Genomic DNA, 112,707 nt, shown 5'->3' with positions numbered 1-112,707 from the left:
CGACCGCACGTGGCTGGACATGATCACGGAGAACGGCGACTTCAACGGCTTCCACCCGACGCAGAACGACCGGCAGCGCACGCACCTGATGGCGGCGATCCTGCTCATGTCGGTCGGCATCCCGCTGCTGGCCGAGGGGCAGGACTTCCTGCGGTCGAAATACGGCGTGAACAACACCTACCTGCGGGGCGATCTCAACGCCCTCGATTACCACCGGATCGCGCGCTACCCGGCGACGCACGCCTACTTTGCCGCCTGGATCGCATTCCGGCGGTCGGAGCGCGGGCGGCTGCTCCGGCACTTCAGCCGGGCGAGCGAGGGGTTCTTCCGGTGCTTCATCCGGCCCGGCGGCCCGGCCCTCGTGGCGGTCTACAACGCCGACGGCAGCCAGGGACGCACGCGACTGATGTTTGCCGTCAACCCGCACACCGACGACACCACAGTGCCGGTGGGGGACCTGGCAGCGCAGGGCTGGGAGCTATTGGCGGACCACGAGTGCTTCTACCACGATGGCGGGCGCCCGCCCGGCCAGGCCGTGGAGTCGGATCTTTTCATTCCGGCGCTGGGTTGCAGCCTGTGGACGGCGGAGTGGTGAGGAAGAGAAACCTGAAGCCTGAAACCTGAAGAGACGAGGAATCGGGGTAGGGGCGCTTGCCCCAAGCGCCCGGGGTGTTGAGGGCAACAGCCCCTACCTGAACCACCTCTGGCAGCAGTGGTGTTAAAATAATACGGGCAACTGCATATGGCACGTATCGCACTTGCCAAGGCATGGGCCGTGCTTTTCATTGCGGGCGATTGCCGGCCTTTCCGGCCGTCCAGTCCAACCGACCACAACCCACCACCTCCATGGCAGTCAAAGTAGCTATCAATGGTTTCGGCCGCATCGGCCGCCTCGTTTTCCGCGCCCTCGTTGAGCAGGGCCTCCTCGGCAAGGAGCTCGATGTCGTCGCCGTCGGCGACATTGTCCCGGCCGACAACCTGGCCTACCTGCTCAAATACGACTCCACCCAGGGCAAGTTCCAGGGCACCGTGTCGTCGAAGAAGTCGGCCGCCGACAAGGCCGAGGACGACGTGCTGGTGGTCAACGGCAAGGATATCCATGTCGTCAGCGCCAAGACCCCGGCCGAGCTGCCGTGGGCGAAGTTCGGCGTCGATCTCGTGATCGAGTCGACCGGCCTGTTCACCGATGCCGAGAAGGCCCGGGGGCACATCACCGCCGGCGCCAAGAAGGTCATCATCTCCGCCCCGGCCAAGGGCGAGGACATCACCGTCGTGATCGGCGTGAACGACGACAAGATCGACCTGAGCAAGCACAGCATCATTTCCAACGCCTCCTGCACCACGAACTGCCTCGTGCCGCTCGTCCACGTGATCCTCAAGGAAGGCTTCGGCCTCGAGGAAGGCCTCATGACCACCATCCACTCCTACACCGCCACGCAGAAGACCGTGGACGGCCCGTCGAAGAAGGACTGGAAGGGCGGGCGTTCCGCCGCCATCAACATCATCCCCGCCGCGACCGGCGCGGCCAAGGCCACCGCGCTCGTGATCCCGGAAGTGAAGGGCAAGCTCACCGGCATGTCGTTCCGCGTGCCGACCCCGACCGTCTCGGTCGTCGACCTGACCTTCAAGACCACCAAGGACACCTCCCTCGCCGAGATCAACGCGGCGCTGAAGAAGGCGTCCGAGACCTACCTGAAGGGCATCCTCGGCTACACCGGCGAGGAGGTCGTCTCCAGCGACTTCATCCACGACAAGCACTCGTCGATCTACGACGCCGGCTCGTCCATCGAGCTCAACAAACGCTTCTTCAAGCTCGTGAGCTGGTATGACAACGAGTGGGGCTATTCCAACCGCGTCGTCGACCTGACCAAGAAGATCGCCGCGAAGCTTTGAGTCGCGCGCGACTCAAAACCAAAGGCTGAAAGGCTGAAGGACTGAAAAGCTGAACCAACAGCCAGTCCTTCGACCTTCGGCCTTTTCCATTTCAGCCCTTCAGTCTTTCAGCTCTTCAGTCCTTCATGAAATTCAAATCCATCCGCGACCTCGCCCTCGCCGGCAAGCGCGTCCTCCTGCGCGTCGACTTCAACGTCCCGCAGGACAAGGTCACCGGCGCCATCACCAACAACCAGCGCATCGCCGCCGCGCTGCCGACGATCAAATACGCCCTGGCGCAGGGCGCTTCCGTCATCCTGATGTCCCACCTCGGCCGGCCCGACGGCCAGAAGATCGCCAGGTTCTCGCTCAAGCCCGTCGCCGTGGAGCTGGAGAAGCTCCTGGGCCAGCCCGTCAGCTTCGCGGATGATTGCATCGGCCTGCAGGTCGAGGAGCAAGCCAAGGCCCTCAAGCCCGGCCACGTGCTGCTGCTGGAAAACCTGCGCTTCTACCTCGAGGAAGAGGGGAAGGTGAAGATCAAGCAGGCCGACGGCACCGAGACCAAGGTCACGGCCGATCCGGCCAAGGTGGTCGCGTTCCGCGAATCGTTGTCCAGGCTCGGCGATGTCTACGTGAACGACGCCTTCGGCACGGCCCACCGCGCGCACAGCTCGATGGTCGGCATCAACCTCAAGGACAAGGCGGCCGGTTTCCTCATGGAGGCCGAGCTCAAGGCCTTCGCCGCGGTGCTCGACCACCCGAAGCGCCCGCTGCTCGCCATCCTCGGCGGCGCGAAAATCGCCGACAAGATTCCCCTGATCAACAACCTCCTGGAGAAGGCCGACGAGATCATCATCGGCGGCGGCATGTCCTTCACGTTCAAGAAGGTCCTTGAGGGCATGGCCATCGGCAACTCGCTCTTCGACGCCGAGGGCGCCAAGATCGCGCAGGAACTTTTCGACAAAGCCAAGGCCAAAGGCGTGAAGATCGCGCTGCCCGTGGACTTCATCACCGCCGACCGTTTCCCGGGTTCGCCGGCCGACATCGCTGCCGTGCAGACCGGCGTCTCCGACGACAAGTCGGGCATCCCGGCCGGCTGGATGGGCCTCGATGCGGGCCCGAAGTCGCGCGAGCTGTTCGCGCAGGTGATCGGCCGCGCCAAGACCATCATCTGGAACGGACCCCCGGGCGTGTTCGAGGTCGATAAGTTCGCCGAGGGCACGAAGGCCATGGCCGCCGCCGTTGCCGCGGCCACCGCGGCCGGCGCGACGACCGTCGTGGGCGGCGGCGACACCGCCACGGCCGCCAAGAAGTTCAAGGTGGCCGACAAGGTCACGCACTGCTCCACCGGCGGCGGCGCCAGCCTCGAGTTCCTCGAGGGCAAGGTGCTGCCGGGCGTCGCGTTCCTGGAAAATTAATTTCACAGGAGAGAACGGAGGGAACAGAGAAAAGACTGTCTTTTTCTCCGTGGCCTCTGTTTCCTCCTGTGAAACTGATCTACAATGTTTCGCAAGAAAGTCATCGCCGGTAACTGGAAAATGAACAAGACGGCCACCGAGGCCGTGGCGCTCGCCAAGGATATCATCGGGGAGGTCGGCCGGGAGACCTCGGTCGACATCGTGCTCTGCCCGCCGTTCACGGCGCTGGCGGCCGTCGCCCACGTCCTCGAGGGCCAGGCGGTCAAGCTGGGCGGCCAGAACATGCACCCGGAGAAGAGCGGCGCCTACACCGGCGAGGTCTCGGCGGAGATGCTGCGCACCCTCTACGTCACTCATGTCATCCTCGGCCACAGCGAGCGCCGCACGTATTGCGGCGAGACCGATGCCTTCATCAACAAGAAGGTGCTCGCCGCGCTGGCCCACGAGCTGAAGCCTATCCTGTGCGTCGGCGAGACGCTCGCCGAGCGCGAGGCGGGTTCGACCCTCGCGGTCGTGCAGCGGCACGTCGAGGGCGGCCTGGCGGGCGTGAAGCCCGAGCAGATCACCACGGTGATCATCGCCTACGAGCCCGTCTGGGCCATCGGCACCGGCAAGGTCGCCACCACGGCGCAAGCGCAGGAGGTCCACGCCTTCATCCGCGACCTGCTCACGAAGCTCTACGGCACGACGCTGGCGCAGAAGGTCCGCATCCTCTACGGCGGCTCGATGAAGCCCGCCAACGCGGCCGAGCTGCTCGCTGAGAAGGATATTGACGGCGGCCTGATCGGCGGCGCCTCGCTCGAGGCCCGGTCGTTCATCGACCTGGTCAAGGCCGCCGACGCCGCGAAGTAAAGGGTGGCAATTGAAAGGTGGAACCCGACCTCCGGGCGGGTTGTTGGATTTGCGTCGGGCAAAACGCGTCCGGAGGCCGCGTTCCACCCGTTTGCAAGCTTGCCGCCCCGGAAACTCCTCCGATTAGATGAAGGGCATGCGGCGCCTGATCGGCCTTCTCTGTCTTCTTTTGTTCTGGGCCGGTGCGGCCCGGGCGGCGGAGCAGACGTTTTCCCCGCCCGGCTGGGCCATCGAGGCCAAGCTGCCCGTGGCCCCGGGCACGGACGGCATCCTGACGCCCTCGCCGCAGGGCGACATCAAGGCGCAGCGCTTCTTCACCGAGCAGGCCGGCGAGCGCACCTTCCTCGTCCGTTTCTCCTATCCGATGGCCATGCTGCCGGGCGAGGAGACGGGCCTGTATGTCAAATCCATGACCGACATGCTCAAGTCGCGTCCGGGCGAGGTGAAGCTGCGGGACAAGTTCTCGCTCGGATCCTTCGAGGGCGAGCGGCTCGTCATCGCGCAGAAGCGGGAACGGACGATTCGCGAGGTGCGGTTGATCGTGATCGGGTCTACGCTCTACCTCTTTAGCGCCGAGTGGCCGGAGACGGGCACCGGCGCCACCCGCGCCGAGGAATTCTTCCGGAGCATCCAGCTGAAGCCCGACTACACCGACGTGCTGGTCGTGCAGGAAAAGGAGCGCTTCCGCGAGCTGGTCGCGGGCCGTTTTCGGCTGCGCTATGACGCCACCCGCTGGTATCGCGACCCCGCCGACACCGACCCGGGCATCGTCAACTTCCTGCGGATCGACGAGAAGGCCGAGGCCCAGTTCATCGCCGAGGCGCAGCTCGTCGAGGGCAGCATCGAGGCGGCGGTGATCAACACGGCGCGGGAGGGGGCGGAGAGCGTCACGGTCCGCAAGCGCGGGTCGAAGCTGCGCGGGACGACACCGATGACCGAACTGGAGTTCGTCGCCCGCGTCCAGAACACCACCTACGTGAACCACGGCTATTTCTACAGCGGCAAGGAGGGCGCGGTGCAGCTGCGCGGCTGGGCCAAGGACGTGGACTACGGCACCGTGAGCGGCGACATCGCCGAGCTGCTAGATGGACTGGCGATCAGCGCGAAGTGAACTCAACCACGTAGGGTCGTCGCTTGCGACGACCTCTTCGGCGTATCGGGCTCGAGGTCGTCGCAAGCAACGACCCTACATTCTGGACGGTTCAACTCGACCTCGCGGCCATGTTCTCGACAAGGGTGACGAGGAACGGCGCGCCGCCGGGCAGGCGGGCGAGAGCGGTTTTCGCGGCGTCGGACTGCTCGTGGGCGTGGCGGCGCGAAGCCTCGAGGCCGTGGAGCTTCACGTAGGTGGTCTTGCCGGCCTTGGCGTCCTTGCCGGCGGTCTTGCCGAGCGTCGCCGTGTCGGCGGTGGCGTCGAGAATGTCGTCGATGATCTGGAACGCCAGGCCAAGGTGGCGGCCGGCGGCGCGCAGCGTGGCGAGTTGCGCCTCCGTTGCGCCGCCGCAAAGGCCGCCGGCCACGAGTGACGCGGTGAGCATGGCGGCCGTCTTGTTGAGATGGATGAACTCAAGCTCGGCCGCGGTGGCGTTGGTTTTCTTTTCGGCGAGCAGGTCCTCCATTTGGCCGCCGATGAGGCGTTCGCTGCCGGCGGCGTCGGCGATCTCGCGGGTGAGGGCGGCACAGAGGGCGGTGGCGCCGACATAGTGCCGGCCGATGAGCTGGAAGGCGAGGGTAAGCAGCGCGTCGCCGGCGAGCAGGGCGGTGGCTTCGTCGAACTGCTTGTGCGCGGTGGGTCGGCCGCGACGGAGGTCGTCGTTGTCCATGCACGGTAGGTCGTCATGGATGAGCGAGTAGGTATGGATGCACTCAATGGCCACCGCGGCGGGAAGCGGATCGGCGGTGGCAATCTGGGGTTTCAAATTTGAGATTTGAGATGCCTTTTCGCCGGTCCCGGTGAAAAGGTCGCAGGCGGCGAGGGTGAGGACGGGCCGGAGCCGTTTGCCGCCGGCCTCGAGGCTGTAGCGCATGGCGGCGTGCAGGCGGGCCGGCCGGGTGGTGGCGGCGGGCACCAACGCGGCCAGGCCCTGCTCGGTGCGCTGGCGGTAGGCCTGTAACTGGGCGGTAAATTCCATGGCGGGCGCGTTGACCTCAACGCGCTAAGCGGCCTGGGGTCAAGCCGCTCCGGCAGGCATTCCGGCGGGGTGGGGGCCAAGAACAGACTCGCCAAGTCCCCGGGGCCGAATCATATCTGACGCCACTTTTCCGGATGCCCACCTACGAATACGTCTGCACCAAATGCGGCCACGAAATGGAAGCCTTCCAGTCGATGAAGGACGCGCCGCTGAAGCAGTGTCCCGCCTGCAAGAAGCCCGCCCTCAAACGCCAGGTCGGCGGCGGTGCGGGGTTGATTTTCAAGGGCTCCGGCTTTTACATCACCGACTACAAGAAGAAGTCCGGCACACCCGATCCCAAGCCCGCTGCCAAGTCACCTGAAACCAAGTCTGCGGCCGCCCCGGTCGCCAAATAAATCCCCGCCCATGGCTGACAAAAAACTGGAAAAAGCGCTCTACGGTCCGAGCATGACGGAAGTCGCCCTCGGGGCCGTGCTCGGCCTCATTGTCGGCGTGCTCGCCGCCTGCGTCTACCTCGTGTTCAAGCCGGTGTCGCAGGTGAAGGAGCTGCCCAAGGAGGTGTCGCGCAGCGTGGTGTATTACATCCCGGGCAACGAGGGCGGCGCCAAGAGCAAGAACTGGCAGGCCAAGCAGAAGCAGTTCCTGAGCAACCCGACCTTCTCGCTCAGTCTCGTCGAGGAAGAGCTCAATGCGTGGGCCGCCACCCTGGCCGTGCCCACCGCCCCGCCGCCTCCGCCCCCGGCCAAACCCGGCGCGAAACCCGCCGCGGCGCCCGCGGACGCCCCGAAGCCCGCCACCGACGGCATCTTCAATCCCGGCCGGCCCAACTTCAAGGTCGTCGACGGCAAGCTGCAGATCGGCGGCAAGTGTCTGCTCAACTGGTATGGCCTGACCTACGAGATCACGGTCGTTACCACCGGCACCTTCAAGAAGTCCGGCGACTCGGTCGTCTATTTGCCCGACACGGTCTACCTCGGCTCCTGCCCGGTGCACCTGCTGCCCGCCGTTTCCGGCCCGCTCATGAGCCACCTGATTTCCCGCGTCAAGGTGCCCGACGAGATACACAGCGCCTGGGCGAAGCTCGCCAGCATCACCATCGAGGGGACGGCGCTGAAGTTCGTCGCGCAGTAATAAACATGCGTGCGCCCCGTGGTGGAACCCGGCCGCCGGACGGGTTTGCCTTGGAGCGAGCTGAAATAACCCGTCCGGTGGCCGGGTTTCACCTTTCCCCTCCGTGTCGCAGAACCTGAAAAACATCAGCGTGGTTGCCACGGCGACCGTGTTATCGCGCGTGCTCGGGCTGGTGCGGGAAATCTGCATCGCCGCCGTGTTCGGCACCGGGGCGCTGGCTTCGGCTTACGCCTCCGCTTTCACGCTGCCCAACGTGTTCCGCCGGCTGCTGGGTGAAGGGGCGCTCACCGCGGCCTTCGTGCCCACGATGGCGCACGAGTTGGAACAAAAGCACCGGGCCGCCGCCTTCGAGCTGGTGAGCAAGGTGGCGAGCTGGTTGTTCGTGGTGACGACCGGCCTCGTGGTGCTAGCGATGCTGGTCATGGCCAACGCTCCCGCCGTGGCGCGACTCACTGGCGGGGGTGGCCTGGAACCGGCGACGGTCGAGCGCCTGCTGCTGGGCGCGGACCTGGCCGTGATCCTATTTCCCTACATGGTCTTTGTCTGTCTGGCGGCGGCCTTCAGCGCGGCCTGCCAGGTCCTCGGGCGCTTCAGCGAGCCGGCGCTCTCGCCCGTCTGGCTGAACCTCGCCGTCATCGGGGCCCTCGCGCTGGGGGCCTGGTGGGCGCTGGGCGATGCGGTGCGGATGAACTGGCTGTGCGCCGGCGTGCTGGTCGGCGGTTTCCTGCAGATGGCGGTGCCCGCGGGCGTGCTGTGGGCCGAGGGCTGGCGGCCGCGTTTCGATCTTTCGCCGGACGATCGTCTGCGCGAGATCGTGCGGCTGATGGCGCCGACCGTCATCGGCTCGGCGATCTACCTCGTCAACATCTCGGTCTCCCGGTTCATCGGCCTGTCGCTCAACGACAGTGCCGTGCAGGTGCTGAACCTCTCCACCCGGGTGATGGAGCTGCCGATCGGCGTGTTCGCCGCGGCGATCGCCACGGTGGTCTTTCCGCTGATCGCCCGGCACGCCGCCAAGCAGGACTGGACGGCCCTGGCGGCGGATTATCACAAGGGCCTGCGGCTGGTGATGATCATCAACGTGCCCGCCGCCGTCGGCCTGGCGCTGCTCAGTGAGCCGATTACGCGGCTGCTGTTCCAGCGCGGGCACTTCACCGCCGCCGACACGGCGTTGATGACGCCCATCCTCGCGGTCTATGCGCTCGGGCTGCCGTTCCTGTCGTTCACCACGATGGCGCTGCGGGGTTTCTACGCGTTGAGGGACACCGCCACGCCGGTGCGCGCCGCGGTGCTGAGTTTTGTGGTGAACATCGTCCTGAGCGTGGTGCTGATGCACTGGTTTTCCACCGCGGGCCTGGCGGCGGCGAGCAACCTCGCCGTGCTGGCGCAGGCTTGGTTCCTGCAGACGCGGCTGACCCGGCGGATGGGCGGGCTCGCCTTCGCTCCGGTGGTGCCGAGCCTGGGCAAGATTGCCATGGCCAGCGCGCTGATGGGCGGAGTGGTGTGGGGCGGCGCAAAGCTGGCGGCGCGGCTGCCGCTGACGGGCAAGGCGCAGGATCTCGTGATCGTGGCCGGCCTGATCCCGGCGGCCTGCGCCGTGTATGGCGCGCTGCTGTGGGCGCTGAAGATCGAGGGTCGCGAGGAGCTGGGTGCGCTGTGGGGGAAGATCCGGGCGAAGCTGCAGGGCGGGATCACCGCATCCCGCCTTCGCACGAAATGACAACCCGGTCGAGGCGGGATGCGGTGATCCCGCCCTACAATTTTGACAGCCGGGTCGCCGGCGCAATAGTGGTCGCATGTTCGAATCAGTCACCGTGACGCACAACGTCGCCGCCCACCGCTACGAGGCGGTGGTGGACGGTCACCGATCCATCTGCGAATACGAGCTGGCCGATGGGAAAATGGTCTTCACCCACACCCTCGTGCCGCCGGAGCTGCGCGGCCGGGGCATCGCGGAGAAACTCGTGCGGACGGCGCTGGCGGAGGCGCGGGCGGCGGGGCGGAAGGTTGTTCCGCAGTGTTCCTACGTGGCGCGGTTCATCGAGCGGCACAAAGAGTTCGCGGATCTGTTATAGGGTCGGCGCTCGTCGCCGGACCTCAGTTGGCAGGTAGGGGCGCTTGCCTTCAAGCGCCCTGGGCCGTTGGGGGCACTGGCCCCTACCGCGATGGGCGCGGAGCGGAGTCCGCGCCCTACCAACTCGTCCGGAGGCCGTGTGCCACCTCTGACCCCACCCACAAAAAAACCCGCAGCTTGCGGCTGCGGGTCGAAAAGGGAGGGCGAACTCAGGCCTTCTGCACGAGGCCGGCCTTGATGGCCTTGACCGAGACCCACATGCGCTTGGTGCCGCCGTTGGGGAGCTTGACCTTGATCCACTGCAGGTTCGGGCGGAAGAGGCGGGTCGTCATGCTGGTGACGTGCGTGCCGATGCCGCCGCTCTTCTTGGACTGACCCTTGCGGTTGATGATCTTGCCCTTGGTCGGGCGTTTACCGGTGATAGCGCAAATTCGTGCCATGGTGTTTCTTGAGTTAAAGGTTGAGGAGTAAAGGTCCGCTCTTCGCCTTAGCAAGGGAATTTTGACCAACCGTGATTTGCGGGCCTTACTTGCGTAAAGCGTGCAGGGCCTGAAACTTCTGTCCCATGTTGGCGGGATGGAGCAGCTGCATGACCATCCTTTTCCGCGGGCTGAAACTGCTGGCCTCGGCCTTCGTGATGGCCGCGAGCGCTTCGCTGGCCTGATTCATGAAGAAACTCTCCTGGGAGTCGACCCGGGTCTCGCCAAAGCCGGACCGGACAAGGCCATCCTCCAGCCAATCCCAGCAGACGTGGCCGGTGATGTCCTGCTTGCCCGGCCGGGCGTAGAGGTCGGAGCCCATTTTCTGGCGGTGATAGGTGCGCAAGGTGCCGGCGGGCGCATGTTCGGCGAGTTCGGCCCAGAACTTGCCGTAGTCGAAGGCGAGGAACAGGCCGGACCACTTCGGCCCGACGAGGCGCTCCAGGATCGGCACCGTCCCGATGGGCAGGTCAATGTGGTAGTTTTCATCCGCCGTCTTTGGCAACCGGTCGGCGTAGGCGGCCAGCGCGGGCGAGAACTCCGGCAGTTCCACCTCGCGCAGGTGGCGGCCGTGCAGCGCCACGCCGAGCTCGCGCCAGCGGCCCTCGCGCCAGACCACGCGGTGGAAGGGTTGGGCATCGAACAGCTCGTTGGAGAAAACCACGCTCTGGGCCGGGAAAACGAACGGCTGGCCGTAGGAGATGGTCTGGTAGCCCGCAAAGGGGTGCGGCAGGTCGCGCAGGATGCCGGCGCCGGGCTCGGCGGCGACCTCGACGAAGGTGTAGTCGGCGGCTTTCGCCGGCGCGAGCAGCTTGGCGGCGGCGGCGACCACCAGCTCGCCGAAGACCGGGCTGAACGTCGTGGCGGTGAAAAAATCCGCCTTTTCGTCCCGCCCGACGCGCTTGAAGTCCCGCGTGTAGTAGCCCGCCGCCGGGTGATACATCGCCAGCTCCATGTAGCGGGCAAAAGGCACCCCGGCCGCCACCCCGGGCTCGGTGGCGAAGATTTCAAAAAAGTCGGACGAGGAAGCCATTTGCCAACTCAACCATTTGTGGCCACCTAAAGTCATGCTTAAACGCTTCCTGCTCATCGCCACCGCCGTCTTTGCCGGCTACGGGCTCGCCCAGATCGCGGCCCGCAGCGGCGCGCCCAGCTGGTGGCCGGACCGCGACCGCGACCGCAACGTGAAGTATTTCCGCGAGGTGCTGCAGCTGGTGAAGGAAAACTACGTGGGCGACGCCTCCGCCAGCTACGACGACCTTACCCGCGCGGCCCTCGACGGCCTGCTGAGCCAGCTCGACCCGCATTCCCAGTTTCTGCGGGCCGATGCCTACCAGGAGACCGAGGAGGAGATGACCAACGCCTTCGGCGGCGTCGGCATCCAGGTGGAGATGCGCGACAACCAGATCGTCATCATCACGCCCATCGCCGGCACCCCGGCCGAGCACGCCGGCCTCCGGCGCGGCGACCGCCTGCTGAAGATCGACGGCAAGTCCATCGAGAATCCCACCATCGAAAAGACGGTGAAGCTCGTGCGCGGCGAGCCGGACACGCTCGTGACGGTCACGATCTTCCGGCCGTCCACGAAGCAGACGCTCGACTTTCCGCTCCTGCGCGCTCGCATCCGCCTCGAGAGCGTGCGCAACGCGACCATGCTGCCCGGCGGCCTCGGCTACCTGCAGATCACGCAGTTCAGCGAGCGCACCGGCAAGGAATTCCAGGCGGCGCTGGTGGGCCTGGAGAAGCAGGGCCTGCGCGGGCTGGTGATCGACCTGCGCAACAACCCGGGCGGCCTGGTCGACGCGGCCATCGACGTCTGCAACGAGTTTTTCGAGAAGGGCGAGCTCATCGTCTACACGCAGGGCCGCACTCCGGAGTCGCGCGAGAACTTCAACGCGGACGGCGGCCACGCGTCGCGCAGGTATCCGATGGCCATCCTGGTCAATGGCGGCACGGCCAGCGCGGCCGAGATCGTCTCGGGGGCCATGAAGGACACGAAGCGGGCCGTCATCGTCGGCGAGAAGAGCTTCGGCAAGGGGTCCGTCCAGAGTGTCATCGCACTGCAGAACGGCGAGGGCCTGAAGCTCACCACCGCGCGCTACTACACGCCCAGCGGCATCACCATCCACGAGAAGGGCATCCAGCCGCAGGTCGAGGTGGAGGTCTCGGCGGACGACGAGAGCAAGATCCGCCTGCAGCAGTCGCGGCCGGACCTCACGGCGCCGGCGGAATTCAACGAGCGTTTCGGCTTCACGCGGATCGAGGACGCCCAGCTCAACGCCGCCACCGAGGTCCTGACGGGCGTGCTGGCCGCGAGAGGGCAATGATAAGCGACAAAGCAAAGTTCTCCTGTAGCGGCGGTCTGCGACCGCCGTCCGGCGCTCATAGAGCGCCGCTACAGCATACCCCATGATCCTCGCCCTCGAAAGTTCCTGCGACGAGACGGCGGTGGCCGTCTTCGATCCGGCGCGTGGTCTCGTGGGCGAGTGGGTGCACAGCCAGATCACCCTGCACGAGGCCTATGGCGGCGTCGTGCCCGACCTGGCCAGCCGGGAGCACCTGTCGCACTTCGGTCCGCTGCTGGCCCGGGCGCTGGCCGCCGTGCCGGCGGAAAGGATCACGCAGATCGCTGTCACCAACGGCCCGGGCCTGGCCGCGTGCCTCGCGATGGGCCTGGCCGCGGCGAAGAGCCTCGGCCTGGCGTGGGGCGTGCCGGTTGTCGGGGTGAATCATCTCCGGGCGCACGCCTTCTCGCCGTTCATCGCCCTGCAGGCGGCGGGGCCGGCGGACTTCGCGGAGGGATTCGAAAAACTTTTGCCGCACCTCGGACTCCTCGTGTCCGGCGGCAACACGGCGCTTTTCAGCATCGACGAGTTGCGGTGCATCACACTGCTGGCCTCGACCATGGACGACGCCGCCGGCGAGGCGCTCGACAAGGGTGCCAAGCTGCTCGGGCTGGGTTATCCCGGCGGGCCGCAGGTCGAGAAGCTGGCGGCGACGGGCAATGCGGCGGCGTTCGAGTTTCCCAAGGCTGTCGCCCAGCGGTCGTCGCTGGAGTTCAGTTTCTCGGGATTGAAAACCAGCCTGCGCTACCAGTTGCAAAAAATGGCGCCGGCTGACATCGAGCGACGCAAGGCCGACCTCTGCGCCAGCTACCAGGCGGCGGTATTCAATGCGCTCGTGCGCAAGTCCGGCCTGGCGCTGGAGCGGAATTTTGTAGGGCGGGACCACCGTATCCCGCCTAAGTCGGACGTGGCGGCGGCGGCAAGGCGGGGTGCGGAGACCCCGCCCTACAGTGAGGCATCCAATGCCTACCGCAGCTTCGGCTTGTCGGGTGGCGTCGCGAACAACCAGACCCTGCAAGCCGAGCTGGCGAAGGTCGCGCAGGCGCAGAATCTACCCTTCTTCCGCGCGCTGCCACAGCACACCGGCGACAATGCCGGCATGATCGCCTTTGCCGCGTGGATGGAGCGCGAGACGGGCGGCGTTAGCGAGGCGGGCCTCAGCCTCGGGATCGCCCCGAGCCTGCCGTTGGCGGCGGGGTAGGGCGCGGAAAGATATCTTCGCCTTTCGGCTTCTATTGCCCGGCCGTCCGCAGGGACGGGGCGTCCGCCGGGACACCCCTCTGCTTGGACCGATACCAACGGGAGCGCGGCACGCAGGCGGCCAGGGTCATCAACATCCGGAGCCGCCGATGTTCGCGGCGAATGGTTGGCTCGTCGCCGAGGGGAAATTCCCGGCGGCCGAGACAGACGTTCGCGAGGTATTGCTTGGTTTCCAGGCCGTGCGGCAGATCCTCGAGGTGGTGCGTGACCATGCCGGCGCGGGGAAAGCTGCGGAACCGTCCACCATGGCGTTGACCAAAAAACTTCAGACACTTCGGCTGATGCACGGGCATGTTCTCAGTGATGTAGATGAAGCGCCGGCCCTCGGCCCGCAGGCGGTGGCAGACCCACGATTCTGCGTCGGTGGTGTAGTTGAACGTTTGCGGATTACCCTGCAGGTAGGCGGTCTCCACGACTGCGAAATCCAGGCCCAGCGACCAGCGCTTTTCGATCCACTCGGCGCTGGCCCAGACGGCGTTCGCGGCCGCCAGCCGGCGGACATATTTTTGCACCAGCGCGTCCGAGAAGACCCAGGTGTCGGCTTCGAGCAACACGGTGTAGCGGCATTCGGCCGGGATATGCCCCAGCCCCGCCTGAACCAATTGCGCGTTGCCCTGGAGATGCCCGGAGTTGCGCTCCAGTTCCACGCAGCGGTCGGCGGCCGCCCTGACGGACTCCGGCAGTCGATGCCCCGCGGGCCGGCCATTCGAGACGACCACGAGATGGTAGCGGTCCCGGTTCCAGTATTTCCGGATCAGGTCGACGCAGACCGCCAGGTCCGCCATGCGATCATGTACTCGAAGCAAAACACCGATCATGGGTGAATTGCGACAGGCGAGCCACCGGCCGGTTCCGGCGGGCCGGCGCCGAGAGATCGTGCCGAACCTGCCCTGGACCATTGGGTAGGATTGGTGAAGGGCCCGCGTCCCTGCGGGCCGGGAATTGGTTATGCCGTCCGAACGGCCCGCAGGGACACGGGCCCTCCAATTACCGTTTCAGCTTCTCCCGCAGATAGGGCGCGGTCCCGCCGTCGCTCCAGCGGAGCTATGGCGCGGCAAGCGCGTTGCGCTACGTTTTCAGTTTGGCGCGCAGATACGGAGCCGTTGGGCTTTTCCGCACCCTGAGCAGGCCGGCCAGCGGACCCTGATACATGATTTCGCCGCCGGTAGGGCCGCCGTTGGGCCCGAGTTCGACGATATAATCGGCCTCCGCGAGCAGGTCGAGGTGGTGTTCGATGACGACCACGGTGTGGCCCTGGTCCACGAGACTGTGCAGCACCCGGATGAGTTTCTCGCAGTCGCTCAGGTGCAGACCGATCGTCGGCTCCTCGAGCAGGTAGAGGTTCCGGACGGCGATGTTGTGCGAGCGCTCCTTGTAGGTGGCCAGGCCCTTGGTGAGTTCCGTGACAAGCTTGAGGCGCTGGGCCTCGCCGCCGGAGAGCGACGGGCTGCTCTGGCCGAGCGTCAGGTAACCGAGGCCGCAATCGACCATCAGTTTGCAGACCTGCGAGAGCTGCGAGTGGAAGTCGAAAAACACCGCGGCCTCGTCGAAGGAGAGCTTCAACACCTCCCCGATGGTCTTGCCCTTCCACGCGATGTCGGCGAGTTCCGGGCCGAAGCGCGAGCCGCCGCAGGCGTCGCAGGGCAGGTAGGAGTCGGGCATGAATGCCATCTCGAGCTTGATGCGGCCGGCCCCGGAGCAGGTCTCGCAGCGGCCGCCGGCGACATTGAACGAGAACCGGCTGGCGCTGTAGCCGCGCATCTTGGCCTCGGGCAGCGAGGCGAAGAACTGCCGGATGAGGTCGAAGATGCCGAGGTAGGTGGCCGGCGTGGAGCGCGGCGTCTTGCCAATGGGCGACTGGTCCACCTCGACGACGGTGCGGAAGTGGTTCGCGCCGGTGAGGGTGAGGAAAGGCTCTGCACTGGAGCGCGGGCGACCCCGCCCGCGAACGTCCGCTCGCGGCGGGGTCGCCGCGTCTCCATCAGATTCAAATCCGGCCAAGCGCACGAAATCCCGGCCGGTGAGCCTGGTTTTTTTCTTTTTGATGGCGCACGAGACGGCCGGGTGCAGCAGGTCGCGGAAAAGGGTGGACTTGCCGGCGCCGCTCGGGCCGCAAACCAGCGTCAGCCGGCCGAGGGGCAGGCGCAGGGTGAGGTCCTGCAGGTTGCGGTAACGGGCGCCGCTCAGTTCGAGCCAGTCGGTTTTTTGTAGGGGCGTCCCTTGTGGACGCCCGCGGGCGCCGTCAAGCGGCGCCCCTACATCGCGGTATTCGCCGCGCAGCGGATGCGGAATGCCCCTGGCCAGGAAGAGACCGGTCAACGAGGCGGCGTTCTGCTTGATGCCGGCGGGGCTTTCGTTGGCGAGCACCGTGCCGCCGTGGATGCCGGCGCCGGGACCGAGATCGATGATGCGATCGGCGCGTTCCATGACGACGTCGTCGTGCTCGACGACGAGCACCGTGTTGCCCTTGTCGCGGAGCGAGAGGAGCGTATCGATCAACCGGTCGTTGTCGCGGGCGTGCAGGCCGATGGACGGCTCGTCGAGGACATAGAGGACGCCGGAAAGATTGGAGCCGAGCTGGGCGGCGAGCCGGATGCGCTGGGCCTCGCCACCGGACAGGGTTTCGGTGGAGCGGTCGAGTTGCAGGTAGTCGAGGCCAACCTGGCCGAGGAAGCGCAGGCGTTCCTCGATCTGTGGGACGATGTCCTGGGTGATGAGCTTGCCGCGCGCCTCGAGCTGGAGGTTGCGGAGAGTCGCGAGCAGGTCGTCGGGCGTGAGCTTGGTCAGCTCGGGCAGGGAGATGGAGGTTGCACGGTAGGGCGAATCCTCCGGATGAGCCGCAGCTCGTCGGGGACGACTCGCCCTACCTTTTAGGGGCAACCGCACGGCGCGGGCGATGCGGTTGAGGCGTTCGCCGTGGCAGGTGGGGCAGGCTTTGCCGTGCGAGGAGACGTCGTCGGGATCAAACGTGCGCAGGGCGTCGGCGACCTCGTCGGAGCGCTCATCATCCTCGTCGGGCGTCAGCATCCAGTCGTAGATGCGGCCGTGGCCGCGGCAGGTCGGGCACCAACCCTTCGGCGAATTGAAGGAGAAATGCTTCGGGTCGAGCTCGGGGAAGGACTCGCCGCTGAGGATGTCGGTGCGGGTCGACGAGAACCAGGACAGGATTTCTCCGGCCGGAGTTAAAAGAAAGCAGGAGCCCTTGCCGAGACGAAGCGCTGTTTTCAGCGCTTCGTCGGCTTTAAGCTTTAAGCTTTTTGCTGTAAGCTGTGCGGCTTTGCCGCGCTTCAGGTCGGCAACCACGACCTCGACATCGTGTTCCTTGTAGCGGTCGAGTTTCTGGAAGGTATCGACGCGGAGCAGCCGGCCGTCAGCGCGCATGAGCTCGTAGCCCTGTTTCCCGATCCACTTGGCGATGGGCTCGTGGTGGCCCTTGCGGCCGCGGATCAGCGGGGCGCAGAGGTAGAGGTGCCTGGCCTTTTTCGCCTTGGGCGTGGCGAGGATCTTGTCGAGCAGCAGGCGCAGCTGGCCGGGCGAGAGGGGCGTGACGGCCCGGCCGGTCTCGGGATGGTGCTGGATGCCGAGGCGGGCGTAGAGCAGGCGGAGGTATTGGGCGACCTCGGTGATGGTCGCGACGGTGGACTTGCGCGAGCCACGGGTGACGCGCTGCTCGATGGCGACGGTCGGCGGAATGCCGCTGAGCCGGTCGATGTCGGGGCGCGGCAGCTGTTCGACAAACTGCCGGGCGTAAGGCGACATGGACTCCATGAAGCGGCGCTGGCCCTCGGCAAAGATGATGTCGAAGGCGAGGGTGGACTTGCCCGAGCCCGACACGCCGGTGACAACCGAGAGCTGCCGGTGCGGGATGGAGACGGAGATGTTCTTGAGGTTGTTCTCGCGGGCGCCGAGCACGGTCAGCTCGCCGGGGTTCATCGCGATGGCTGCCTGATAGGGCGCGGCATCCTCGGCGGCGGCGAGCATCGGCTCGGTCGCAGCCAGCGCGTGACGAAGGAAAGGCGACGTGGCGGTGTCGGTGCGGACGATTTCCTCCGGCGGGCCCTCGGCGATGATGCGGCCGCCCTGCGCGCCGGCGTCGGGGCCGACCTCGAGGATCCAGTCGGCGGACTTGAGGACGTCGAGGTTGTGCTCGATGAGGACAATGCTGTGGCCGCGGTCCACGATGCGCTGCAGCACGGCCAGCAGGCGCTTCACGTCGTGGCGATGCAGACCGGTGGTGGGCTCGTCGAGCAAGAGCAGGGCGCCTTGCGCGATGGTCGTTGCTTCGTCGGTGAAGTCACTGAGATAGCGGACCAGCTTCAGGCGCTGGGACTCGCCACCGGAAAGGGTGTTGAGCGGCTGGCCGAGCGGCAGGTAACCGAGGCCGACCTCGTCGAGCGCGGCGAGCCGGCGGTGGATCTCGGGATGATCGGCAAAGATGGCGAGCGAATCGCCGACGGTTGTGGCGAGGAGGTCGGCGACGGAGTGGCCGTTCCAGGTGATGGCGCGCACCTCGGGTTTGAAGCGCTTGCCCTCGCAGATGGGGCAGGGGACGAAGACGTCGGAGAGGAACTGCATCTCCACGCGCTCGCTGCCAAGGCCCTGGCAGTTGTCGCAGCGGCCGTCGCCGCTGTTGAAGGAGAAGCTGGAGGCGTTGAAGCCGGCCTCCTGCGCGGCGGGCACGGTCGCGTAGAGCTCGCGGATGAGTTCCCAAGCCTCGCAGTAGAGTGCAGGGTTGGAGCGCGGCGTGCGGCTGAGCGGCGACTGGTCGACCAGCACGACCTCGGAGAAGGTCAGGTCGGACTTCACCGCCTCGATCTCGGCCGGATCCTCGGTCATCAGACTGCGCTGCGTGAGCAAGCCCTGGCAGATGACATTGTCGAGGAGCGTGGACTTGCCCGAGCCAGACACGCCGGAGAGGCAGACCAGGCGCTGCAGTGGCAGGCGGAAGGAAAGATTGCGGACGTTGTGCTTGGAAGCGTTCTTAAACGAAAGCCACTTGGCGACTGGTTTTATGGAGGCGGGACTATCAGTCCCGCGAGGCATGGGGTCCGCTGTTGGCAACCCGCGGGACTGGTAGTCCCGCCTCCAGTCGACCGGGCGGCGTTGCGCCGGGGCGTCGATCCGCTGGCGGCCCGAAAAGTAGGCGCCGGTGATGCTCGTGGGCGAGGCCAGCATGCCGCCGACCGTGCCTTGGAACACGATGTGGCCGCCGCGGGCGCCGGGCTCGGGGCCGACCTCGATCACATGGTCGGCGGCGCGGATCATCGCCTCGTCGTGCTCGACGACGACGACCGTGTTGCCGGTGTCAGTGAGCGTGCGGATGATGCCGAGCAGCCGGTCGATGTCGCGCGGGTGCAGGCCGACGGACGGCTCGTCGAGGACGAAGAGCGTGTCGACGAGCGAGGTGCCAAGGCAGGAGGTGAGGTTGACGCGCTGGACCTCGCCGCCGGAAAGCGTGCGCGAAGTGCGGTCGAGCGTCAGGTAACCGAGGCCGACCTGGGCGAGGTAGCGCAGGCGGGTGACGATGGAGTCGTGGGCAATCGAGGCACTGTGTGCCTCGTGGCCGGAGGCGCGGCTGGCGAGCGTGGTGTCGCTCGAGACCGCGGCCAGCAGTTCGCTGATGGGCAGTTGATAGAGTTCGGGGAGCGTGCGGCCGCGCCATTTCCAGCAGAGCGCGTCGGGCTGGAGGCGGGCGCCGTGGCAGTCGGGACAGGGATTGTAGGCCCGGTAACGCGAGAGGAAGACCCGCACGTGCATCTTGTAGGTCGTCTTCTCCAGGTAGCGGAAGAAGCCCTTGAGCCCATACCAGTATTTCGGCCAGTGGTTGGTCTCGCCGTCGTAACCCGGCGAGCCGTCGAGCACGAAGGTCTTCTGGGCCGGCGTGAGCGCGGCGAAGGGGACATTGACCGGCAGGCCCACCTTCTTGGCGAACTGCATCAGGTCCTTCTTGGACTCACCGTAGATCTCGCCCTCCCACGGCCGGATGGCGCCCTCGGCGATGGACAGCGAGTGGTCGGGGATGGCGAGGCGGTAGTCGATGTCGATGACGCGGCCGAAGCCCCGGCATTTCGGACAGGCGCCGAGCGGGGAGTTGAAGGAGAACAGTCCCGGCGACGCGGCGCGGAAGGTGCGGCCGGTCTTCGGCGAGTGCAGGCCGCGAGAGTAGTGGCCGGCTTCGAGAAACTTATGATTTACGATTTCAGATTTATGATTGGCGAACAGGAACACCTCGCCCTTGCCGAAATGAAGGGCGGATTCGCAGGCTTCCAGAAAACGGGATTTGTTTTCAGCGGAGATCAGCAGACGGTCCTGAATGACGAACAGGTGCGAGACGTTCTTGAGCGCGGAGTCGGGCTTTGCGGCCAACAAGTCGTCGAGCTTGTGCAGCACCGTTTCTTCACTGGAGGTTGGAGGTTGGAGCCTGGATGTTCGGCGTTGCGCCGCCGGCGTGAGCACGCGCGTGTAGCCCTGGCCCTTGATGCTGGTGAGCACTTCCGTCCACTTCAGGTTGTCGGGCTTGGCGATGCGGAAACAGAGCAGGAGAGTTGCGGCTCCCCGTTGCTGGCTGCTGCCAGCCCGGGATTTGTCCGGGCCGTCGCCCGGCAAAGGATGTCCCGAGCTTTCGCTCGGGAATGCGGCGTGGGTCTTCGCCCAGATCGTCTGCGGGTTGTCGTCCTCGACCTTCTCGCCGGTGGCGGGATCGTAGCAGTCGGCGACGTGGCTGAACCAGACCTTCGCGAAATCGGTCAGCTCGGTCATGGTGCCGACGGTGGAGCGCGAGGTCTTGACCGTGTTGGACTGCTCGATGGCGATGGACGGCCGGATGTTCTCGATCGAGTCGACCTTGGGCTTGTCGAGCAGGTCGAGGAACTGCCGGGTATAGGCGCTGAAGGTCTCGACGTAGCGCCGCTGGCCCTCGGCGTGGAGCGTGTCGAACACCAGCGAGGACTTGCCCGCGCCGCTCAGGCCGGTGACGACAACAAATTTGCCCAGCGGCAGGTCGAGGTCGAAGCCCTTGAGATTGTTCTGGCGGACGCCGCGCAGGCGAATGGACTCGGGGGCGGAGGTGGTCGGCACGGGAGGCATCACTGAATGGTGACGAATGGGCGGAATGCAAACCGGCACGCGCCCCGGATCAAGCCTGCTGACATAATGCTGTCAGGAGGGGTAAAGTTGGAGGGCCCGCGTCCGGCTCGGTGACAGACATCGAGGACACTTTGAAGGACAGACATCGGTGACACTCTCGGGGCACTATGCCCTGGAAGACATCGGTCACGGAACAAGCACGGCGTCGGTTTATCGATGAGTGGATCAAGCGGCCGGGTTCCGGCCGCAGTATCACATCATTGTGTCGGTTGCATGGTATCAGCCGGAGTTGCGGATACCGTTGGTGGGAACGGTTTCGGGCCGGGGGAGGCCGGGCGCTCACCGAGCGCGCCCGGACGCCCCAGGCGGCCGTCCGGCTGCGCGAGCGCTGGGAGGCACGTTTGCGCGTGGCCCGCCTGCAGGAGCGGAGCTTCGGGCCGAAGAAGCTGTGGTGGAAGCTGCACCGCGAGTATCCCCGCTCGCAGTTGCCGTGCGTGCGCACGCTGTCGCGTTGGCTGCAGACGCACGGCCTGGTGCGCCGGCAAACCCGGCGCGCCAGACCGGGACCGATCCTGCGCCTGCGCGGACGCCTGGCGGGGCGTTGTGCGAACGATGTCTGGTCGCTCGACTTCAAGGGCCAGTTCCGCACCGCCGACGGCCGGAAGGTTCATGCCCTCACCGTGCGCGATGTGGCGAGTCGCTATGTGCTGTGTGTGCAGCATGTGTCCAAGCCCGGCGAAGCGGAGGTCGCTCGGGTGATGCGCAGGTTGTTCCGCCGTTACGGCCTGCCCAAGGCCCTCCGCACGGACAATGGGGCCCCGTTTGGCGCCGGGGGCCCGCGCGGCTGGACCCGCCTGAGCGCGGGTTGGGTCAAACTGGGCATCCGGATGGAGTATGGCCGTCCCCGCTGCCCGCAGGATAACGCGGCGCACGAGCAGATGCATGGCGTGCTGAAGCGGTTCGCCGCCACCCCGGTTTCAGCCCACCCGCCGGCCCAGCAGCGCCGCTTCGGGCGCTGGCGCCACCATTACAACCAGCTCCGCCCCCATGAGGCACGCGGACTGCGCACGCCGGCGGAACTCTACCGCGCCAGCCGGCGCGTTCTGCCGGCCACTGTCCCTCGCTGGACCTATCCGAAAACCTGGCTGCGCGTGCGCCTCGACGCCAAGGGGCGCTACCGCTGGCGCAAACGCCAGCGGCTCATCGGCAAGGCCTTCATCGCGGAGGAACTCGGCGCCCGCCTGGTCCGCCCTGATGTCCTCGCCGTCTATTTCGGACCCCATCTGCTCGGCCACCTCCACGCCCACGATCCGGCCGGACTCCGGCACGCCCGTTGGCGTCAACCCCTGCAATCCAAAGCGGGAGGGGCGCAGCCCCTCCCGCGCCCACCCCGATCGATCAAGATCTGATCCGATCTAACTGTCTCCGATGTCTGTCACCTCAACTGTCCTCGATGTCTGTCACTCCGCCTCCCTGCGGGCCGTTGGAACGCCATAACCAATCCCGGCCCGCAGGGACGCGGGCCCTCCACCGGGTTCACCCCTTCGTCAGCTCGCGGAACAGGTTCAGGTGCGCCTGCATCTGGCGTTCGGGCACAAAATTGGCCTGGGCGTGGTCGCGGCTGTGCTGAGCGAAGCGCCGGCGTTCCGCGGGCTGGCGGATGAGCCGGTCGAGCGCCGCGATGAAGCCGGCCTGGTCGTGGTTGGCGATGAGGCAGCCGGACTTGTCGGGCACGAAGCATTCGCCGACCCCCACGATGTCGTAAGCCACGGCGGGGAGGCCGTGCAGCTGGGCCTCGATGAGGAAATTCGAGAGCGACTCGCTCTGGGAGGCGAGCACGGCGAGGTCGGAGGCGAGGTAAAGCTGGGTGGGGTCGGACTGGTAGCCGAGGAACTTGACCCGCGCGCCGAGGCCGAGGTCGTGGGCGAGGCGCTCGCACTTCTTCCGCGCCGGGCCGTCGCCCGCCAGCCAGAGCTGCCAGTCCAGGTAACCCGGGAGCTTGGCGCAGAGTTCGATGAGCTCGCGCTGGTTTTTCTCCGGGCGGAACATGGCGACGTTGAGCAGCACCACGGTCGTGGGGTTGGCGCCGTGGTAACGCCGCAGGGCGTTGTTGCGCGGCGCGGTCTCGTCGGTGAAGCGGAGCAGGGAATTGTGGATGACCGTGACCTTGGGCGACGGGATGTCGTGGTCGTCGGTCAGCACGCGCTTGGCGACATGGCTGTTGGCGATGATGTGCCGGCAGAGCTTCAGCGACCGGACGAAGAGCCAGGGCAGCAGCTTGCCCGTGCGCATGGTGCAGATGACCGCGGCCCGCGGCAAGCGGCCCTGGATGAAGCCCGCGTAACAGTTCGCCATGCGGCCCATGCAAAGCACGAGGTCGGGGGCGGCTTCCTCGGCGGCCTTGAGCAGGCCGGGGGCGAACCAGTCGAGGCGTGTGTCGAAAGGCTGCAGCGAGCGGAAGGCGAAGGGCTGCTGCTCGCCGTCGAGTTCCAGCACGCCGCGCGGCCGGAAGGTGAGGAGGGTGACCTCGTGCCCGGCCTTGGCAAAGGCCGTGGCCATGAGGATGGATTGGCGCTCGGTGCCGCCGCTGCGGAGGTAGTCCTGGACGATGAGAATTTTCATTGCTCCGCGGGAGCCCGCGGCAAAGGTTGCAGTCCATCATTCAATGAACCATCCGTTCGTCAATCTGCTGGTGCGGTGGCTGGTGCTGGCCCTCGGGGTCGCACTCAGCACCAAGATCGTGCCCGGCATCAGCTACGACACCGGCAGCACGCTGCTGGTCGTGGTGCTGCTGCTCAGCTTCCTCAACGTGGCGGTGAAACCCGTGCTGATGCTGTTCGCGCTGCCCTTCATCGTCCTGACCCTGGGTATCGGCATATGGCTGATCAACGCCCTGCTGTTTTATTTCGTGGGCCGGCTGGTGGACGGGTTTCATGTGGCCGGCTTCGGGTCGGCCATGCTGGGGGCGCTGATCGTCAGCCTGACCAGCCTCATCATGAACCGGCTGCTCACCCCGCCGAAGGTCCCGGCCGGCCGGCCGGCGAAGCGGGACGATGTGATCGATATCTGAGGCGCCCAAACCAAGCGGGATTAGCCGCAAAAAGGCGCAAAAGGACCTGGCGCTTCGAACCTGTGGTCAGCGCGCCTATAGGCGCACGGAAGAACGCCGCTTCGGTTATTATTCTTTGGGCCTTTTTGCGGCAATGATGCCTTGGGGATTGGGCATCCCAGTCCTCCCAGTTTCAATTTGACGAAGTCACGGCTGGGAGCGACTTTCGCCGCTCACAAACTCCCCCTATGGCAGACGACATCTACGACTTGGTGATCATCGGCGGCGGCCCCGCCGGCTACGTCGGCGCAATCCGCGCCGGGCAGCTCGGCAAGAAGGTGGCCGTGATCGAAATGGAGCGCGCCGGCGGCACCTGCCTCAACTGGGGCTGCATCCCGACCAAGGCCCTGCTCAAGAGCGCCGAGCTCTACCGCACCATCCAGAAGGCCGACAGCTACGGCCTGAGCGTCACCGGCGCGTCGTTCGATTTCGCCAAGGTGGTCGAGCGCTCGCGCGGCGTCGCGGCGACGATGGCCAAGGGCGTCGAGTTCCTCTTCAAGAAGAACAAGGTCGACTACTTCGTCGGCAAGGGCTCCGTCGCCGTGCCGGGCATGGTCGAGATCACCGAGGGCGAGCATAAGGGCAAATTTCTCCGCACGAAAAACATTCTCCTCTGCACCGGCCAGAAGCCGCGCCCGCTGCCGGGCCTGCCGGTCGACGGCACGCGCGTGATGACCTCCCGCGAGGCGCTCGCCGCCAAGGTGGCGCCGAAAACCATGGCCATCATCGGCGCCGGCGCCATCGGCGTGGAGTTCGCCTATTTCTTCAACGCCTTCGGCACGAAGGTCACCCTGATCGAGATGCTGCCCAACATCCTTCCCATCGAGGACGAGGAGATCAGCAAGGTGCTCGAGCGCAGCTTCGCCAAGCAGGGCATCGCGGTCCACACCGGCACCAAGAGCGAGAACATCCGCGTCGGCGCCAAGAGCGTGAAGCTCGACCTCGTGAAGGACGGCGCCAAGATCGAGCTTGAGGTCGACACCGTGCTCGTCGCCATCGGCATCACCTCCGCGCTCGACGGCCTGACGTCGGCCAAGGTGAAGCTCGAGCTCGACCGCGGTTTCGTGAAGGTCGACAACAATTACCAGACCAGCACGCCCGGCATCTACGCCGCCGGCGACATCCAGGGCCCGCCGTGGCTCGCGCACGTCGCCTCGTTCCGCGCCGTCCAGGCGGTCGAGGGCATGTTCGGCGTCACCAAGCCGAAGCAGGTCGGCATCTTCCCGGGCTGCACCTATTGCCAGCCACAGGTCGCCAGCACGGGCCTGACGGAGAAGCAGGCCAAGGAAAAGAAACTCGACTACAAGGTCGGCAAGTTCCCGTTCACCGCGGTCGGCAAGGCCGTGGCGGCGGGCGACACCGAGGGTTTCGTCAAGGTCATCGCCGACGCCAAGACCGGCGAGATCTATGGCGTGCACATCATCGGCAACGAGGCCACCGAACTCATTGCCGAGTATGGCCTGGCGATGAACCTCGAGGCCACGGTCGACGAGATCCATCACTCGATCCACGCCCACCCGACGCTGTCCGAAGCCCTCGGCGAGGCCGCCCTGGCCACGATGGGCCAGGCGATTCATATCTGAGCCGTCCGCTCAGCTCCACTCCGAAGGCCGGCGATTCCGCCGGCCTTTTTTCCGGCCGGTTTACGCCTCCTTCCGCCGGCCCATCAGGAGCAGGCCGCTGGCACCGGCGATGCCGAGCACCACCAGCGGCAGCAATGCCAGCGGATAGCTGCCGGTGGATGACTTGATCGCCCCGATCAGGTAGATCGCGCCAAAAGTGGCCACATGCGCCAGGGTGTTGATCGCCGCGATGCCGGTGGGCGCGGTTTCGGTCGACATCCAGTCGGCCGCCAGGGCCCAAAACGGCCCTTTGATGGCATACGTGCCGATGAGGGCGAGACAGAGGATCACGACGGTGGCTGGCAGTGAATTGGTCACGAGAGTCAGGCTCAGGCTGATCGCACAAAGCAGCAACGGAAGCGCCGTGCTCAGGAGGCGCTCGCCGGTCCTGTCCGAGTGTCGCCCCCACACGATCATGGCCACGAGACCCAGGCCGAAAGGCACCGCGTTGAGCAGTCCTGTCTGCGCATTGGTCAGGCCGAACGACTGGATGATTTGCGGCTGCCACAGGGAGAGTGAATTGCTGGCCGCGGACGCCGCCGCATAGCCGAGGGAGAGCAGGAGCACGCGTCCGTCCAGCAGGACCTTCCACAGCGGAACCCGTTGGATTGAGACCTTCTTCTCCGCGGCGAGACGACCGGCCAGCCACCGGACCTGGTCGGGTCGGAGCCAGCGGGCGGAGGCGGGACTGTCGGGCAGGAGGAAGAACGCCATCGCACCCAGCAGCACGATCGGCAGCGCCTCCAGCAGGAACATCCACTGCCAGCCATGCAGGCCCCCGCGGCCCTCGAGGCCGAGCAGGGCCGCGGACAGCGGCGAGCCCAGGAAGCTCGAAAGCGGGATGGCGACCATGAAGGCCGCGATGATCCGGGCCCGGTAGGCCCGCGGAAACCAGTAGGTGAGGTAGAGCACCGCTCCCGGAAAGAAGCCGGCCTCGACGGCGCCGAGCAGAAAGCGCACGGCATAAAACGAGTTGGCTCCCTCCACCAGCGCCATCGCGAGGCTGGTCAGGCTGAGGGCGACGATCATGAGGCCCAGCCACAGCCGGGCGCCCACCCGGACCATCGCCAGGTTGCCGGGAATTCCGCAGAGCGTGTAGGAGACGAAAAACAGGCTGCCGCCGAAGCCGAACGCGGCCGGAGCAAGCCCGACATCCTGGTTCATCTGCAGGGCGGCGAGTCCCGCATTGGTGCGGCTGATGAAGGCAAAGAAATAACAGACAATCAGGAAGGGAACGATCCGGATGGAAATCTGCCGGATGGTGGCCGCTTCCAATGCGGTCACGCCTTCGGGTTGACCGTCCGGGTTGGCGGCGGGAGCTGGCTTCATGGGGTGGTGGCAGCCGCCAACAGGGCGACGGGGTGCCGCCATTAAGCCCCACGAAGATGAACCCGACATTAACGGGGCCTGAATGTACATTCAGTCAGGCCGGCTGGCAGTGCCGGTGCATTGGAATTTATCCTCTGAGCGGACCCTGTTTCGTGGCAGCCCTTGCGGCCTGCCGCACCTGATTGTTTTCGGCCTCGCTGGCGCCCTCGTCGACCAACTGGGCGCTCGTGTTGCGGCCCTCGGCAACCTCGTCCTCGTTCGGGGTCTCAACCGGAACCTAAAGGTCTAACCCGGTCGGGGATTGTGCTCAGGGGCCGCGCAGGAAACGAACTTCGGTCTGAAGGCGTTCGACCTCCCGCGACAGGGCGCAGAACAGCGGCAACGCCTGCAGGGTAACCCCGTGGTGCCGGCGGTAGTGCTCGATGCGACGCACCTCGTAGAGCGCGTTGTCGTCGAAGGTCGGTTCACTCCCGGCCCTTTGGGCGCCGAGCAGTCCGAGGCGGCAGTAGTGCTGCAGGATCTCCGGATGCACGCCGGTGAGATCGGCGGCCGCAGCGAGTGAATGGAGCGCGGGTGTGCCGGCCGGCCGGCACGCCAGGGTCAAAGTGGGGTTAACGTAGAAAATGAAATTCGTCATAATGGTTTCCGGGGGTTGAAAGGGGAGGTTGCGGCCAGCTTTTCCCAGAGGGCGCGTTCCTCGGCGGAGACAGTGGCCGGCACCTGCAGCCGCACCGTGGCGAAGAGCTCGCCCCGGCTGCCATTCTCCCGGGGCAGACCCTGGCCACGCACGCGCAGTTGGGTGCCCGCGGTGGTGCCGGGCGAGACCCGGAGTGTGAGGGTGCCACCAAGTGAGGGAATGGCGGCCTTCACCCCAAGCACTGCCTCCCAGGGCGCCAGGTCGAGGTCGCAATGGAGATCATCGTCCTGCACCCGAAGATCGGGATGCCGGGCAAAGCGCACCCGCAGATAGAGGTCGCCCGCCGGGGCACCGCCGGAACCCGGGCCGCCTTGGGCGGCCAGGTGGATACGCTGGCCCTCGCGCATGCCAGGCGGGATCCGCACCTGGTAGGTGTTCGTCCTTTCGGCCCCGCCGTCCATGGCCGGCCGGCGTAGTGTCACCTGGCGTGACGAGCCGCGCAGCGCCTCCTCCAGCGTGACGAGCAGATCGGCCTCGATGTCGCGGCCGGGGTGGACAAACCCGTCGGCGGGCGCGGGTCCGCGGGCGGAACCAAAGCCCCCCGGCCGGCCGCTGAAGAACGATTCAAAAAAATCACTGAAGCCGGTGCCGCCGAATTCGAAATCCGGTTCGTCGCCGGGAGGATGCGCCCGGCCAGGCGAGCCGCCGCCCGCCGCCCACTCCGGACCCAGTTCGTCATAGCGCTTCCGTTTCTCCGGGTCGCCCAGCACCTCGTAGGCTTCGTTGATCTCCTTGAACTTCGCCTCACCGGCGACCTTGTTCTGGGCGACATCCGGGTGATGGATCCGTGCCAGCTTTCGGAAAGCCAGTTTGATCTCCTCCGCCGGGGCAGTCCGGTCCACGCCGAGGATGGCGTAATAGTCCTGGAATTTGACGGCCATAAGGTGCGGTGACCGTGGTCCGGTCCGGAACTAAACCTGCGGGGCGTGCGCGTAGAATTCCCGGGCTTTCCCGAGCAGCTGGCTTTCGTTCAGGTGGTGGTCGTCCACGACTTGCGCGCCGATGATGCGTCCGGCCAGCGCCGGGTGGTGGACTTTCGCCCACGCGATGAACTGGTCCATTTCACTGGCGTTGCCCTTGCCATGGCCGAAGACGAGAACGGGGCCGGCGGCGGCCAGCGCCTGCGCCACGGGTTCGAAGAAGGTGGTGGGATCGGGCTTTTCCTGGCCGCGGGTGAAATCCTTTGAGTTGGGCGTGTGGTTGAGATGGGCGGGCTGGTGCGGCCGGATCCGTTTCGGGTGGGCTCCGTCCATTTCCGTGCGGAAAATGCGGGCTTCATGGTGATCAATGACAAGCAGCCAGTGCGCTCCATCCGGCACCGGGGCGACCGGTGTGGCGACTGCCGACCGCTCGAGAAAGTGTCGCAGCGCCATGAGCTCCTCAGTGGCGCCGACATCCTTGCTGCGGGGCGGGTGGAGGACGAGGACCCGCCCGTGGCGCGTCACTTTGAGGTTGCCGTTGGTTTCCTCCTCGACTTGTCCGATATGGCGGAAAAGGGCGAGGACGTCGTGCCATTGCAGGTTTTGCGCGGCCGGGTGCCGGAAAATCGCCTCATAGGTGCGCAGGTGCGAACCGGTGAGGAGGACGGGCGAGGACATGAGCTGGGGCGACGGTTGGACGGGGATGCGGTCTGCATCCAAGGAGGAGAGTGATGTCATGTTGGGGCAGGATGCGGACTATAGTCCGCACAAACTATGGGGTGTAACCCGCTTGGGTCCGTTCGTCTGTTGTCTTCCCGCCGCCGGGGCTGCAATCTGAGCTATGATCACCCAGGGCAGGCCGGAACCGCTGTGGCGCGAATCTGTCACGAAAATTGAACCATGAAACGGGACGCGCCGCGCATCCTGACGCTCAACGGCGGCTCCTCGAGCATCCGGTTCGCGATCTACAGGGCGGGAAAAACGCCCGAGTGTGCGCTGAGGGGCAGGCTCGACCGCATCGGCTCAAGCCGCCCGAGCCTGGTTGCGACCGATTCCGCGGGTGGAGAGCAGGTTCGTCGCCTGTCCGGCCGGCGCGCGCCGGAGGAGTTCCTGCTGGATTGGCTGGAGGCCCAGCCGGTCTTTGCGTCGGTGCAGACGGTGGGGCATCGGGTGGTGCACGGATTGCGACACTTCGAGCCCGAACGGGTCACCCCGCGGTTGCTCGCAGGACTGAAGCGCCTCACGCCCTATGATCCCGAGCATCTGCCGCGGGAGATCGGCTTGATGGAGACCTTTCGGCGGCGCCATCCCCGTTTGATACAGGTGGCCTGCTTCGACACGGCATTTCATCGCGGCATGCCGCGGGTGGCGCGGATGCTGGCGATCCCGCGGCGCTATGCCGCGCAGGGAGTCGAACGTTACGGCTTCCACGGCTTATCCTATGCCTATTTGCGGGAGGAACTCGCCCGGCTCGATCCCGCCGCGGCCCGGGGCCGCGTGATCCTCGCGCACCTCGGCAACGGTGCCAGCCTGACGGCGATGCGCGGGGGCCAAAGCATCGACACCAGCATGGGCTTCACACCCGCAGCGGGATTGATGATGGGCACCCGGTCGGGCGACCTCGATCCCGGTTTGTTTTCTTTCCTGGTCCGAAGCGAACGGATGGCGCCTCCGCAATTTGACCGGATGGTGAACCATGAGTCCGGCTTGCTCGGCGTCTCCGGCACCAGTGGCGATATGCGCGACCTGCTCGCGCGGGAGACCCGCGACGCGCGGGCCGCGGACGCCGTGGCGCTTTTCTGTTATCAGGCCAGGAAATGGATCGGCGCCTATGCCGCCGCGCTGGGCGGGCTGGACACGCTCGTTTTCGCCGGGGGTATCGGCGAGAACGCCCCGGTGATCCGGCAGCGGATCTGCGCCGGGCTTGGCTTTCTCGGGATCACGCTGCACCGGGGACACAACGCGGAGAATGCCCCGCTGATCTCGGCCGCGGCGGGGCGCGTCAAGGTGCGGGTCATTCGCACCGACGAGGAGCTCATGATCGCGCGGTCGGTCGGTCGGCTCCTGCACCTCGGTCGAATCAAACCATGAAGGCCAACCCACTGTCGCCGGAACTGCTGCGCAAAATCGACGCCTATTGGCGGGCGGCGAACTACCTCTCGGTCGGGCAGATTTATCTCTGTGGCAATCCGTTGCTGCGGCGCCCGCTTGCGCTGACGGACGTGAAGCACATGCTGCTGGGCCACTGGGGCACGACCCCGGGGCAGAATTTCATCTACGCGCATCTGAACCGGGTCATCCGGGAATACGACCTGGACATGATCTATGTCTCCGGCCCGGGCCACGGCGGGCCGGCTGTGGTCGCCAACACTTACCTGGAGGGCACCTACAGCGAGATCTACCCGGACATCAGCCAGGACGAGACCGGCCTGCAGAAGCTTTTCCTGCAATTTTCGTTTCCGGGAGGAATACCCAGTCATGCGTCGCCGGAAACACCCGGCTCGATCCACGAGGGCGGCGAGCTGGGTTACTCGCTGAGCCATTCGTTCGGAGCGGTGTTCGATAACCCCGCCCTGATCGTGGCCTGCGTGGTCGGTGACGGTGAAGCGGAGACGGGACCGCTGGCCACGGCGTGGCACTCCAACAAATTCCTCAATCCGGTGGCCGACGGCGCCGTCCTGCCGATCCTGCACCTCAACGGTTACAAGATCGCCAACCCGACCCTGCTGGCCCGCATCACGCGGGAGGAGTTGGAGCAGCTGTTCCGCGGTTATGGATGGACGCCCTGGTTTGTTGAGTATCACGCCGAGCCCGCCACGATGCACGCGGCGATGGCCGCGGCGCTGGATACCGCGGTGACCGCGATCCGGCAGATCCAGCACGAGGCCCGCGTCCTCGGCAACCGCACGCGCCCGCGCTGGCCGATGATCGTGTTGGATTCGCCCAAGGGCTGGACCGGACCGAAGGCGGTCGACGGCGTGCAGATCGAGGGCACTTTTCACTCGCACCAGGTGCCGCTGTCATCACCCGCGGCCCATCCCGCACACCTGCCGCTGCTGGAAGACTGGCTGCGGAGCTACCGGCCGGAGGAACTGTTCGATGTTTCCGGCCGGCTGAAGGCGGAGCTGGCCGCGTTGGCACCCCAGGGCGACCGGCGCATGGGCGCCAACCCACACGCCAACGGCGGCCGTTTGCTGCACGATTTGCATCTGCCGGACTTCCGCGCTTATGCGGTCGACGTGCCGGCGCCGGGCATCCGCGGCATCGGCGACACGCATGTGCTCGGGCGTTTCTTGCGGGACGTCGTGAAACTCAATGACGCGCAGCGGAATTTCCGGATCTTTGGCCCGGATGAGACCGCGTCCAACGGCTTGGAAGCAGTCCTGGAGGTCACGCAACGCCAATGGAACGCCGCGACCCTGCCGAATGACGAAGGCCTCGCGCCGACCGGCCGAGTGATGGAAATGCTCAGCGAGCACCAGTGCGAGGGTTGGCTGGAGGGTTATCTGCTGACCGGCCGGCACGGTCTCTTCAATTGTTACGAGGCGTTCATTCACATCGTCGACTCGATGTTCAACCAGCACGCCAAGTGGCTGAAGGTCACGTCGCGTTTGCCCTGGCGACGGCCGATCGCCTCGCTGAACTACCTGCTGGCCTCGCACGTCTGGCGCCAGGACCACAACGGTCTCACCCATCAGGACCCCGGATTTCTCGATGTCGTGGTGAACAAGAAGGCCGAGGTCGTGCGGGTTTACCTGCCGCCGGACGCGAATTGCGTGCTCTCGGTGATGGACCACTGCCTGCGCAGCCGCCATTATGTCAACGTGGTGATCGCGGGCAAGCATCCGGCGCCGCAGTGGCTGTCGATGGAGACGGCCGCGCGGCATTGCGCCGACGGCATTGGCATCTGGTCGTGGGCCGGCAACGAGGGGGAAGCGGCGCCCGATGTCGTCATGGCCTGCTGCGGTGACGTGCCCACGCTCGAGACGCTGGCTGCGGTCTCGATCCTGCGCGAGCATCTGCCGGACCTGAAAGTCCGCGTGGTGAACGTGGTGGATCTCATGCGGCTGCAGCCGCAGAGCGAGCACCCGCACGGCTTGAGCGACCGGGACTTCGACGAGCTGTTCACCACGGACAAGCCGGTCATCTTCGCCTTTCACGCCTACCCGTGGCTGATCCACCGGCTGACCTATCGCCGCACCAACCACCGCAACCTGCATGTCCGCGGCTACAAGGAGGAGGGCACCATCACCACGCCGTTCGACATGACAGTGTTAAACGACTTGGACCGCTTTCACCTCGTGATGGACGCCATCGACCGCCTCCCGCGGACGGGTGAGGCTGGTCTGGCTTTGAAGCGTCGGCTCAAGGCTAAGCTGGCCGAGCACCACGACTATATCCGCCAGCACGGCTAGGACCTACCGGAAATCCAGAACTGGCAATGGCCGGGTAGGAAAGCCTGACCAACCGCGAAAGGCCGTTCTTCGCAGAGCCTACGGACGACAGTCTTCGCTTCAGCTGGCTAGCCGAGCCGTAGCTCCAAAGGAGCGAAGGCTGGTGCGAGCGCTGGGAATCGAACCCAGATCAATAGCTTCGGAGGCTACTACACTATCCATTGTGCTACGCTCGCAGGTAACCGAGCGGGTAGCTTTCCCGGGCGGCGCGGCTTTTCAAGTGCAGAGTTGTAGCGGCGGTCTATGACCGCCGGGCTCGACCAACGGCGCTCACAGAGCGCCGCTGCGGGAAAAGCGCGCCCGGAGGTCGCCCTCCACCTCAGTGCGCCACGTGGACCGTGGCCGTCATCGGCTGGCCGATCTCCTTGAGCAGGTCCTTGAACCACGGTTGGGTCGTGTCGAAGGCCTTGCCGCCCTTGATGCGGGGAAATTCGATGGCCCGCAGCTCGTTGCCGCGTTCCTCATCGTGGCCGATCAGGCCGGTGATGCCCGCCTTCGCGCACTCGACGGCCTTGAGGACGCAGGTGTCGATGAGCTTGAAGTCCTCGTCGTTGGCCGGGGCGGAGCGGGCGAAATAGCCGCTCTTCTGCACGAGGGTCTTCTCGGCGCCGATGAGCTTGGCGAATTGCTCGGCGAACCACTTGCCCGGGTTGATGGTGTCGAGGCGGACGTGGCCGAAGGCGTCGCGGTCGATCGCGACCCCGCGGGCGGTCATCTCGGCGATGATGCTGTCGAGGCCCGCGCCCTCGCTGACAAACAGATTGATGTTGCCCTGCCTGTCCATGAGGGCGCGGAGGCGCTTGGCCTCGGCCTCCACGTCGAGGGCGAGCTCGGGGATATAGATGGCGTGGACGCCGTAGCGCTCCTTGGCGAGGCCGATGCCCGGGACCCACGGTTTCGAGGCCAGGCTGGCCTGGTAGGCGCGGGCGGTGGCGGCGGTGAGCCAGCCGCAATTGCGGCCCATGACCTCGTGGACGATGAGCATGCGCGCGCTGGCGCCGAGTTCGGTGACGACGTTGGAGAAGAAGCGCGCGCCCTGTTCGGCGGCGGTGACGGCGCCGAGGCTCTGGCGGATGGGGATGATGTCGTTGTCGATCGTCTTGGGCAGGCCGATGACGTTGAGCTGGTAGTTGTTCTTCTGGAGATGGGCGGCGAGGTCGGCGGCCGTGGTGTTCGTGTCGTCGCCGCCGACGGTGTGGAGGATGTCGACGCCGTCCTTCGTGAGCTGCTCGGCCGCGACGTTGAGGGGCAGCTGGCCCTCCTTCACGAGGCCGCGCTTCACGGCGTCCTTGACGTTGGTGAGCTTGACGCGGCTGTTGCCGATGACGCTGCCGCCGTATTGCTTCAGCACGCCGGCCTGCGCGCGGATCTCGGGCGTGACCTTGATGCTGTCGCCGAGGAGCAGGCCCTTGTAGCCGGAGCGGTAGCAGATGATCTCCCAGTCGGGGCACTGCTTCGTGTAGTGCAGGATGAGCTGGCCGACGGCGGCGCTGAGGCAGGGGGCGTGTCCGCCCGCGGTGAGGATGGCGACTTTCTTCTTCGGGGAGCTCATGGGTGTGGAATTGAGCCGAAAATTTGCCACGGCCGGCTGGCCTGAGGCAACAGGGATTAGTGTCATGACGGCGGATCCGGAGAACCTGTGGCGGCGGTCTGTGACCGCCGGGGTGGGGGACGGCGCTCATGGAGCGCGCTACAGGAGAGTCTCGCGGCCGGCCTGGGCGGGCTTACTTTTTCCCCGCCTGCATCTGGCGGTGAACGAAGAAATAGTAGATGACGCCGAGGACGCCGAGAATGGCCGCACCCCAGAGGGTGATCGCATGCAGCTCGCCCTTCATGAGCGCCTCGTCCTGGCCGGCCTTGATGCCGAGCCAGCAGAGCACGCCGCACCAGAGGCCGGAGCCGACGATGGTCCACAGGGAGAACTTCCAGTAATCCATGCGCACGATGCCGGCCGGGATGCCGATGAGATGGCGGACGACGGGCAGGAGGCGGGAGGCGAAGATGCCGAAGTTGCCGTAGGCCGCGGACCAGCGCTCGGCCTTCCCGACCTTCTCGGCGGTCACGAGGAAAAATTTCCCATACCTCAGGATGAACGGCCGGCCGGCCCAGCGGGACACCCAATACATCGCGGTGGCGCCGAGCCAGGAGCCGAGAGCGCCGGCGAGCACGATGCCGGTCAGGCTCATGTTGCCCTTGGTGTAGGCGAGGTGTGCGGCCGGCGGGATGATCAGCTCGCTTGGCAGCGGCAGGAACGTGCTTTCGACGAACATGAGCAGCACGATCAGCGGGTAACCGCCCGTTTCGAGCGACTGCAGATACCAATCCAGAAGGGGCTTGAAGAAGTCGTGCATAAATAAAAAAGGCGGGCGTGTGGGACGCCCGCCAGGCAGAAAAATTCGCCGATTAAACGTCGGCCTTGGTCTTGCGGAGGCCCTGGACGCGGTCGCCGGCCTTCCACTGGCCGCGCTTCTTGAGCAGGGCCACGCGCTCGAAGCGCTTGAGGACATTGCGTTTCACGACGAGACCGCCGCCGGACTTGAGACTGGGATGTTGGGACATAAAAGTGGTTTGGATTAACGTGGTTTCGGGCTTTGGAAGGGTGCGGATGTAGAGTTGGCGATAGCCCATGACAAGTATTTTTCGCCCACGTTTTCGGCGCTGAGCTCAATCCATTGCGGCGTGGCGAAGGGGTGGTGGTTGTGCACCCAGCCGCTGAGCGCCGAGGCGTTGCCCGGCAGGTATTTAAACCACACCCGGAATTCTTCGGCCGACTCGAGCTTGCCCTCCCAGTGATAGTAAGAAGTGATCGGTCCGTCGACCTGGGCGCAGGCCGCGAGGTGCGTCTCGACCGCACCGCGGGCCAGCCGGTCGGCGTCGGCGCGTTTGGCGGTGGTTGTCCAAGCCACGAACATGCAGGCAGTTTCACAGGCTGGCGGCCCGCGGCAAAGCCAAAAGAAAGGCCGCGCCGGGCCCAAATTGCCCCTTGACGCTCCTTTTTTCCCTCGTAGGTCTATCCGTTCACAAAAATTTCCCGCCGCCACCCATGAGAGACGAATACATCCGCGACGCCCAGAAAGTCATCCAGGACCCGAACGTCCTGATCAACGTGGTTTCCCGCCGCGTGAAGCAGCTCCGCCGCGGCAGCCGTCCGCTCGTCGAGTCGCTCGAGAAGCTGAGCCCCGAGGACATCGCCCTGCGCGAGGTCATCGAAGGCAAGATCAGCTACGAGCTGCACACGGCCTGAGCCGGCCCAACGCGTTGGGGTCAACGCGTTCCACCTGATTTCCGCGAAGCGAGGCCCCGGCCTCGCTTCTTTTGTTTGCCGCCCCGCGCCGTCCGGCGCATCACTGCCTTCCGCCCATGGCCGCCAAGCCGTCAGACTCCGCCCGCTACACCGAGCTTCGCAATTCGAAGGCTCTGCGGGACTATTTCATCCACGACAAGTTCGAGGCGGGCATCAAGCTGGCCGGCACCGAGGTGAAGTCCATCCGCGCCGGCAAGGCGCAGATCACCGACGCCTTCGCCCGGGTCGAGAAGGGCGGGGTGTGGCTCTACGGCGCCTACATCCAGGAATACTCGCACGGCGGCCTCTCCCAGCACGCCCCGCGGCGCGTCCGCGCGCTGCTGCTCAACGCGAACGAAATCCGCAAGCTGGCGCAGGCCGTCGAGACCGGCGGCAAGACCATCGTGGCGCTGCGCATGTATTTCAAGCAGGCGCTCGTGAAGGTCGAGATCGCCACCGCGTCCGGCAAAAAGCAGTTCGACAAGCGGGCCGACGTCAAAAAACGTGAGCAGAACCTCGAGGCCCGCAAGGCCCTCAAACACCGCGCATGAGCAAGAAACTCCCGAACCGCGTCACCGTCCGCGTGCCTGGCAGCACCTCCAATTGCGGCTCGGGCTTCGACACGCTCGGGCTCGCGCTGTCCATCTACAATGACATCACGCTGACCCGCGGCGACTGGAGCGGCGCCCGGCCGCTGACCGACCGCGACACCGCCGGGCTTGGCATGGCCGACGAGGCGGCGGCGCTGTTCTTCGTGCGCGCCGGGGTGGAGGAGTTCGGCTACGAGCTCAGCATCACCGGCGACGTGCCGATGTCGCGCGGCCTCGGCTCGAGCGTGACGCTGCGCGCCGGCGTGGTCGCGGCGCTCAACGAGCTGGCCGGCGCCAAGCTGACCAAGGACGACCTGTGCAGCCTTGTGACCCAGCTGGAGGGGCATCCCGATAACGCGACGCCCGCCGTCATCGGCGGTTTCTGCGTGGCGCGCTGCGATCCACACACCGGCGAACTGCTCGGCGTGCTGCGCAAGCCGATCGGCAAGGACCTGTGCTTCGTCGTCGTCTCCCCCGACCAGGAGCTCGAGACCAAGAAGGCCCGCGGCATCCTGCCGAAGGAGCTGCCGTATTTCGACGCGATCAAGAGCGTGAACAGCGCCGTCTACGTGACGGCCGCCATCCTTTCCGGGGAATACGACCGGTTGCGCGACGCCGTGCGCGACTTTCTACACGAGCCCTACCGGCTGCCGCTGATTCCCGGCGCGAAGAACGCCATCGAGGCCGGCGTGGCCGCGGGCGCGCTGACCGGCTGGCTGAGCGGCAGCGGCTCGAGCGTGCTGTGCGTGGCCCGGCCGGCGAAGGCAGCGAAGGTCGGCCGCGCGATGGCGGCGGCCTTTGCGGCGCACAAGCTGCCCGCGACCATCCACCCGCTCCACGCCGACAACAACGGGCTACGCGTTCTTAAACGGCGCGCCTGATCCGCCCTCCTTGAAGGGCGAGCTCGAGCGGATGACCTGAGGTGGGTTCGCATCAGGCCAGTATTTCACGACCTCGGCGGCGAGCGTGGTCCACTTGAAGGGTTTTCGCACGATGGTCTTGAGCGAGGGCACGGCGGCGAGCTCGCGTTCGGTGAACGACATGTTGTAGGCCGTGATCATCACCACCGGGATCCGGGGATCGATCTTCTGCACCGCGGCGATGAACTGCAGGCCGTTGATGTCGGGCATCTGGTAGTCGGTGATGATGATGCCGACATTGAGGGCGGGCAGCGCGCGGATGGCGTCGGCCGGTTTGGTGAAACCGTGCACGGGGCGGTCGAGGTGCTCGCCGAGCAGTTGTTGGAGCAGGTCAATGTAGGAGAACTCGTCGTCCACGAGCACAACGATCTTTTCCCCTGATTTGGGCGCGGAATTAGGCATGGCTTAGGTGTGGCCGCGGCCCGTGCGGCACCTGCTTAACTAGGGGAAAACGGCTTGCCGTAAAGCGGATTAAGCCTTCCAACCATCGCAAATGCTTCACGTGGTGTTGTTTCAACCGCAGATTCCGCAAAATACCGGCAATATCGGCCGGATGTGCGCGGTAACCCGGACGCGGTTGCATCTCGTTCATCCCTTGGGATTCGAGATTAACGATCGCAACCTCAAGCGCGCGGGCATGGATTACTGGCATTCGCTCGATGTGCACCACCACGCCGACTGGGCGGCCTTCAAGGCCAGTGCGGCGGCCCCGCGCCGGCTGTGGCTGTTCACCACGCACGCGACGCGGACTTTTTGGGATGTGACCTATGTCGACGGCGACGGGCTGGTGTTCGGCAACGAGGAGGCCGGGGCGCCCGAGTGGCTGCACGGCGAGCTCGGCGATCCGCAGCGCGTCAAGATCCCGCACGCCAACGGCGAGCTGCGTTCGCTCAACCTCTCGACCGCAGCGGGTATCGCCACCTACGAGGCGTTGCGGCAGGTCGGTCTGCCGGCCGGTCCCGCGTTGGGCGGGTGAGGTTCAAGCGGTAAGGCAAAAAACGGGGCATGGCCGTTGGGGTTACTTTTTTACCGGGGCCGCGAACTGCTGGGCGAGCCACTGCGAGGGCAAATCGATGTTGAAATAGAGGGTGAGCTCGGCGTCGGACTCGGGCCGCTTGACGGTCATGAGATCGAAGGCACTGCCGTCGTGCTGATCGAGCGCCTGCTTGGTCACTTGCAGGCGGAGAACGCGCAGCACGCAATATTCCTCGTCCACGCTGATGACCCGGAAGGCCGAGGCGTAATCGCGGCCGGTGCCGCTTTGCAGGATGGAATCCACCAGACCCATCCATTCGGCCTGGAACTGATCGGCCTTGGCCTGGTCGCCGGCCTCGCGCCAGGCGCTGGCCAGGATCATCCGCAGTTCGATGTCGCACGGGAAACGCGCCAATCCCTTTTCGGCGCACGCGATGGCCTCCGCGGGTTTCTTTTGATCCAAGAGGGCATAGGCCGCCTTCCGGATATCGCGGTTCCCGGTGTCGTAGGGATTGTATTTCGCCGAGGCGGCGTGGGCCAGGCGTTGCTGCGTGGCCTGGTGGGCCCGGGCCTCCCGTTCGGGTGCCGGTGGCATGGGGTCGGCGCGAAGTGCGGGCAGAAGGAGCAGGACCGGCAGGAAGAATTGGAGGAGGGTTGGTTTCATGCCGGCCACGACGCGATGGTCTTGTCGCCTACCGGGCGACGTGCGGGATCGCACCGATCAGCGCGCGGGTGTAGGGGTGCTGCGGGCGTTCCATGATGTCGAGGGCGGACCCGAGCTCGACGATCTGGCCCTGATACATGACGGCGATGCGGTCGGAGACGTGCTTCACCACGGACAGGTCGTGGGCGATGAAGATCATGGTGAGGTCCATGGTCCGCACGAGGCCGGCCAGCAGGTTGAGGATCTGCGCCTGGATGGAGACGTCGAGCGCGGACACGGGTTCGTCCGCAATGATGACCTTTGGCCGCAGGGCGAGCGCCCGGGCGATGGCGATGCGCTGCCGCTGGCCGCCCGAGAACTCGTGCGGGTATTTCTGCATGAAGCGCGGGGCCAGGCCGACCTGCTCCATCAACTGCGCCACCCGCGCCGGCACCTGGTCCGGCGGCACCACGCCGTGCACGAGCAGGGGCTCGGCCAGCGTGGCGTAGACCGTCAGGCGCGGATTGAGCGAGGCGAACGGGTCCTGGAAAACCATCTGCAGGTCCCGCCGGGCCGCCTGGATCTCGGCGGCGGACGCGGCGGTGAGGTTGCGGCTGCCCAGCACGACCGTGCCGGCGGTGACGGGAACCAGCTGCATGATGGCGCGGGCCAGGGTGGATTTGCCGCTGCCGGATTCGCCGACCAGGCCGAGCACCTCGCCGCGCCGGACCTCGAAGCTGACGCCGTCCACCGCCTTCACCGTGCCCGTTTGCTTCCGGAAAAGAAAACCGGATTCGATCGGGAAGTGGGTCTCCACGGCCTGGACCGAGATGACGGTCTCGCGGCCGATGGCATGGGGCGCGGCGGCCGCGGGAGACTTCTCCGCCGGCAGGTCGAAACGCTTCAGCAGCTCGGCCTCGGTGAACGGTTTCGACAGGTCGGGCGGCAGGCCGGGAATGGTGAAGAGCTCCCGGCCCTTGTCCTGCAGGGCCGGGATGCAGCGCTGGAGGGCCTTGGTGTAGGGATGCTGCGGGGCGCGGAAGAGCGTGCGGGTGTCGGCCGATTCCACGATCCGGCCGGCATACATGACCTGCACACGGTCGCACAGGCCGGACACGACGGCCAGGTCGTGGGTGACAAAGATGACCGCCATGCCCAGCTCGCGCTGGAGTTTCTTGAGCAGCTCCAGGATCTGGGCCTGCACGGTCACGTCGAGCGCCGTGGTCGGTTCGTCGGCGATGAGCAGGTCGGGCTTGGTGATCAGCGCCATGGCAATCATCACGCGCTGGCGCATGCCGCCGGAAAACTCATGGGGGTAGCTATGGAGGCGTTTCGCCGCGTCGGGGATTCCGACCGCCTCGAGCATGGCCCGGCCGCGGGCCAGGGCGTCGGTCTTGGAAACCTTTTCGTGGATGAGCAGCGGCTCGATGAGCTGTTCCGCGATGCGCAGGTAGGGATTCAGCGACGTCATTGGGTCTTGGAAGACCATGGCGATGCGCTTGCCGCGGATGGCGCGGAGCTCGGACGGGGAACAGTGCAACAGGTCGGTGCCGTCGAACAGGGCCCGGCCGCTCTCGATCCGGCCCGGCGGCTGCGGGATGAGGCCGAGGAGCGTGGCGCAGGTGACCGACTTGCCCGAACCCGACTCGCCGACGATCCCGAGGGTCTCGCCCTTTTCGAGGGAGAAGCTGACCCCGTCGACCGCCCGATATACGCCGCGGCGCGTGTGAAAATAGGTGCGAAGGTCCGTGACTTCGAGCAAGGGCATGGCGGCAGGAATGAGGCTGCGGCTGGCGAGCGAGGCAGCAACGCCAAAACCGGTCCGGCGGCGGAGGCTAGCTCCGGCAGGCGGGAAGCAGTCCTTGCCAGGTCTGAATGACGGTGGCGGGGGTGACCGAGAGCAGGCCGGCGTCGGGCGACGGATCCGACGGCAGAAGGATTTTCACCGGTGCGGCCGTCGGAATCGGAGCGTAGAGTTCCGCGGCGATATGGGCCTTGCGGGCAAACATCACGACCAGCGGGCAACCCATGGCCGCGGCGGCATGGGCCGGTCCCGTGTCCACGCTGATCATGCTGTGCGCCCGCTCCTGCAGCGCGAGCAGCCGGGAAACCGGCAGGTCATCGGTGGCGATGAGCACATGGCTTTGTTCGCCGGGCAGCCGGCTCGCAATGTCCTCGGCCAGCGGACGCTCGCTCGGGGCGCCGCAGATCAGCACGCGAGACGAGGGCAGAAGCCGCCGCACGGCCGCGATGACCTCCGCCCAGTTGTCTTCCGGCCAGTATTTCGCATTACTCCCCCGCTGGCGCGGGCCGCCCTTCATGGTCTTCTTGTTGCCGGGCTGGATCAGCACGAGCGGCGCCCCGGCCAGGTGCCGGCTCTCCAGCCACGCGGCGCAGTCGCGGCGGTCGGCTTCGGACAAGGTCAGGCGGGTATCGGGTGCCGCGGGGATTTCCCCGTTGAAGGCGGTGTCAGTGCCCAGTGCGACCGGGGTCTGGCGGGCGAGGCGCAAGGCGTGCGTGGCAACGTGCTCGCCCGGCAGCCGCGGCAGGTCCCGCATGGTGCAGATCCATTCCGGGCCGACGCCGCCGCGCCGGAGGAGGCTCAGGGGTTTCTCATCCGGTTCCATGACGTAAACGGGCCCGGGCGGGCGCCGTCGCAGGAAATCCACCAGTTGCCACTGGCTGCGGTTGAAAAAATACGGTGCCCGGCGGCTGGTGAGCAGGCTCACCTCGCCGCAGGCGGGCACGCGTTGCATGAGCGGCGGGGTCCAGCCACCCGAGGAAATCAGGGTGCAGGGCTGCCCGTAACGCTGCTGCAGGGCCTTCAGCATGGGGACGAGCAGGATCATGTCCCCCATGGCGCCGAAACGGATGACCAGCGGTGTGTGTGCAGACACTGGCCTACAGACGAGCAGGCCGATGTTCCCGTTACAAGAACTTAGCCGGCCCCAGGGGCGAGAAGTTCGGCGAACAAGGCCTCGTAGCGGCTGATCATCCGCGCGAGCGAGAAGCGCGCCGAGGCGTCGGCCTCGCCGCGGGCCACCACGGCCTCAATGGCCGGGCCGCCCGCGAGCACGCCGGTCAGGATCGCGACCAGCGCCGCCGCGTCCCCGGAGGGGAAGAGCCAGCCATTGACGCCGGGTTGGATGATGTCGGTCACGCCCGGAGCCTCGCTGCCGATGGCGGCACAGCCGGCCGCCATATATTCGATCAGCACCAGCGGCAGGCCTTCGTAATGCGTCGAAAGCACCGCGGCCCGGCAGCGGTGGTAGATGGGCGCGACATCCGCGACCTGCCCAAGAAAATCGACCCGGCCGGCCAGCCCGAGGCGGCGCACGAGTTTCTCGCTGGCGCGACGGTGCGACTCCTTGTTCCAGCCGCCGAGCAGCAGGCGGCCGGTCCAGCCCTGTGCGACCAGCCGCCCGGCCGCCCGGATCAGGGTCGGCTGGTCCTTCTGGCGGGCAAAGCGGGCGAACATGATGATGTCCTGGCTGCGCGAGGCGAATGCCGGCGTGCCGGCGGAGTAGTGCGCCGGATCGACGCCGTTGTGGATGATTTCGAGGCGCGGGCCGACGAGCCCGAGCGGGCGGACGTGGTCGGCGACACCCTGCGAGACGCAGACGGTCGCCGTGGTTTGGGCCGCGAGCCGTTGCGCGGACCAGCGCCGCCAGAACAGGTAGCGCTCGCAGTTCTGCTCGACATGCAGGACGACGGGCACATTTGCCGCGAAGGCCGCCTGTCGGCCCCAGAGGTGCTCGCTGTTGCCGTGCGCCGCCAGGACCTGCGGTTTGAATTCCGCGATGAGCGCCGCGAGTTGGCGCCGGGTCGTCCACTTGGGGCCTTCGTCCACCCACGCGGTGCGCAGGCCGGCCGCGGCAATCTGCGCCTGCATGGGCGCGGGGAGCGGGACCCGCTTGCGGCGCAACACGAGCAGTGGCTCATAGTTGCCCGTACGCAGGTGGCCGCAGGCGAGTTCGAGCGCAACCCTGGTCGCGCCGGAGCCGCCGCCCGTGACGAAGTGAATCACACGGGCTTTCGCGCTCATGGCGGGGCGATGGCGGCCAGGTAGGGCTCAACCGCCGCTTGCACCTCGGCGACGGACAGGCGCAACAACGGGCGCGGGCCGGTGAGGTCGTCGGGCCGCAGGATCGTGTGCCTCGTGTCCCACGGGTGCCAGCGCCACGGCTCGAGCGGGCCGAACAAGGCCACGACCGGCACATGGAACGAAGCGGCCAGGTGCAGCAGGCCGGTGTCGATGCCGATGGCGAGGTCCATGCGCTGGAAGAGTGAATTGGATTCCTTGATCGAGAGCTGCTTGCTCCAGTCGGTCCAGTCGCGGGCGAGCGGCGCGGGGAGCGCGGCGCGGATTTCTTCGTAGTAAGCCGCGTAGCCGGGCGCATCGCAGAGGTGGATCTCGCAACCGCGCTCGTTGACCAGCCAGGCGATGAGCCGGGCAAAGCGCCCGGGCGCCCAATCCTTGGACGGCACGATGGACTTGGCGCAGAGGAAAACCCGGGGGCGTTTGCCCGGGGGCAGGCCGGCGGCAACGCGCGCGTCGGCCGCGGGATCGGTCCAGTTCTCGTTGTGCGTGTCGGTGACGGGAATGCCGTCGGCGCGGAGGACATCCAGGAAGCACTCGACCTCGTGCTTGTCGGCGTAGGGCGTGCTGCGCTGGAGCAGCCAGGCGCGGCGGTCGGTCGCGAAGCCGACCCGGTGCGGGATGCCGGCCAGCAACGGCAGGATGGCACTGGAGAAGGAGCGGCGCAGGATGTAGCAGCGGTCGTATTGCCGGGCGCGCAGGAAACCCGCGGCGCCGAGCAGCGTCGTCGGAAATTTCGCCGCGCGCTTCTTTTCACCCTTCAGGCGCGGGGCGAAGTAGAGGAGTTCATCCTTGTAGGGGCAGAGCGCGAGGGTGTCGCCCGAGACCGGTTCGCCGAGCACGTCGATCTTCGCCTTCGGGAAGGCGCGGCGGAGGTTGCGCAGGGTGGGGATGGCCAGGACGGTGTCGCCGATGAAACGGTAGCGGATCACCAGGATGCGCAGCGGGCGCGGGTCGGGCCAGGGCATGGCTCAGTAGACCGCGGGGTAGCCCTCGCCGCGAGCCTTGAAGCGCCTGTGCACCCAGAAGTATTGCTCGGGAGCGAGGCGGACATGCTGCTCGATGAGCTGGTTGATCCGCACGGCGTCGGCCGCGGCGTCCGTGGTCGGGAAGTTTTCCAAGGCCGGCAGAATGGTCAGCGTGTAGGAATGGTCGGCCTCACGCTTCGCGAAGAAGGGCACGACGGCACAGCCGGTCATTTCGGCGATCTTGCTGGTGGCGGTGTTGGTGATGGCCGGCACGCCGAAGAAGGGGAGGATTTCGGAGGACTTGCTGCGCTTGCCCTGGTCGGGGGCATACCAGATGGCGGCGTTGCCGCGCAGGCCCCGCACGAGGCCGCGCAGGTCGTCGAAATGCACGGCGGGCGACAGGTGGCGGGTGCGCTGGCCGCGCATGAGGTGGGCGACGACGGGATTGTTGGGGTCGCGGAAGAGTCCGCCCATGGGGTGGGATTCGGACATGAACCGGCCGCCGATCTCAAGGGTGGTGAAATGCGCCGTGAGCAGGAGGGCGCCGTGGCCCCGGGCCAGCGCGGCCGTCAGGTGCTCGAGGCCGACGACGCGGTGGGGCGGCAGGTCGGAGGACTTCGCCCACCAGCCGGCGCAGACCTCGAAGAGCCCGAAGGCGAGCGAGTCGTAGTGGGCGCGGGCCAGGGTGGTGATTTCGCCGGGGGATTTTTCGGGGAAACAGAGCTTCAGGTTGGTGAAGACCACGCGGCGGCGGATGCCGACGACATGGAAAACGAGCCAGCCGAGGACGCGGGCGAGGGCGCGCTTCTCGGGCCAGGGGAGCTTGTCGGCCAACCAGAGGAAGCCGAGGCCGGTCCACATGGGCCAGTGCTGCGGCAGCCAGAGGCGCGGGTGCTCGCCGGCGCCGCTCATGCGCTGCCTGACTTCGGCGCGTTGCGGTAGAGCTGGGGGTTCAGCGCCGGGTCGTTATACATCTTGAACTGGAAGTAGGCGGAGAAGGTGCGGCGTTTCGCGATCACGTCGGCGAACAGGTCGGCAAGGCACCCCGTAAGGTCGGCGCGCTGCTGGCGGATGCGGGCGAGCTTCTCGGCGCACTTCGCCTTGTGCTCGACGGAGGCCTCGGGGCGCACGGTCTCCTCGTGCATGTGGTATTCCTTCAGCGCGAGGATGGAGAGGCGGTCGATCATCATGCCGGGGGTCTCGGAGTTGCGCGGGCAGCCGGATTGCGGCGGATGGAGCGCGGCGACGACGGCCTTGTCCATCTCCTCGGCAAAGTTGTTCCGTTCCTGGTTGAAGCGGTCGATGTTGCGCTTGGCCTGGTAGACGCGCTCGAAGCCGAGGTCGTCGCGGCGGGCGACATCCTCCTCGTGCCAGAGCGAAAAATTGCGGAGGTGGTTTTCCTCGAGCAGCCGGAAAAAACCATCCGCGCCGACGGCGGGCGTGGCTTGATGCCAGCAGGCGGTGAGTTCGGTCTGGCGGGCGGCGATTTCCGGGGCGTCGAATTTCATGCGGGCGGCAAATTGAGTTGGACAAAACAGGCCCGGACACAAGCCTGCGAATCCGCGCGATGCAAAGCCTCCTCGTCATCAAGCCGTCGTCCCTCGGCGACATCGTGCACGCGCTGCAGGTGGTGCAAGTGCTGGCCAAGGAGCGGCCGGGCTGCCGGATCAGCTGGGTGGTGCGGGAACGGTTCGCCGGGCTGGTGCAGGCGGCGCCGTTCGTGCACGAGGTCATCATCTTCCGCCGGCGCGACGGCTGGCGGGCTTTTCTGCGGCTGCTGCGGCAGCTGCGCGGGCGCGGGCGGCGGTTCGATGCGGTCTGGGACATGCAGGGGCTGCTGCGCTCCGGACTGATGACCGCGGCGGCCCGGGCTCCGGTGAAATGGGGCCGGCCCGATTCGCGCGAGGGCGCGGGGATTTTCTACACCCGCCGCGTGGATCGGCCGGAGGGCGCGGGCCCCCACCACGCGCTGGAGATATTGCAGCCCTTCCTGCGGGCCGACGGCCTCGCGCCGCGGCTGGACTTTCCGCTGAACCTGCGGGCGGGCGTGATCTACCCGTGGCAGGCGTTTTTCGCCGGCGACCCGCGCAGCACCTTTGTCATTTTCACGGACAGTCGCGGGGCGGAGAAGGAATGGCCGCGGTTCAACGAACTGACCGCGCTGATTTTCCGCACCATTCCGGGCAGCAAAATCGCCTGGTGCGCCGGCAAACCCGCCAAGCCCGAGGTCGCAGTGCCGGGCGAACGCTTCCTGAACCTCACGGGTTGCCCGATGGACCAGATGATCGCGCTGGTGCGGCAGCCGGCGACCTTCATCGGCAACGACAGCGGACCGATGCACCTGTCGGCGGCGTCCGGCAACCGGGTTCTGGCCATCTTCGGGCCGACCTCGCCGCGGCGCTTCGGGCCGTTCCCGCTGGATAACCCGAAGCACCGGGCCGTCGAGGCACCGGACGGCCGGCTGGCGGATCTCGACCCGGCGGCGGTCCTGGCGGCGCTGGAGGAATTGCGGGCGCGGCCGCTTTGACGGGGCTGCGAAAGCCCGGTAAATCCGGCAAAAAGCGCGGGGGCGACGGGTTCGCGTTTGCGTTTCTTTGCCCGCCAACAACCTTGGGAACGCCACGCAGAAAGCGTGGTCTAGTCCGTCCGCCATGCCGGAAATGCTCATCATCAAGCCCTCTGCGCTCCGTGACATCGTTCACGGATTGCAGGTCGCGGCGTCGATCAAGGCGCAGCGGCCGGAGTGGCGCATTTCGTGGATCGTGCGCGACATTTTCTCGCCGCTGGTGCGCTCGTGCACCGCGGTGGACCAGGTTTACGTGTTCCGGCGCCACGAGGGCGCGCGCGGGTTCCTCACCACCATGCGCGAGGTCCGGAAAAAGGAATTCGACCTGGTGCTGGATTTCCAGGGGCTGCTGCGCACCGGGCTCATGACCAAGTGGGCGCGCGGCAAGCGCAAGGTCGGCCGCGCGGACGCGCGCGAAGGGGCGGGGATGTTCTACGGCGAGAAGATCCCGCTGCCCGCCGCCGGTCGCGCGGCGCACGTGCTCGATATTCTCCTGCAATTCTGCACCACCGTCGGCGCCGAGCCGCGCCTGGCCGGGCCGCTGCGCTTCCGCGAGCTGGAGCGGCTCAACCTGAGCTTCATGGAGCCGCGCAAGGGCCAGCGCCCCGTGCTGATTTTTCCCGACAGCGGCCAGAGCAACAAGAAGTGGAACGGCTACGCCCAGCTCACGGCGCAGCTGATTCGCGAGGGGGGCCGCAAGGTCGTGTGGGCCGGCAACAACTACCTGCCGTGCAAGGAAGCGTTCCCCGACGGCACTTTCCTCAATCTCACGGGCAACACCAGCCTGACCTCGCTGCCGGCGCTACTCGGCAAAGCCGATTGGGTCATTTCCAACGACAGCGGACCGATGCACCTGGCGGCGGCCATGGGCCTCAAGACCATCGGGCTCTTCGGGCCGACCGACCCGCGGCAATACGGGCCTTATCCGCTCAAGTCCCCGACGAACTACGTCATCCAGGCCCCGGTCGGCGACCTGCACCTGCTTTCGGCCAAGGAAGTATTCTACCTCTTCAACCGGATCGAGGCCTCGCTGCACAAGGCGCAGGCCAAGGCCGCCCTGGCGCACGCCTGACTGTAGCGGCGGTCTGTGACCGCCGGACGGCGCTCATAGAGCGCCGCTACAGAAGAATCGCGCGCGGAAAAGGGTTGTTCCCCGGACGGGATATCCCTTGAACCTAGCCAGTCATGCTCGATCCCAAGCTTCTCCGTGAATCGCCCGAAACCGTGCGCACCGCCATCGCCCGGAAGCACCTCGACGTCGACCTTGACGCCGTGCTGGCGCTCGACACCGCCTGGCGCACGCAGCTGGGCGAGGTCGAGGCCCTGCGCGCCAAGCAAAAGGCCGCCAACAACGAGATGGTGGCGCTCAAGAAGGGTTCGCCGGAATTCCTCGCCAAGGTGGTGGAGATGAAGGGCGTCTCGGCGCAGGCCAAGGCCGCCGAAGAGGCGCTGAAGTCCGTCGAGGAGAAGCTGCACGCCGCCCTGCTCACGCTGCCCAACATCCCGCATGCCACCGTGCCGGACGGCAAGACGCCGGAGCAGAACGCTGTCCATGCCACGCGCGGCTCCATCGAGGCGACCTCGAAGCTCGCCGTCCCGCACTGGGAGATCGGCGGCTTCGGCAACCTGATTGACTTTCCCCGCGGTGCCAAGGTCACGGGCGCGGGTTTCCCGTTCTTCATCGGCGAGGGTGCGAAGTTGTCGCGCGCGCTGTTGCAGTTCTTCCTGGATGAGGACGTGAAGGCCGGCTACACCGAGGTCAGCCCACCAATCTTCGTCAACGCCGCCAGCGCCACGGCCACCGGCCAGCTGCCCGACAAGGAAGGCCAGATGTATGAGACGACCGACAAGCTCTACGCCGTGCCGACGGCCGAGGTGCCGCTGACCAATTTCTTCCGCGACGAGATCCTCGAGGAGACGGCGCTGCCGGTCTGCCGCTGCGCCTACACGCCGTGCTTCCGCCGCGAGGCCGGCAGCTACGGCAAGGACGTGCGCGGGCTGAACCGCGTGCACCAGTTCGACAAGGTCGAGCTGCTCAAGTGGGTTCACCCGGCCACGAGCTACGACGAGCTGGAAAAGCTCCGCGCCGATGCCGAGCGCCTGCTGCAGAAACTAGAGCTGCCCTACCGCGTGCTGCTGATGTGCGGCGGCGACCTCGGTTTTGCCCAGTCGAAGAAATACGATCTCGAGGTCTGGGCCGCCGGCCAGAAGCGCTGGCTCGAGGTGTCCAGTTGCTCGAACTTCGAATCCTTCCAGGCGCGCCGCGCGCAGATCCGCTACCGCAACAAGGAAACCGGCAAGCCGGAGCTCGTGCACACCCTCAACGGCTCGGGCCTCGCCGTGCCGCGCGTGCTGGCCGCGCTGTTGGAAAACAACCTGCAGGCCGACGGCCGCGTGAAGCTGCCGGCGGCGCTCGTGCCGTATTTCGGCAAGGAGTATCTGAGTTTCAAATAAGGCCAACGACACCTGTCATCCTGAGCACAGCGAAGGATCCAGCAGGATAATCGTCACGGACATCATTCTGGATTCTTCGCTTCGCTCAGAATGACCCGCACCGGCAAATCAAAACCCGACTGGCCCGCCGTGGCCGAGGCTTTCGCGGCCCGGATTTCGCATGGGGCCCTGCATCCGGCGGCGATGCTGCGGGCGTTCGCCGAGTATCGGCGGGAGACGCACAAGGGCGGCCGACCGTCCCGCTGGGCCCTGGCCTTTTCCGGTGGGGCCGACTCGCTCGCGCTGCTGTTGATCTTCTGGGCGGAGGGGCCGGGTCGATGGGGGCGGGATTTCGTCGTGCTGCATTTCAATCACCGACTGCGCGGGAAGGCGGCGGATGCGGACGAGAAATTTTGCGCGCAAGTCTGCGCGGCGCTCGGCGTGACCTTTGTCGCGGGGCGCTGGCACAAGGCGCCGAAGGCGGCCAGCGAGGCCGCGGCGCGCACGGCGCGCTTTGAGTTTTTCGGTCGCGAGATGGGTCGGCGGAAAATCCGCCTGCTCTGGCTGGCGCACCAGCAGGATGACATCGCCGAGAGCCTGCTGATGCGGCTGGCGCGCGGCAGCGGGACCGGTGGTCTCGCTGCACCCCGGCCGGTGCAGGCGATGGGCGAGGGGCGGCTGCACCTGCGGCCGATGCTCAGCTTGAAGAAGGCCGACCTCACGGCCGCGCTGAAAAAGGCCGGCGCCGGGTGGCGTGAGGACGCGTCGAATGCCACCGATGATCATTTCCGCAACCGCATCCGGCGCCGGGTGCTGCCGGCCTGGATCAAGGCCGCCGGACGCGATGCCCTTGCCGGCGCGGCGTTGTCGCGCGAACTGCTGGACGACGACGATGCGGCGCTCGAAGCCTGGCTGGACGAACTCAAGCCCCTCGACCGGCGCGGCCGCCTCGACTTGGGCCGGCTGGCGGGCAAGCCCCGGGCGCTGGTTCGCCGGGCGCTGCACCGCTGGTTGCTCGCGGTCCGGCCGGAGACCGATTTGTCGCGCCAAGGCTTCAACCAGCTGCTGGCGGCAGTGGAGCGCGGGCGCGACACGCGTTTCAGTCTTGGCGCCAAGGGCTTTGCCGTGGTGCGGCGCGGCGGGCTGGGCTTCCGGAAGGCGTGACATAATCGGCGGTTCCGGCCAGGTTCCGCTGCAAAATGCCTCAATATTTCCGCCAGTCGTTCGTTTGACTTATCCAGACGGAACCTACACCTTGCCCGACCACTCTCATTCCTCCATGCCCGACAACGACGACAACAAGAAGCGCAGTCCCCTCAAGAGCCTCCCGCCCGACGGTTTCCCGCTCAAGACGGGCCTCATTTGGATCGCCATCATCGGGGCCATCGTCGCGCTTTTCATGCTGAACCCGGGCAAGGCCCCGCAGCCGGCCACCCTCAAGATCCAGCAGGTCCTCGAGCTCGCCGAGCAGGGCCAGATTGCGACCGGCTTCATCCAGCCCGACGGCAACGGCGGCCGCGACTGGTCGCAGCTGAGCGGTGAGACCAAGGATCCTGTCCTCAAGAACGAGACCGGACCCACCAAGGCCTTCGTGGCCACCGGCCGGCTGACCGACGGCAACCTCGAGCTGCTCCAGAAATCCAAGGTCTTCGTCGAGAAACCGGCGACGACCGCCATGACGCAGCTGCTGTTCAACGTGCTGCCTTTCATCATCGTCATCGGCCTGCTTTATTTCCTGTTCGTCCGCCAGCTCCGGCAGGCGGGCAAAGGTGCGCTGAGCTTCGGCAAGAGCCGCGCCAAGCTGCTCACCCGCGACAAGGACCGGGCGACCTTCGCCGACGTGGCCGGCTGCGACGAGGCCAAGGAGGAGGTCAGCGAGGTGGTCGAGTTCCTGCGGGACCCGAAGAAATTCCAGAAGATCGGCGGTCGCATCCCCAAGGGCATCCTCATGGTCGGCCCCCCGGGCACCGGCAAGACGCTCCTCGCGAAGGCCATCGCCGGCGAGGCCGACGTGCCGTTCTTCTCCATCAGCGGCTCGGATTTCGTCGAGATGTTCGTCGGCGTCGGCGCCAGCCGCGTGCGCGACATGTTCGAGCAGGGCCGCAAGAACGCCCCGTGCCTCATCTTCATCGACGAAATCGACGCCGTCGGCCGGCAGCGCGGCGCGGGCCTCGGCGGCGGCAACGACGAGCGCGAACAGACGCTCAATTCGCTGCTCGTCGAGATGGACGGTTTCGACACCCAGGAAGGCGTCATCATCATCGCCGCGACCAACCGCCCCGACGTGCTCGACAGCGCCCTGCTGCGCCCGGGCCGCTTCGATCGTCAGGTCTACATCGATCTGCCCGACATCATCGGCCGCGAGCAGATCCTCCGCGTCCACGCCCGCAAGATCACCCTCTCCGAGGACGTCAATCTCGCCATCATCGCCCGCGGCACACCCGGCCTGTCCGGCGCCGAACTGGCCAACCTGCTCAACGAGTCGGCCCTGCTGGCCGCCCGCCGCAACAAGAAGAAGGTCGAGATGGTCGACATCGACGACGCGCGCGACAAGGTTCTCTGGGGCCGCGAACGCCGCCGCGTGATGGACGACAACGAGAAGAAGTCCCTCGCCTGGCACGAGGCCGGCCACGCCATTGTGCAAGCCGTGCTCGATGACGGCACCATGCCCGTCCACAAGGCCACCATCATCCCGCGCGGCCAGAGCCTCGGCAGCGTCACTTACCTCCCGACCAAGGACATCCTCTCCAGCTCGAAGAAGAAGCTGCTCGACCGGGTCGCCGTCGCGATGGCCGGCCGCATCGGCGAAAAGCTCGTGACGAACGACATCAGCAACGGCGCCGCCAGCGACATCAAGATGGCCACCAACACGGCCCGCGCGATGGTGTGCGACTATGGCATGAGCGACCTCGGCCCGATCGCGCTCGGCGACAACCAGGACACCGTGTTCCTCGGCCGCGACATCACCCGCTCCCAGCATCTCAGCGAGGACACCGCCCGCCAGATCGACCAGGCCATTTCGGAGATCATCAACAGCCAGTATACCCGGGCCGAGCAGATCGTGAACGAGCACCGCAGCGCCCTCGACAAGGTTGCCCAGGCGCTCCTCGAGCACGAGACCATCGAGGGCCGCCACGTGCTCGAGATCCTCAAGGACGGTGAGATCAAGTCGCCGATCGTGATGGTCCGCCAGCCGCCCCGGCAGCCGCCGGAGATCGGCAAGCCCATGACCAAGGTTTCCCCCGATGCGCCGGCCAGCGGTTCACCCGCGCCGAGCCCGGCCTAAGTGTAAAATCAGCCTTGGTTTTCTCTGCGGAGGCCGGCATTCTGCCGGCCTCTTTCATTATGAACATCTGCTGCATTGGCGCCGGTTACGTGGGCGGGCCGACCATGGCCATGATCGCCCTGAAATGCCCCGACATCACCGTCACGGTGGTGGACATGAACGCCGCGCGCATCGCCGCCTGGAACAGCGGCACCCTGCCGATCTTCGAGCCTGGCTTGGATGACGTCGTCAACCAGGCCCGGGGCAAGAACCTGTTCTTCTCCACCGACGTCGCCGGCCAGATCAAGAAAGCGGACATCATCTTCGTGGCGGTCAACACGCCGACCAAGACCTACGGCGTCGGCGCCGGCCGCGCCGCCGACCTGCGTTTCATCGAGTCCGTCGCCCGCACCATCGCGGAGCACGCCGAGTCCGGGAAGATCATCGTCGAGAAATCCACCATCCCGGTGAAGACGGCCGACGCGATCAAGGCGATCGTCGCCGCCAACTCGAAGGGCCTGAAATTCTCCGTGCTGTCCAACCCCGAGTTCCTTGCCGAGGGCACGGCGGTCAAGGACCTGCTCAACCCCGACCGCGTCCTCATCGGCGGCGAGCGCACGCCGGAAGGCGAGAAAGCCATGGAAACCCTCGCCGGCGTCTATGCCCGCTGGATCCCCCGCGACCGCATCATCACGACCAACCTGTGGTCGTCCGAGCTCTCCAAGCTGGTCGCCAACGCCTTCCTCGCGCAGCGTATCTCGTCGATCAATTCCATCTCGGCCCTCTGCGAGGCGACCGGTGCCGACGTGGACGAGGTGGCCAACGCCATCGGCAAGGACAGCCGCATCGGCCCGAAATTCCTGAAGAGCTCCGTCGGCTTCGGCGGCTCGTGCTTCCAGAAGGACATCCTCAACCTGACCTACCTCTGCGAGAGTTTCGGCCTGCCCGAGGTCGCCGACTACTGGACGAGTGTCGTGGGCATCAACGACTGGCAGAAGAAGCGTTTTGCCGGCCGGATCGTGAAGGAGCTCTTCAACACCGTTGCCGACAAGAAAATCGCCGTGCTGGGTTTCGCCTTCAAGAAGGACACCAACGACACGCGCGAGTCCGCCGCGATCAATGTCGTGCGCGATCTGCTGGCCGAGCACGCCAAGGTCTCGGTCTACGACCCGAAGGTGCCGGCGCACGAGATCGTCGCCGACACGCTCGGCAAGGACGGGGAGAACCCGCGCCTGACGGTCGCGAAGGACGCCTACGAAGCCTGCGCCGGGGCGCACGCCATCGCCATCGTGACCGAGTGGGACGAGTTCAAGGCGCTCGACTACGCGAAGATTTTCGCGGGCATGCCCAAGCCGGCGTTCCTCTTCGACGGCCGCAACATCGTGGACCTCGCCGCGCTGCGGAAGATCGGCTTCAAGGCCTCCGGCATCGGCAAGCCCGCGGGCCGCCGCCGCGAGGGTGACGCGGCGTAAGAGCCCGCGGTGCGTGCCGGTGCCCAGCACCGGGCGGTAGAGCCGTGGCACCCGCTTGGCGACCGAAGACAGGATTTCCCACGGGATCGGGTTGCGGCCCACGCGCTGAATTCCGGGAGGGAGATGTGGACGCCACCCTGCCGGGCCTAGATGTTTAGTCCCAGAGAAACCTGGTGTGGGTTGCGGATGAATCGCTGAGGCTCCTTCTGCCAGCAAGAGCAAATAAATTGGTAGGGGGTTAGGCCGTGCAGAGTCTTGAGTCGCTTCGCATAGTTGTAGGCGTCGATGAAAGCATAGAGGTGCTCCTGGAGTTGGCTGTGCAGGTCGTAGAAGTAGGTCCTCACGGTCGCTTGTTTGATCGTTCGATTCATTCGTTCGACCTGACCGTTAGTCCAGGGGTGGTTGGGTTTTGTCAGGCGGTGGTCAATGTCGAGGTCGGCACAGGCAAGCTCGAACGAGTGGGCAAGAAAGAGCTCACCGCGCGCCCGAGCCTCTTTGATCAAAGGAGCTGCCGAAGCGATGTTGCCGGGGGATGTGAAATGGGTCCCGTTGTCGGTAAGAACCGTATGGATCTTGTAGGGCACCCTCTGGGTGAGATCTCGAAGGAAGTCCCCAGCGGCCCTGCGGGTGGCTTTCTGCACGAGCCGCACAAAAGTGAACTTTGAGGTGCGATCAATTGCGACGAACAGGTACAGCTTGCCTTCAGCGGTACGGACCTCGGTGAGATCAACGTGAAAATAGCCGATTGGGTACGACTTGAATTTCTTCTTCTGAGGGGCTGCACTCCAGCCAGATCCGGCAGCCGGTTGATGTCATGCCGAACCAGGCATCGATGAAGGGCGGAGCGAGTCAGCGCCGGGATCGTGGCTTGTAGGGCATATAGGCAGTCATCCAAGGGCAACAACGTGTGCTTGCGAAACGCGACGACGATGGCCTCTTGCTCGACGCTCAGGACGCTCGAATGGGGCCTAGGCCCCATTCGAGCGTCCTCCACCGTGGAGCGTCTCCTCCACTTATGTACCGTCTTGGGATTGATCCCGTAACGGTCAGCCAGAGTCGTTAGGCTCTCTTGACTATGTTGGATTGTCCGACGCACCGCCGCTGTCGTGCGGGCGCACCCGTGAAGTATCTGTCCCATAGAGCTTGTGGTGTTACCTCACTTGGATTCATCACACCACCTCTCTCTGGGACTAAACATCTAGTGAGACTTGATGCTCAATCGGGGATGTCAGGCGCCGGGATGCCTCAGGGCTTGCCTTGCCCGGGGACCAAAGGCGTCCGTTCCAAGGCACTGCGCAACTTGGTCAGGAACTCGTCGAGGTCGAAGGGTTTGTTGACGAAATGGGTGACGCCAGACGCCTGCGCCCCGCCGTGTGCGTCGGCATCCAGATAGCCGGAGGAGAGGATGAATGGCGTAGCCGGGCGGATGGCTTCGCAATGCCGGGCCAATTCGATCCCGCTCATGCCCGGCATGGTCAGGTCGCTGATTATAGCGGCAAACTCGGCCGGGGCGGACTCGAACCGCCTCAATGCAGCCAGCGGATCGGCAAACACCTCGGGCACAAAGCCAAAGCGCCGCAGAATGTCCCGGCCCAGGGCCAGGATGACCTCGTCATCGTCGACGAGCATGATCCGGCGACCCGCGCCGAAAGCCGCTTGCTGATGCATCGGTGGATTGCTGGCGGCGGCGGGGCCGCGCGCCGTCTGGGTGGCGACCGGGAAATAAAGCGCAAACGTGGTGCCGCGCCCCACCTCGCTTTCGATCGTGATCGCTCCGCCGTGGTCCCGCATGATGCCATGCACCATGGCGAGACCCAGGCCGGTGCCTTCGTTCGGCGCCTTGGTGGTGAAGAACGGTTCGAAAAGGCGGGAGAGCACCACCTGGTCCATGCCCGCGCCGGTGTCCCGCACCGTCAGCCGCAACCGGTGGCTGGGGTCCACCTGGGGATACTGCTCCAGCAGCAGTTGGCCGGGGGTGACCGGGTGGAGCGAAATCTCCAGCAAGCCGGTGGTGTTGCGCATGGCATGCGCGGAGTTCGTCCCGAGGTTCATCAGGACCTGATGGATCTGGGTCGCGTCGCAGAGCACGGGCGGGCAGTCGGCGGCGATCACCGTGCGGATCTCGATGTTGGCCGGCAGGCTGGCGCGCAGCAATTGCACGGCTTCATGCACGATGGGACCGAGCGGGACGGCGATGCGGTCGCCTTGGTAACGGCGGCTGAAAGTCAGGACCCGGGCGATGTGATCGCGGGCCCGCTGGCTGGCGCGGTTCGCCTCGCGTAGCCGCGGCAGGGAGGGATGGTTGGCCGGCAGTTCCAGTTCCGCCAGCTGCAGGTTGCCCATGATGCCCGTGAGGATGTTGTTGAAGTCGTGGGCGATGCCCCCGGCCAGCGTGCCGAGCGCATCCAGCTTCTGGGCGTGCCGCAGCTGCTCCTCCAGGGCGCGCTGCCGCTGCGCCGCCTGGGTCTGCTCCGTGATATCCTGGCTCAGGCCGTAGGCGCGCACCGTGCGACCGGTGGCATCCTTCTCGATGGCCATGCGCACCGACATCACGCCGGTCGAGCCGTCGGCTCGCAGGAACCGGTGTTCAACCTGCCGCGAATAGTGCGGGTCGGCCGTTTCGATGGCCCGCTGCAATTCCACCGCCACCCCGGCTGATTCCTCGGGCGGGATGAACCGGCGCACGTATTCCTCCCGCTTCATTTGCATGCCGCCTTTGCGGGTGCCCTGCAGGCCGAGGAGCTTGCAGAAGTTTTCATCGATCCGGAGAACCCCGGCCGTGACCTCATATTCCCAGTGGCCCAGTTTGGCGGCGTCCATCGCCAGGATCAGCTTCGTCTGGTGCTCGCGAAGGGCCTGCTCGGTTTTCTTGCGTTCGGTGACGTCCACGATCTGGGAGACGAGATACTGCGGGCGGCCGTCGGCGGTGAGGATGAGGGAGACGTGCACCTGCACCCAGACGGTGCGTCCGTCCTTGTGCAGGTAGCGTTTTTCGCGCTGATAGCTGGCGGTCTGCCGCGCCACGAGTTGGGCGATGGCGCTCCGGTCGGCCGGCAGGTCATCGGGGTGGGTGACCGATTGAAAGTCCCGGTTCAACATCTCCTCCCGCGTGTAGCCGACGATGGCGCACAGCGCCGGATTGACCTCAAGCCAGCGGCCGTCGAGCGTGACCAGCGACATGCCGATGGGCGAGTGATGCATCGCGGAGCGGAACCGCTCCTCGCTCTCATGCAACGAGTCCTGCGCGCGGGCGAAATTCAGCAGGATCACGCCGATGCTGATGCAGATGTTCGCGGCGGTCAGGATGATGATCGTGCCCGCGGCGAGGATCGGTGCGGGCACGCCGTGCCCGTTCCAACTGATGAACCCGAGTCCGAGCGGCACGCGCAGCAGGTTCCACGCGGAAAGCAGGCCGAACGTGGCGATCAGACTGTGTTTGATGGCCGGATGGGCGAAGGGTTTTACGCGCCGGACCAACCCCGCGCAGTCGGCGAAAAGCGGCACCAACATGAGCGACAGCAGGAACACCCGGGCATTCGGGTCCGGCCGGGCATAAGTGAAAAAAATGGCGATGCCTGCGACCAGCGTCATCACCACATAGGCGACCCAGTTTCGCGGCGGTTGGCCGGAAAAGTACCGCAGGCCGCCGGCCACCAGCAGCGGGTGGGCAAAAAACGTCAGGTTGATCAGCAGGGTGGCCGGCGCCGGCGGCAGCAGTTCCAGATTCAACATTGCCAGCATGGCCATCGACAGGAACACGCTGGTCGACGCCAGCACCCACTGGCGAAAGCCGGGATAGGTCCGGCTGGTAAAAAGCACCAGGACCAAGGCCAGACTCAGCGCCAGATTTACGACGCAACAAACGAAATAGGTGGTGGGCAGGTCCAGAAATGTATGCATGGATGCGGCGCAAGAGACACCTGCCGGCTCCTGCCGCTGCCGGCAAGGAGCCAAGCGAAGAGGCGATGGCGATATCTTGTTTCCTTACCCGCGCCTTAGTCCAGCACAACCAGCACCGGAGCCGCCGGCCTGAAGGCACCCGGTCGGTCAGACGGCTTGGTCGCAGGGGCTTGCTTAGACAAAGCCCAGCGGACCAGGTGCACCGCTGAGAACATGACTTTGGCTTCGACCGGCCTTTAGATGCCGAGGGGTGTTCGGTAGAACCGGGGCACGCGCTTCGTCACGGAGCAGAGGGTTTCCCACGGGATCGAGTCGGCCCACGCGCTGAACTCGGTGATGGAGATGTGGACGCCATTCTGCCGGCCCACGAGCACGACGGCGTCGCCGGCGTGCACCGGTGTGGCGATGTCCGTGATGTCCACAATGGTCTGGTCCATGGTGACGCGGCCGAGCACGGGGCAGCGCCGGCCGTGGATGAGGACTTCGGCGCGGTTGCTGCTGGCGCGGGCGAGGCCGTCGCCATAACCGGCCGTGAGGACGGCGACCGTGCTGGGCCGCTTGAGTTTGAACGTGCGGCCGTAGCTGATGCCGGTGCCGGCGGGCAGTTGTTTCACCAGACCGACGCGGGTGTGGAAGCTGAACACGGGTTCGGGGTGCACGCGGGCGAGCAACGAGTGCGGGTGGGGGAGAATGCCGAACTGCAGCAGGCCGACCCGCACGGCGTTGAACACGCTTTGCCCCGGCGTGGATTCCAGCCCGGCGCTGTTGTCCGCGTGGATGAACAGCCCGGCGGGGTCGAACCCCGGGAAACGCTGCAGCGTGGCCAGGAAGAGGCGCCGCTGTTCCGCGGTGAACACCGGGTCCTCGTCCGCGCTGGAGAAATGGGTGAACACGCCGGCCAGGCACACACCCTGGGCCGCGCGGATCCGCTCATACACCGCGCCCGCCTGCTCGTGCCACACGCCGAGCCGGCCCATGCCGGTGTCGATCTTGAGGTGCACCGCGATGGGCTTGCCGGCGGCCCGGCCGGCGGCGTCGAAGCGCGCCACCTCCTCGGCGGACGAGACGGTGGCGGCCAGGTCGTGGTCGGCCAGGTAGCGGTCCTCTTCGGGCAGCACGGGGCTCAGCAACAGAATCGGCCAGTCGCCGCTCAGTTCGCGCAGGGACAGGGCCTCGGCGACGTTGGCCACGGCGAAGAGATCGGCGCCGGCGTGCATCAGGCGGGCGGCGACGTGGTGCAGGCCGTGGCCGTAGGCGTCGGCCTTCACGACGGCGACATACTTGATCTCCGGCGGCAGCGAGGCGCGGATAAGTTTCAGGTTGCGCTCGAGGGCGGCGAGGTCGATCTCGACCCAACAGCGGCGCGGCAATTGCGCGGAGGCCGTCATGTAGCGTCCCGAAGATCCGCAATGACAGATGAATTCACCCTGCCAAGTATTGTGGCTCGTGTTGGAAAGTTCATGGCAGAGGAGCTAGTGCCGAATCACGGCGTCGGCGCTGTGCACCTGCGCGGACCACTTTTTGTATTCGGGTGCCTCGTGCTGGAAGGCGTCGGGTGCTTCGACCGGGCGAAAGTAATCGCCGTCACCCAGGGACGGGAAAATCTTCGCCAGGTCGTAACTGCACGACGCGGCCGGACGGGGCGGGGGGGCCCACGCGCGGAAATTTTCCGGCGTCAGCAATTCCCCGGCCGGCAGCCCGGCCGCGGGCACACGCTGCAAAGATGCCAACCGGCCATCGGCGCCGACGGCTTGCACATGCCAGGTGTCGCGCCGCGCATCGGCGATGACAGCGAAAGCGTGCGGTGAATGCGTCCAGGCCGAGCGCCCGGCGACGGCGAGGCTTTGGTAGGCGTAGGCCGGGCGTGGCTTGAGCACCTGCCATGTGCGCAGGGCCATGGCGACGGTGCGCGTGCCGAGCATCGAGCCGGGGCCCTCGCAGAAAAGAAACGCGCCGACGTCGTCGAGCTTGCCGCCGCCTTCCCGCAGCACGGTCTCCGTACCGGTGAATATCCCCATGCCGGCCTCGGCGTCGAAACCAAGCCAGAGGGCGGGGGCGCCGGATCGGAGCAGCCCGACCTGCACCCGCGTGGAGGCGGCGTCGAGGACGAGGAGGCGGCCATGGCTGGCCAAAAGCTGTGTGAGCGAAGGCATTACGCGAGGGGCAGCTTGGACCCGGGCGGGCAAAAGTCCATGTTGGTTTCAGACCGGCCAGCCGGACCAATCTGACGTTGACCGGAGGGGCTCGTGGCCTACGTTGGCCGGTTCATCGACTGAAATCCGCCTATTTATTACACCGTGAACGTTCAAATCACCGATATCAACGAGACCCGCAAAACGCTGACCGTCACCCTCGACAAGGGTGAGGTCGATGGCGAATACAACACCATCCTCGGCGAATTCACCAAGCAGGTCAGCCTGCCCGGCTTCCGCCCGGGCAAGGCCCCGGCCGCCATGGTCGCCAAGCGCTTCGGCAAGGAGCTGAAGGACGAGTTCAAGCAGAAGGTCATCGGCAAGGCCTACCGCGACGGCCTCGACCAGTCGAAGCTCGAGGTGCTCTCGCTGGTCGACGTCGAGGAAGGCGCGATCGAACCCGGCCTCTCCGCCGCCATCAAGCTGACCGTGGATGTGCGCCCCGACTTCAAGCTGCCGGACTACAACGGCCTCTCCACCGAGATCGCGCTCGTCGAGCCGACCGACGCCGAGGTCGACACCGTGATCGAGGGCCTGCGCGCCGAGCGCGCCGATTTCAAGGTCGCCGAGCGCGCCGCCGCCAAGAGTGACTACGTTCGCTTCGGTTACACCGGCACGCTTGACGGCAAGCCCCTCGCCGATCTCGTGGCCGACAAAGCCATCTATGCCGCCGCCCCCCAGACCTGGGAAGAGGTCGAAGGCGCCAACGAGGGCCTGCTCCCCGGCATGTCCAAGCAGCTCGCCGGCCTGAAGGCGGGCGACAAGAAGGACGCCACCGTCACGTTCCCGGCGGAATTCGCCGCCGTCCCGGCGCTGGCCGGCAAGACCGTCACCTACGCCATCGAGGTGCAGGAGGTCCGCGAACGCGTGCTGCCGCCGCTGGACGAGAAGTTTTTCAAGGAAAACCAGGCCGACGATCTCACCAGCCTCAAGGCGCAGGTCGCGACCAACCTGAAGATGCGCAAGGAACATGAGAACCGCGCCGCCCAGCGCCGCCAGGTGACCGATGCCCTCGTCGCCCAGGCCAACTTCCCCGTGCCGGACAGCCTGATCGCCTCCGAGCGCGACGGCGTGCTCCGCCAGTTCATCGAGGAGAACATGCGCCGCGGCATCCCGCAGGAGCAGTTCGAGCAAAACAAGAAGGAACTCTACGACAGCGCCACCAAGGCCGCCATCTCCCGCGTGAAGGTGCAGCTCATGCTCGCCAAGATCGCCGACGCCGAAAAGCTCAAGGTCGACGAGAAGGATTTCAACAACTGGATCATGCGCGAGGCCATGCGCTCCAGCCAGCGTCCTGACAAGCTCGCGAAGGACCTCGGCAAGGACCGCGAGCAGCTCCGCGCCATCCAGCAGCAGCTGCTTTTCGACAAGGCCCTTGATTTTCTCGTCTCCAAGGCTACCGTAAAGACGGCAACAGCCAAAGCATGAGCTACTACGTCCCCATCGTCCTCGAAAACACCGGCCGCGGCGAGCGGTCCATGGATATCTACAGCCGCCTCCTCAAGGATCGCATCATCTTCATCGGCACGCCGATCGACGACATGGTGGCGAACCTCGTGATCGCGCAGATGCTGTTCCTCCAGATGGAGGAGCCGAAGAAGGATATCCACCTCTACATCAACTCCCCGGGCGGCGTCGTGACCGGCGGCATGGCCATCTACGACACCATGAACTTCCTGCAGTGTGACATTGTCACCTACTGCATCGGCATGGCGGCCAGCATGAGCACCGTGCTCCTCGCGGCCGGCACCAAGGGCAAGCGCTTCGCGCTCCCCAACAGCCGGGTCATGATCCACCAGCCCTCGGGCGGCGCGGGCGGCCAGGCGGCCGACATCGCCATCCAGGCGAAGGAGATCATCCGCTGGCGCAAGACCCTCAACGAGACCATCGCCAAGCACACCGGCAAGACGGCGCTGCAGATCGAGACCGATTCCGACCGCGACTACTATCTCAGTGCGGAAGAGGCCAAGACCTATGGCATCGTCGACCACGTCGTGAGCTCCACTCGCGACGCCCAGAAGATCGCCCAGACGGCCGCCGCCTGAGCGAGCCTTGATGTAGGGGTGCCGCTTGCCGGCACCCGCGGGCGGCGACGAGCGCCGCCCCTACATTAAATGCACGCTGGAAAATCCCTCGACTAACGGGCCGCAAGCGCCGATATACTCATTTTATGGCCAAATCCTCGCGCATGACGCTCTGTTCCTTCTGCGGCAAGTCGCAGGCGGAAGTCCGCAAAATCATTGCGGGCCCGGGCGTTTACATTTGCGACTCCTGCGTCAACGTCTGCAAGACGATCATTGACCGCGAGGTGAAGGCCCCGACCGCCGAGGGCGCCAAGCCGGCCTTCCGCCTGGTCAAGCCGGCCGAGATCAAGCAGGTCCTCGACGACCATGTGATCGGCCAGGACCACGCCAAGAAGGTCCTGTCGGTCGCCGTCTACAATCATTACAAGCGCCTCAATTTCGACGCCGGCACCGGCAACAACCGCGACGTCGCCTCGATGCCGGCCGAGTTCAACGATGTCGAGGTCGAGAAGAGCAACATCCTGCTCGTCGGCCCGACCGGTTCCGGCAAGACCCTGCTGGCCCGCTCGCTGGCTCGCATCCTCGACGTGCCGTTCGCCATTTCAGACGCCACCACGCTCACCGAGGCCGGCTACGTGGGCGAGGACGTCGAGAACGTCGTCCTCCGCCTCCTGCAGTCCGCCAACTACGACGTGAAGAAGGCCGAGTGCGGCATCATCTACATCGACGAGATCGACAAGATCCGGCGCACGACCGAGAACGTCTCGATCACCCGCGACGTGTCCGGCGAGGGCGTGCAGCAAGCGCTGCTCAAGATTCTCGAGGGCACCACCTGCAACGTGCCCCCGCAGGGCGGCCGCAAGCACCCGAACCAGGAATACATCCAGGTCAACACGGCCAACATCCTTTTCATCTGCGGCGGCGCCTTCGTCGGCCTTAACGAGGTCATCAAGAAGCGCCTCGGCCAGCGTTCGCTCGGCTTCCACATCAACGAGAAGGACCACCAGCTCACCCCGGACGAGATGATGCGCGGCGTCGCCCCGGAGGACCTGATCCGCTTCGGCATGATCCCCGAGTTCATCGGCCGCCTACCGGTCGTCTCGGTGCTCGACGAGCTGAAGGTCGCCGACCTCGAGAAGGTCCTGCTCCGCACCAAGAACTCGATGGTGAAGCAGTATGCCAAGCTTTTCGCGATGGACGGCGTGCAGCTCAAGTTCACGCGCGACGCCGTGGTGGCCATCGCCAAGCGCGCCATCGAGCTCAAGACCGGCGCCCGCGCGCTCCGCGCCATCCTCGAGAAGATCATGCTCGAGGTGATGTATGAACTGCCGGCGCGCGACGACATCGCCGAGGTCATCATCGACCAGGCCGTCGTCGAGGGCCGCAAGAAGCCGCAGCTCAAGAAACCCGGCCACGGCGCCTCCTCCGACAAGAACGCGGCCTGAGTGGGTTGCCTCTGAAGGTGGAACCCGGCCTCCGGACGGGTTTGCCTTGTGGCATTCGGAAGCCCTGAAAGCGCGTCCGGAGGCCGCGCTCCACCTTGACTACCAGTTGAAGCTTTCGCCCTTGCCGACGGACTTGGCGAAAACCGCGAAGAGCTTCACGCAGTTCTCCACGTCCTCCAGGTCCACGACCTCGCTGGGCGTGTGCATGTAGCGGAGCGGGATCGAGACGAGACCGCAGGCCACGCCGCCGCGGGCCATCTGGATGGCGCGGGCGTCGGTGCCGGTCGGACGGGGGTCGGCCTCGAGCTGGTAGGGGAGCTTGGCCTTCTTCGCGCTGGCGACGAGGCGGTCGAAGACCTTCGGGTTGATGTTCGGGCCGCGGCAGATGATCGGGCCGGCGCCGAGCTTGGTTTCGCCGTGCTTGCGCGGGTCGCAGTCCGGGTGGTCGGTGGCGTGGCCGACATCGACGATGAGGGCGATATGCGGGTCGACGGCAAAGGCCGAGGTCTGCGCGCCGCGGGTGCCGATCTCCTCTTGGGTGGTGGCGACCGAGACCACCTTGGCGTTGAGCTTGTCCTTGGCCTTGGCGAGGCGGATGAGGGCCTCGCCGACGATGTAGGCGCCGACCTTGTTGTCGAAGGCCCGGGCGGTGCCGATGCTGCCGTTGATCAGTTCGAACTCGTGGTCGTAGGTCGCCACGTCGCCGATGGCGACACGGGTGAGGGCCTCGGCCTTGGTCTTGGCACCGATGTCGATCCAGATCTCGTGGATCTCGGGCACCTTCTTGCGGTCGGCTTCGTCCATCAGGTGGATGGCGCGTTTGCCCGTCACGCCCTTCACGGTGCCGGCGGCGGTCTGGATGATGACGCGGCGGCCGGAGATGATGCTGCGGTCGTGCCCGCCGATGGTGTCGAAGTAGAGGTAGCCGTCCTTGTTGACGTAGGTGATGATCAGGCCGAGCTCATCCATGTGGCCGGCCATCATGAGGGTGGGGCCGCCCTTGGGGTTCAGCGTGGCGAGGCGGTTGCCAAGGGCGTCGTTGGCGTAGACGGCGGCATGGGGCTTCACGAAGCGGTCATAGACAGCCTGAGCCTGGGCTTCGGCGCCGGAGGGTGACTTGGCGCGCAGCAGCTCGGTGAGGAAAACGGGGGCTTGGTAGGCGGACATGAACCTACCTTCAGTTCAAACGCCGCAGCCCCGCAACCGGGAAATGGCGGGGACAATCCTCGGCGGATGAAAAATTCCACTTGAACCGGCGCGCCGGGTGGGAACTCTAGGGGCTGATGAGCTACGCCGCCTACCTGCCGTTTTTGGTCCAAGTCGTCCTGGCCGCCGGGATCACGACCGTCGTGATCGCCGCGAGCCAGTTCCTGGGCCAGCGCGCGTTGCACACCAAGATCAAGGACGCGGCCTACGAGTGTGGCATCCTGTCCGACGGCAGCACGCACACGCGGTTCTCGGTGAAGTTCTACGTCACCGCGATGCTCTTCATCCTCTTCGACATCGAGGTCGTGTTCCTCATCCCGTGGACGTTCGTCTACCGCGATTTCCTCGCCAACCACATCGCGATCCTTTCGCCCATGCTGTTCTTCCTCTTCGTGCTCGTGCTTGGCCTCTTCTACGAGGTGAAGAAGGGCGCACTGGAATGGGAGAAGTGATGTGCGGGATCACTCTTGATTCCTCTCTCATCTGAAAATGTGGAAATCAGGAAACCAGGGAAATAGCACCCTGCCCATTCCGGCCTTCCTGAGTTCCACATTCTAAGCCCGACGTTTCCCCATGCGGCTCGACAAATACATCTCGCGCAGCCGCGTCCTCGACCTCGGCAGCGCCGACATGGAGGGCGCGCTGGTCGAGCTGCTCAACCTGACGGTTGAGCGTTTCCCGGACCTGAACAAGGACGCCCTGCTCAAGGGCCTGCTGCGCCGCGAGAACACGATGACGACCTACCTCGGCCTCGGCGTGGCCATGCCGCACGTGCGCGTGAAGATGGGCCGGCGCTACATTCTCGCGATCGGCCGCAGCCATTACGGCATCCGTTATGACGGCGCGATGGAGAACGAGCCGGTGCGGCTCGTGTTCATGCTCATCGCCGACGAGAAGACGCGCGATTACCTCCAGTTGCTCGCCGCCCTGGCGCGGCTGATGAAGGAGCAGGATTTCGTCGACAGCCTCGTGCAGGCCCCCGACCTCGACGCGCTTTATGACCGGCTCTTCACCGGCTTCGGCGGCATGGCGGCCAAGCCCGTCGCGGCGCCGCAGACCCGCGTCAACCGCGTCGTCCTGCGCGAGTCCGAGAAGATCGCGGCCGGCAGCGGCTGCACCGGGCTGATGGTGTTCGGTGACACCTTTACCGGCAGTTTCAAGGCTCCGAAGTGGACCACTAAGCTCAAGACCATCCTCGTGACGCGCAACCTGTCGGAAACCGACGACCGCCCCGGACGTTTCGACGACAGCATCCAGGTCCGCTCCTTTTCCAGCCAGCGCATGGCGCAGTTGCGCAGCGCGGTGCTCGTCGGCATCACGCGCGGCCTGATCACCTTCAACGACCGCATCTGCTGCGTCGGCGGCCTGGCGGGCAGCAACCAGTTCGACTCGATCGTGATCGTCGACGTGGAGAAGGAATTCTCGACCCTGCTCACCGGCCACGCCGACCTGCTGCCGCCCGACGTGAAGCCCGAGGTGCTTGAGCGCGTGATTGCCGTGGCCACTGAGCTCGCCGTCGAGGGCCGCGAGGGCCGGCCGGTCGGCTGTCTGTTCGTCGTGGGCGACAGCGAGAAGCTCGCTACGCTGACCAAGCCGCTCGTGCTCAATCCCTTTTACGGCTACAAGGAGGAGGACCGGAACATCCTGAATCCCTTCATGGACGAGACCATCAAGGAGTTCTCGTCCATCGACGGCGCGTTCGTCATCCGCGGGGACGGGGTGGTGGAGGCAGCCGGTTCACTGATCCAGGCTTCAGACTATAACCACGCCTTGCCCAGCGGGCTGGGCGCGCGGCATGCGGCAGCGGCGGCCATCTCCGTGGCGGCCGACTGCATTGCGCTGGTCGTCTCATCGAGCTCCGGGCAGGTGACGCTTTTCCGTCGCGGAGTGATGATGCCGCTGACGGAAAAGAAGGTAAGTGCCTAATTTCGTGCAGCTTGAGTGTAGGGTCGCCGATTGCGGCGGCCTCGCGCGCTAGGTCGGCGCAAGCACCGACCCTACATTTTGGAGAATTGAGTTGCAGGGCCTTGGCGCGCCGCCTTTCTTCGGCCCTTCCAACCCATTTAAGCCATGCAAGAAACCGTTACACTGGAGTGCACTGAAGCCCGCAAAGAGGGCAAACCCGCTTCGCGCTACCTCACCAAGCGCAACAAGAAGACCGTGACCGAGCGCATCGAGAAGAAGAAATACAATCCCTTCCTCAAGCGCCACACGCTGCACAAGGAGATCAAGTAAGGTTTGGCTGTAGAGGCGGTCTAGCGACCGCCCGTCCGGCGCTCATAGAGCGCCGCTACAAATAAAGATTCAGGCCGGTTCCTCGCGGACCGGCCTTTTGCTTGGGTGGAGCCCGACCTCCGGGCGGGCTTTGCACAAACGCGCCCAGAGGCCGCGTTCCACCTTGGGGCTATTTTTTTTCGACCGGCGCCGTGGCCCCGGCGGCGAGCTGGGCCCGACGTGCGGCGCGCCAGCTGTCCCGATGCTTGCGGATCCAGTCGAGCAGGGCGCGTTCAAAACCGATGTCATAACCCAGGCGCTCCGACTCGATCCACTTGTGTTTCAGGATCTCCTCCCGCTCCGCCAGGAACTCCTGGTAGAGGCTCGACTGTTTGACAAAGTCGCGGCTGCCGGTGGTTTCTGCGGGGGGGGGCATCATGGCAGGCACGGTGGGGCTTAGCGACAAAGACAAACGGAGATACACCCGACTTGCATCGTCGGAAGATGGTGGCGGCCCGGCTGCTGTGTCATGCGAGGAACACCCTAGATGTTCCGCGGTGTCCGTGTCAACCCGCGTGCGGAGCGGGCGTGTCTTAACGGGTTGGCTTGGGGTAGAGCGGGCTGACCTCAGCCCGCTTTTAGGGGCATCGGAGATCGAATACCCCAACGCGCTGAGGTCAGCGCGTTCCACCTCAGATCTTCAGCTTCGTGAGCAGGCCGGCGGCGATCGCGCGGAAAACCTGCGCCGGCTTGCCGTCGGGGTTATTGACCGTAACCGGATGCCCGGTGTCGCCGCCGGCCCGGATCTCGGGGAAGAGCGGCACCTGGCCGAGGAGGCCCGTGCCAAGCAGCTCCGCCGTGATGGCGCCACCGCCCTCGCCGAAGAGAGACTGCCGGTTGCCGTTGGCATCCTCGAACCAGCTCATGTTCTCGGCCACGCCGAGGAGCGGGACATTGACCTTCTGGAACATCAGGCCGCCCTTGCGCGCGATGTTGGTCGCGGCCGTCTGGGGCGTCGTCACCAGGATGGCGCCGTCGAGCGGGAGCGTCTGGACCAGCGAAAGCTGTGCGTCGCCCGTGCCGGGCGGCAAATCAACCAGCAAAATGTCCAGCTCGCCCCACTTCACGTTTTGAACGAATTGCTGGATGGTCTTCATGATCATCGGGCCGCGCCAGACGACCGGCGTGTTGTCGTCCACGAGGAAGCCCATGGACATGACCTTCACGCCGTAGCGCTCCAGCGGCACCAGCGACTCGCCGTCGATGGCCGGGCGGCCTTGCAGGCCCATCATGAGGGGCACGGAGGGCCCGTAGATGTCGCAATCCATCAAGCCGACGCGTCCGGGGCGGCCGCGCTTCTCGAGGAGTTGAGCGAGGGCGCAGGCGAGGTTGACCGCAAAGGTGGACTTGCCGACGCCGCCCTTGCCCGAGGCGATGGCGACGGAGTGCTTGAGGCCGGTGGGGGCGGTGCCGCCGCCCGGGGTGCTCTGGCCGGGCTGCGGCGGGGCCTTGGCGGCCGAGACCGCGAGCTCGATGATCACGTCCTTTACGCCGGGCAGTGCGCGCAGGCACTTTTCGATCTCAGCCTTGAGCATCGTCGGCACCTTGGGGTCCGAGGTAGTGATGGCCACCGCGACCTTGGCCGTGCCGTCGGCGAACGTCGCCGAGCGCACGAGCCCGAAAGAGACGATATCCCGGCTGAATCCGGGATACTTTACCTGCTTGAGGGCTTCCTTGATGGTGTCGGTGGTCACAATGGGTCGTGAAAATGGCTTGGAAAACGAGTGGCTTTGACCTTGTGAGTAGGCTGCCGGGAGTAAAACAAAAACCGGACCCGAACTTTCATCATTAATTCCAGACTCATCCTCATGCAGAACACCTTTCGTTTCCTCCTTGGACTCGCGTTGGTCGCGCCCCTTTTCGCCCAGCGCGACATCGGTGATATTATCGTTGATGTTAACTCGCAGGTCATGGGTATCACGGTCTCCTCCTCATCACCCGAGCTGCAGAACCTGGCCCTGAAGGCCTTTGGCGCCCATGGCCGCTATCGCACGGTCACCAGCGGCGGCGCCTTCAACCTCACCTTCACCCCGGCGGGCGCGACCGCGGTCACGGTCACCATCACCAAGGGCAGCGCGGGCACGCCGGTGCACAGCGAGACCGTTGCGGGCACGAGCCTGCGCAACGCCCTGCTCCGCGCCGCCGATGTCGCGGTCACCAAGACCAGCGGGTTGCGCGGTTTCTTCGCGGGCAAGCTGGCCTTCGTCGGCGAGGCGACCGGCAAGACGGAAATCTACACCTCGGACCTTTTCTTCGGCGAGGCCCAGCGCTGGACCTCCGATGGCAAGCAGATCATGAGCCCGCGCTGGGTGCCGGGCGGCACGAAGATCGTCTTCACCAGCTATCGCACCAGCTTTCCTGACATCTATGTGCTGGAGCTGGACAACCGCCGCATTTCCCTGCTCGCGAGCTTCAAGGGCACCAACAGCGGCGGCCGCTTCAGTCCCGATGGCCAGCGCGTCGCCATGGTGCTTTCCGGCGAGGGCAACCCCGAGATCTACGTCGGCAACGCGCAGGGCCGGCAGATCCGGCGCCTCACGAACAACCAGGCGGTCGAGGCGTCCCCCGTGTGGTCGCCGGACGGCTCGCGCCTGATTTTCACCTCCGATATCATCGCCACGGGGCGGCCCCAGCTGCAGGTCATGTCCGCGAGCGGCGGGCCGATGACCCGCCTGGTGACCGGGTTCAACTATTGCGCCGAGCCGGACTGGAGCATGGCCAACCCGAACAAGATCGCCTTCACCGCGGCCCAGGGTCGCGGCTTCCAGGTTGCCGTCTACGACCTGGCGAGCGGGAAAGGGGCGATCGTTTCGAAGGCGCCCGCCGATGCCATCGAGCCGGTCTGGATGGCTGACGGCCGCCATGTCATCTGCACGTTCCGCGCCGCCAACACCCGCAGCCTCTACCTGCTCGACACCGAGTCCGGCAAGGCCACGCGGCTCAGCCCGACTTCGCTCGGCAACGCCTCCGGCGCCGCCTACCTGGCGCCGTGAGTGAGTTCCGCAATGTAGGGTCGGCGCTTGTCGCCGGACCGCGGGTAGGGGCGCTTGCCCCCAAGCGCCCTCAGGGCGGTTAAGGGTAACCGCCCCTACCACAATCACCATGAAGCTCCTGTTCATCGGCGACATCGTCGGCAAGCCCGGGCGCGGGATCGTCAGTGCGCTGGTGCCGAAGGTCCGCGCCGAACGGGGCATCGATTTTGTCATCGCCAACGGCGAGAATGCCGCGGCTGGCGCGGGCATTACGGGTTCCCTGTGCTCGGCCATCCTCGCGGCGGGCGTCGACGTCATCACGCTCGGCGACCACGTGTGGGACCAGAAGGGATTTGAGCACGAGATCACCACGCTGGAGCGCGTATGCCGCCCGGCCAACCTGCCGGCCGGTTGTCCGGGGCGCGACCATGTCATTGTCGAGAAGGACGGTTTCCGCCTGCTGGTGTTCACCGTGTTGGGCCGCAGCTTCATGGGCCTGAAGGCCGAGTGTCCTTTCCTCGGGGCGGATGCGCTGCTCAAGAGACTGGCCGGCCAGTTCGACGGCGCGCTGGTCGAGATCCATGCCGAGGCGACTTCTGAAAAGCAGGCCATGGGCTGGCACTTGGACGGGCGCGTCACGGCTGTGCTGGGCACGCACACGCACGTGGCCACGGCCGATACATCGCTGTTGCGCAAGCAGACGGCTTTCATGTGCGATGTCGGCATGACCGGCCCGCACGAGTCGGTGCTGGGCCGCGAGATCGAGCCCGTCGTCGGCCGGTTCCTCGACGGCATGCCGCGCCGCTTCGAGGTGGCCACGGGCGACAACCGCCTGTCGGTCGCGGTGGTGGAGTTCGCGAAAACAGGTCGCGCCGAGCGCATCGAATGGCTTAGCCTGAAACTGCCCTGATGAGATTCGCTTCCCCCACCGCCGATGCCTATGTGCCGGATCGCCGCCCTCTGGCAGCGGCGCTGGCGCGCACCACGCACCTCTGCCTCGCCGCGCATCAGGACGACATCGAGATTCTCGCCTATCACGGCATCAGCGCGGCCTACGCCCGGCGCACGTTCACCGGCGTGGTCATCACCGACGGCGGGGGCAGTCCGCGCGCGGGAAAGTTTGCGAAATTTTCAGACGAGGAGATGAGGGCGGTCCGCCGGGTGGAGCAACGCCGCGCGGCCCGGCTCGGCCACTATGGTGCCATGCTCCAGCTCGCGCACCCCAGCGCCGTGGTCAAGGATCCGCGCCGCCTCGAGGTCGTGGCGGATCTCGCGGCCATCCTGCGGGCCACGGCGCCCGACGTCGTCTACCTGCACAATCCCGCCGACAAGCACGACACCCATGTGGCCTGTTTCCAGCGTTGTCTCGAGGCGCTGCGTTCGCTGCCGGCGCGGCTCCGCCCCAAGGCCGTCTACGGCTGCGAGGTCTGGCGCAACCTCGACTGGCTGCTCGATACCGACAAGGTCGTGCTCGACGATTCCGCCCGGCCGAAGCTCGCCGCCCAGCTCATCGCGGCCTTTGCGTCGCAGATCGCCGGCGGCAAGCGTTACGACCTGGCCATCGCCGGCCGGCGCCTCGCCAACGCCACCTTCCACGCCTCGCACGCCACCGACCGCGCCACGGCGCTTACGTGGGCGATGGACCTGACGCCGCTGGTGCAGGACGACAAACTCTCCGTTGAGAAATACACCCTCGGCCACCTCGACCGGCTTCGCGCCGATGTGGCCGCGCGGCTGCGGCGTTTCAAGTAAGAGGGGGCAATCGCGGAAACACGCGGAAGGACTGGAAGGCGGAACTATTCCCGCACCTGTCATCCTGAACGAAGTGAAGGGTCCAGTGATGTCACGGCCAGCTGGATTCTTCGCTGCGCTCAGAATGACAAACCATGGGACGGCCGGTTTTTTTGTGTCTTTTCGTGACTTTTTGTGGCCAACTTCTCCCATGGTCAAAAGCACCGGCACCTACCAAGGCGAGCTCAACTGCCAGCTCACGCACGGCCCCTCGGGCCAGAAGATCGAGACCGACGCGCCCAAGGACAACCACGGCCGCGGCCTGGCGTTCTCGCCGACGGACCTGACCGCCGCGTCGTTCGCCTCCTGCATGGTCACGACCATGGCAATTGCGGCGAAGACCAAGCTTGGCTTCGACATTCCCGGCGTGCGCTGGGAGGTGACCAAGGAGATGTCGGCCGACGCCCCGCGGCGCATCGTGCGCCTCGCGACGCAGGTCTGGTTCCCTTTCCCGAAGTCGAAGGACCCGGCCGGCGTGCTGGAGAAGGCCGCGCTCAACTGTCCGGTGCATCACAGCCTGCACCCGGCGATCGAGCGTCCCGTCACTTTCCACTGGGCGGAGTGACGGCGGGCCGGTCGGGCCGTTTCGGATCCACGAACTCGTAGGTCGAGTTGAAGATCAGCTCGATGCCGTCCGCCATGATGCGGACCTTGATCTTGCCGGAGGTGGCGGTGGCGGGCTGCACCCGGCCGGTGACCGAGCGGGGCTTGTTCCTGTGGTTGAACGCTTCGCCGGTGAAGTCGGCGGTCTCGCCGCGGGCCATGCTGGCCAGGTCCGTGTCCGTGAGGGTGATGGTGATCCGGCCGGTCTCCCCCCAAAAAAACCACGGCACGACCTTGGCCTCGTAGGTGGTGGCGAGGGTGGAGTCCTTCCGCTCGAACGTGCCCGTGGTGAGGCGCACGCTGCCGATATAAATGGAGGTCTTCATCGGAGCCACCTTGACATGTTCCCAGTTGGTCAGGTCGGACGCGGCCGGCGCGCGCAGGCCGCCGGCAGCACCCAGCAGCAGGCACAGATACAGTCTCAGGCGCGACATCATCATGAATACTTCACCATGGATGGGCGGAGGTTGCACGCAAACTGGATTTACCCGGAAGAATTTCCGCGTTGCCAAGACCGGCAGCGGGCCGTTGCTTCGCCCCCTATGGCAAAGCAGGCGCAAGCCACCTGGGGTGGACGTTTCTCGGCGGGCCCCGCCGAGCTGATGCTGCGTTTCAGCGAATCGGTCTCGTTCGACCGTCGTCTCGCCCCGTTCGACATCCAGGGCAGCAAGGCCCACTCGGCCATGCTCGCGAAGGTCGGCCTGATCAGCCAAAAGGAACGCGACGCCATCCACCGGGGCCTCGACGCCATCGGGCGCGAGATCGCCGCCGGCCAGTTCACCTGGCACACGAAGTTCGAGGATGTGCACATGAACATCGAGCAGGCGCTGACCAGGCGCGTGCCCGCCGCCGCCAAGCTGCACACCGCGCGCAGCCGCAACGACCAGGTCGCGACCGACATGCGGCTCTATTTCAAGGCCGCGTGCGCCGAGATCATCGGCCACATCACCGCCGCCCAGCGCGCCATCCTGAAGGTCGCGGAGAAGAACCGCGACGTGCTCATTCCCGGCTATACGCACCTGCAGCGGGCCCAGCCGGTGTTCCTCGCGCACCACCTCTTCGCCTACCTCGAAATGCTGGCGCGCGACGCCGAGCGCTTCGCCACGGTGGCGGACCACGCCAACTGGTGCCCGCTCGGCTCCGGCGCCATCGCCGGCACGACGCTGCCGATCGATCGCGAGTTCACGGCGAAACTGCTGGGCTTTGTGGACGAGGCCGGCCGGCCGCGGGCGACGCGGAACAGCATGGGCGCGGTCAGCGACCGGGACACCTACATCGAGTTTGCGGCCGCGTGTGCGCTGGCCGGCGTGCATTTCTCCCGCATCGCGGAGGACCTCATCCTCTGGGCGAGCCATGAATTCAAGTTCGTGGATCTGCCCGACGCGTTCTGCACCGGCTCGAGCCTGATGCCCCAGAAGAAAAATCCCGACTCGCTGGAGCTGCTTCGCGGCAAGTCGGCCCGGCTGCAGGGCAACCTGCACACGCTGCTCGTGCTCGTGAAGGGCCTGCCGCTCACCTACAACCGCGACCTCCAGGAGGACAAGCCGCCGGTTTTCGACAGCCACGACCAGACGGTGCTGTGCCTGCAGGTGCTGGCCGGCACGATCGCGGGCCTGAAGATGAACCGGGCGAAGTGCGCCACGGCCGTCGCGGATCCCGCGTTGCTGGCCACCGACCTCGCCGACTATCTCGTGCGCCGGGGTGTCGCCTTCCGCGAGGCGCACCATGCCGTGGGCGCGGTCGTGCGGCTGGCGGAGGAGAAGAAAGTGGCGCTCGACCGCCTGACGCTGGCCGAGGTCCGCACCGTGCACCCCGGGTTTGCCCGGGACTGGGTGGAATCCTTCCACCTGCAGAAGGCCATGGCCCGCCGCCAGGGCACGGGCATGCCCGGCCCGGCGCAGGTCGCGCTGCAGTTCAAACGCTGGGCGAAGCTGCTGGGGTAATGTCGTCATCAATTCTCGCTTCACTCTTGTTTGTCATTCTGAGCGCAGCGAAGAATCCACGGCACCGATCATGATATCATCTGCGAACGCATGGATTCTTCGCTGCGCTCAGAATGACAGTGCCGGGAAATTAGTGTTCATTAGTGTGGCTTAGTGGTTTTCCGAACTGCCATGCCGACCATCCGTATCCTCTCAGACCGGGTAGCGAACCAGATCGCCGCCGGCGAGGTCATCGAGCGCCCGGCCGCGGTGGTGAAGGAGCTGGTCGAGAACAGCCTCGACGCCGGCGCCACGCGCATCGAGGTGGAGTTCCGCCACGGCGGGCGCAGCTACATCCGCGTCGAGGACAACGGCAGCGGCATGACCAAGGACGACGCGCTGCTCTCGCTCGAACGGCACGCGACCAGCAAGCTTCTGGAGACGGCCGACCTCGGCCGGCTGGACACCTTCGGCTTTCGCGGCGAGGCCGTGCCGTCCATCGCCAGCGTTTCCCATTTCGAATTGCAGACGCGGCCCGCCACGGGTCCGGGGACGGAAATCGTCATCAACGGCGGCAAGCTGGTGCACGTGCGCGAGTGCGGCCTGGCGCCCGGCACGCGCACGACCGTCACCCACCTGTTCAACTCGGTGCCCGCGCGCCGGAAGTTCCTCAAGACCGACGCCACCGAGTCGGCGCACATCATCCAGACCGTGCGGCTCTACGCGCTGGCTTGTCCCGCCACGGCGTTCACCCTTGTGGAGGACGGCCGGGTGCTGTTCCAGTCGCCCGTGTGTTCGACGCTGGCCGAGCGCGTCGCCGAGATTTTCGGCCGGCAGCTGGCGGGGGACCTGCTTCCCGTCGAGATGACCGAGTCGGGACTGAAGCTCAGCGGGCTCATCGGCAAGCCCGGCGTCAGTCGCGCCACGCGCCATGAGATGTTGCTGTTCGTCAACCGCCGGCCGGTGGACAGCCGCACGCTGAATTACGCGCTGATCGAGTCCTATGCGACGTCGCTGGCCAAGGGGCGCTACCCGGTGGCGGTGCTCTTCCTGAACCTCGACCCGGCGGCGGTGGACGTGAACGTGCACCCCGCGAAGCGCGAGGTGCGTTTCCGCAGCGAGGGTGCGGTGCGCGGCTTTGTGATCCGTGCCGTGCTGCAGACGTTGCGGGAGTTCAACGCGCCCGCTCCGGCCGAGCCGGCGGACCATTTGCCCGGTGACCCGCAGCGCCCGGCTCTCGCGCCCATTCCTGTTCCAAGTGTGATGTCGCAACCGTTCCGGCCGTTCACGCGCGCGCCGTTCACGGTGGAGATCCACCCCCAGCCGGCCGCGCCGGTCCCCGCTGCTCCGGCGAATCCGCCCCCGCTGGCGCGCGCGCCGCTGCCGGCCTCTTCCCTGATGGGCTGGCGCTTCCTGGGCACGGCGCACGGCGATTATGCGCTGTTCGAGGCGCCGGGCGGGGTGGTGGTGCTCGACCGGCGCGCGGCGCATGAACGTGTCTGGTTCGAGCGGTTGCAGGCTGAGTTTGCCCAAGGCGAGGTCGCCAGCCAGCGGCTGCTGTTCGCGCTGCCGGTGGAACTGGACGCCATCGCCAGCGCGCTGCTGACCGACCGGTTGAAGTTCCTGCACGCGCATGGCCTTGAAGTCGCCGAGTTCGGCCGGAATTTCTTCCGGATCGAGGCTGTGCCGGCCTGGCTGGAGCCGGCCGACGCGGAAACCTTCCTGCGCGATGTGCTCGGGCTGATGCGCGAAGGCCGGCTCGACGAAAAGAAGGCCGACCTCGCCAACGAGGAACTGGCCCGGCTGGCGGCGCAGAAGGCCGTGCGGTTGCCGGTGGCGGTCAGCGAAGCCGAGGCGCTTACGCTGGTCGCCCGGCTTTTTGCCTGCACCCAGCCGCATACCAGCCCGGTGGGCCGGCCGACGCATTTTGAGCTGAGCAAGGGGGAGTTGGGGCGGCGTTTCCAGCGCTGAGGGCGGGGGAGGAGGTTAAGATTGGGCGGCCGGGCTAATCCCGCCTTGCCTGTCGCGTTGGCACGACTTGTGATTCCCTCCCTCCCATGCCTTCGAAAGCCACCGCCGCCAAGCCGGGCAAGAGCCCGGGCCGTCCGCCCGCCGACTCGCCCGCGGCAATTTTCCGCGCCCTGATCCAGCGCCATCTGGTCTCGACCCTGGCGCGTCACGAGGGCTCGGCCACGCCGCGCGACTGGTGGGTGGCGACCGCGCTCGCCGTGCGCGACACCATCCACGAACGCATGATCGCGACGCAGGCGGTGCACAACGCGAACAACGTCCGCCGCATCTACTATTTCTCGCTCGAATACCTCATGGGCCGCCTGTTCGGCAACAACCTGCTCGCCACCGGCCTGATGGACACGGCGAAGGCCGCGCTCGCGTCACTCGGCCAGGATTTCGAGAAGATCCGCGAGGCCGAGGTGGACATGGGCCTGGGCAACGGCGGCCTGGGCCGCCTCGCCGCGTGTTTCCTCGATTCGCTGGCCACGCTCGACTACCCGGCGCTCGGCTACGGCATTTATTACGAGTTCGGGCTGTTCCGCCAGGCCTTCGCGGCCAACGGCCAGCAGGTGGAGCATCCCGACAACTGGATCCTCTTTGGCGACCCGTGGGAGGTGGCCCGGCCGGAATACACCCAGGAGGTGCGCTTCTACGGCCGCATCGAGAACGTGTTCGACGACCACGGCAACTACCGCCCCCGCTGGGTGGACACCAAGACCATCCTTGGCGTGCCGCACGACATCCCGACCGCGGGTTTTGGCACCGGCACCGTGAACCTGCTCCGCCTGTGGGCCTCGAAATCCTCCGAGGACTTCGACCTCGCGGCCTTCAACCGCGGCGGCTATGTCGAAGCGGTCCGGGAGAAGGCCATCGGCGAGACCGTCTCGAAGGTGCTTTACCCGAACGACAAGACCGAGACCGGCAAGGAGCTGCGCCTGATGCAGCAGTATTTCTTCGTTGCCTGCTCGCTGCGCGACATCATCCGCCGCCACTTCCGCAACCCGGCCAACAGCTGGAAGAACTTCGCCGGCAAGGTCGCGGTACAGCTCAATGACACGCACCCTGCCATCGCCGTCGTGGAGCTCACGCGCATCCTGATCGACGAGCACGGCTTCACCCTCGCCGCCGCGTGGGAGATTGTCGGGGCGACCTTCGCCTACACCAACCACACGCTCCTGCCCGAGGCGCTCGAGAAATGGAGTGTGGGGCTCTTCGAGCGCGTGCTGCCGCGGCACCTGCAGCTCATCTACGACATCAACGCGCAATTGCTGAAGGCGGTGGAAACAAAATGGCCCGGCGACAACGAGAAGAAGCGCATCTGCTCACTCATCGAGGAGAACGGGCACAAGCAGGTCCGCATGGCCAACCTGGCCGTCGCCGGCTCGCACGCCGTCAACGGCGTGGCCGCGCTGCACACCGACCTGCTCAAGAAGAACCTCTTCCCGGAGTTCGATGCCCTCTACCCGGGCAAATTCCAAAACAAGACCAACGGCATCACGCCCCGCCGCTGGCTGCACAAGGCCAACCCGCGTCTCTCGGCGCTCATCACGAAGAAGCTTGGTTCCGCCGCCTGGGTGCGCGGCCTCGATCAGCTCCACGGGCTCGAGAAATCCGCCGGCGACGCCGCGTTCCAGAAGGAATTCATGGCCATCAAGCGGGCCAACAAGGTGGACCTCGCGGCCGTCATCAAGGCCGAGTGCGGGGTCGACGTCTCGCCCGACGCGCTCTTCGACGTCCAGATCAAGCGCCTGCACGAATACAAGCGCCAGCACCTGAACCTGCTCCACATCCTCGCGCTCTACCGCCGGCTGTTGCAGAACCCCGGTCTCGACATCGTGCCGCGCGTCTTTGTCTTCGGCGCCAAGGCCGCGCCGGGCTACGACCTGGCGAAGAACATCATCCGCGCCATCAACGTCGTCGGCGCGCACATCAACACCGACCCCCGCATCGGCGGGAAGCTCAAGGTCGTCTTCCTGCCGAACTACCGCGTGTCCCTTGCCGAGAAGATCATCCCGGCGGCCGACCTCTCGGAGCAGATCTCCACCGCCGGCAAGGAGGCCTCGGGCACCGGCAACATGAAGCTCTCGCTCAACGGGGCGCTGACCATCGGCACCCTCGATGGCGCCAACGTCGAGATCAAGGAGGAGGTCGGCGACGAGAACATCTTCATCTTCGGCCTCAACGTCGACGAGGTCGCCGCGCTGTGGGCGAAGGGTTACAAGCCCTGGGACTTCTATCAGGCCGATGAGGAACTGCGCGCCGTGCTCGACTGGCTCGGCAGCGACTTCTTCACGCCCGGCGAGCACGGGGCGTTTGCGCTCGTGCACGACAGCCTGCTGTCGGGCGGCGATCCCTACCTGGTGCTGGCGGACTTCCGCCGTTACTGCGATTGTCAGGCCCGGGTGGACGCGGCCTACCGGGACAAGGCGAAGTGGGCGAAGATGGCCATCCTCAACACCGCGCGTCTCGGCAAGTTCTCCAGCGACCGCACCATCCGCGAATACGCGAAGGACATCTGGAGCCTCAAGCCGGTGAAGGTCTGAGCTGGCGCTATTGCTTCTTGGAGACGCCGTAGAACTGCTCGGGCTCCTCTTCCGTGCCGGTGTCGATGACCTTCTTGAGATGGGGGGCGAGCTTGGACTTCATCCTGACCAGCATGTCGTAATCGGCCTGCGCGAGGCCGGCCTTGCCGCTCAGCGCATAAAGGGCGCCGCGATACATGTAAGCCTCGGCCATCTTGGGTTTGAGCTCAATGGCGCGGTTGTAGTGCTGCAACGAGGCGGCGTAGCGGTCCTGGCCCTGCTTGCGCAGGACATACGCGAGGTTGTTGTGCGCTTCGGCCATCTTTTCGTTGATGGCCAGCGCCGCTTCGAACTGTTGCTGGGCGGCGGCCCACTGCTTCTTGAACAGCATCACGGTGCCGTCGTTGAAGAACGTGACCTCGAGGGCATCATGGCGGGCCGGCGCGCTGCTGCTGCCCGTCGAAGGCGGGGGCGGAGGCGAGGCGCTGGGGGAGGCGGACGCGACCGTGGCAACGAGAAGAGACAGTGCGAGCAACGACTTTTTCATGGCGGAAAAGGATTCTGGTTGTAGGTATGGGCCCATCATGATGCTAGCCATCCCGGTCCGGGTGCCGAGTTTTTTAAAGTAACAGAACGGCATGACTATAACCCTGAGCAAACGCCGCATGCTGCTGGGCGCGGCCGGGCTGGCCGTCACGCTGTTGACGGCGGGCCTGCTGGCGCGGCAGGCGCTAACCGGTCTCGCCGTGAATGCCCTGCTGCAGCTGGCGGGCGCCTCCGAGATCAAGTTCACGATCACCGAGGCCTCGCCGTGGCGGGTGGTCGTGGAGGACATCGGCTTCTCGGTCCGCACGCAGGGGTTTGCCGCCAAGCGCGTGACCTTCACCCGCGCGCACTGGTGGACCCCCTCGCTCGGCACCGTCCGCGTGGAGCAGGCCCGCGTGCCCATCACTGTCGACGGATCGGACACCAGTCCCTTCACCTGGTCCACCTACCAGAACGGCCAGGCGAAGGTCCAGCCGTGGCAGACGCCGCTGGAGGAGCTGGCCCTGGACGGTCGGTTGGTGGTGAAGGCCGCCGCGGTGCCCGCGCAGGAAATTACCGTGAAGCTTGAGGCGCGCCTGACGCCCGGAAACACCTGGACCGGCCACGTGCAGGCGGATGGTCCCGGCCTCAGCGTGCAGGGGGAGGGCAGCTATGACATGACGCGGGACGAGCTGGCTTTCAAGCTGCCCGCGGTGGCGCTTGACGTGAAGGCGTGGCAGGAATTTGTGCGCCGGATCGTGCTGCTTCCCGGCGGGGCGTGGGAGCTTGAGGGAAAGTTCACCGGCAGCGCGGAAGGCCGGCTGGTGGGGAAGAAGCTGACCACCACCGGCACCGTGCGCTTGCGTGACGGGCGGGCCAGCAATACCGCCCTCGCTGTAACGGCCGAGGGCCTGGAGGCCAACTTGGAGTTCACCGATTTCGTCCGGTTCGCCACCAAGCCAGGCACCATGCGGATCCGCGAGGTGCGAACGGGTCAGCTGGCGCTGCAGGATCTCGATTGCGTCTTTGCCTTCGCGGACACCAACAAGATGGTCGTCAGCAAGGCGACGTTCAAGGCCCTCGGGGGGACCGTGGCGATGGAACCCTTCAACTACTTCCTCAGTTTGCGCGAGCTCGAGACCGTGGTGCTGGTGGAAGGCATCGATGTCGAGCAAGTCATGGCACTGACCAAGGATCTGCCGGCCAAGGCCGTGGGCCGCGTGAACGGGCGCTTCCCGATCCGCATCGACGACAGCGGCCTGCGGCTCGGCACGGGCTGGTTGGAGCTCAAGCCCGGCGTTTACGCCGAAATCCAGTTCAATGCCAACGGCCTGCTCACCGGTGGCGCCTCGCCCAGCAGCCCGAGCTACGCCGTGCTTAAGAAGGTCGAGTCCGGCCTGCTCAAGCTCAAGATCACCGAGATGCGGCTCGACATCCGGCCGCCCGGCGCCCCGCCGGGCCGTTCCGCCCAGTTGCATCTGGCCGGCGAACCGGTGGACCCCAACGTGAAGGCGCCGGTGATTCTCGACCTCAATGTCAACGGCCCGCTGGAAAGGCTCATCAACCTCGGGCTCGACTCCCGCGTCAGTTTCGGGTCCAAACCTTGAAACCTTTGACCTCTGGCGCTGACTAAGCTTCACCTCCCGCATGAACCGTCGACACCTTTTGACCCTCGCCCTTGCGCCGCTCCTGCTGGGCGGCTGCCTCAACGTCACGACCGCGCCCATCGAGGTGAAGCCGATCCACATCACGGTCGACGTGAACGTGAAGGTGGAGAAGGCGCTCGACGATTTCTTCGGCGACCTCGACAAGAAGTCCGCCACGATCGCTCACGAGGAGACCAAATGACCATGAAAACCCGACTCTGCACCCTGTTTGCCGCCCTCTGCCTGCTGACGGTCACGGCCTTCGCCGAAACCGCGGCCGACATCCGCCATCGCATGGAACAACGCCTGCCGCAGATCGATGCGTTCAAAGCCCGGGAAATCCTCGGGGAGAACAACCGCGGCCTCCTCGAGGAGCGCAAGCCCGGCTCCGGCAGCGTGGTATCCGACGAGAACCGCGACCGCGAGGCGGTCTATGCCCTCATTGCCAAGGAGACCGGCGCCTCCTCCGATTCGGTCGCCCGGGCCCGCGCCAAGCAGATCGCCGCGAACAGCAAGCCTGGCGTCTGGCTGCAGGATGAGTCCGGCGCGTGGAAGAAGAAATAGGCGGCTTCAGCCGCCTTTCACGTTGCTGAGCCCGATGCGCTTGACGGCCGTGGCCTTTTCGCCCGTGGCGAGGTCCACGACCCAGAATTCGCAGTAGGAGTGCCCGCCATAGACCTGGGCGTCGCTGGCGTACCGAAGCTCGTAGGCGGCGCCGGATTTGGCGTCCAGCGGCAGCTCGGTGCGCGCGATAAAGACCCCGCGGTTGAATTCGACCGCCAGGCGATGCTGGCCCGCGGTGAGTGACACCGGCTGGTTCCAACCTTTGCGCCCGACGGTCACGGCCCGTCCGTCCACCGCGATGATGAACGCGGTGAAGTTGTCGAGCAGCGTGCTCGACTCTTGCGAACCGCGGATGCTGGCGGGCGGCAGTGCGACCTTCGCGGGGCCGGCGGGCACCGGACCGGTTGGCGCGGCCGCAGGTGCCAGTTTGCCGGCAGGAGCCGGAGCGCTGGTGCAACCGGCGAGCAGCAGGGCAGCCAGCAGAGGGAGGGAGAAACTTCGCAACGGCATCGGGACGACTAAAGCCCGGCGACCGGGGCGGTTTCAACCCTGGAGTTGGGCGCCGGGTGGGCCGGCCGGCCACTATCGGGGTTGAATTCACGGGCCGGCTTGCGCAGTGTCCGCGCAACCTACACCCCAATCCCCTCTATGGACCGTCTACATGGTTTGCTCGGCGTCGCCTTCATCCTCGGCATTGCGATCCTGTTTTCGAACAACCGCTCACGCATCAACTGGCGGCTCGTGGGCACCGGCATCGCGCTGCAGGTGGTGATCGCCCTCCTGATCTTCAAGGTCGGGCCGGTGGCGCGGTTCTTTTCCATCCTTGGCCATGGCATGGGCAAGCTCGAGGAGTTCGCCCGGCAGGGCGCGGCCTTCGTCTACGGCGGCATCATCGTGGATCAGTTCGGCCAAACCGGCAACTACCTCGCCGGCGGCTTCGTCTTCGCCTTCAACGTCACGGCAACCATCATCCTGGTCTGCGCGCTGGTGGCCATCCTCTACCACTTCGGCATCATGCAGCGGGTGGTGGCGATCATCGCCCGGGCGATGAACTTTGTCATGCGGGTCAGCGGCGCGGAGGCGCTGAGCAACGTCGCCAGCGCCTTTGTCGGCCAGGTGGAGGCGCAGGTGATGATCCGGCCTTACCTCGCGGGCATGACCAACAGCGAGCTGCTCGCCTCGATGAGCGGCAGCCTCGCCTGCATCGCCGGCGGCATCCTGGTCGTCTACGCCAACATGGGCGCCGCGGCTGGCATGGACCTCGCCCCCAAGCTGATCACCGCCTCGCTGATGGCCGCGCCGGGCGCGCTGGTCATCGCCAAGATCGTCTTCCCCGAGACGCAGGAGAGCCAGACAATGGGCACGGTGAAGCTCGAGGTGAAGAGCGGCTACAGCAACGTGATCGACGCCGTGTCGCACGGGGCGGGGGACGGCTTCAAGATCGCGATGAACGTCATCGCCATGCTCATCGGGTTCATCGCCGTCATCGCCTGCATCGACTGGATCCTGGTTGCCATCGGCCACCTGTTCAACCCGGGCTTCGACCTCACCTTGAACTGGATCTTCGGCAAATTCTTCTACCCGATGGCCTGGGCGATGGGCGTGCCTTCCGAGGACATCAACAATGTGGCGACGCTGCTCGGCCAGAAGCTGACGATCAACGAATTCGTGGCCTTCCAGAACCTGACCACGCACCGGGTGCCGATTGTCACGGAGAAGGGCTTGCTCATCCTCAGCATCGCCATCTGCGGCTTCGCCAATTTCAGCAGCGTCGGCATGCAGATCGGCGGCATCGGCGCCCTCGCGCCCGAGCGTCGCACTGACCTGGCCAAGCTCGGCCTGAAGGCCCTCCTTTGCGGCACGCTCGCCTCGTATCTCTCGGCGACCTTGGCCGGCATCATCATCTGAACGGCGCGCGGATAAGGCCGCGCCCTAGTCTCGCTACAGGCTTTGCCTGAGGGGATTGAAGATCTGGTAAAAGCCCTCAAGCCGGCCGCGCGCGGGCCGGTTTGCACTGGCTGGTAACGTCCCGCGGGATTCATCGTCTCACCAACGGGCCACCACCAACATGAACCTAATCGATCTCATTATGATGCTCGGCGGACTGACGGCGGCGCTCGCGGTGGGCGTCGTCTGCGGTTTGGGGCTGCTCGTCTGGCTGGCCGGCGGCAAATCGCTGCCACCCAAACCCGGCCACTGACTGCATGCTTGGCGCCGGACCAACTCCGGCTAGAGTCCGCGCATGGATCTCAAGCAGCGGCTGGCGCGGCATCTCGGCAAGAAACCCGACACGGCGCGGGCCGCCTTTGTCGCGGCGAACGCGACGGTGCTCGGCGACGTGAGTCTTGGAGCCCACAGCAGCGTGTGGTATGGCTGCGTGCTGCGCGGTGACATCAACTCGATCGAGATCGGGGAGGGCACCAATATCCAAGACCTGACGATGGTCCACCTGGCGGACGACCATGGCGTCAAGGTCGGCCGTTACTGCACCATCGGCCACAGCGCCATCATTCATGCTTGCGAGGTCGGCGACGAGTGCCTGATCGGCATGGGGGCCACCATCATGGACGGCGCGAAGATCGGCGATCACTGCATCGTCGGGGCGAACTCGCTGGTGACGCAGCGTTTTGTCGCGCCGCCGGGATCAATGATTCTTGGTTCACCGGCCAAGGTGGTCCGTCCGCTGGCCGGGCCGGAGCTGCTGGGGCTGCGTGGCTGGGCGGAGAAATATATTGAGGTCGCCAAAGCCCACGCCGCTCTGCGAGCTTAGCGTCGCCCGGCATCTGCCTATTCCGCTTTTTACCCATGGGCCAATTTCTCCCCGGTTTGTCTCTCGCCGTTTTCAGCGCGGCCGGGGCGGTGCAAGCCGCCATACCGGCCAACCTTGATGAGACGCTCCAAAAATGGCTGGAGCAGCGACCGGGCGGCATTGTGATTGCCTATGTGAATGCCGACGGCGTCACCTTTTATAACGCCGGTAAATTGGACGACGCGGCCGGAGTTTCCGCGATCACGCCCGATACGCAGTTCGAGATCGGCTCAATCACCAAGGTATTCACGGCCGTGCTGCTCGCCGATGCGGTTCAGGCGGGCAAGGTGTTGTTGGAGGCGCCGGTCGGACCGCCCTTCGCCCCCAGTCGGGTTACTTATCTGCAGCTTGCCACCCACACCGCGGGACTGCCGCTCACGTATGCGGACAAAATCGGTTACGATTTGCCCAATCCCTATGCGGGGGAGACACTGACGTCGCTGCTGGAATTATTTGCGTCGGTTGCGCCGACGGCGAAACCGGGCCCGGGGCTGTTCAATTCGAATCTCAGTTTTGCGGTCCTTGGCCAGGCCCTGGCCAGCGCCTGGGGGAAGTCGTATGCCGACTTGCTGAAGGAACGGGTGTTGAGGCCGCTGGAACTCAATGACACGGTTATTTCCTGGCGCGAAGCCGGCGCCGCCCGCCTGGCGCCGGGCCATAACAAGGCCGGGATGATCGTGCACTGGGATCTGAACGCTTACGCTCCCGCCCTGGCGATGGTTTCAACCAGTCGGGACCTGGCGAAATTCGTGCAAGCCTGCCTCGGGCTGAGAACCACGCCCTTGCAGGCGGTGCTGGCGGAAACATTGCGTCCGCGGGTGTCAGGTTATGTTCCCACGCGGCAGATTGGTCTCGCCTGGCAGATTGAACGGCGCGACGACTCCACGCTGATCTGGCATAATGGGGCCACGGGCGGCTACCGGAGCTTTGTTGCGCTCAATCCAGCCAGGAAGACCGGCATAGTGATTCTCGCGAATCAATCCCACAGCCTGGAATCGCTGGGTTTCAACCTGCTGGCGGGGCAGATGCCACCGCCCAACGCCTCCACCGTCCCCGTGGAGAAGCGGCCCGAGTGAGAGTTTCCGGGCAGCTATCCGTTCACGGCATCTTTCGTCATGGCAATCACCGCGGACGGCAAGCCGCTGTTCCTGCAGGCCACCAACCAGTCGCGCCTTAAGCTGCGGCCGCCCGCCGCTACAGCATCACCGGTGTGAAGGCGGAGATCTGGTTAGAGCGCGATGGCGCGGGGAAATCATGGCGTTCGCCCTGCATTAAATGGCCCGGGCCCGCGCGGGACCAGAACGCCGTGATTAGGGAACGCGCTCCAGCACGCTGAAGGTATACCGGTAGTTCGCGTCGCGGCTTTCCTTCCGCCACGACTCGCGCCAGGGCAGGTGCCGCCATTCGGGGAACCAGGTGTCGCCCGGAACCTCGGCATGCACGAGCGTCAGCAGGAGACGGTCGGCGATTGGCAGCGTCTCCTCATAAATCCGTTGGCCGCCGCAGATCATGATTTCGCCGGGCAGGGTCTGCGCGATGGCCAAGGCCTCGGCGACAGTGCCGGCGAGGCGCACGCGATCCGACGCCAGCGATTGGTCGCGGGTGATCACCACGGGCTGGCGGCCATCGGCGAGCGCTTTGGACCAGCTCGCGAAACCGATCCGGCCGAGCACGACGGTCTGGCCGGCGGTCTTGGCGTGGAACCAGGCCTTGTCCTCCGGGATATGGAAGGGCAGCCGGCCGGCGCGGCCCATGACGCGGTTTTCGGCGCAGGCGACAATCAGGTTGAGCGGCTTGGGCATTGCGGTGTTGCGTCAGGGCCCCGGAGTCCAAGGCTCGATCGCATGCGTAGCAAACTTCGTTTTCTGGCGGCGGCTCTCGGTTTCGGGGCCGCTTTTTTTGTGTCGGTGCGAGCCGATGACTTTGTCGCGCGTTACGAGGCCGTCGTCGCGACCAAAGGCAAAACCCCCGAGGCGGCCCGGTTGCACGAGCTCTTCAAGGTCGACTGGGCCATCACCCTGGAGGTCTCCCCCGAGCTGGCGACCTACCTGGGCGTCCCCGGTTACGACATGAAATGGACGGACCTCTCGCCCGCCGCCATCGCCGCCCGCCGCCAGTTGCCCGGCGAGGAACTGCGGGTGCTCGCGACCATCGATCGCGCGCAGCTGACGCCGGCGGACCAGGTCAACTTCGACCTGTTCAAACGCCAGGCGGCGGAGGCGCTCGAGGGCAATCGCTTCCCCACGGAGTATTACCAAGTCACCCAACTCGGCGGCATCCAGCAGGACGCCGCGCAGCTTTTCAGCATGATGCCCAACCAGACCTCCGGGCAGCTGGAGAACCAGCTGGCGCGGTTGCAGGCGCTGCCGGCCGAGGTGGACCAGGTCATCGCGCTGCTGGAAGAGGGCCTGAAGCACGGCTTCACGCCGCCGCAGATCACGCTGCGGGATGTGCCGGAGCAGGTGCACGCCCAGATTCCCGAGGAGGCGTTCAAGAGTCCGCTGCTGGCCGGCTTCAACGACCTGCCGCCGACCGTGCCGGGCGAGGCGGGCACCCGGCTGCGCGCCGCGGCGGCCAAGAGCTACGCCGAGCAGGTGCGGCCGGCGTTCCAGCGGCTGGAACAGTTCATCACCACGAAATATCTGCCGGGCGCGCGCCAGACCATCGCCGCGTCCGCATTGCCGGATGGAGCGGCCTATTATGCGTGGCGCATCAAGACGCAGACCTCGACCGACCTGACCGCGCAAAAAATCCACGAGATCGGCCTCGCGGAGGTGAAGCGGATCCGGGCGGAGATGGAAAAGATCAAGGACCAGACCGGCTTCAAGGGCACGATGCCGGAGTTTTTCACCTACCTGCAGACCGACCCGAAATTCTTTTTCACCAACAAGGAGGACTTGATGCGCGCCTATCGCGACATCGCGAAGCGCGCCGACCCCCAGCTGGCCAAGCTGTTCAAGACCCTGCCGCGCCTGCCCTATGGTGTGATCGAGGTGCCGGCCTATGCCGAGAAGTCGCAGACCACCGCTTACTACAACGGCGGAGCGCCGGAGACGGGCCGGCCCGGTTATTTCTATGCCAACACCTACGCCCTGAACACGCGGCCGAAATGGGAAATGCAGCCGCTGACCCTGCATGAGGCCGTGCCCGGCCACCACCTGCAGATCTCGCTCGCCCAGGAGATGGGCGACCTGCCGGACTTCCGGAAATACGGCGGTTACACGGCGTTCGTCGAGGGGTGGGGGCTTTATTCCGAGAGCCTCGGCGAGGAGATGGGTTTCTACACCGATCCCTACGACAAGTTCGGCCAGCTGACCTTCGAGATCTGGCGCGCGATCCGGCTCGTGACCGACACCGGCATGCATGCGCTCGGCTGGTCGCGCCAGCAGGCCATCGATTACTTCAAGGCCAACTCCAGCAAGTCGGAGCACGACATTGTCGTCGAAATCGACCGCTACATCGTGTGGCCCGGCCAGGCACTGGCCTACAAGCTTGGGGAGCTGAAAATCAAGGAACTGCGCGCCTACGCCACGCAGGAACTGGGCAAGAAGTTCGATGTGCGCCTCTTTCATGACGAGGTGCTGAAGAACGGCGCGGTTCCCCTAAGTGTGCTGGACGAGCACATTAAGGATTGGGTGGCCAAGCAAAAACTGTAGCGGCGGTCCATGACCGCCGAATACGCCAAACGGCGGTCGCAGACCGCTGCTACAGGATTGCATGCGGCCGGGAAACCCCGTGTCCTAACCCCCCTATGATTATCGGCGTTCCCCGCGAAATTAAGATTGGTGAAACCCGCGTCTCGATGACCCCCAGCCTCTGCCGGCGCGTGACCGCGCTCGGCGGGAAGGTGCTGTTGGAAAAAGGGGCCGGGCTTACCGCCGGCTTCACCGATGACGAATACAAGGCCGCCGGCGCCACCTTCGCCCCCACGGCGGCGAAGGTCTGGAAAACCGCCGACATGATCCTCAAGGTCAAGGAGCCGCTCGAGGCCGAATACGACCTCATGCAGCAGGGCCAGACCATCTTCACCTACCTGCACCTCGCCGCGGGTCCGACGCTGGCAAAGGAGCTGTGCCGGAAAAGCATCCTGGGCATCGCCTACGAGACGGTCGAGGGCGGTGACGGCCAGTTCCCGCTGCTCAAGCCGATGTCCCAGATTGCCGGTCGGCTCTCGATCCAGATCGGCGCCTACTTCCTCCAGTCCCAACTCGGCGGCTCCGGCGTCCTCCTCGGGGGCATCCCCGGCACGATGCCCGGCCACGTGGTCGTGGTCGGCGCGGGCAACTCCGGCGCACACGCCGTGCAGATGGCCGCGGGCATGGGCGCGCGCGTGACCGTGCTCGACCTCGACACCCGCAAGCTCGAGGTCCTCGACACCGAGTATCGCGGCCGGATCGTCACCCTCATGTCCAACCCTGCCAACATCGAGCACGCCGTCGCCGACGCCGACCTGCTCATCGGCGCCGTGCTCATCCCCGCCGCCAAGGCCCCGATCGTCGTCTCCGGGAAGATGGTCGCCCAGATGCGCCCCGGCAGCGTGATCTGCGACATCGCCATCGACCAGGGTGGCTGCATCGAGACCATCAAGCCCACCTCCCACACGAAGCCGACCTACAAGGAGCACGGCGTCATCCATTACGCGGTGCCCAACATGCCGGCGTTGGTCGGCCGCACCTCGACGATGGGCCTGACCCAGGCCACCGAGCCGTTCGTTGCCATGATGGTGCAGAAGGGTGTCGAGCGTGCGCTGAGCGAGCACAAGGGCCTGGCCAAGGGCGTGAACACCCGCAACGGCCGTATCACCTACGACGCCGTCGCCAAGGCCGTCGGCTTCGACTCGTAACCGGCGCCGATCTCGGTCGGCGTGTTCCAGTTCGCCACCCGCCAGAACTCGGTGGCTGGCAGGGTCACGCTCGTCAGCCGCCCCGCCGCGATCAAAGCGTCCGCCAGCGGATGCAGTGACCGCTGGCCTCCCTCCAATCGGCGGGTGACCTCCCCCAGGGCCGCGCGCGGATAGATGGCCGCCAAGGGCTCGTGGCCCGCTGCCGGCCGCGCCATGGCGCCACAACCGGGCCGGCAGAACGTGCCCAGCCAGTGGAACCAGCCGGCGTCGATGCGCGGCATGTCGGTGGCGAGCACCGCCAGCCATTCGGTCTCACCCGCGGTGAGCGCGGCATGCAGGCCGGCCAGCGGCCCGGCCCCGATCACGGCGTCGTGCCAGAGATGAATATCGGGGGGCAGGGCGAGTGGCGCCTGCTCGCGCTGGCGGACCACGCCGACCACGCCGGCTCCGGCCTCGCGGAGCACGCGGGCTTGGCGCAACCAGAGCGCTTCGCCATCGAGAACAAGAAGGGCCTTGTCCTGGCCCATGCGCCGGGATTGACCGCCGGCCATGACGGCCCCGGTGAACTCGCCGGGTTTCATGCGCCGTCCCTCCGCAGCCAACCGTCCGTGAGGATGCGGCAGCGCAAGCCGCCGCGTCCGCGCAGCCAAGCCTCGGCGCCCGGGCCGAGCGCCTCGTCCATCCAGTGGCACGGCCGGCATTCCTCCGTGCCCTCGAGCAGCACGCCCTGCAGCTCGAATGGCCGGCCGATCAGCTCGTTCAGGTTCATGCCACCGACCAGCAGGTTGCGGCGCAACACGGCCGGTCGGGCGCGCGGTAGGTTGAGCGCGGTGCAGAGCGCCGCGAACACCTCGACGGAGAACAACGTGACCTGACCCTTGTAGTTTTCCTTGTGGTCAAAGAACCGGTCGCCGCGCAGCCCGCGGTCGGCGACGCACTCGACGGTGTCCACTTCCTCGATGATCCGCGGCACCGAGCCGAGCCCGTGACGGCCGACATAGCTGTGCCCGGCGGAAATATAGATCCGGTGGAGCAGGAGGCTGGTGGCAACCGGGGTGTTCATGAAGCCAAAGGTTTGATCGCCACGGCACAGGCCTTGTAGCTCGGCTGGCGCGAGTGCGGGTCGTAGGCGGGGAAGGTAAGCTTGTTCACCTCGGGAAAGTGCATCGGCATGAACACCGTGCCCGGCTGGACGACGGCGGTGACGAAGGCGACGGCCTCGATCGAGGCCCGGCGCGAGCGGACCGCCACACGCGCCCCGTCCGCTATCCCCCGCGGCGCCGCGTCGGCCGGGTTGATCTCGACGTGGAGGGCGTTCGGCGCGAGCTTGCGCAGGATGGCGCTCTTGTCAGTGCGCGACCCGGTGTGCCACTGGGCGGAACTGCCGCGGCCGGTCATCAGGATCAGGGGATACTCCGCATCGGTCGGCTCGGGCATCGGGCGGGGCTCGTCGAAATGAAACCGGGCCCGGCCGTCGGGCGTGAAGAATCCCCCGTCGCTGAACAACCGGCGTTCCCTGTCCGCCGGCCGCGGTTCGCGCGCCTCGGGATAGGGCCACTGGATGCCGCCGGCCTCCTCGATCTGGGCGTAGTCCCGGATGCCGGAGAAATCACACGGCTGGCCGCGGGAGAGCTGCTTGAGCAGCCCGAATGCGGCCGCAGGCGAACTCCAGGCACGGAACATGTCCCGGCAGCCCCAGGCCTCGGCCACGAGCTGAAAGATGGCGAAATCGCTCAGCGCGGCGCCGGGCGCGCGGGCGACCTTGCGGGTGACGCCGAGCCGGCGTTCGCTGTTGATGAACACGCCGTCCTTCTCGCCCCAGCCGGCGGCGGGCAGAACCAGGTCCGCCATCCGGGCCGTCTCGGTGGTGGCATACATGTCCTGCACGACGAGGAAATCGAGCTTGGCCCGGATCGCGGCGAAGCGGCCCGAGTTGATCCAGGAGTGCGCCGTGTTGGTGGCGATGACCCACAGTCCGCGGATGTCGCCGCGCTCGATGCCGTCAATGATCTCATCGTAGGCCCAGCTCTTCTCCGCCGGGATGCGGGCGGTGTCGATCCCGAGGATGCCGGCGACATGCGCTCGGTGCGGGGCACTGGCGAAATCATAGCCGCCGAGCAGGGAGGTCGCGTTGCCAAACAGGCGCGAACCCATCGCGTTGCACTGGCCGGTGATGGAGTTGGCGCCGGTGCCGGGCCGGCCGATGTTGCCGGTCATCAGCGCGAGGTTGATGATGGCCTGCGCCGTGCGCGTGGCCTCGTGGCTCTGGTTGACGCCCATGGTCCACCAGAACGACACGCGTTCGCCGCGCGCGATGCTTTCGGCGCAGCGCACGAGGTCGGCCACCGGCACGCCGCTCTCGGCCGCGGTGCGCTCCAGGGTGAACCCGGCCACGAACTGCTCGAACTCGGCGAAGCCGGTCGTGTGGGCCGCGAGGTAATCGCGCTTCACGGCGCCCAACTGGATCAGCTGGCGGGCCAGGCCGTAGAGCAGGGGCAGGTCGCCCTTGGGGCGCAGGGCCAGGTGCTGCGCGGCGAGCATGGCGGTCTCGGTCTTGCGCGGGTCGATGACGATGATGGTCGGGTTGCGTTTGTTCATTATCACCCGCTGCCACATGATGGGGTGGGCGATGCAGGGGTTGGCGCCGACAAACACCAGCACGTCGCTCTCCTCGAAGTCGGCGTAGGTGAAGGGCGGGGCGTCGAAGCCGAACGACTGCTTGTAGGCGACATGCGAGGTGGCCATGCACTGCCGGGTGTTGGAGTCCACGTGCAGCATGCCCATGCCGAACTTCGCCAGCGCGCCGAGCAGCGCCATCTCCTCCATCACGATCTGCCCGGTGCTGAGGAAGGCGAGGGCGTGCGGCCCGTGGCGTCGCTGGACGCCCTGGAAATTTTCGACGAAGGCCGCCAGCGCGCGTTCCCACGACACCGGCCCAAGCCGGCCGGCCGCCGGGTTGCGCAGCAGCGGTGAGGTGGCGCGATCGGAGGCAGCGAGTGGCGTGAGTGCCTCCCAGCCCTTGGGGCAGGCCATGCCGAGGTTGACGGGATAGTCGGGGTCGGCCGTGAGGTTGATGGCCTCGCCTTTCCGGTTCAGGTGAATCTTGAGCGAGCAGCCGGTGCTGCAAAAACCGCAGATGGACCTGGCGGTGCCGGCGGGCGTCAGCCGGGAAGGGACGCGACCGAGGCCGAAGTCGCCCGGTCGCAGCACCAGTTCGCAGGTCATCGGACCGGTGCGGGCGCGGAGCAGCTGCTCGATCTTCGCCTTCATGAGCGCACGCTACCCGGCATTTTCGGAGCGTCAACGGCCCGGAAGAACAGGTAGCGTTCGGCCAGCTCGCCGAGCAGGGTCAGGCCGAGGGCGAGCCAGGCCGCCCGCGGGGGCACTGAACCAGTCGCCACCATCAGGGGCACGAGGATGCCGCCGAGCAGGCCGGCGACCGCGCGCAGTTCGTTGACCGGGCGCAGCGGACCCACGAGCAGCCGGGCGGTCTGCCGGGCGGGCGGATACGGGCCGTCGTCTTCCTCCTGGATCGGGGTCAAGGCGCGCGCCTCGAAGGCGAGCTTCAGGGCGGTGGCGGCCGCCAGCAAATAGCCGAGGGCGAGCGGCGCGCCGGGGGCAATGAGGGCTCCGGCCAGGCCGAGGATCACCGCTGTGCCGAAGAAACGTGGCGCGGTGTTGGCGAAGCACCAGAACGCCCGCTGTGTGTCGGCGTAGATCATCACGGAGCAGAACAGGCCCAGCGTGCCCAGCAGGGCGGTGCCCACGGCGAGGCTGGAGCGCAGCGGGCCGGCTGCGAGTGGCAGCCAGCCGAGGCGCACCGCCACGTAGGCCGAGGCGAGGGGAAACCACAGGCCGAAGACGACGGCCTCGCGGCTGAACCAGCTGCGGCGCAGGTTGAGGAAGACCTTCCACGCCCGCAGCGGCTGACCGAGATGCAAGGCGGCCAGACCCAGGCCCGCGGCTCCGGCCACCCAACCGCATACGGCCAGCGCCGGGGTTTTCAGGTCGAGGACCTTGTCGGCCACGCCGCACCCGACGGCCATCGGCATCAGCATCAGCAGGGCGACCAGCGGCCAGTGCGGCGGCTGGGGCCGGAGCGCCGCCCCATCGGCGGCCGCCGCATTTTCGGGGAGCGGCTGGCGGCTGATGTAGCGGGTGGTTGGCTGCGTGTAGGCCGGATCGGGCGCGCCGGGCAGGAAAGCGGAAGTGTCAACGCGCACCGCGGCTCCGACATGGATCTCGATCTTGATGATCTTGATGGCCTCGGTCGGACAGGCCTGCACGCAGGCCGGGGCTTCGCCCTCGGCCAGGCGATTGTGGCACATGTCGCACTTGCGGACGATGCCGAGCCGCTCGCTGTATTTCGGCACATCGTAGGGACACTTCAGGATGCAATACTGGCAGCCGATGCACTGGTCATCGAGGTGCCGCACGATGCCGGTGATGGGATCCTTCTCGTAGGCGAGCACCGGGCAGCCATTGAGGCAGCCGGGATCGGCGCAATGATGGCAGGCGGTCGTGACCGTCTGTTGGAACGGCGCGGCGTGCGAGCCGCCGTGGATGAGGCCGACATCGCGCCAGGATTCGTCGTCCTCCAGCCCGTTGAGGGCGTGACAGGCGACGACGCAGGCCTTGCAACCGCTGCACGAGTCGAGATCGACCTCGAACGCGTATTGCTCGCCCGGGCTGGGCTTGGTCAAAGGGATCAGGTCACGGTAGGTCGGCTCGCGTTTGGGCGCCGCGGAGAAGCGGGTGACGGGGGTTTGCAACTGGCCCTGCTCGGCCAGGAGCTCCGCGAGGAAATCTCCCAAGGGCTGGCGGGGTGCGACCATGTCAGTAGACGTCGCGTTGATAGCGCTTGGCGGCCTTGAGCGACTGGACGTAGGCCGTGGCGTCGGCCGGGGACTTGCCGCCGGCAGTCTCGATGACCTTGTGCAAGGCGGCGTCGACGTCCTTCGCCATGCGCGAGGCGTCGCCGCAAACGTAGAAGTGCGCGCCGGCCTCGAGCCAGGCGTAGAGCTCCGCGGCGTTTTCCAGCATGCGTTGCTGGACATAGATTTTCTCGGCCTGGTCGCGAGAAAAGGCGAGATCGAGCCGCGCGAGCAGGCCGGCCTCCTCCATGCCGAGCAGCTCCTCGCGATAGAGGAAATCGCTGGCAGCCTTCTGGTCGCCGAAGAAGAGCCAGTTTTTGCCCTTCGCCCCGGCGGCGCGGCGTTCCGCAAGAAACGCGCGGAACGGGGCAATGCCCGTGCCGGGACCGACCATGATCATGGGCGTGTCGGGATTCGCGGGTGGCCGGAAGGCGGGGTTGGAGTGCACGAAGACGCCGACCTTGCCGGCGGCCAGGGCGCGTTCGGCCAGGAACGCGGAGCAGGCACCTTTGCGCGGGCGGCCGTCCTTCTCATAGCGGACGGCGCCGACGGTCAGATGCACCTGGCCGGGGTGGACCTGGGGCGAGGACGAGATGGAGTAGAGCCGCGGCTGGATTTTCTTCAGCGTGCGAACGAAATCGGCGGCGGCCGGCTTGGCCGGGATGGCGAGCAGGGCGTCGATGACATGAAACAGCACGGGCGCGCCATGGGCCGCTCCGGCCAGCGCCGGTACGAGGGCGAGCAGCTCGGGTGCCGGCTTGCCGAGATCGTAGCACTCGGTCAGGGCGCGACGCAGGGGCAGTTCGCCCGCGGGCGTCGGCACGGCCTCTTCGCCGTCGCAGCCGAGCGCAGCGAGCACGTCGGCCACGAGCGCCGGGCAATTCTGCGGGTAGACCCCGAGGGCATCGCCGGCGGCATAGGCCAGGCCCGAACCCTCGAGGGAGAATTCGACATGGTTCACCTCCTTCGCGGAGCCGGCGCCGTTCAGGTTGCGGACGGTGAGGACAGCCGCCGGAAAAGGATTCTTCCGGGAATAGGCAGTCTCTTCAACTGTAGGAGCGGGTTTATCCCGCGATTCAAGATCCTGTTCGGGGCGTAAAGCCCCTCCTACAGCAGAAGGTGCGAGCGCCGCGAGCGAAGCATCGAGCCACTGGGTGAAGGCCTCCTCATAATCGAGGTCGCAGTCCACGCGGGGAGCGACACGGGTGGCGCCGAGTCTCTCCAGCGCGGCGTCGAAGTCCTTTCCGCATTGGCAGAAAAGCGTGTAGTTGGTGTCGCCGAGCGAGCAGACGGAGAAGCGCAACGCGGCGAGCAAGGTGCCGGTGGCAGCCTTGAGCGCCGCGTGGAGGGTCTTGGCGTTGTCGGGCGGTTCGCCATCGCCGTAGGTGCTGGTGATGACGAGCACGTTTTTCTCGGCGGCGAGTTTCGCGGCGTCAGTCTGCGCCATGTCGAGGATGCTGGCGGCGAAGCCACGCTTGCCGGCCTCCTTGGCGGCCTTCTTGGCCAGACCCTCGGCGGTGCCGGTCTGGGAACCGAAGAGGATCGTCAGGGGTTGGAGGGCCGCGGCGACCACCGCGGCGGATTGCGGCGCGGCAGCCGCCCGGGAGAAAACGCCGGCAAAGAAGCCGTTGAGCCAGGCGCGCTGCTCGGGCGTAAAGGGTGCGGTGTCGGGGATGAGCGGAGCTGAGGTCATGGTCAGGAGAGGAATTCCTGCAGTTCCTTGACGGAGTGGCGGCGTGACCACTGGACGAAGGTTTCGCCCGAGTGGCGGCGGTCTTGGTAGGTCGCCAGGATTTTTTCAACCAACGGGTTGATCTCGGTTGCGCGGACGCCGCGGAAGATCTCGCGGCCGATGCCCTGCTCGTGGTCCATGCCGCCGCCGAGGACGACATGGTAGCCCTCGTCGCCGTCGGTGAGCTTGGTGGCCACGAAGCCGAGATCGCCGCAATAGTGCTGGGCGCAGGAGTGCGGGCAGCCGGTGAAGTGGATGTTGAGCGGCGGGGCGTCCTCCGGGAGCGCGGCGAGGCGCTTTTGCAGGATGACGGCGTGGGCCTTGGTGTCGGCGGCGGAATACTTGCAGCCGCGGTTGCCGGTGCAGGCAATGATACCGCCCGCCAGGCTGTGCGGCTCGGTGAAGAAGCCGAGCCGCTGCACCGCGCGGCGGGCCGTGTGAACAAAGGCGTCGGACAGGTGCGGGATGATCACGCTCTGCCAGACGGTCAGACGCAGCTCGCCCTTGCCGTAATTGGTGGCGAGGTCGGCGAGGGCGTGGAGGTGCTTCGCGCTCAAGCGGCCGACCGGAACGCCGATGCCGAGGGAATTGAAGCCGCGCTGGGTCTGGCGATGGACGCCGAGCCAGCCCTGCTTGAGGACGGGACGGCGCGGTTCGCAGGCCGTGAGCGGCAGGTGGACAAGCGGGAAGGCGAGTTTCGTCTGGGTTTCCTCGAGGAACTTTTCCACGCCCCACTTCTCCAGCAGATACTTGAGCCGCGCCTTCTTGCGGTTGGTGCGGTCACCGTTGTCCGCGAATACGCGGATCATCGCGGCGGCGACGGCCACGGCTTGTGCCGGGGTGACGAGCAGGCCGGTGTCGCGGGCGAAATCGAGGTGGCCGGTGATGCCGCCCAGCTGGACGCGGAAGTAGACGCCGGGCGCCACGGGTGCCTGGTCGAGCGCGGCGAGGGATTTCTCCGTGACGCGGCAGGCGATGAAGCCGATGTCGTTGGTGGCGGCGGCGACGGAGATGCTGCCACCGTTGTCGAAGGCGACGTTGAACTTGCGCGGCAGGCCGTAGAGGTCGCGCTGGTTGAGGATGTAGTGATGCAGGCCCTTGGCGAAGGGGCGCACGTCGAGCAGCTCGCCCGGGTCAAAGCCGCTATTGGGCGAGGCGGTGACGTTGCGGATGTTGTCGCAGCCGGCACCGCGGGAAGTGAGCCCGAGTTCCTGGATGCGGGTCAGCACCAGGATCAGGTCGCGCGGCTTGAACTCGCGGATCTGGAGGTTGCCGCGGGTGGTGATGTGCAGGTAGCCGCCGCCGAACTCCTGCGCGAGGTCGGCGAGGCCGTGGCTTTGCCCGGACGTGATTTCGCAGGCCGGCACGCGCAGACGGAGCATGAAGCTGTCCTGTGCCGGGGCGACGTAGAAGAGCCCGTGGAACTTGAAGCGGTAGGTGTTCTCCGGATCGGGAAACTTGTCCTCGTCGGCGTGCCGCAGCAGGCGCTCCCACGCGTCAAGCGGGTTCTCGTCGTATTTCCAGCGCTCCTCCTTGCAGAGGTCGCCGAGCGGCGTGCCGTGGAAGCTGGCCTCGGGAGCGGCGAGATTGCCGCCCGTGGCGGTCGCGGCATCGGCCGTCAGCTGACCGGCCGCGTTGGTGCCGACGAAAGCGCTGCTCGCCAAGACCCCGGCCATGAAGCCCTGCAAATACTCCTTCTGCTCGGGCGAGAAGGGACCCTCCTTCGCCAAGGCTACGGGGGGCAGGCCGGCATGGTGGGGCGTGTCGGACATCAGTCGGTTCAGAGGTTCAGCGTGAGCTGCAGGTAGCAGTAGCCGGCATCCTTCGAGCCGACGGCCGAGAGCGACTCCTTGATGTAGTCGCCACGGAAGTAGCGGCTGAGGCCCAGTTCCAGCGTGGCGCTGGGGATGAACGTCCAGCCGGCGAGCAGATCGAGTTCCGAACCGAGCGCGGAGCCGTAGGACGGATTGATCCGGTAGCCCTTGCCGCTGCCCACGGCGGCGCCCGTGAAGTTCCTCGGCACCCCGGCGACGTTATACCAGTAGTCGTTGCTGTTATCGAGCCATTGCAGGTGGCCTTCAACGGCCAGCGAAATGTTGGTCTTGGGCTTGACCGAGTAGGCCAGCCGGAGGTCGCGGATATTCTGCAGGCTGCTCAGGTCCATGGCGCCGTATAGCCCGTGGTTGGACGGGAAGAGGTTCTGAAAGGTGTGGCTGGTCCCGTCGGTCGGGTTGTTGTCGCCCGAGCCGTAACTGCCGATGAGGGCGAGGCGCGGCTGCCAGGGGTTGCCCGCCCAGGAGTAACCGAGCTGGGCGACGGCGGCGTAGGCCGACTGGGTGAGGCGCGGCGCGGCCAGGGCGGCGGCGACGGTGGTCGCGGGAAAAACGGCGGTGCGGCTGCCGAACTGATACATGGTCTCGACCGTGTAGTCCCAGGGGCCGGCGACGCCGGGCTTGGACTTCACGCGGACACCGGCGGTGTAGAGATCCTGCGGCGCGGGGAAGCGCCACGGCGCGGCGTAAGCCGACCAGTTGTCGGTGACGATGCCGCGGGCGACGTTGCGCGCAAACAGGTAGGCCTCCACGTTGTGGTTCTGCGAGAGCTTGGGAAAATTGAAATACGCCCCCGAGAACGCATCCTGCGAATTCGCCTTGCTGAGGTGGTCGTTGGCGATGTAGACGAGGCCGCCGGTGAAGACATCAACTCCGACGTAGGCGTTCTGGTAGCGCAGCTTCGCGGCATCGAAGGTGTGCGGGACGTTGAGCCAGCGGGCATGGCCGACGAGGCGCTGGTCGCCGTAAACGAGTTCCTGACGGCCGATCTTCAGGGAGAGGGGGAATTCCTTGTGGTTGCCGATGACGACATAGCCCTGGTAAAGGTCGAGCGGGCCGTCGAGCTCAGGCAGGTTGTGGCCGGCGGCCGTGGGGCTGTAGCGGTTATCGTTCAGCGAGTAGCTGGAACGGCCCTCGATCGCGACCGCGAACCACTTCGCCGTGTAGCCGACGCGCGGCATGATGCGCGTGAGCTGATAGTTGTTATTGTTGAAGTCGACCGTCCGCTCGGAGAAATCCCAGCTGGACCCGGCATTGGTCGTGCCGGCCCCGCTCTTGTCCTCCTCGCGAAGGCGGACGTTTACGCCAAGATCCCATACGTTCATGTAGGGATCGGAAGCCCGAAGGGCTTGGTTGATGTAGCCGGGGAATGGCTGGGCCGGCGGTGGCGGAACGTATTGGGCGTGGAGGACCGGGACAAGGCTTGCGAGCGCAAGAGCAAGGCGGCCGGCGAATTTGTAACCTAATAGGTTACAAAGCACGGTGGCGGATGACTGGGTGCGGTGGAGTGGGTTCATGGTGTGTGCAATGATGGTAGGTGGGCGGGAAGTCAGACCGGGGTCAGCGCACTAAGAAAGCGGTTGAAGCCGGAGCGCTTGGGCGGCGCAGTCGGCGGCGGGGGCGGGGAACCGGCGGGGCGGGCCGGGCGGTGGTGCGAGCGCTCCTCGAGGAAGCCGATGAGCTCCTCGCGGAGGCGGTAATACCCGGGGTCTTCGAGCAACTGCTTGCGCGAGCGGGGCCGGGGAAACTTGATCTCAAGGATCTCGCCGATGGTAGCGGCGGGACCACTGGTCATCATAACGACGCGGTCCGAGAGGAACAGTGCCTCGTCCACGTCGTGCGTGACCATGAGGGCGGTCTTCTGGTCCTTCTGCCAGAGGTCGAGCAGCACCTCCTGCAGTTCGACGCGCGTGAGCGAGTCGAGCATGCCGAAGGGCTCGTCGAGCAGGAGCACCTTGGGCGACAGGGCGAAGGCGCGCGCGATGCCGCAGCGCTGCCGCATGCCCTGCGAAAGTTCGGCGGGCTTCTTGTGCAGGGCGTCGCCCAGGCCGACGACGGTCAGGTAATACTCGACGATCTGGCGGCGCTCCTCGGGGTCGGCGGTGTAATAGACCTGCTCGACGCCGAGCATGACGTTCTCAAAGGCGGTGAGCCACGGCAGCAGACAGGGCGCCTGGAAGACGACGCCCCGGTCCGGTCCGGCTCCGGCGACCTCCTTGCCGGTGAGGAACACGCCACCCGTGGAGATTTCCGTCAGCCCGGCGATCATGGAAAGGACGGTGGATTTGCCGCAACCGGAGTGGCCGATGAGCGTGATGAACTCGCCCTTGCGGATCTTGAGGTCGAAGTTTTCGACGATGACGGCCGGGCCCTTCGGGGTGTCATAGGTTTTGCCGAGCAGGGAGATGTCGAGAAAGGCGCTCATGGGTTGAGGGTGACTTGCTCTTCCTTGATCTCGTGGGGCCGGAGCGGACGCCGGCGGCCCGACGGATTGTTCAGGTCCTCGGGCAGGATGTCGGGCAGAACCAGTTTGCGCGTGACGGTGGCCTTGCGGCGCGCGTTGTAGCCGAGCAGCTCGTTGGAGATGAGGGCGCGGAGGCGCTTGAACTCGGGGTCATGGTTGAGCGCCTTGCGATCACGGGGGCGCGCAAGCGCGACGGGGAAAGACGGTCCGAGATGCGCACCCGGCCCGGGTGTGAGGGGGATGATGCGGTCCGCGAGCAAGAGCGCCTCGTCGACGTCGTTGGTGATGAGGACGACGGTTTTTTTGTCCTTTTCCCAGATGCGTTCGAATTCGTCCTGCAGCGTGGCGCGGGTAAGGGCGTCGAGGGCGGAGAGCGGCTCGTCGAGCAGCAGGATCTGCGGGTCCATGGCCAGGGCGCGGGCGACGGAGACGCGCTGGCGCTGGCCGCCGGAGAGCTCGCGCGGGAGCTTGTGGGCGTGCGGCGCGAGGTTGACGGTGGCGATGGCCGTCTCGCCGATCAGCCGGCGCTTCTCGGCCGAGTGGTTCGGGAAGACCTGGTCGATGGCGAGGGCGATGTTCTCCGTCGCAGTGAGCCAGGGCAGCAGTGAGTAATTTTGGAACACCACGCCGCGATCGGGGCCGGGTGCGGTGATCTCGAGGTCGTTGAGCTTGACGGTGCCGGTGTCGGGGCGCGTGAGGCCTGCGATCAGCGAGATGAGCGTGGTCTTGCCGGAACCCGAATAACCGACGATGGCCACGAATTCGCCGCGCTCGATGGCGAGGTTGATGTTGGTGAGCACCGGCGGCCCGCCGAAGCCCTTGCTGACGTTCGTGATTTCGAGAAAGGCCATGAGGTCAGATACTCTTGAAGCGGCGTTCGAGGAGACTCATCAGCCGGTCGAGGCCGAAGCCCACGAGGCCGATGACGATGATCGAAAGGATGATGTGCTCGTAGATGAGCGCGTTGTATTCCTGCCAGAGGAAGCCGCCCGCGCCCGGCCGGCCGGTGAGCATCTCCGCGGCGACAATCGCCAGCCACGCAATGCCGAGCGACAGCCGGAAGCCCGTGAACATGTAGGGCAGGGTGGCCGGGATGAGGATCTTGGTGAGGGTCTTCCATCGCGAGAGCTTGAGGACGCGGCCGACGTTGAGGAAATCTTGCGGCACAGCGCGCACACCGACGGCGGTGTTGAGCACGGTCGGCCACATCGCGCAGATGGCGATGGTGAAGAGCGCGCCGTAGGTGCCGGCCTCCTTGCCCGCGTTCATGAAGAGCACCAGACCCAGCGGCAGCCACGCGAGCGGCGAGACCGGACGCAGGATCTGGATGATCGGGTCGAAGATCTTCGTGAAGGTCTTCGAGAGACCGAGGCAGAAGCCGATGGGCGTGCCGACGATCAGCGCGACGGCGTAACCCTGGGCTACGAGGATCAGCGAATACCAGGTGAAGCGCAGGATGCCCTGGTCCATCTCACCGCGCTTGGCGAAGGGCGACAGCACATATTCCCGACTGGCCTCCCAGGTCTTGGCCGGTGAGGGCAAGTTGGGCGCCCACGTATTGCTGGAGATGGCCCAGAGCGCGAGCACGATGCCGAAGCCGACAAAAGGCAGGATGAGCCAGTCGAGCTTGAAGGTTTTCATGTGGTCAGCCCTTGAGGTTCTTGACCGCGAAGCCGGTGGCGTAGGCCTCGGGGTTGGCGGGATCGAAGGTGGCGCCGTCGAAGAGCGTCTCGGGGGAGTGGTCGGCGCCGCCGTGGGCGTAGCCGATTTCCTGCATGGCCTCCTCGTAGAGATCGGCGCGCATGACGCGCTTGGCCACGCCCTCGTAGTCGGGCGTGCCGGTCACCATGCCCCAGCGGCGGTATTGCGAGAGGAACCACTTGGCATACTTGGCCTGCGGGTAATTGCAGTTCCGCCGGCTGAAGTGCATGTAGAACTCATCCTCCTTCTTGCGGCCGTCGCCGTAATCGTAGTGGCCCTGCAGACGGCCGAGGATGATCTCCTTCTGGCAGTTGATGTAGGTGGCCTTGGAGACGATCTCGCATTGCTCGGGGCGGTTGGCCAGGTCGTCGAGCCAGACGCTGGCCTCGTGCAGGGCCTTGAGGACGGCCTTGACGGTCTTCGGGTTCCTGAGGGCGAACTCCTCGGTGAAGGCGCAAACCTTTTCAGGGTGGTCTTTCCAGATGTCCTGTGTGCTGACGGAGGTGAAGCCGATGCCGTCGGCGATGGCGCGGGCGCCCCACGGCTCGCCGACGCAGAAGCCGTCCATCTTGCCGATCTTCATGTTGGCGACCATCTGGGCCGGCGGGACGACGATGAGGGAGACATCCTTGTCGGGATTGATGCCGCCGGCGGCGAGGTAGTAGCGCATCCACATGGCGTGGGTGCCGGGCGGGAAAGTCTGGGCGAAGGTCAGCGGCTCGCCGAGCTTGTTGGCCTGATCGGCGAAGGGCTTGAGGGCCTTGGGATCAGCGCCGACCTTGCCCTTCCACTCGGCCTTGAGCGAGATGGCCTGGCCGTTGCGGTTGAGCAGCCACGGGATGACCATCGGCTTCTTGGGCGAGCCGGCGAGGCCCATGGTCGAGGCGAGCGGCATGCCGATCAGCATGTGGGTGGCCTGGATGGAACCGGTGGAGAGGTTGTCGCGGATGGCGGCCCAGTTGGCGCCCTTCGTGACGGTGGAGTTGATGCCGTATTTTTTGAACAGGCCCTTCTCGTGCGCGATGACGATGGGCGAGCAGTCAGTCAGCGCGATCATGCCGAAGTTGAGGTCGGTGACCTCGGGCGCGTCGGAGGTGGCGCCGACGGTGGCGGCCCAACTTTTGTTGCCGAGGGCGGCCCAGAGGGCGGCGGTGCCGGCCAGGGCTGCGCCGCGGGTGAGGAATTGGCGGCGGCTAAGCGGAGACGAGTGCCCCGCCGTGGAGCTTGGTGTGGATGTGTGCATGGTAGTCGAGGTTGACGGTAGCTTCGCGATACAAGTCCTCGCGAAAGAGACGGCGGGGTAAGCTGACGGAGGCGGACCCGCGCGGCACGAGGCCGGCCGCGACGAGTTCGGACTGCAAAGCCGCGGCGCGCGCCGGGGTAGGGGCGCTGGCATCGCCGCGGCTGAAGACATGGAAATCGGGCGCACTCTCGACCCGGCCGTGACCGGTGGCGAACCGACCGAGCAAGGCGGGAGCGATGACCTTGGCGGGCAGGTTGAGGTGGTGCGGGGAGGCGAGCATGTCCGCGAGCTGCAGGCGGTGGCGCGGCTCGTCGCACCACGCGGCGGCCGAGGCCAGCGCGGCGATCAGCGCGGCGTGCTCCGGGGCGCGCTGCTTCGCGAAGGTCGCGCGGACCATCAACACCTTCTCCACATGGCCCGGCGAGAGCTGCGCGCTCCACGCGGGGCACCAGCCCTCGTTCTGCTGCACGGCGAGGGTGTTCCAAGGTTCGCCGGCGCAGTAGCCGTCGAGCGTGCCGGCGGCGAGATTGCGGAACATCTGCGCGGGCGGCACGACGGCGATACGCACGTCGCGCTCGGGATCGAGGCCGGCGGCCTGCAGCCACTGCCGCAGCTGCAGGTGATGGGTGGAGAACGGGAAGACCACACCGAAGGTGAGTTTGCTTTCGCCCCGCCGGCCGAGCGCCACTTCGCGCAGCGTGCCGGTATCCCGCACCCCGGCCGCCCACAGGCGGTTCGAAAGGGTGATGGCATTGCCGTGGAGATTGAGCACGAGGCCGGTGCAGACATCCGCCGGCGCGCAATCGAGCCCGAGCTGTGCCGCCCAGAGCATCGGCGCGGGGGCGTGAGCGGCATCGAGCTCGCCGTAGATCACCTTGTCGCGGATCGTGGCCCAGCCAACCTCGCGGCAGAGCTGGATCCGCAGGCCGTGGTGGGCGAACAGGCCCAGCTCCTGCGCCGCGACGAGCGGCGCGGCGTCCGTTAGCGCGAGGAACCCCAGGCGCAAGGCGTGCCGGTCGGCGATTTGGGACTGGACGGTGGCGGGCATGGCTGCGTCCTGTTTAAGCGCGTGACATGCCAGCAAGCGGGCTTGGCCCGATTACTGCTCTTCAAAGAATTCATGGCTGGCATGAGTCGTGTTCATACGCGACGCAACCGGCCGGGACACCATGAAAGCCAACGTCTTCGACACCCGCCACCTGCTGGCCTTCGCCGCGCTTGCGCGGCTGGGCAGCTTCACGCAGGCGGCGCAGGAGCTCTTTCTGACGCAGAGCGCCATCAGCCACGCCATCAAGGCGCTGGAGGAGCAGGCGGGTTGCCGGCTGTTCGAGCGTTCGGGACGCCGGGTCAGCCTGACGCAGGCCGGCGAACAATTGCTGCGGCACGTGGACAAGATCCTCGCCGAGATGAAGTCCGCGCGCAACGGGCTGGAGGAACTGTCGCGCTGGGGCCACGGCCGGCTGCGGCTGGGCGCGAGCACGACGGCGTGCCAATACATCCTGCCGACGGTGCTGCGGGAATTTAAGCAGAGTTTCCCCAAATGCATCATCTCGATCGACCCGGGCGACCACGCCCGGCAGGTCGAGCTGCTGCAGCAAAACCGGATCGACCTGGCGCTGATGCTGGAGCCGGCCGGGCTGAAGGACCTGGCCTTCGTGCCGCTGTTCGTCGACGAGATGCGTTACCTGCTCGCGCCGGTGCACGCCTGGGCCCGCGCCGGGCGGGTGCAGCGCGAGACGCTCGAGCGCGAGACGCTGATCCTCTACAACCAGACGAGCTACACCTTCCGCCTCGTGAAGGAATATTTCCAGGCCGAGGGCCTGCCACTCGCCAATTTCCTCGAGCTCGGCAGCATGGAGGCGATCAAGGAGCTGGTGAAGATCGGTCTGGGCGTCGGCGTGCTTGCGCCGTGGGTGGCGCGGGCCGAGCTGGCGGCCGGGGCGTTGGTGTCACTACCGCTCGGCAGGCGCAAGCTGCGCCGCCGCTGGGGCGTGGCCTACCTGCGCGGGCGGCGGCTGACGCTGGGCGAGGAGACCTTCGTTGGGCTGTGCCAGAGCGTGACCACCGAGTTCGCCGGGCCGGACAGCGCGGCGGCATAAAAAAGCCCGCGCGGGTGGCGCGGGCTGACAGAAGGAGGCGGACGCCTTACGACTACTGGACGACGATCTTCACGCTCTCGAGCGCGACGCGGTCGATGGGCGTGCTCTTTTCCCCGCCGCCGCCCGACTTGGTCGGGACGTTGGCCAGCTGCTCGAGCACCTCGTCGCCCTTGATGACCTGGCCGAACGCGGTGTATTGGCGGTCGAGGAACTTGGCGTCGCCGTGGCAGATAAAGAACTGCGAGCCGGCGGAGTCAGGGTGCGCCGAGCGGGCCATGGAGACGACACCGCGGACGTGGGACTTGGCGTTGAACTCGGCCTTGAGCTTGTAGCCGGGGCCGCCGGTGCCGGGCTGGCCGTTCTCGCCCTCCTTGGTGTTGGGGCAGCCGCCCTGGATCATGAAGCCCTTGATGATGCGGTGGAAGGCCGTGCCGTCGTAGAAGTGCTCGCGGGCGAGCTTCTTGAAATTTTCGACGGTCTTCGGGGCCACGTCGGACCAGAAGGCGATGGTGATCTCGCCATAGCTGGTCTTCAGCACGGCGACTTCGGAGGTGGAGGCATTGCTCATAAAGGCTCACAAAAAGTAGCCGTGGGCGCCGTTCCGCAAGAACCAAATGGACAGGAACCCGGCGGCCCGGCTGACTGGCCGGGTGCGTTTCACGAAGGTCACTCTTCAGGGCTTCCGCAACCTGCCGCTCGTCGACGTGACGCTGGCGGGCCGGCGCACTTTCCTGTGCGGGGCCAACGCGCAGGGGAAAACCAACTTCCTCGAGGCACTGGGCTACGTGACGGCGTTGCGCTCGTTCCGTGGGGCGGAATCGCGGGCGCTGCTGGGTCTCGGCCAGCCGCAGGCCGGCCTGGCCTTCACGGTCGAGCACGAGACCTTTGGCGAGAGCCGGCTCACGATCACCCTGACGCCGCAGGACCGGGTGGTGGAGTGGGAGCACGGCAAGGTGGCGCGGCTGGCGGACTTCATCGGCAAGTTTCCCACCGTGGTGTTCTCGTCGCAGGACATCCAGTTTTTGCGTGGCTCACCCTCGCTGCGCCGCCGCTGGCTCGACCTCACCCTGGCCGCGATGGATGCGGCCTACCTGACGGCCCTGCAGCGCTACACCCGTGCCGTGGCCGAGCGGAACATGCTGCTCAAGCAGGGCGGACGCGACGTCGGGGCGCTCGAGGCCTTCGAGCACGAACTGGCCGCACATGCGCTGACGCTCGTGGCCAGGCGCACCGCCGGGGTGGTTGAACTCGGGGAATTTTTCCACGCGGCCCACGCGCGGCTCGTGCCGGAAGGCGAGCGGGCCGGGTTGGTCTACGCGCCGGATTCGGTGGTGGCCTCCGCGGGGGAGTTCACCGCGGTGCTCGTGAAATGCCGGCCGCGCGACACACTGTTGAAATCCACCGAGCGCGGTCCGCACCGCGATGACCTGGAATTGGTCCTCAACGGCCGGCCGGCCAGGCAGTTCGCCTCGGAAGGCCAGCAGCGCTGCCTCGTCATCGCGCTGCGGCTGGCGCAGGCCGCGTATTTCCGGGCCAAGGGTGGCGTCACGCCGGTGCTGTTGTGCGACGACGTGCTGGGTGAACTGGACCCGGGGCGGCGCGAGAAATTCTGGGCGTCGCTCGAGGGCGAACCACAGGTGATCGCGACCGGCACGAGCCGGCCCGCGAACGACGGCGGCTGGCAGATTTTGTCGGTGGTCAACGGGAGCATCGCGTCATGACTTTTGAATCGTGGCAGTGGGCATTGATGGTCATGGGCGCCCTGCTGGCGGGTTTTTCCAAGACCGGCATTCCGGGCATGGGCATCCTGTTCGTCGCTATCTTCGTCAACGTCCTGCCCGTGCGCCAGGCGACGGGCGTCGTGCTGCCGATGCTCATCCTGGGCGACTTGTTCGCGGTCGCGCTTTACCTGCGCCACGCGCAGTGGAGCCACCTGTGGCGGTTGCTGCCCGCGACGGTCGCGGGCGTCGTGCTGGGCTGGTTTGTGCTGCGGAGCCTGAATGACGGGCAGACGGTCCGGCTCGTAGGCGGCATCATGCTGATCATGCTCGCCGTGCATCTCTGGCGAAAGGCGCGCGCCGGCGCGGAGGCCGAGGCCGTCGGCCATGCGCCCCGGTGGTTCTCGGCGCTGACGGGGTTGCTGGCCGGCTTCGCGACCCAGGTGGCCAACGCGGCCGGCCCGGTGATGTCGCTCTACCTGCTGTCACTGCGGTTGCCGAAGCTGGAGTTCCTCGGCACCGGCGCGGTGTTTTTCATGCTGATCAACTGGTTCAAGGTGCCGTTCATGGTCCAGCTCGGTATGATGAATCGCGACACGCTGCGGTTGAACCTCTGGCTGGCGCCGGCGGTGATCGCGGGCGCGTTGCTCGGGCGCGCCGTGCTGCCCCGCATCAATCAAAAGGCGTTTGAGACCGCCGCGTTGCTTCTAACCGCGCTAGCGGTGCTCAAATTGCTGTTTTCCTGAGGGGAAATGTCACTATAAGTTGCACTCCATAAGAAAGATATAGTTTGGATTTAAATACCTATTGATATATAGGAAATACACCCTATATTGAGAGCCGTGAACAACCGCTGCACCTTCCGAGCCTTGCTCCTCCTTACCACGCTGGGTGTTTGGTGCGGCGGTTCAGTCTATGCGGGTTCCGCGACCAATGTCACCGGGCTCTATTACACCGGAAACAACGCATCTGGTGGTTTGGCCGCGGGCGGCTCAACGGATGCAAACTGGCAGGTCACCTACGCGCGGGTGAATGGCACGAATTACACTGGCACCAGCACCTACACGGGTGCGCCCTATGTCCTGAGCAGCAGCTACATTGACGCGGCCTACGTGGCCAACACCAGCTCCGCGCAGTGGATCACCGCCCCCGGGGCGAGCACGGCCGCTTCCGGCGGCACGACCAATGTTGGCGGCGATTATCTCCCGGGCAACGGCACCTCCGGCACCAACAGCGCCTACTACGTCTACCGGCTGGCCTTCACCATCACCGGCACGGGCAGTGGCACTGTGACTAACAACATCCAGATCTCGATGACCCTGGCGGCGGACGATAATTACACCATCTACATCAATCCCGCCTCTTCCCCGACGGTCAACAACACCGGCACGATCAGCACCGGCGGCACCACGGCGTCAGCCAGCGGGACCGCAGCTTGGAACAACACCAGCTCCGTCGCGCTGGGCAACAGCACGTCGGGCGGAGGGGCCAACAACTCCACCTTCGTCATCGGCACGAATTATATCTACGTCGTGGTGGCCAACACCAACAGCCAGACCGGCAGCAGCGGCTCGTCCGCGCTCAATGCCAGCGGCCTGTTGGTCTATCAAGTGGGCAATGGCGTGACGATCGACGGCAGGCCTGTGCCGGAAGTCGGGACAATCCTTCCGGTGGTGGCGGCGCTCGGGCTATATGGCTGGCGGCGCTTCCGCCGGCGCGAGGCCGGATCGTCGTCAGTCGGCTAGGGCGGCCTTGATCAGCTCCACCTCGCGCAGGGTGAGCGTCTCCGGCGGCAGTCTTTCCAGCAGCGGGCGCGCCTCGGCTTTCCGGTTGGCCCCGGCCAAGGCCAGCCCGTAGACGAACCCGATCGCCGGTGATTTACCCGCGCCGGCCGCCAGTGGCTGCAACAGGAGCAGGGCCTCGTCGGCCCGGCTTTGCCGGAGCAGAACGAAGGCGTGCGTGGCGACATAAAACGGGTTGCCGGGCTCGGCCGCGAGGTTGTCGCGGGCGGCCAGCTCAGCCGCCCGCGTATCGCGGTCGGTCAGCGCGGCGAAAAAGGCAAAGTTGTTGCCGATCGCACGATCCTGCGGACGCAAAAGATGCAGCTGGCGGAACACCCGATACTGGCCCTCGGCGTCGCGGCGCGCCTGATAAAGCCGCGCGAGCGAACCGAGCGCCTCGGTCGCGACCTGCCCTTCCTGGCCCGCCACGCGCCACCAGAGATCCTCGGCCTCTTGCTCGCGGCCCCAGCTGTAGAGCTGCGAAGCCGCAAAGAGCCCGTGAACGCCGTTCACCAACGCGTGACTGTAGAGGGTGGCCCAGAGTTCGCCGGCCGGCCGGTTCTCGCCGAGCATGTGGGCGGCCTGCAGGCCGTAAGTCCAACGCAGGAAATTTGCGTCCGCCCCCCAGTCCTTGTCCTCGGTCCACGCGCGCAGTGCCGGCCAGTCGCCGGCCTGCCGCAGGGCTTCGGCCGCCTCCACCACCAGCGGGGGACGCTGCATGCCGGCAGCCGGGAGGGTTTGCATCCAGCTGGTCGCATCCGCCCCGCGGCCGATCTGGTTCAACCAGCTGAGCAACTGGGCCGCGCCCTGCGGGGTGGCGGCGTGGTCTTTTTTCAGCGTGGCGAGCATTGCCGCATAACCCGGCTCGTCCGCCTTCGCCAGCGCCAGCAGGCAGCGGGGCATGTCGGCCACGGTGCAGCCCGGGTGGGCCCGCAGGGCCCCGGCCCATTGCCGCAGCGCGGCGGGATCGTTCCGGGTCAGTGCGTCCTCGAGCAACATGCGCAGGGCGGCGGCGCCCCACTCGCGATCGGCGGTCCACTTGCGGAGCAGGGTGAGGCCCCGTTGGCGCTCCGGCGGATTCACCGCGTTGAGCAGGATGAGCCCCAGCGGCACCTCGTTGATCGCCGCCGGACCCTCGAGCCGGCGGGCCGCCTCGAAGAAATGCATCGCCGCGGTCAGCCGCTCCGCGCGCCGGGCGAGTTCGCCGCGCAGGCGCTGGACGTGGGGCGATTGTGCCTGTTGTTCGATCGGAAGCTGGTCAAGGGCGCGGTCGGCCTCGACCAGTTCGTCGGCGCGGAGCGCGGCCGCCGCCCAGCCGATGACGGCCGCCGGGTCGGCCGGGGCGAGTTCCGCCGCGCGCCGGGCGTAGTTCAAGGCCGCCGCCTTCTGTCCGCCCAGGCGCGCCAGTTCAGCGGCGATCAGCCAGGGCTCGGGATTGGTGGGGTCGGCGGCCGCGGCATTTTGGGCGGCCTCGGCCGCATAGCGCAGGTGCCCGGAGGCCATCCATTGCCGGGCGAGCCGGACGGCGTTGCGCTTGTTCCACGCCGGGTAGGCCCAGAACCACAGGGCGCCGCCGGCCACGAGCGTGGTGGCGGCGAGATACAACGCGACCCGCGCCGCCCGGCTCGCTTCGAACAGGTCGAGCAGCCACCACCACCAGTCACGCGGATTGAGGAGTCCGCCCGACCGGGGGCGCCGGGCGAACGGGGTGGTGGTTCGCTGGGTGCTCGGCGCGCGGCGGGTCGGTTCCATGGTGACGGGCCGCAGTGTGGCCCGGAGGACCGGACCGTAACAAGCCGGAAGCTCGGCCGGGCGAAACATTCCGCTTCTTCTTTCGCGGTGTTCGGTGTATCCCCGGGGCATCTTATGGCGCGGACGTCCGTCAGGCAGATGTGGAAGGCGAAGCTCGAGGGCAACCTCGCACCGAAGGCCTGGCCCGACGCCCCGGCCCTGGCGCGACCGGCATTCACCGGTCGCGTGCTCGGCGTCGACCCGAGCTTGCGGGGCACGGGGCTTGCGCTGATCGAGTTCGCCCCCGGCCGGACGCCGGTGCTCCTGCGTTGCCTGACGGTCAAGGTCGCTCCCCGCGCCTCCATGGCCTTCTGCCTCGGCGAGATTCACCGGGCAGTGGCGGCCTTCGTGGTCGACTTCGACCCGCGGCACGTGGCGCTGGAGCAGACGATCTACGTGCAGAATTTCCAGACGGCGCAGATCCTCGGCGCGGCGCGCGGCGCGGCAATCGCGGCGGCGGCGCTGCAACGGAAGGAGATCTTCGAATATGCGCCGCTGCGCGTGAAGCAGGCGGTGGTGGGCCAGGGGCGGGCCAGCAAGGACCAGATGGCGCGCACGGTCATGGCGCTGCTCGGCCACGGCCGCGCGCTGGCATTTGACGAGTCCGACGCCGCCGGCGTGGCGCTGTGCCACGCGTTCACGTGGCGCGGCTAAGCCCCGCTTTTCCCACCGCGCCGCAAGTGCGCGCTTGAGTTCCGGCGCCGAAAATACGTCCATCAGGCCGGATTTTCCGCCGATGCCCTTGTCACCAGAGTCTCCGCCGCCGGCGGGCGACCTCGCGCCGCTCCTGAACCAGGCCGTGCTGCGGCTCAGCCCGGACCTGCGGACGGCGGAACTGTCAGCCGACCGGCTCGCCGTCAAATACGTGCCGGGCCGCCGTTACCTCGTGCTGACGCCCCAGCAGTGGGCGCTGCTGCAGGAGTTTGGCCCCGGCCGGACCGTGACGCAGGTGCTGTGTGCCGTCATCTCGGCGCAGCGGTGTCCATCGCTGCGGGAATTTTACGAGCTCGTGGTGAAAGCGGTGCGGGCCGGAATCCTCCAGGCTGATGTGACCCCGCCGCCCCCGGCCGTGGCGCCGGCGAAGTGGGCATTGCGGCTCAATGGCGCCCTGCTGCGCTGGACGACGCTGGTGTTCGGCCTCGGCGCGGTCGTCTGCCTGCTGCGGCGCCCGGTGTATCTGCCGCAGCACCCCGCGTGGCTGGCGCTCGGCTGGCTGGCGGTCTGCGCGGCGGCGAGCGCGGGCTGGGCCCTGGCGGCCGGCGTGGTGCGCGCGGCCGGCGGCGAGGTCTATCACCCGCGCTTCGCTTGGAAGACTTTCGCCCCGCGCTTCATCGCGGACCTTGACGACGGGCTGATGTGTGGACGCGCGGCCCGGATCAACGCGGCGCTGGCACGGCTGGCCCCGCTGTTCCTGTTCGCCGCGCTGGCGGCCTGGCGCCTGCCCGAGCTGCTGGTGCCGGCGCTCGCCGGCGTCCTGCTGCAGCTGTCGCCGCTGTGGCCCTCACCGCTGCAGGAGCTGCTCGCCGTGTTCTACCGCGACCCGCAGCTGACGACGTCCTACGACTTTGTCTTCGCCCAGGACCGGCTGTTCGCGCTGCTGGGGCGGGCGCGGCGGCAGATGGCCGACGGGAAATACCTGCTGGCCTGCGCCGCCGGGACCGTGGTCTGGCTGCTGGTGGTCTTCCTCGGCGGCTGTGTGTTGCTGCAGACCAACGCGACGGAATTGCTGCAGCGGTTCAACGCCGCCGGCGGCTGGCGCTACACGGCGCTGGGGCTGCTGGTCTGCGCCGGACTGGTCGTGGCGGTGTCGGTGGGGGCGGCGGCGTGGATCGTCTTCCGGCATGTGCGGGCCTGGGCGCGGGAGCGGGCGGAGCGGAAGCTGCGGCCGTCGGCCGTGCTCGTGTCGCCCGAGACCATCGCGCAATGGCTCGGCCGGACGATGCTGTTCCGCGAGCTGGCGGCGGCGGACCTGGCGGCGCTGGCCGCCGCCGTGAAACCGGAGGAGCACAAGCGCGGGAGCTACGTGGTGCGCGAGGGCGAGCCCGGCGCGCGGCTCTACCTGGTGCTGTCCGGCCGGCTCGAGGTGCGACGCGATTACGCGCCCGGCAAGTCGGAGCCCGTGGCCGGGATGGGCGAGGGCGACGCGTTCGGCGAAATCGCCCTGCTGCAGGGCGGCGTGCGCACGCGGTCCGTCCGGGCGCTGGGCAAGAGCATTTTGCTGGGGCTG

The 112,707-nt window shown here is 66.4% G+C and carries 100 protein-coding genes, 1 tRNA gene and 1 pseudogene (2 of these 102 cut by a window edge); 54 read left to right on the top strand and 48 right to left on the bottom strand.

The window, feature by feature from the left end:
* From BLU29_RS01225 to BLU29_RS01205, 5 genes are all read left to right on the top strand, one after another.
* Positions 1-595, top strand: partial view of an alpha-amylase family glycosyl hydrolase gene (locus BLU29_RS01225; protein WP_091054764.1) — the 3' end only. It extends 1,883 nt beyond the left edge of the window; the window shows 595 of its 2,478 coding nt (coding positions 1,884-2,478); the start codon falls outside the window, past its left edge; the stop codon is at positions 593-595.
* A 251-nt stretch (positions 596-846) separates the two neighbouring features.
* Positions 847-1,893, top strand: coding sequence for a type I glyceraldehyde-3-phosphate dehydrogenase (gene gap / locus BLU29_RS01220; protein ID WP_091054763.1), 1,047 nt, complete (start codon positions 847-849; stop codon positions 1,891-1,893).
* Positions 1,894-2,018: 125 nt separating this feature from the next.
* The gene (pgk, locus tag BLU29_RS18485) at positions 2,019-3,290 is read left to right on the top strand and encodes a phosphoglycerate kinase (protein WP_091054762.1); all 1,272 of its coding nucleotides are present in this window, start codon (positions 2,019-2,021) and stop codon (positions 3,288-3,290) included.
* Between the two features lie 84 nt (positions 3,291-3,374).
* Positions 3,375-4,142: a triose-phosphate isomerase gene (tpiA, locus tag BLU29_RS18480; RefSeq protein ID WP_091054761.1), complete on the top strand. Its 768-nt coding sequence runs from the start codon at positions 3,375-3,377 to the stop codon at positions 4,140-4,142.
* A gap of 136 nt (positions 4,143-4,278) precedes the next feature.
* Complete coding sequence (locus BLU29_RS01205; protein WP_157693544.1) at positions 4,279-5,253, top strand: hypothetical protein; 975 nt, start codon at positions 4,279-4,281, stop codon at positions 5,251-5,253.
* 91 nt (positions 5,254-5,344) lie between these two features.
* Here the strand turns inward: BLU29_RS01205 and BLU29_RS01200 are convergent, their stop codons facing one another.
* The gene (locus BLU29_RS01200; RefSeq protein ID WP_091054759.1) at positions 5,345-6,274 is read right to left on the bottom strand and encodes a polyprenyl synthetase family protein; all 930 of its coding nucleotides are present in this window, start codon (positions 6,272-6,274) and stop codon (positions 5,345-5,347) included.
* Between the two features lie 134 nt (positions 6,275-6,408).
* Here BLU29_RS01200 and BLU29_RS01195 point away from each other — a divergent pair, with 134 nt between their 5' ends.
* The 4 genes from BLU29_RS01195 (at position 6,409) to BLU29_RS01180 (ending at position 9,480) form a co-directional block, all read left to right on the top strand.
* On the top strand, positions 6,409-6,669 hold the full coding sequence (locus BLU29_RS01195; protein WP_091054758.1) for a zinc ribbon domain-containing protein: 261 nt from the start codon (positions 6,409-6,411) through the stop codon (positions 6,667-6,669).
* Between the two features lie 10 nt (positions 6,670-6,679).
* Complete coding sequence (locus BLU29_RS01190; protein ID WP_091054757.1) at positions 6,680-7,405, top strand: hypothetical protein; 726 nt, start codon at positions 6,680-6,682, stop codon at positions 7,403-7,405.
* A 103-nt stretch (positions 7,406-7,508) separates the two neighbouring features.
* On the top strand, positions 7,509-9,125 hold the full coding sequence (gene murJ, locus BLU29_RS01185; RefSeq protein WP_091054756.1) for a murein biosynthesis integral membrane protein MurJ: 1,617 nt from the start codon (positions 7,509-7,511) through the stop codon (positions 9,123-9,125).
* A gap of 76 nt (positions 9,126-9,201) precedes the next feature.
* On the top strand, positions 9,202-9,480 hold the full coding sequence (locus BLU29_RS01180; protein ID WP_091054755.1) for a GNAT family N-acetyltransferase: 279 nt from the start codon (positions 9,202-9,204) through the stop codon (positions 9,478-9,480).
* A gap of 208 nt (positions 9,481-9,688) precedes the next feature.
* On the opposite strand, the gene rpmB is transcribed toward BLU29_RS01180, so the two are convergent.
* Positions 9,689-9,919, bottom strand: coding sequence for a 50S ribosomal protein L28 (rpmB, locus tag BLU29_RS01175; RefSeq protein WP_091054754.1), 231 nt, complete (start codon positions 9,917-9,919; stop codon positions 9,689-9,691).
* Between the two features lie 85 nt (positions 9,920-10,004).
* The gene (locus BLU29_RS01170; protein WP_157693543.1) at positions 10,005-10,991 is read right to left on the bottom strand and encodes an SAM-dependent methyltransferase; all 987 of its coding nucleotides are present in this window, start codon (positions 10,989-10,991) and stop codon (positions 10,005-10,007) included.
* Between the two features lie 34 nt (positions 10,992-11,025).
* Here BLU29_RS01170 and BLU29_RS01165 point away from each other — a divergent pair, with 34 nt between their 5' ends.
* Positions 11,026-12,285, top strand: coding sequence for a S41 family peptidase (locus BLU29_RS01165; protein ID WP_091054753.1), 1,260 nt, complete (start codon positions 11,026-11,028; stop codon positions 12,283-12,285).
* 82 nt (positions 12,286-12,367) lie between these two features.
* On the top strand, positions 12,368-13,504 hold the full coding sequence (tsaD, locus tag BLU29_RS01160; protein WP_091054752.1) for a tRNA (adenosine(37)-N6)-threonylcarbamoyltransferase complex transferase subunit TsaD: 1,137 nt from the start codon (positions 12,368-12,370) through the stop codon (positions 13,502-13,504).
* Positions 13,505-13,535: 31 nt separating this feature from the next.
* Here the strand turns inward: tsaD and BLU29_RS01155 are convergent, their stop codons facing one another.
* The gene (locus BLU29_RS01155) at positions 13,536-14,381 is read right to left on the bottom strand and encodes a hypothetical protein (protein WP_157693542.1); all 846 of its coding nucleotides are present in this window, start codon (positions 14,379-14,381) and stop codon (positions 13,536-13,538) included.
* 250 nt (positions 14,382-14,631) lie between these two features.
* Positions 14,632-20,640 carry an excinuclease ABC subunit UvrA gene (locus tag BLU29_RS01150; protein WP_231962284.1) on the bottom strand — a complete coding sequence of 2,003 codons (6,009 nt, stop codon included), beginning with the start codon at positions 20,638-20,640 and terminating at the stop codon, positions 14,632-14,634.
* Between the two features lie 416 nt (positions 20,641-21,056).
* On the opposite strand from BLU29_RS01150, the gene BLU29_RS01145 reads away from it, so the two are divergent.
* Positions 21,057-22,058 carry a DDE-type integrase/transposase/recombinase gene (locus BLU29_RS01145; protein WP_231962229.1) on the top strand — a complete coding sequence of 334 codons (1,002 nt, stop codon included), beginning with the start codon at positions 21,057-21,059 and terminating at the stop codon, positions 22,056-22,058.
* Between the two features lie 127 nt (positions 22,059-22,185).
* On the opposite strand, the gene BLU29_RS01140 is transcribed toward BLU29_RS01145, so the two are convergent.
* Complete coding sequence (locus BLU29_RS01140; RefSeq protein WP_091054748.1) at positions 22,186-23,271, bottom strand: glycosyltransferase; 1,086 nt, start codon at positions 23,269-23,271, stop codon at positions 22,186-22,188.
* A gap of 43 nt (positions 23,272-23,314) precedes the next feature.
* Between BLU29_RS01140 and BLU29_RS01135 the strand changes: the two genes are divergently transcribed.
* Together BLU29_RS01135 and lpdA are read left to right on the top strand one after the other, a co-directional pair.
* On the top strand, positions 23,315-23,719 hold the full coding sequence (locus tag BLU29_RS01135) for a phage holin family protein (protein WP_091054747.1): 405 nt from the start codon (positions 23,315-23,317) through the stop codon (positions 23,717-23,719).
* A 227-nt stretch (positions 23,720-23,946) separates the two neighbouring features.
* Positions 23,947-25,341 (top strand): dihydrolipoyl dehydrogenase, encoded by a 1,395-nt coding sequence (gene lpdA, locus BLU29_RS01130; RefSeq protein WP_091054746.1) that lies wholly within the window; start codon positions 23,947-23,949, stop codon positions 25,339-25,341.
* Positions 25,342-25,401: 60 nt separating this feature from the next.
* Here the strand turns inward: lpdA and BLU29_RS01125 are convergent, their stop codons facing one another.
* The 4 genes from BLU29_RS01125 to BLU29_RS01105 all read right to left on the bottom strand — a co-directional run bounded on the left by BLU29_RS01125 (position 25,402) and on the right by BLU29_RS01105 (position 29,064).
* Entirely contained in the window at positions 25,402-26,709 is a 1,308-nt protein-coding gene (locus BLU29_RS01125) for an MFS transporter (RefSeq protein ID WP_091054745.1), read from the bottom strand.
* 307 nt (positions 26,710-27,016) lie between these two features.
* Positions 27,017-27,346: a MerR family transcriptional regulator gene (locus BLU29_RS01115; protein ID WP_091054743.1), complete on the bottom strand. Its 330-nt coding sequence runs from the start codon at positions 27,344-27,346 to the stop codon at positions 27,017-27,019.
* The gene (locus BLU29_RS01110; RefSeq protein WP_091054742.1) at positions 27,343-28,287 is read right to left on the bottom strand and encodes a DnaJ C-terminal domain-containing protein; all 945 of its coding nucleotides are present in this window, start codon (positions 28,285-28,287) and stop codon (positions 27,343-27,345) included. The genes BLU29_RS01115 and BLU29_RS01110 overlap by 4 nt, the downstream gene beginning before the upstream one ends.
* A 30-nt stretch (positions 28,288-28,317) precedes the next feature.
* Positions 28,318-29,064 (bottom strand): hypothetical protein, encoded by a 747-nt coding sequence (locus BLU29_RS01105; protein ID WP_157693541.1) that lies wholly within the window; start codon positions 29,062-29,064, stop codon positions 28,318-28,320.
* Positions 29,065-29,226: 162 nt separating this feature from the next.
* Between BLU29_RS01105 and BLU29_RS01100 the strand changes: the two genes are divergently transcribed.
* A complete protein-coding gene (locus BLU29_RS01100; protein ID WP_091054740.1) occupies positions 29,227-30,417 on the top strand; it encodes an acetate/propionate family kinase in 1,191 nt (396 codons plus the stop codon).
* Positions 30,414-32,741, top strand: a complete 2,328-nt coding sequence (locus BLU29_RS01095) for a phosphoketolase family protein (protein WP_091054739.1) — start codon at positions 30,414-30,416, stop codon at positions 32,739-32,741. The genes BLU29_RS01100 and BLU29_RS01095 overlap by 4 nt, the downstream gene beginning before the upstream one ends.
* Before the next feature lie 140 nt (positions 32,742-32,881).
* Here BLU29_RS01095 and BLU29_RS01090 read toward each other — a convergent pair.
* The 5 genes from BLU29_RS01090 to cutA form a co-directional block, all read right to left on the bottom strand.
* Positions 32,882-32,956 (bottom strand) — tRNA-Arg (locus BLU29_RS01090).
* A gap of 143 nt (positions 32,957-33,099) precedes the next feature.
* Entirely contained in the window at positions 33,100-34,332 is a 1,233-nt protein-coding gene (locus BLU29_RS01085; protein ID WP_091054738.1) for a pyrophosphate--fructose-6-phosphate 1-phosphotransferase, read from the bottom strand.
* 172 nt (positions 34,333-34,504) lie between these two features.
* Entirely contained in the window at positions 34,505-35,131 is a 627-nt protein-coding gene (locus tag BLU29_RS01080) for a DedA family protein (protein ID WP_197677743.1), read from the bottom strand.
* A 52-nt stretch (positions 35,132-35,183) separates the two neighbouring features.
* On the bottom strand, positions 35,184-35,339 hold the full coding sequence (locus BLU29_RS01075) for a small basic protein (protein ID WP_091054737.1): 156 nt from the start codon (positions 35,337-35,339) through the stop codon (positions 35,184-35,186).
* A gap of 14 nt (positions 35,340-35,353) precedes the next feature.
* Positions 35,354-35,692, bottom strand: coding sequence for a divalent-cation tolerance protein CutA (gene cutA / locus BLU29_RS01070; RefSeq protein WP_091054736.1), 339 nt, complete (start codon positions 35,690-35,692; stop codon positions 35,354-35,356).
* 131 nt (positions 35,693-35,823) lie between these two features.
* Here cutA and BLU29_RS01065 point away from each other — a divergent pair, with 131 nt between their 5' ends.
* From BLU29_RS01065 to thrB, 3 genes are all read left to right on the top strand, one after another.
* Entirely contained in the window at positions 35,824-36,024 is a 201-nt protein-coding gene (locus BLU29_RS01065) for a DNA-directed RNA polymerase subunit omega (RefSeq protein ID WP_091054735.1), read from the top strand.
* Between the two features lie 116 nt (positions 36,025-36,140).
* On the top strand, positions 36,141-36,614 hold the full coding sequence (gene smpB, locus BLU29_RS01060) for an SsrA-binding protein SmpB (RefSeq protein ID WP_091054734.1): 474 nt from the start codon (positions 36,141-36,143) through the stop codon (positions 36,612-36,614).
* Entirely contained in the window at positions 36,611-37,534 is a 924-nt protein-coding gene (gene thrB / locus BLU29_RS01055) for a homoserine kinase (RefSeq protein WP_091054733.1), read from the top strand. The genes smpB and thrB overlap by 4 nt, the downstream gene beginning before the upstream one ends.
* On the opposite strand, the gene BLU29_RS01050 is transcribed toward thrB, so the two are convergent.
* Entirely contained in the window at positions 37,508-37,975 is a 468-nt protein-coding gene (locus BLU29_RS01050; protein WP_091054732.1) for a response regulator, read from the bottom strand. The genes thrB and BLU29_RS01050 overlap by 27 nt on opposite strands.
* A gap of 91 nt (positions 37,976-38,066) precedes the next feature.
* Here BLU29_RS01050 and BLU29_RS01045 point away from each other — a divergent pair, with 91 nt between their 5' ends.
* A complete protein-coding gene (locus tag BLU29_RS01045; protein WP_091054731.1) occupies positions 38,067-38,549 on the top strand; it encodes a tRNA (cytidine(34)-2'-O)-methyltransferase in 483 nt (160 codons plus the stop codon).
* Positions 38,550-38,591: 42 nt separating this feature from the next.
* Here BLU29_RS01045 and BLU29_RS01040 read toward each other — a convergent pair whose 3' ends face one another.
* From BLU29_RS01040 to BLU29_RS01010, 7 genes are all read right to left on the bottom strand, one after another.
* Entirely contained in the window at positions 38,592-39,212 is a 621-nt protein-coding gene (locus BLU29_RS01040; protein ID WP_091054730.1) for a DUF4919 domain-containing protein, read from the bottom strand.
* A 28-nt stretch (positions 39,213-39,240) separates the two neighbouring features.
* Positions 39,241-40,959, bottom strand: coding sequence for an ABC transporter ATP-binding protein (locus BLU29_RS18475; RefSeq protein ID WP_091054729.1), 1,719 nt, complete (start codon positions 40,957-40,959; stop codon positions 39,241-39,243).
* Between the two features lie 67 nt (positions 40,960-41,026).
* Positions 41,027-42,088, bottom strand: coding sequence for a glycosyltransferase family 9 protein (locus BLU29_RS01030; protein ID WP_157693540.1), 1,062 nt, complete (start codon positions 42,086-42,088; stop codon positions 41,027-41,029).
* Positions 42,089-42,129: 41 nt separating this feature from the next.
* Positions 42,130-43,236 (bottom strand): glycosyltransferase, encoded by a 1,107-nt coding sequence (locus tag BLU29_RS01025; protein WP_091054727.1) that lies wholly within the window; start codon positions 43,234-43,236, stop codon positions 42,130-42,132.
* Entirely contained in the window at positions 43,233-44,258 is a 1,026-nt protein-coding gene (locus BLU29_RS01020) for a glycosyltransferase family 9 protein (RefSeq protein WP_091054726.1), read from the bottom strand. The genes BLU29_RS01025 and BLU29_RS01020 overlap by 4 nt, the downstream gene beginning before the upstream one ends.
* A 3-nt stretch (positions 44,259-44,261) precedes the next feature.
* Complete coding sequence (locus BLU29_RS01015) at positions 44,262-45,170, bottom strand: hypothetical protein (RefSeq protein WP_091054725.1); 909 nt, start codon at positions 45,168-45,170, stop codon at positions 44,262-44,264.
* Positions 45,167-45,766: a DUF4254 domain-containing protein gene (locus tag BLU29_RS01010; protein WP_091054724.1), complete on the bottom strand. Its 600-nt coding sequence runs from the start codon at positions 45,764-45,766 to the stop codon at positions 45,167-45,169. The genes BLU29_RS01015 and BLU29_RS01010 overlap by 4 nt, the downstream gene beginning before the upstream one ends.
* Positions 45,767-45,825: 59 nt before the next feature.
* Here BLU29_RS01010 and BLU29_RS18655 point away from each other — a divergent pair, with 59 nt between their 5' ends.
* From BLU29_RS18655 to BLU29_RS00980, 6 genes are all read left to right on the top strand, one after another.
* A complete protein-coding gene (locus tag BLU29_RS18655) occupies positions 45,826-46,785 on the top strand; it encodes a glycosyltransferase family 9 protein (protein WP_091054723.1) in 960 nt (319 codons plus the stop codon).
* A 124-nt stretch (positions 46,786-46,909) separates the two neighbouring features.
* On the top strand, positions 46,910-47,896 hold the full coding sequence (locus BLU29_RS01000) for a glycosyltransferase family 9 protein (RefSeq protein ID WP_091054722.1): 987 nt from the start codon (positions 46,910-46,912) through the stop codon (positions 47,894-47,896).
* Positions 47,897-48,009: 113 nt separating this feature from the next.
* The gene (gene serS, locus BLU29_RS00995) at positions 48,010-49,278 is read left to right on the top strand and encodes a serine--tRNA ligase (RefSeq protein WP_091054721.1); all 1,269 of its coding nucleotides are present in this window, start codon (positions 48,010-48,012) and stop codon (positions 49,276-49,278) included.
* A gap of 90 nt (positions 49,279-49,368) precedes the next feature.
* Positions 49,369-50,421 carry a tRNA lysidine(34) synthetase TilS gene (gene tilS / locus BLU29_RS00990; RefSeq protein ID WP_091054720.1) on the top strand — a complete coding sequence of 351 codons (1,053 nt, stop codon included), beginning with the start codon at positions 49,369-49,371 and terminating at the stop codon, positions 50,419-50,421.
* Positions 50,422-50,536: 115 nt separating this feature from the next.
* On the top strand, positions 50,537-52,543 hold the full coding sequence (gene ftsH, locus BLU29_RS00985; RefSeq protein WP_091054719.1) for an ATP-dependent zinc metalloprotease FtsH: 2,007 nt from the start codon (positions 50,537-50,539) through the stop codon (positions 52,541-52,543).
* A gap of 59 nt (positions 52,544-52,602) precedes the next feature.
* Entirely contained in the window at positions 52,603-53,994 is a 1,392-nt protein-coding gene (locus BLU29_RS00980; RefSeq protein WP_091060817.1) for a UDP-glucose 6-dehydrogenase, read from the top strand.
* Positions 53,995-54,140: 146 nt separating this feature from the next.
* Here the strand turns inward: BLU29_RS00980 and BLU29_RS00975 are convergent.
* From BLU29_RS00975 to BLU29_RS00960, 4 genes and pseudogenes are all read right to left on the bottom strand, one after another.
* A pseudogene (locus tag BLU29_RS00975) lies at positions 54,141-55,132 on the bottom strand (IS481 family transposase).
* Positions 55,133-55,239: 107 nt separating this feature from the next.
* Positions 55,240-57,894, bottom strand: coding sequence for a PAS domain S-box protein (locus tag BLU29_RS00970; RefSeq protein ID WP_091054718.1), 2,655 nt, complete (start codon positions 57,892-57,894; stop codon positions 55,240-55,242).
* Between the two features lie 236 nt (positions 57,895-58,130).
* On the bottom strand, positions 58,131-59,282 hold the full coding sequence (gene alr, locus BLU29_RS00965) for an alanine racemase (RefSeq protein ID WP_091054717.1): 1,152 nt from the start codon (positions 59,280-59,282) through the stop codon (positions 58,131-58,133).
* A gap of 84 nt (positions 59,283-59,366) precedes the next feature.
* Positions 59,367-60,047 carry a hypothetical protein gene (locus tag BLU29_RS00960; protein WP_091054716.1) on the bottom strand — a complete coding sequence of 227 codons (681 nt, stop codon included), beginning with the start codon at positions 60,045-60,047 and terminating at the stop codon, positions 59,367-59,369.
* Between the two features lie 144 nt (positions 60,048-60,191).
* On the opposite strand from BLU29_RS00960, the gene tig reads away from it, so the two are divergent.
* From tig to clpX, 3 genes are all read left to right on the top strand, one after another.
* The gene (tig, locus tag BLU29_RS00955) at positions 60,192-61,514 is read left to right on the top strand and encodes a trigger factor (RefSeq protein WP_091054715.1); all 1,323 of its coding nucleotides are present in this window, start codon (positions 60,192-60,194) and stop codon (positions 61,512-61,514) included.
* Positions 61,511-62,131, top strand: coding sequence for an ATP-dependent Clp protease proteolytic subunit (locus BLU29_RS00950; RefSeq protein ID WP_091054714.1), 621 nt, complete (start codon positions 61,511-61,513; stop codon positions 62,129-62,131). Before tig ends, BLU29_RS00950 begins: the two co-directional genes overlap by 4 nt.
* 125 nt (positions 62,132-62,256) lie before the next feature.
* A complete protein-coding gene (clpX, locus tag BLU29_RS00945) occupies positions 62,257-63,555 on the top strand; it encodes an ATP-dependent Clp protease ATP-binding subunit ClpX (protein WP_091054713.1) in 1,299 nt (432 codons plus the stop codon).
* A gap of 99 nt (positions 63,556-63,654) precedes the next feature.
* Here clpX and BLU29_RS00940 read toward each other — a convergent pair whose 3' ends face one another.
* On the bottom strand, positions 63,655-64,722 hold the full coding sequence (locus tag BLU29_RS00940) for a M20/M25/M40 family metallo-hydrolase (protein ID WP_091054712.1): 1,068 nt from the start codon (positions 64,720-64,722) through the stop codon (positions 63,655-63,657).
* 116 nt (positions 64,723-64,838) lie between these two features.
* On the opposite strand from BLU29_RS00940, the gene BLU29_RS00935 reads away from it, so the two are divergent.
* The 3 genes from BLU29_RS00935 (at position 64,839) to rpmG (ending at position 66,996) form a co-directional block, all read left to right on the top strand.
* Positions 64,839-65,213, top strand: a complete 375-nt coding sequence (locus BLU29_RS00935) for an NADH-quinone oxidoreductase subunit A (RefSeq protein ID WP_091054711.1) — start codon at positions 64,839-64,841, stop codon at positions 65,211-65,213.
* Between the two features lie 121 nt (positions 65,214-65,334).
* Positions 65,335-66,687, top strand: a complete 1,353-nt coding sequence (locus BLU29_RS00930) for a PTS sugar transporter subunit IIA (RefSeq protein ID WP_091054710.1) — start codon at positions 65,335-65,337, stop codon at positions 66,685-66,687.
* A gap of 144 nt (positions 66,688-66,831) precedes the next feature.
* Positions 66,832-66,996, top strand: coding sequence for a 50S ribosomal protein L33 (rpmG, locus tag BLU29_RS00925; protein WP_091054709.1), 165 nt, complete (start codon positions 66,832-66,834; stop codon positions 66,994-66,996).
* Between the two features lie 169 nt (positions 66,997-67,165).
* Here the strand turns inward: rpmG and BLU29_RS00920 are convergent, their stop codons facing one another.
* Positions 67,166-67,414, bottom strand: a complete 249-nt coding sequence (locus BLU29_RS00920; RefSeq protein WP_091054708.1) for a hypothetical protein — start codon at positions 67,412-67,414, stop codon at positions 67,166-67,168.
* A gap of 253 nt (positions 67,415-67,667) precedes the next feature.
* On the bottom strand, positions 67,668-68,729 hold the full coding sequence (locus BLU29_RS00915) for an Mrp/NBP35 family ATP-binding protein (protein ID WP_091054707.1): 1,062 nt from the start codon (positions 68,727-68,729) through the stop codon (positions 67,668-67,670).
* A gap of 114 nt (positions 68,730-68,843) precedes the next feature.
* Here BLU29_RS00915 and BLU29_RS00910 point away from each other — a divergent pair, with 114 nt between their 5' ends.
* From BLU29_RS00910 to BLU29_RS00895, 4 genes are all read left to right on the top strand, one after another.
* Positions 68,844-70,028, top strand: a complete 1,185-nt coding sequence (locus BLU29_RS00910; protein WP_091054706.1) for a PD40 domain-containing protein — start codon at positions 68,844-68,846, stop codon at positions 70,026-70,028.
* Positions 70,029-70,137: 109 nt separating this feature from the next.
* Positions 70,138-70,917: a TIGR00282 family metallophosphoesterase gene (locus BLU29_RS00905; protein WP_091054705.1), complete on the top strand. Its 780-nt coding sequence runs from the start codon at positions 70,138-70,140 to the stop codon at positions 70,915-70,917.
* Positions 70,917-71,759, top strand: a complete 843-nt coding sequence (locus BLU29_RS00900; RefSeq protein ID WP_091054704.1) for a PIG-L family deacetylase — start codon at positions 70,917-70,919, stop codon at positions 71,757-71,759. Before BLU29_RS00905 ends, BLU29_RS00900 begins: the two co-directional genes overlap by 1 nt.
* Before the next feature lie 190 nt (positions 71,760-71,949).
* Complete coding sequence (locus BLU29_RS00895) at positions 71,950-72,363, top strand: OsmC family protein (RefSeq protein WP_091054703.1); 414 nt, start codon at positions 71,950-71,952, stop codon at positions 72,361-72,363.
* Here BLU29_RS00895 and BLU29_RS00890 read toward each other — a convergent pair.
* Positions 72,341-72,874, bottom strand: a complete 534-nt coding sequence (locus BLU29_RS00890) for a hypothetical protein (protein ID WP_157693539.1) — start codon at positions 72,872-72,874, stop codon at positions 72,341-72,343. The genes BLU29_RS00895 and BLU29_RS00890 overlap by 23 nt on opposite strands.
* 69 nt (positions 72,875-72,943) lie before the next feature.
* Here BLU29_RS00890 and argH point away from each other — a divergent pair, with 69 nt between their 5' ends.
* The 3 genes from argH (at position 72,944) to BLU29_RS00875 (ending at position 78,879) form a co-directional block, all read left to right on the top strand.
* Positions 72,944-74,344, top strand: coding sequence for an argininosuccinate lyase (gene argH / locus BLU29_RS00885; protein WP_091054701.1), 1,401 nt, complete (start codon positions 72,944-72,946; stop codon positions 74,342-74,344).
* Between the two features lie 171 nt (positions 74,345-74,515).
* On the top strand, positions 74,516-76,294 hold the full coding sequence (mutL, locus tag BLU29_RS00880; protein WP_091054700.1) for a DNA mismatch repair endonuclease MutL: 1,779 nt from the start codon (positions 74,516-74,518) through the stop codon (positions 76,292-76,294).
* Between the two features lie 86 nt (positions 76,295-76,380).
* On the top strand, positions 76,381-78,879 hold the full coding sequence (locus tag BLU29_RS00875) for a glycogen/starch/alpha-glucan phosphorylase (protein ID WP_091054699.1): 2,499 nt from the start codon (positions 76,381-76,383) through the stop codon (positions 78,877-78,879).
* Between the two features lie 7 nt (positions 78,880-78,886).
* On the opposite strand, the gene BLU29_RS00870 is transcribed toward BLU29_RS00875, so the two are convergent.
* Positions 78,887-79,405, bottom strand: a complete 519-nt coding sequence (locus BLU29_RS00870) for a tetratricopeptide repeat protein (RefSeq protein ID WP_091054698.1) — start codon at positions 79,403-79,405, stop codon at positions 78,887-78,889.
* Between the two features lie 91 nt (positions 79,406-79,496).
* Here BLU29_RS00870 and BLU29_RS00865 point away from each other — a divergent pair, with 91 nt between their 5' ends.
* Genes BLU29_RS00865 through BLU29_RS00855 form a run of 3 tightly spaced genes read left to right on the top strand, consistent with a single transcriptional unit; the run spans position 79,497 to position 81,593 of the window.
* On the top strand, positions 79,497-80,990 hold the full coding sequence (locus BLU29_RS00865; protein WP_091054697.1) for a YdbH domain-containing protein: 1,494 nt from the start codon (positions 79,497-79,499) through the stop codon (positions 80,988-80,990).
* Between the two features lie 40 nt (positions 80,991-81,030).
* Positions 81,031-81,231, top strand: a complete 201-nt coding sequence (locus BLU29_RS00860; RefSeq protein ID WP_091054696.1) for a YnbE family lipoprotein — start codon at positions 81,031-81,033, stop codon at positions 81,229-81,231.
* Between the two features lie 2 nt (positions 81,232-81,233).
* Entirely contained in the window at positions 81,234-81,593 is a 360-nt protein-coding gene (locus tag BLU29_RS00855) for a DUF1318 domain-containing protein (protein ID WP_157693538.1), read from the top strand.
* 6 nt (positions 81,594-81,599) lie between these two features.
* Here BLU29_RS00855 and BLU29_RS00850 read toward each other — a convergent pair whose 3' ends face one another.
* Positions 81,600-81,989 (bottom strand): hypothetical protein, encoded by a 390-nt coding sequence (locus tag BLU29_RS00850; protein ID WP_091054694.1) that lies wholly within the window; start codon positions 81,987-81,989, stop codon positions 81,600-81,602.
* A gap of 252 nt (positions 81,990-82,241) precedes the next feature.
* Here BLU29_RS00850 and BLU29_RS00845 point away from each other — a divergent pair, with 252 nt between their 5' ends.
* From BLU29_RS00845 to BLU29_RS00835, 4 genes are all read left to right on the top strand, one after another.
* Entirely contained in the window at positions 82,242-83,501 is a 1,260-nt protein-coding gene (locus BLU29_RS00845) for a nucleoside transporter C-terminal domain-containing protein (RefSeq protein ID WP_091054693.1), read from the top strand.
* A 160-nt stretch (positions 83,502-83,661) separates the two neighbouring features.
* Positions 83,662-83,793, top strand: a complete 132-nt coding sequence (locus tag BLU29_RS18650; RefSeq protein ID WP_255401152.1) for a hypothetical protein — start codon at positions 83,662-83,664, stop codon at positions 83,791-83,793.
* Positions 83,794-83,835: 42 nt separating this feature from the next.
* On the top strand, positions 83,836-84,363 hold the full coding sequence (locus BLU29_RS00840) for a gamma carbonic anhydrase family protein (RefSeq protein ID WP_091054692.1): 528 nt from the start codon (positions 83,836-83,838) through the stop codon (positions 84,361-84,363).
* Positions 84,364-84,398: 35 nt separating this feature from the next.
* A complete protein-coding gene (locus tag BLU29_RS00835) occupies positions 84,399-85,478 on the top strand; it encodes a serine hydrolase domain-containing protein (RefSeq protein ID WP_091054691.1) in 1,080 nt (359 codons plus the stop codon).
* A gap of 234 nt (positions 85,479-85,712) precedes the next feature.
* Here BLU29_RS00835 and BLU29_RS00830 read toward each other — a convergent pair whose 3' ends face one another.
* A complete protein-coding gene (locus BLU29_RS00830; RefSeq protein ID WP_091054690.1) occupies positions 85,713-86,204 on the bottom strand; it encodes a dihydrofolate reductase in 492 nt (163 codons plus the stop codon).
* 42 nt (positions 86,205-86,246) lie between these two features.
* Here BLU29_RS00830 and BLU29_RS00825 point away from each other — a divergent pair, with 42 nt between their 5' ends.
* Together BLU29_RS00825 and ald are read left to right on the top strand one after the other, a co-directional pair.
* Positions 86,247-88,058: a DUF885 domain-containing protein gene (locus BLU29_RS00825; protein WP_091054689.1), complete on the top strand. Its 1,812-nt coding sequence runs from the start codon at positions 86,247-86,249 to the stop codon at positions 88,056-88,058.
* Positions 88,059-88,153: 95 nt separating this feature from the next.
* On the top strand, positions 88,154-89,245 hold the full coding sequence (gene ald / locus BLU29_RS00820) for an alanine dehydrogenase (RefSeq protein WP_091054688.1): 1,092 nt from the start codon (positions 88,154-88,156) through the stop codon (positions 89,243-89,245).
* Here the strand turns inward: ald and BLU29_RS00815 are convergent.
* Genes BLU29_RS00815 through BLU29_RS00765 form a run of 12 tightly spaced genes read right to left on the bottom strand, consistent with a single transcriptional unit; the run spans position 89,206 to position 104,139 of the window.
* Positions 89,206-89,826 carry a molybdenum cofactor guanylyltransferase gene (locus BLU29_RS00815; RefSeq protein ID WP_091054687.1) on the bottom strand — a complete coding sequence of 207 codons (621 nt, stop codon included), beginning with the start codon at positions 89,824-89,826 and terminating at the stop codon, positions 89,206-89,208. The two genes, ald and BLU29_RS00815, sit on opposite strands and share 40 nt — an antisense overlap.
* Positions 89,823-90,308, bottom strand: a complete 486-nt coding sequence (locus tag BLU29_RS00810; RefSeq protein WP_091054686.1) for an MOSC domain-containing protein — start codon at positions 90,306-90,308, stop codon at positions 89,823-89,825. The genes BLU29_RS00815 and BLU29_RS00810 overlap by 4 nt, the downstream gene beginning before the upstream one ends.
* Complete coding sequence (locus BLU29_RS00805) at positions 90,305-92,515, bottom strand: molybdopterin oxidoreductase family protein (RefSeq protein ID WP_091054685.1); 2,211 nt, start codon at positions 92,513-92,515, stop codon at positions 90,305-90,307. Before BLU29_RS00805 ends, BLU29_RS00810 begins: the two co-directional genes overlap by 4 nt.
* Positions 92,512-94,080, bottom strand: a complete 1,569-nt coding sequence (locus tag BLU29_RS00800) for a DmsC/YnfH family molybdoenzyme membrane anchor subunit (protein WP_091054684.1) — start codon at positions 94,078-94,080, stop codon at positions 92,512-92,514. Before BLU29_RS00800 ends, BLU29_RS00805 begins: the two co-directional genes overlap by 4 nt.
* Before the next feature lies 1 nt (position 94,081).
* Positions 94,082-95,812, bottom strand: a complete 1,731-nt coding sequence (locus BLU29_RS00795; protein WP_091054683.1) for a sulfite reductase subunit alpha — start codon at positions 95,810-95,812, stop codon at positions 94,082-94,084.
* A gap of 2 nt (positions 95,813-95,814) precedes the next feature.
* Positions 95,815-97,623: a NirA family protein gene (locus tag BLU29_RS00790; RefSeq protein WP_091054682.1), complete on the bottom strand. Its 1,809-nt coding sequence runs from the start codon at positions 97,621-97,623 to the stop codon at positions 95,815-95,817.
* Positions 97,624-97,631: 8 nt separating this feature from the next.
* Complete coding sequence (locus BLU29_RS00785; protein WP_091054681.1) at positions 97,632-99,200, bottom strand: alginate export family protein; 1,569 nt, start codon at positions 99,198-99,200, stop codon at positions 97,632-97,634.
* Positions 99,201-99,232: 32 nt separating this feature from the next.
* Entirely contained in the window at positions 99,233-100,108 is an 876-nt protein-coding gene (locus BLU29_RS18260; RefSeq protein ID WP_172830179.1) for an ABC transporter ATP-binding protein, read from the bottom strand.
* On the bottom strand, positions 100,105-100,998 hold the full coding sequence (locus tag BLU29_RS18255) for an ABC transporter ATP-binding protein (protein ID WP_172830178.1): 894 nt from the start codon (positions 100,996-100,998) through the stop codon (positions 100,105-100,107). Before BLU29_RS18255 ends, BLU29_RS18260 begins: the two co-directional genes overlap by 4 nt.
* A 4-nt stretch (positions 100,999-101,002) precedes the next feature.
* Positions 101,003-101,788, bottom strand: a complete 786-nt coding sequence (gene ntrB, locus BLU29_RS00775) for a nitrate ABC transporter permease (RefSeq protein ID WP_091054680.1) — start codon at positions 101,786-101,788, stop codon at positions 101,003-101,005.
* A gap of 4 nt (positions 101,789-101,792) precedes the next feature.
* Positions 101,793-103,091: a CmpA/NrtA family ABC transporter substrate-binding protein gene (locus tag BLU29_RS00770; RefSeq protein ID WP_091054679.1), complete on the bottom strand. Its 1,299-nt coding sequence runs from the start codon at positions 103,089-103,091 to the stop codon at positions 101,793-101,795.
* On the bottom strand, positions 103,042-104,139 hold the full coding sequence (locus BLU29_RS00765) for a CmpA/NrtA family ABC transporter substrate-binding protein (RefSeq protein WP_091054678.1): 1,098 nt from the start codon (positions 104,137-104,139) through the stop codon (positions 103,042-103,044). The genes BLU29_RS00770 and BLU29_RS00765 overlap by 50 nt, the downstream gene beginning before the upstream one ends.
* A 121-nt stretch (positions 104,140-104,260) precedes the next feature.
* Here BLU29_RS00765 and BLU29_RS00760 point away from each other — a divergent pair, with 121 nt between their 5' ends.
* Entirely contained in the window at positions 104,261-105,190 is a 930-nt protein-coding gene (locus BLU29_RS00760; RefSeq protein ID WP_091054677.1) for a LysR family transcriptional regulator, read from the top strand.
* Positions 105,191-105,242: 52 nt separating this feature from the next.
* Here BLU29_RS00760 and BLU29_RS00755 read toward each other — a convergent pair whose 3' ends face one another.
* On the bottom strand, positions 105,243-105,758 hold the full coding sequence (locus tag BLU29_RS00755; RefSeq protein ID WP_091054676.1) for a peptidylprolyl isomerase: 516 nt from the start codon (positions 105,756-105,758) through the stop codon (positions 105,243-105,245).
* Between the two features lie 82 nt (positions 105,759-105,840).
* On the opposite strand from BLU29_RS00755, the gene recF reads away from it, so the two are divergent.
* The 3 genes from recF (at position 105,841) to BLU29_RS00740 (ending at position 108,653) form a co-directional block, all read left to right on the top strand.
* Entirely contained in the window at positions 105,841-106,911 is a 1,071-nt protein-coding gene (gene recF, locus BLU29_RS00750; RefSeq protein ID WP_091060814.1) for a DNA replication and repair protein RecF, read from the top strand.
* Positions 106,908-107,654 carry a sulfite exporter TauE/SafE family protein gene (locus tag BLU29_RS00745; RefSeq protein WP_091054675.1) on the top strand — a complete coding sequence of 249 codons (747 nt, stop codon included), beginning with the start codon at positions 106,908-106,910 and terminating at the stop codon, positions 107,652-107,654. Before recF ends, BLU29_RS00745 begins: the two co-directional genes overlap by 4 nt.
* A 123-nt stretch (positions 107,655-107,777) precedes the next feature.
* Positions 107,778-108,653, top strand: coding sequence for a hypothetical protein (locus BLU29_RS00740; RefSeq protein ID WP_157693536.1), 876 nt, complete (start codon positions 107,778-107,780; stop codon positions 108,651-108,653).
* On the opposite strand, the gene BLU29_RS00735 is transcribed toward BLU29_RS00740, so the two are convergent.
* Entirely contained in the window at positions 108,642-110,441 is a 1,800-nt protein-coding gene (locus BLU29_RS00735; protein WP_157693535.1) for a hypothetical protein, read from the bottom strand. The two genes, BLU29_RS00740 and BLU29_RS00735, sit on opposite strands and share 12 nt — an antisense overlap.
* 114 nt (positions 110,442-110,555) lie before the next feature.
* On the opposite strand from BLU29_RS00735, the gene BLU29_RS00730 reads away from it, so the two are divergent.
* Together BLU29_RS00730 and BLU29_RS18725 are read left to right on the top strand one after the other, a co-directional pair.
* Positions 110,556-111,134 (top strand): crossover junction endodeoxyribonuclease RuvC, encoded by a 579-nt coding sequence (locus BLU29_RS00730; protein WP_091054672.1) that lies wholly within the window; start codon positions 110,556-110,558, stop codon positions 111,132-111,134.
* An 82-nt stretch (positions 111,135-111,216) separates the two neighbouring features.
* Positions 111,217-112,707 carry the 5' portion of a cyclic nucleotide-binding domain-containing protein gene (locus BLU29_RS18725; protein WP_091054671.1) on the top strand. It continues 459 nt past the right edge of the window, so only the first 1,491 of its 1,950 coding nucleotides appear in the window; it begins with the start codon at positions 111,217-111,219; its stop codon lies beyond the right edge, outside the window.

Source organism: Opitutus sp. GAS368 (assembly GCF_900104925.1).
Lineage (GTDB): Bacteria > Verrucomicrobiota > Verrucomicrobiia > Opitutales > Opitutaceae > Lacunisphaera.
The sequence above is the reverse complement of the archived record's forward strand: the minus strand, read 5'-3'. Positions and strand labels throughout refer to the sequence as shown.

Excerpts from the sequence above, each read along its gene's own strand:
- gap (WP_091054763.1), top strand. The coding sequence starts at position 847 with ATGGCAGTCAAAGTAGCTATCAATGGTTTCGGCCGCATCGGCCGCCTC.
- pgk (WP_091054762.1), top strand. The coding sequence starts at position 2,019 with ATGAAATTCAAATCCATCCGCGACCTCGCCCTCGCCGGCAAGCGCGTC.
- tpiA (WP_091054761.1), top strand. The coding sequence starts at position 3,375 with ATGTTTCGCAAGAAAGTCATCGCCGGTAACTGGAAAATGAACAAGACG.
- BLU29_RS01205 (WP_157693544.1), top strand. The coding sequence starts at position 4,279 with ATGCGGCGCCTGATCGGCCTTCTCTGTCTTCTTTTGTTCTGGGCCGGT.
- BLU29_RS01200 (WP_091054759.1), bottom strand. The coding sequence starts at position 6,274 with ATGGAATTTACCGCCCAGTTACAGGCCTACCGCCAGCGCACCGAGCAG.
- BLU29_RS01195 (WP_091054758.1), top strand. The coding sequence starts at position 6,409 with ATGCCCACCTACGAATACGTCTGCACCAAATGCGGCCACGAAATGGAA.
- BLU29_RS01190 (WP_091054757.1), top strand. The coding sequence starts at position 6,680 with ATGGCTGACAAAAAACTGGAAAAAGCGCTCTACGGTCCGAGCATGACG.
- BLU29_RS01180 (WP_091054755.1), top strand. The coding sequence starts at position 9,202 with ATGTTCGAATCAGTCACCGTGACGCACAACGTCGCCGCCCACCGCTAC.
- rpmB (WP_091054754.1), bottom strand. The coding sequence starts at position 9,919 with ATGGCACGAATTTGCGCTATCACCGGTAAACGCCCGACCAAGGGCAAG.
- BLU29_RS01170 (WP_157693543.1), bottom strand. The coding sequence starts at position 10,991 with ATGGCTTCCTCGTCCGACTTTTTTGAAATCTTCGCCACCGAGCCCGGG.
- BLU29_RS01165 (WP_091054753.1), top strand. The coding sequence starts at position 11,026 with ATGCTTAAACGCTTCCTGCTCATCGCCACCGCCGTCTTTGCCGGCTAC.
- tsaD (WP_091054752.1), top strand. The coding sequence starts at position 12,368 with ATGATCCTCGCCCTCGAAAGTTCCTGCGACGAGACGGCGGTGGCCGTC.
- BLU29_RS01155 (WP_157693542.1), bottom strand. The coding sequence starts at position 14,381 with ATGATCGGTGTTTTGCTTCGAGTACATGATCGCATGGCGGACCTGGCG.
- BLU29_RS01140 (WP_091054748.1), bottom strand. The coding sequence starts at position 23,271 with ATGAAAATTCTCATCGTCCAGGACTACCTCCGCAGCGGCGGCACCGAG.
- BLU29_RS01135 (WP_091054747.1), top strand. The coding sequence starts at position 23,315 with ATGAACCATCCGTTCGTCAATCTGCTGGTGCGGTGGCTGGTGCTGGCC.
- lpdA (WP_091054746.1), top strand. The coding sequence starts at position 23,947 with ATGGCAGACGACATCTACGACTTGGTGATCATCGGCGGCGGCCCCGCC.
- BLU29_RS01125 (WP_091054745.1), bottom strand. The coding sequence starts at position 26,709 with ATGAAGCCAGCTCCCGCCGCCAACCCGGACGGTCAACCCGAAGGCGTG.
- BLU29_RS01115 (WP_091054743.1), bottom strand. The coding sequence starts at position 27,346 with ATGACGAATTTCATTTTCTACGTTAACCCCACTTTGACCCTGGCGTGC.
- BLU29_RS01110 (WP_091054742.1), bottom strand. The coding sequence starts at position 28,287 with ATGGCCGTCAAATTCCAGGACTATTACGCCATCCTCGGCGTGGACCGG.
- BLU29_RS01105 (WP_157693541.1), bottom strand. The coding sequence starts at position 29,064 with ATGACATCACTCTCCTCCTTGGATGCAGACCGCATCCCCGTCCAACCG.
- BLU29_RS01100 (WP_091054740.1), top strand. The coding sequence starts at position 29,227 with ATGAAACGGGACGCGCCGCGCATCCTGACGCTCAACGGCGGCTCCTCG.
- BLU29_RS01095 (WP_091054739.1), top strand. The coding sequence starts at position 30,414 with ATGAAGGCCAACCCACTGTCGCCGGAACTGCTGCGCAAAATCGACGCC.
- BLU29_RS01085 (WP_091054738.1), bottom strand. The coding sequence starts at position 34,332 with ATGAGCTCCCCGAAGAAGAAAGTCGCCATCCTCACCGCGGGCGGACAC.
- BLU29_RS01080 (WP_197677743.1), bottom strand. The coding sequence starts at position 35,131 with ATGCACGACTTCTTCAAGCCCCTTCTGGATTGGTATCTGCAGTCGCTC.
- BLU29_RS01075 (WP_091054737.1), bottom strand. The coding sequence starts at position 35,339 with ATGTCCCAACATCCCAGTCTCAAGTCCGGCGGCGGTCTCGTCGTGAAA.
- cutA (WP_091054736.1), bottom strand. The coding sequence starts at position 35,692 with ATGTTCGTGGCTTGGACAACCACCGCCAAACGCGCCGACGCCGACCGG.
- BLU29_RS01065 (WP_091054735.1), top strand. The coding sequence starts at position 35,824 with ATGAGAGACGAATACATCCGCGACGCCCAGAAAGTCATCCAGGACCCG.
- smpB (WP_091054734.1), top strand. The coding sequence starts at position 36,141 with ATGGCCGCCAAGCCGTCAGACTCCGCCCGCTACACCGAGCTTCGCAAT.
- thrB (WP_091054733.1), top strand. The coding sequence starts at position 36,611 with ATGAGCAAGAAACTCCCGAACCGCGTCACCGTCCGCGTGCCTGGCAGC.
- BLU29_RS01050 (WP_091054732.1), bottom strand. The coding sequence starts at position 37,975 with ATGCCTAATTCCGCGCCCAAATCAGGGGAAAAGATCGTTGTGCTCGTG.
- BLU29_RS01045 (WP_091054731.1), top strand. The coding sequence starts at position 38,067 with ATGCTTCACGTGGTGTTGTTTCAACCGCAGATTCCGCAAAATACCGGC.
- BLU29_RS01040 (WP_091054730.1), bottom strand. The coding sequence starts at position 39,212 with ATGAAACCAACCCTCCTCCAATTCTTCCTGCCGGTCCTGCTCCTTCTG.
- BLU29_RS18475 (WP_091054729.1), bottom strand. The coding sequence starts at position 40,959 with ATGCCCTTGCTCGAAGTCACGGACCTTCGCACCTATTTTCACACGCGC.
- BLU29_RS01025 (WP_091054727.1), bottom strand. The coding sequence starts at position 43,236 with ATGAGCGCGAAAGCCCGTGTGATTCACTTCGTCACGGGCGGCGGCTCC.
- BLU29_RS01020 (WP_091054726.1), bottom strand. The coding sequence starts at position 44,258 with ATGCCCTGGCCCGACCCGCGCCCGCTGCGCATCCTGGTGATCCGCTAC.
- BLU29_RS01015 (WP_091054725.1), bottom strand. The coding sequence starts at position 45,170 with ATGAGCGGCGCCGGCGAGCACCCGCGCCTCTGGCTGCCGCAGCACTGG.
- BLU29_RS01010 (WP_091054724.1), bottom strand. The coding sequence starts at position 45,766 with ATGAAATTCGACGCCCCGGAAATCGCCGCCCGCCAGACCGAACTCACC.
- BLU29_RS18655 (WP_091054723.1), top strand. The coding sequence starts at position 45,826 with ATGCAAAGCCTCCTCGTCATCAAGCCGTCGTCCCTCGGCGACATCGTG.
- BLU29_RS01000 (WP_091054722.1), top strand. The coding sequence starts at position 46,910 with ATGCCGGAAATGCTCATCATCAAGCCCTCTGCGCTCCGTGACATCGTT.
- serS (WP_091054721.1), top strand. The coding sequence starts at position 48,010 with ATGCTCGATCCCAAGCTTCTCCGTGAATCGCCCGAAACCGTGCGCACC.
- tilS (WP_091054720.1), top strand. The coding sequence starts at position 49,369 with ATGACCCGCACCGGCAAATCAAAACCCGACTGGCCCGCCGTGGCCGAG.
- ftsH (WP_091054719.1), top strand. The coding sequence starts at position 50,537 with ATGCCCGACAACGACGACAACAAGAAGCGCAGTCCCCTCAAGAGCCTC.
- BLU29_RS00980 (WP_091060817.1), top strand. The coding sequence starts at position 52,603 with ATGAACATCTGCTGCATTGGCGCCGGTTACGTGGGCGGGCCGACCATG.
- BLU29_RS00970 (WP_091054718.1), bottom strand. The coding sequence starts at position 57,894 with ATGCATACATTTCTGGACCTGCCCACCACCTATTTCGTTTGTTGCGTC.
- alr (WP_091054717.1), bottom strand. The coding sequence starts at position 59,282 with ATGACGGCCTCCGCGCAATTGCCGCGCCGCTGTTGGGTCGAGATCGAC.
- BLU29_RS00960 (WP_091054716.1), bottom strand. The coding sequence starts at position 60,047 with ATGCCTTCGCTCACACAGCTTTTGGCCAGCCATGGCCGCCTCCTCGTC.
- BLU29_RS00950 (WP_091054714.1), top strand. The coding sequence starts at position 61,511 with ATGAGCTACTACGTCCCCATCGTCCTCGAAAACACCGGCCGCGGCGAG.
- clpX (WP_091054713.1), top strand. The coding sequence starts at position 62,257 with ATGGCCAAATCCTCGCGCATGACGCTCTGTTCCTTCTGCGGCAAGTCG.
- BLU29_RS00940 (WP_091054712.1), bottom strand. The coding sequence starts at position 64,722 with ATGTCCGCCTACCAAGCCCCCGTTTTCCTCACCGAGCTGCTGCGCGCC.
- BLU29_RS00935 (WP_091054711.1), top strand. The coding sequence starts at position 64,839 with ATGAGCTACGCCGCCTACCTGCCGTTTTTGGTCCAAGTCGTCCTGGCC.
- BLU29_RS00930 (WP_091054710.1), top strand. The coding sequence starts at position 65,335 with ATGCGGCTCGACAAATACATCTCGCGCAGCCGCGTCCTCGACCTCGGC.
- rpmG (WP_091054709.1), top strand. The coding sequence starts at position 66,832 with ATGCAAGAAACCGTTACACTGGAGTGCACTGAAGCCCGCAAAGAGGGC.
- BLU29_RS00920 (WP_091054708.1), bottom strand. The coding sequence starts at position 67,414 with ATGATGCCCCCCCCCGCAGAAACCACCGGCAGCCGCGACTTTGTCAAA.
- BLU29_RS00910 (WP_091054706.1), top strand. The coding sequence starts at position 68,844 with ATGCAGAACACCTTTCGTTTCCTCCTTGGACTCGCGTTGGTCGCGCCC.
- BLU29_RS00905 (WP_091054705.1), top strand. The coding sequence starts at position 70,138 with ATGAAGCTCCTGTTCATCGGCGACATCGTCGGCAAGCCCGGGCGCGGG.
- BLU29_RS00900 (WP_091054704.1), top strand. The coding sequence starts at position 70,917 with ATGAGATTCGCTTCCCCCACCGCCGATGCCTATGTGCCGGATCGCCGC.
- BLU29_RS00895 (WP_091054703.1), top strand. The coding sequence starts at position 71,950 with ATGGTCAAAAGCACCGGCACCTACCAAGGCGAGCTCAACTGCCAGCTC.
- argH (WP_091054701.1), top strand. The coding sequence starts at position 72,944 with ATGGCAAAGCAGGCGCAAGCCACCTGGGGTGGACGTTTCTCGGCGGGC.
- mutL (WP_091054700.1), top strand. The coding sequence starts at position 74,516 with ATGCCGACCATCCGTATCCTCTCAGACCGGGTAGCGAACCAGATCGCC.
- BLU29_RS00875 (WP_091054699.1), top strand. The coding sequence starts at position 76,381 with ATGCCTTCGAAAGCCACCGCCGCCAAGCCGGGCAAGAGCCCGGGCCGT.
- BLU29_RS00870 (WP_091054698.1), bottom strand. The coding sequence starts at position 79,405 with ATGAAAAAGTCGTTGCTCGCACTGTCTCTTCTCGTTGCCACGGTCGCG.
- BLU29_RS00865 (WP_091054697.1), top strand. The coding sequence starts at position 79,497 with ATGACTATAACCCTGAGCAAACGCCGCATGCTGCTGGGCGCGGCCGGG.
- BLU29_RS00860 (WP_091054696.1), top strand. The coding sequence starts at position 81,031 with ATGAACCGTCGACACCTTTTGACCCTCGCCCTTGCGCCGCTCCTGCTG.
- BLU29_RS00855 (WP_157693538.1), top strand. The coding sequence starts at position 81,234 with ATGAAAACCCGACTCTGCACCCTGTTTGCCGCCCTCTGCCTGCTGACG.
- BLU29_RS00845 (WP_091054693.1), top strand. The coding sequence starts at position 82,242 with ATGGACCGTCTACATGGTTTGCTCGGCGTCGCCTTCATCCTCGGCATT.
- BLU29_RS18650 (WP_255401152.1), top strand. The coding sequence starts at position 83,662 with ATGAACCTAATCGATCTCATTATGATGCTCGGCGGACTGACGGCGGCG.
- BLU29_RS00840 (WP_091054692.1), top strand. The coding sequence starts at position 83,836 with ATGGATCTCAAGCAGCGGCTGGCGCGGCATCTCGGCAAGAAACCCGAC.
- BLU29_RS00835 (WP_091054691.1), top strand. The coding sequence starts at position 84,399 with ATGGGCCAATTTCTCCCCGGTTTGTCTCTCGCCGTTTTCAGCGCGGCC.
- BLU29_RS00830 (WP_091054690.1), bottom strand. The coding sequence starts at position 86,204 with ATGCCCAAGCCGCTCAACCTGATTGTCGCCTGCGCCGAAAACCGCGTC.
- BLU29_RS00825 (WP_091054689.1), top strand. The coding sequence starts at position 86,247 with ATGCGTAGCAAACTTCGTTTTCTGGCGGCGGCTCTCGGTTTCGGGGCC.
- ald (WP_091054688.1), top strand. The coding sequence starts at position 88,154 with ATGATTATCGGCGTTCCCCGCGAAATTAAGATTGGTGAAACCCGCGTC.
- BLU29_RS00815 (WP_091054687.1), bottom strand. The coding sequence starts at position 89,826 with ATGAAACCCGGCGAGTTCACCGGGGCCGTCATGGCCGGCGGTCAATCC.
- BLU29_RS00810 (WP_091054686.1), bottom strand. The coding sequence starts at position 90,308 with ATGAACACCCCGGTTGCCACCAGCCTCCTGCTCCACCGGATCTATATT.
- BLU29_RS00805 (WP_091054685.1), bottom strand. The coding sequence starts at position 92,515 with ATGAAGGCGAAGATCGAGCAGCTGCTCCGCGCCCGCACCGGTCCGATG.
- BLU29_RS00800 (WP_091054684.1), bottom strand. The coding sequence starts at position 94,080 with ATGGTCGCACCCCGCCAGCCCTTGGGAGATTTCCTCGCGGAGCTCCTG.
- BLU29_RS00795 (WP_091054683.1), bottom strand. The coding sequence starts at position 95,812 with ATGACCTCAGCTCCGCTCATCCCCGACACCGCACCCTTTACGCCCGAG.
- BLU29_RS00790 (WP_091054682.1), bottom strand. The coding sequence starts at position 97,623 with ATGTCCGACACGCCCCACCATGCCGGCCTGCCCCCCGTAGCCTTGGCG.
- BLU29_RS00785 (WP_091054681.1), bottom strand. The coding sequence starts at position 99,200 with ATGAACCCACTCCACCGCACCCAGTCATCCGCCACCGTGCTTTGTAAC.
- BLU29_RS18260 (WP_172830179.1), bottom strand. The coding sequence starts at position 100,108 with ATGAGCGCCTTTCTCGACATCTCCCTGCTCGGCAAAACCTATGACACC.
- BLU29_RS18255 (WP_172830178.1), bottom strand. The coding sequence starts at position 100,998 with ATGGCCTTTCTCGAAATCACGAACGTCAGCAAGGGCTTCGGCGGGCCG.
- ntrB (WP_091054680.1), bottom strand. The coding sequence starts at position 101,788 with ATGAAAACCTTCAAGCTCGACTGGCTCATCCTGCCTTTTGTCGGCTTC.
- BLU29_RS00770 (WP_091054679.1), bottom strand. The coding sequence starts at position 103,091 with ATGCACACATCCACACCAAGCTCCACGGCGGGGCACTCGTCTCCGCTT.
- BLU29_RS00765 (WP_091054678.1), bottom strand. The coding sequence starts at position 104,139 with ATGCCCGCCACCGTCCAGTCCCAAATCGCCGACCGGCACGCCTTGCGC.
- BLU29_RS00760 (WP_091054677.1), top strand. The coding sequence starts at position 104,261 with ATGAAAGCCAACGTCTTCGACACCCGCCACCTGCTGGCCTTCGCCGCG.
- BLU29_RS00755 (WP_091054676.1), bottom strand. The coding sequence starts at position 105,758 with ATGAGCAATGCCTCCACCTCCGAAGTCGCCGTGCTGAAGACCAGCTAT.
- BLU29_RS00745 (WP_091054675.1), top strand. The coding sequence starts at position 106,908 with ATGACTTTTGAATCGTGGCAGTGGGCATTGATGGTCATGGGCGCCCTG.
- BLU29_RS00735 (WP_157693535.1), bottom strand. The coding sequence starts at position 110,441 with ATGGAACCGACCCGCCGCGCGCCGAGCACCCAGCGAACCACCACCCCG.
- BLU29_RS00730 (WP_091054672.1), top strand. The coding sequence starts at position 110,556 with ATGGCGCGGACGTCCGTCAGGCAGATGTGGAAGGCGAAGCTCGAGGGC.